The organism is Dethiosulfovibrio peptidovorans, assembly GCA_002748665.1.
Taxonomy (GTDB): domain Bacteria; phylum Synergistota; class Synergistia; order Synergistales; family Dethiosulfovibrionaceae; genus Dethiosulfovibrio; species Dethiosulfovibrio peptidovorans_A.
Map to the genome: position 1 here is coordinate 1 of PDTB01000023.1, position 82,434 is coordinate 82,434.

Consider the following 82,434-nt stretch of genomic DNA (forward strand, 5'->3'; position numbering starts at 1 on the left):
AATGTATAAAGATGATCCTCAAAGCAGGCCTCGTCTGGATCCTCAGAGACCATTGACAATTGTAGACCCTCTTGTCGTTAAAAAAAATACTACATCCCCGATAAATATTGTTGTCCATGCTTTGCCGGGTGTTTTGGAAAGTGGTAAAAGTAAAGCTAAAATAAAGAAAGATGCTGATCCAACTTCTCAGGTTTGGGGGGAAGGTGTCTTGTTGTCAAATGGAGAACAGACTCAGGAAGGTCAAATTATATATAGAGCATCAATTGACTTTATACCTGATAAAGATTGGGACTTTGGCATAATAATCGTCAGGGGTAAAAACGAAGAATTTGAGTCCAGTATCATTCAAAGGCAATGAAATGATTGTGCATAACTCTACGTTAAGAGGAAAAGGAGAACTATATGTCTTGCAGAGGAATGCATTTCTCATTGAGAAATGAAGATGTTGAACGATTGATGGCAGCGAAAAATGATCGTGAAGTTCTTGATTTTGTCCAAAAAGATATTGAAGCAAGATGGGATGAAGAAAACTTGGTTGCGTCTGATAAAGCTTGGGATGCTATCCATAGGTGTCTAACTGATGGAACTTTAAAGTGTAAAAACAATGATACTAAAGAAAAAATGATACTTGGTGGCAAGCAACTCTATAAAGGTAACGATTATATAATATCATTCAAGGATACAGATGAAGTAAGGGAAGTTTTTAAAGCTATTAAAGGTATCGAAAAAGATTGGTTTTCATCTAAATTCTATAATCTTAAAAAGAAATTTTTTTGGTTCTCATGGTCTCAATATGATGGGCCGCTGGATGAGAATGATTTTGAATACACATGGTCCTATTTTTTAGAATTAAGGGGCTTTTTCAAAAAAGTCTCTGAACACAATCAGACTGTTATTTTTATAGTAGATCAATAAATATTTACTTAACAAGTCGTTACACCGGACTCATTCCACTCGTCGGTTAGCTCAGCGTTATGTGTAAATGATCAAGTGAATTGTACAAGGAGTTAAACTATGGGAATGTGTTTAGCGCTTCATAGCGTGTCAGATGAAAATATTAAAAAAATACTAAATCGACCTGAACTTATCTGGAGGCTAATTGCTTCCGATGTTCCCGGTATCTACGAAGAAGCTGTAAAAAAAATCAACCAAGTTGGATTCCTATCTAAGCTTTTCGGAAAGAAAACATCAACAGATATCGAAATTCCAAATCTAAGTTTCATTGAAGGGGAGAACATTGATGATGATTTAGACAAGTCTTGGCAGGGAATCCACTACTGTCTGAACAAAACTGCTTATGAAGCTGACGCCCCAATGGATTTCATTACATTGGGTGGAGAAACAGCCGGAAATATTAACGTGGGGTATGGCCCCGCTCGTTTATTCAATAGTGAGACTGTAAAAGAAATACATTCTCACTTATCCAATATATCAGAAGCGGAAGTAGCAGCGAACTATGATCCAAAGGAAATGGATAAATTAAACATATATCCAAATATTTGGAGTAGAGATGGTGATGAAGGCTTAGAGTATATTATTGAATACTATAGTATTCTTAAGAATTTTATAGCTAATTGTGTCAAAAGTAATTTGGGTATGGTCGTCTACATATGCTAAGTATAAGAAGTCGCTTCAAGAAACAGCATGAGGCTTGCGGTATTTCGAGGTTTATCGTTGAATTGGCAGCCAATTTTTTAATCAAAATGCAGGGTTGAAACCACGCCGCCTCTGAAATCTGCGTCAGGAGAAAACTTAGTTAGCTCATAAGTAATGGATTTATTGACCATGATGTTCAAGATAAACAAAATGGTCTTGAAGAATTGCAGGGAGTACTAGCTGCCTTAAATTAAGGATTTGATGGCACTTTACACGAGTTAGATCAAAAGGCTGCCTTGTTGACAAAGACAAAATTTTTGTGAGGTGGAGGATGACAGGAAAACATAGTGAGAGTTTTTTTAAAGATTCCTTCTTCTGGAAAAGATATTATGTTACATGTTCAATATATCTTAATATTATAAATTTTCATAAAACGCCTTCGAATGAACAAGACTATTAAAAGAAATTTCTTGCTGTTCTTGATGATTGTGGCAACGTTTATTTTATTATTTTTTAAATATAAAAATATAGAGAAGCCACAATCTGATTATTTTAAACAGCTAAAAGTTAATTTTATAGAAGGAGATAGAACCACCGTATTTGATTTAAATACTGACAATCACTTTTTTTCTGTTGGTTATGAAAAAGGTATAATTGAGTTTTATAATATAAAAAATAACAAAAAAAAGACTGTTAAGGCTCATGAACTAAGAGTCAGCCATATATCGTCATCAAAAAATGAAAATATTGTTGCCAGCAGCAGCTATTTTGAAAAAGAAACAAAACTATGGAATCCTGCTACTGGGGATCAGATTGCATCATTACCTGAAACCTATGGTCCTGAGAAATTTTACCTGAATAGCAATAACTTAGTTCTCGCAGCTGGGAAAAAGCTCAAAATATTTGATACATACAATAAAAAATTCTATAAAGAAGAGTACCAGTGCTCCCAAAACATTCACTCCTTGGCTATAAGCAGGAAGGGTGGTTATATAGCAGCAGGGACCACGAATGGTGTGTGTCTTTGGAATGTTGATATATTGAAAGATAATTCATCCTATCTTGACAAAATACGGAATAGATACAAAATTTTGTTATCTTCCGCTGGAGAGGAAATCATTTCTGATTCAAAAAACTGGGTACAATCACTTGCGTTCACCGATGATGACAAGAAACTATTTGCCATCTTAAGAAATGGAAAGCTGCATTCATGGCAGCTAGGTTTTTTAGATAGTCATAAAATCACATCAACAAAACTACGATGGGTTAGAGATTCTATTATAACTGACAATTTGAAAATTATAATAGGTACTGAGGATAAGAGAGGAAGGGGGATTGGAAGAATTGAATATCTAAGTGATGATGAATTATCTAGTAAAATTATTCCGCAAAAAATTCGGACTTTTGCTCCGATTATACTAATAAATAATAATCAATATTTATTAGTGGGGGCTAGTAAAGAGTTCTGGTTAATACCTGTTATTGATTATTTCTGATCTCCATTATAAAGATAATTTTTATAATTATTGCAATGCTGATTTGATTGGTACAGAGGGGGTTATGCTGGGTATACGGTTCTGGGCTGCTTTTTTATTTGTATCCGCTGAGCATGATAAAGGTACTGGTGGTTATTATTTTTCTGGTGAATAAAAATAAAATTTGACACTTTTGTGCTATCAATGTCATTGGAAATCAATGTTTTATTATTCAGTGTTATTCAATATATGTCAGAATACAAATTCATAATCACATACAGCAGATGTATTAAGATGATCTACAAAGCAGAGCTCTTTTGGATCCTCAAAGAGCATTGACAATTGCAAATCTTCTTTCCGTTAAAAAGAATACCATATTCCCGATAAATATTGTTGTCTACATTTTGCCGGGTGTTTGGGGAGAATAGAAGGAAGTGTCGTTGATGGATGCGAAACATCTTGATACTAAGAAAACATACGAAAGAACCTGTGGAGAAAAATATGCTTAGAACTCTTACATTAGACTATTGGATTGAGGAGGAATGGTATGGCTGGATTATTTATTAAATTATTTTTATTAGTAACTTCTTGAATAATATAAATATTTAATTTAGCACTCTGATGTTTTGACGTTTTCAAAAAGGAGAAGGTTGTTATGAATACTGGAAATAAAAGTATCTCTTTTCAAGTCGTATTGGTGTTGATGTTTTTTTTGCTGACAACTCCTTTTGTGAGGGCTTTTGCGAATGAAGCATCATATGAAATCCCAAAGGATGCGGATGTTACCTCGGCAGACCAAGCACTGGTGAAAGCGTTGGGGCCTGGTCGTGGGGCAGTGGAAATCATTGCCGATATCCGCGACATTGAGGGGGTGGTGGGGGGCGTCCAGAGCATTGTGGTTGACGCTAATTAGGCGATTAGCGATCTCGGTGGCGAGATAGAGGAGGCGGGTTGTTTATTTAGCTGTTGGCGGCAGCTACAAATATCTTGAAAAAAGTAGCCCTAATTATCAAGAAAAGACAAAGGGCCCTGTGAACATTAGTGGAGTCCGTCAGAGTATGATTACTGACTAAAGGCGGAGCACAGGCTATATATCAAATCGAGGGGAAGGATGAGAGCCAGCCTGTTGCTGGCAATGCCAACCCCGCGATGGTTCCGATAACTCCGAGGGGTGAGCCTCAAACCATCGGGGGGGGGATATTATCATTCAGGTTGAAGAGAACGGTTAACGTTTTAGTATTGTTGTGCTTGCAGGCGAGCGTTCGTTATTTTTTATAAAAAATAAATTTTACTTTATTAGTAAAATTGGCGATAAGTATGTTTTAATGAAAAAATAAAGATGGTTTTAAAATTTTTCTATGATAAAACACGATGACCATTGACACTGGGCATTTGAGATTGATATAAGTTTTGTTCTCAAAGACGGTATGCTGAATACAGCAAGGGGCGGTTACACTGTGGTAATAGGTAATGTTTTATCACAAATATATTAACATACAGGAGGTACGTTATGAAACGTAGTAACCACGCACGAAAGTTATTCTTCTTGACGGTAATGATTGTTTTTCTGGCGATAAGCAGCTTGGCGAAAGCTGCCCCACCGGTATTGCAAACGCAGTATGGGCCTGATGGAATAGAGGTTGATCTAATTCGTTGTAAGGTCTCGGATAATGTTTTATCCGTAGCATTTTTGGTTCGTTCTACGACAGAAAAAAGTGTAAGTGTCGATTTTGATATCGAGGCGGTTCATTATCTTGCCAACAACAAAAAATATCACGTGTTGAAAGACGAAAAAGGCAATTGGCTTTCGGGCCCTCAAAATCTTCGAGGTGGTGGCTCCCGTATTTACCTGGAGTCTTCAAAAGACTCAAAGATAGTGTGGTATAAGTTTCCAGCTCCGCCCGAGGATGTAAAAAAGATTCAAATTAACTCTGATGAAATTATGCCCTTCGATGATGTCGAGGTTCAGCGTTGAGAAGTTAACGACGGGGTAACGATAGCTCGATTCTCCTGCCGTAGTGCTTATCGTGTGCAGGATCTCAAGATGTCAACATGGCGGTGGTATTTTCAGCGATCTGGGCCATTCTTATCGGCTATGTTGACAGCAACAGAACATAATAGCCAGTATTTACTGTTAGCGAAGGAGGTTCGATATGGAACAAAAAATCAGTATCAAAAAAGGTAGTATTGAAGAAACCCTTGTGTTGCCTTTATGGGGCAGAGCCTATGAAACACAAAAGGAAAACCCTCGTTTACTTGACAAAAAAGCAGTAGAAATCATCAAGGTTATTGATTACGATTTTTCTGAAATTGAAAAAACGCAAAGCATGTCTCAGCACGGCTGGGTTGCCCGTAGTCTGCATACGGATAAAATGGCCCGTCAATTTATCAAAAAACACCCCGAAGCTACTATCGTAAATATCGGCTGTGGTCTCGATACCACTTTCAGCCGAATTGATAACGGTAAAATTCTATTTTACGAACTGGATTTACCTAATGTGATCGCGCTCAGGAAACACTTTTATGAAGAGAGTGACCGGCACCAGAGTATTGCTTCTTCGTTTCTGGAAACAGACCAGTGGTTTGACAAGATAAACGTCCGGGATGGGCTGTTGTTTCTGGCAGGCGGTGTATTCTGTTATTTTGAGGAGTCGCAAATGAAAGAATTCTTTGTTGCCGTGGCAGATTCTTTCAAAGCCTGTGAGTTGTATTTTGATTCCCTCTCTCCCATGGGAATAAAATTTGCGAAAAAAGCTGTATTAAAAAAAGGCGGCATGGGCATGTCTCTGGAGGGGGGCTGGGGACTAAGATGCGCGAAGAGCCTGGAAGAATGGGATGAGCGAATCAAGGTGATAGATGCGTTTCCTATGTCTCGGAATATGAAAAAAGGAATCCCTATAGGTTTGAAAATCATATCAACAATCACAGATATGCTTGGTATTTGCTCCATGGTGCATATCAGAATTAAGTCTTTTAATAATAACTGAGTTTTTTACAACGAGGACAAAAATCAAAGCTGCTTGATTATTAGTATTTAAAATATATGTAAATATTGGCTATTATTTAGTTACAAAAGTACGAAAAAAATAAATCATAATCAAATTGTTAGCAACCGCATGAATTTATGCGTGTAAAGTCCGCGAATTGCTTCCCTCTGCGTCTTTCGCTAGCCGATTATGCTCAGTTTTGTACAAAAAAGATAAAGGAAAAGGTCATGATTAGAAAAAATTTTTTAAAATTTTTAAGCTTTCTTTGTTTTTTGTCTTATTCAGTTCAGTTGTAACTTCTGCGAAATTGTTAACGACAATCAACCCTTGCAATTTACTCACGCATGAAGAAATCGATGAGATTATGGGCGAAAAAATGAACGAAGGAAAGTTAGAGGAACAAAAAGTAACAGGAACAAAAAGTAACAGGAACGAGAAGATGTCTTTACGAGGCAAGCAACGTCAATTCGTTTTCTATGCTACAAATAAGCATTGTTCAAGGGGAAAAAGCCAAAGAGTGTTTTTCAGCAATAAAAGAAGGGTTTCCAGATCATGAGGTGGTTAAGGGCATAGGAGACTATGCATTTTTTGCACCCCCTGGCTTACATGTTTTAGCAGAGAATTATTACATAACAATTGCTGCAGGCAACCTCAATAAGAATAAAGATAAAACCCTTACTGCTGGGAAAAAGCTAGTGAGCCGCCTTAAAAAAGGCGAGCAATAGGCCTGAAGGCCGTCGCACCTTTCAAGATGATGAAATTGTGACAGACGTGATGCAAAGTGTCCATGATAATACTCCAAGTTCAATGAATTCATATTCTGCACTGGGCAAAACCGTTATTGCCCCACACCGAAGAAATGAAGTGTCTGTAATTGAAGGCCTCAAACAAAACAGCGTTCGAGTCGAAGTCGGGTGTAAAGTCAAAAAAGGCCATGTTCTGGGGATTTGTGGAAATGCTGACAATGTATTGGAGCCGCACATCCGCTATTATTTCCAGAGTACGCAGATTGCGCCTATATTCAACACGGGACAAGGATTGGTTTTTTCTTCAGTACGGGACAAGGATTGGTTTTTTCTTCAGTAGCATCGAGGTTAGAAAAGACGACAGGTAGTTCCGTTTAGAAAAAACATCTTCTCCTCTGTAAAAAATTATATCGTTGAAGATAAGTAGATATGCCCAACAAGTCGTTTTATCGGACTCGTTGTTCTTGTTGCTTAACTCTGCGGTAGACGAAAGCAAAACAATGAAAGTGCTACGGATCTCCATTTTTAATAAGTATATGGGAGTTTGGAAGCCTCATTGGACAGCTACATTACATCCTATTAGTGATTCTATGCTTTGCTTTATATTTAAGATAGACGCCTCATAGATTGAGTTTTCTGTTTATGATTGTGGCTCAAATGAGAATGCAGTAAAAGAGTGGAAGGGAAAAGTGTTTACGCATATGCCCCTCGAAGCTCAATCTGACTATAAATACAAAGTCATTATAATATAAAAAAGAAAATTACTTTGAAATATGGGGGTCAGAGTATAAAGGCAGATCCTATGTCAATGGACAGTTCTTTGCATTTATACATGTTAGTAATCCTTTTTTCTCAAATATCCTTCCACGGTTTTATAGCCTTTACGAGAGTAGATTTAACGAATAAAAATATATCTGACCAGGCATTCTAAGCGGCCTCGGTCGGTGGATTTTTCGTTAGAAGTGTAATTGGAAAGGAGGAGTATGTATGAATAAAAAAGACTTCGTTTTTCGGCCGATTGGCATAATTCGTTCCTCACACAAAAAACTCTCTGAAATCCCAATACAACCGGTGTTTTCTCAGGGCATCAAGGGCACCGTCATAGTCAATCCTGAATTTGCCGAAGGATTGATGGATTTGAATGGATTTTCCCATATCTATTTATTTTATTATTTTCATAAATTAGAGCAAACCTCTCTGCATGTAAAGCCATATCTATCAGAACAAACGCACGGAATTTTTGCAACACGAGCCCCGCATCGTCCTAATAAAATTGGCATGAGTCTCGTTAAACTAAATTCTATTGAATGCAACGTTCTTTACATAGAAGAGGTCGATATCTTGGACGAAACTCCTTTACTTGATATAAAACCATACATACGACGCTTTGATGCGAGGGAAAATGTGATATCTGGTTGGCAAGACGAGGTTTCTGATGATGTTGCTTTTTATAAAGGCCTCAGAGGATTTAAAAAGCAATAGTATTTTTAATAAAATTGCTGCGCTGGGCGGAGGTTGTACCTTGCTTCATCTCTGCCAGTGAGATTATTCGTTCGGTAGTGTTAGAGAAGGTCTTTGTGGTGAATTTTTTAAGGTTTGGCTTTGTTGGGATATCCAATGATCGCAGGAAAAGAAGATACAAAAAAATTATACTTTTAGATGCTTTCAAACTTGAAAACCATGTAGTATCGGTTTGAGAGATCTGACCAATAATATCACTCGATACTCATACCTAATGGATGAAGTCGGGTGCATTATTTCTTGTGTAAAAATACCGTCCAGCACTCACTGAAAAGAGCAAAAATAACAGCTCAACGGTTCTTTTGTGGTTCTTTTTTTGACAGCTTCCACTGTTGCTTTGGGCTTGGGTATTAGAGGTCCTCTGTATAACAAGAACCAGGATACACGATTTGATCATGTTATGTTCAAGAAAGATATTTACATAAGTTCTGTAATAAACAGATATTCTTGATGTTGAAGCGGACTGATAGAGCAAGAGTACTCTTTGTCCTGATAACTTAGTATTCGTTCTAATATGCTCATAAAAGCAGAACATTGAAAGGAGTCGATTATGAAAAATTTGCCAGATATGATAATTGTTCCTGATAAGCTCTTTGATTTCCAATATGGTGTTGTCAAAGGGCAGATGCTCATGACCGCAGTGGATCTGAAGATATTCAATTATACTGTCGAACCAACAACTTCCAATGATGTGGCCAGATCGATCGGCACACATCCGGGGAATACAGAACTGTTTCTTAATGCACTTGCATCAATTGGACTGCTTGTGAAGAAAGATGGGGCCTTCCGTAACACGGAACTGAGTGATGCATTTCTTGTGGAGGGTAAGGAAACCTCTCTTGGAGGCTTCCTTAGATTCAACGAGATGTTTCTGTTCAAGAATACTGACGATATGAAGACCGCCGTCCTCAACGGTCCTGCTTCTCATGAGAATGGGGAAATGGATGTAAAGGCCCAGTACAACACGACCATGCTCATGAGCAATTTTGCTCGAAGCGGACCGTCTCAGGCCGTAGCTAAAACCATAGCCGAATTGCCCGAATTTAAAGATTTTACGAAGATGCTCGATCTGGGGGGAGGGCACGGACTTGATGCCATTGCTACAGTAAAGATGCATCGATCAATGAATGGCGTTGTTTTTGACAAAGCGGCAGCTGTGCAGGCCGCGAAAGATAATATCTGTGAATACGGCATGGAAGGGCGGATGAGTGTTCTTGCAGGAGATTACCTTATAGATTCTATCGGTTCAGGCTATGATCTAATCCTTGCAAAGGGAACGCTCAATTTTGCAGGTCCTAATCTTGAGAGCGTGGTTCATAAGATTTTTGACGCCCTGAACGAAGGTGGAGTTTTCGTCTCAATTCACGATGGCTTGACTGCAGAACGAACGAATCCCGAGGCAATGGTCGTGGGTTGGCTCCCTTTTGCTCTGAGTGCCCGAGATGTCTCCCTTGCAAAAGAACGGATTCCCAATGCGATGACTACGGTTGGTTTTTCGGGATTGGAAACTCGCCCATACCATTTTCCTCTTGGTGGAGAGTTGGATATGGTCGTGGGGAGAAAGTCGTAGATGAAAAACTGACACACAATCAAGTTGTTTCACCGGAATTGTTCCACTCGGCGGTGAATTTATATTTATGTTTTGGGGAGAAGCTATATGATTAGAGAAATAACAAAATCAGATTTTGAATCATTTTGGCCAATGTTTTCGCAGATTATTCAGGCTCAAGAAACCTACACGTTTGACTCTGACATGACGCTTGAGCAATCGTTCAGCCTATGGTGCGAAATACCGCTCGAAACCTATGTTTTTGTCGAGAATGATGTGGTTCTTGGTAGTTATTACATTAAGCCAAATTCAATGGGTCCAAGTCGTCATATTTGCAATTGTGGCTATATGGTATCAAGTGAGGCTAGAGGCAAGGGTATCGCTCATCGTATGTGTGAGCATTCTCAACAGAAAGCAATCGAGCTGGGGTTTGAGGCAATGCAGTTTAATAGCGTTGTGTCTACGAATGAGGTCGCAGTTCGGCTTTGGAAAAAGCTCGGCTTTAGTATCATAGGCACTATTTCCAAGGCGTATAAACACCCTCAATTAGGGTATATGGATAGCTACGTCATGTATAAATGGCTACGAACATAACAAGTCGTTTTCATTGAACTCATCACAGTCATAGGCGATCTCTAGGTTATTAGGTGATATGATCGAGTCATATCAATCGCCTTAATTTATAAGTTAAAATTGATCAAGTTTTCCAATAAGCATATAGCCATATGCCCCATCTAAATTGGCTGCACTGCATTTCGACCGTCACTAATCTTGGCTTTCCGCTATAAAACAAATATACAGTCGGACAGGGAAAACAGTCTTGCTGCACTCTGCGGCTTGTCCTGGCCAATTATGCTCAATGTGAGTCGGAAGGGGAGCAATGAAAAATCCAGACAGAGAAAGAATTTCATGTCTTGAAAACCTTCCCAATGTTGGAAAGGCAATTGCAGACAGGCTTCGATTGATTGGCGTTGATCATCCCAAAAAATTGATAGGGAAATGCCCTTTGGAGCTATACGATCAACTTTGCACTGTAACAGAGAAAAGGTATGATCCCTGTGTCATTGATGTATTTATGTCTATTGTTCATTTTATGGAAAGTGGTGAGGCGTTACCATGGTGGTTGTTCACCGCTGCGAGAAAGAAAATTTTAAAAAGAGAAAGGGGGCCTATATGATTGTATAATAATATGCGTTCCCTTAGTCGAAAGACATTTGGTTTTTATAGAAGTCTTTTGTTGTAAGAATTTTTAATAAAAATTAAGATATATTTAGATTTTAATATATAAAAGATTATATTTGCTTTTGCTTCCTGAAAGATGAATAACATGATAAAGGGCGTTAGTTTGATGTTTTATAATATAAAAATAAAATGCCCCTGTTGTCATCAAAGGGCTTTAAGTTTAAAAAAGTTGTTCTGGGCTGGTATAAAATCGCCAACCCAATGCCCAATATGTAAGACGAGGGTTTTTGTTAAAAAAAAATGGTCGAGAGTGTATTGGATGCTACAGACTAGTGGCTTAATAATATTTTCCTTGTTTGCTGGGTTTTATTTTTATGGTGTATGGGGAGGTTTTTTAGCTTTTTGTCTGTCCATAGGTGTTGGGTATTGTATCCGCTATATTGAGTGCAAATATCTAAACCCTGCACGGATAACTCCAGAAGAGGAAAAAAGAAGTGAATCGAAAAAAATCTTGGGAACCATTGTTTCTCTGTTATGCTGTTTAGCAGCGTTCATAGCTTTAGCGCTCAAAATAAAATAACAAACAGTTTCACCGTGATCGCTTTATTCGAAGGAGGATCCATCGTTTACTGTAAAATGTATAACTGAAAAATGAATATTAGGAAGGTAAGAACCTGCGTGGAGGTAACGTCATGAAACTCTCAGTCCGTATTTTGCTCTCTCTGCTCGTAGTCTTTCCTGGTTCTCCGGGCTTTCTGTCCGAACCAATGCGCAATCCGGTTTCTACATCAGCGCCGAGGAATTGAATCCGAAGCAGGCGGGGTGTGAATGACGGGTTTCTCTTCACCGTCTGATGCTTGAGAAGTTGATTGTGCAACCGGAATCTGATTTTTTTTAGTTTCCCTAACTAAAGATATGATGGACGGTGTGCCACATATTCGGAAACTAATGCCTACAACGCAAGTGTATAGAGGCTCGGCGCATCGGTTCCGTTGGAGTACGCGATCTAATGGCAGCATAGACGCCGTGACTTTCATGCCCATGGCTCGAACTATCGCCGACCTTCATGGTCTGAGCTCTGAAAAGATGTTCAATTTGGCTCCAATCTGGTTTTTGTTTTTTCTTTGTATCTGGGGCAGTTGTTCACAGGAAAGCCATAGGGATTTATCCTTTGAGGGAGAATCCCAAAATTTGCCTGAAGAAAAGTCTGGTTCTGGTCTGACACTCTTGCTGTTCTCGGAGAAGTGGGGAGGGTAGCGAGGTGCCCGCTGAGAAATCGAGAGTGGCGTATTGTTTGGCTTGTTGCAACGTGGAGAAGTTTTTATATAGCTATTGCATACGATAAGGTCATAATGCGACGTGTTGTTTTATGGAGCTTCTCCAAATATTTTATCTGTAAACTTAACATACCACGCTGCAGATTGAACCTGTATGATATATGCCATTGCTATTATTATGGATATTTCGGATCCCCTTTCTGCGAAAGCTGTCATTGCTATGGCCAAGGCAATTGACAAGTTTCTCATGACAGTACCATAAACTATAGCAATCCCGTCATTTCTATTAAAAAATATTTTTCCTATAAAAGTGCTAATTGAAAAGTTAATTAAGTACAGTAAAGATATTGGTATTAAATAATCTATAAGGACAGTTGGATTCGTCGCAATGTTTTTTGCTTTTAAGCACATCGCGACATAAACAATTCCGAGTACCCCAAGGGTTGAAAGGGCAGGGAATTTTTGTTTTATGTTTTTTTGATAGCGTTCCTTGCCGAATCTTTTTATAATTATTTTTTTTGTTAAATACCCAAAGACCATCGGCAAAAGGACGACTATTGCAATCGATGTAAATATTTTTTGCATTGGTATCTCTATAACTTCTCCCATTAGAAATTTCGCATAGAACGGTGTCGCAATCGATCCTAAAATCAATCCCACGACTGTCATTTTAATGGCTACATTTATATTTCCCTTTGCAAACCCCGTCCATGATATGGTCATTCCACTGGTTGGAAGCAACGCAGCAAAAAGAAGTCCTAAAATAATCATGGGTGAATCTGGGAAAAAATAAATTCCCAAATAATAGGCGATAAAAGGAATAATTCCAAAATTAATAAGTTGGGCTGTGATCTGACATTTCATACCTTCAAGAGAAAACAGTTTTTCCAATTGTAGGTTGACCATCATTGGATAAACCATCAAGAAGGTTAGAGGCATGACAGAGACTTTCACAAAAGACATGTCAAAGTAGTACCCTGACAAAATACCCAATATCATCATTGCAGGGATCGTCCAGATCAAATTTTTTTGTAAAAATAATAGTATTTTCCACATAGGCATCTCCTGATATTTTTATTAGGTTGGCTAGAAGTGACTTTGTTGTACGAGTTCGCTGATCGGGTTCAAGCAGCTCCTATCCTGACATGTCATACCGTAACTCTAAACATTATACCTTTAAAATAGTGATACAAGTACATCAGGGGGCCTATACCTCACCTCATATTTTGAAATCTGAACGCATCCGCATTAAAAAACATATCCTGGGAACAGCGACAAACCATACCAAATAAGAGTTAAAAATAGGCGTGCCTCGCCACCGATTTCCCTGCACAGGACGGCTTGTACCGCCGTTCAAGTGATCGCTCCTGAGTTCATCATCAGGTACGGGAATCGAGTGATGATATTAGGTAAGGTTCATCAATCCTATGGCGCTTCAGGCTCGTACCTTCCATATGGCTCGAACTCTCAGGTTGTCTATCTTCGTTGCCTGAAATCCGAAAACGTATCCCACTCGACTTCGGAGTTTGGAGTGATTGCGATTTTCCTGCTTGTCATACCAGGTGATGGGGTGCGCTGTATCCCTTGCGTTGGAGTTCTACTCCGTAGTCCCGTTCCTCTAGTCAGGAATTTTTCTCATGGCTTCAATTCTTCTGGAATAGCCATATGCTCTTGACGTCAGGGGCTTGTGCCTCGAGGAAGATGCCGAGAAAGAGCCTGAAGGACAGCCTGTGTCTCTGATCTGAAACTTCATGCGGCGTCACCCGACAGCTCCTACAGCGCCTGGAGGACTAAAACCTTGAACATAAGATAAAGAAGGGAGCTTACCCCTATGAATCCCTGAATCGTGCATCTTTTCAAGGGAGTCGAAAGGTGATTTCTTCTGCAAAGATACCTCGTGGTCTCAGTGGGTTCCATCTCTTCTGAAATGTTTAGTTATGATCGGTGTTGTACATCCCTATCCTGGGGCGTTGGCTTTTCTTCTTAAAAAAGGTGTTTTAGAGATGCCCGTAAGTCAAACAACGGGAGGCAAAGTTGCTTATGGAAATAAAAATAACAAACTGGAAAAGAGGGATCGCTGTTGTCAGCCTCGTGGTTGTAGCATTCTGTGTGCATTATTTTACTCACTACTACAATCCAGAACTTGATGAAACGATCACGGCATTACAATCGAACAACCCAGCTACCATCGCCCAGGCTCTTTTAAAAACCTCCGAGTTTGGTATGGCCAAAGGACATAAGCTGATCCCCCATATTCTTCCATTGCTCAGCGATAAAAGACTCGTAAAGAAAGACGCTTCACAAAAAATGATCCATAAGGTCCAATCTTTGCCGGAAGCGGCCCCTGGAATGGATAAATATCTGCGTGGCATCCATACCATCGGATTCTCTGCAGCTATGACGATCCAGTCGTTGGTAATCGTTGATGTGCTTCATGTTTGGTGGATCGGTGGAAAGGCGAAGAAACGTATTATATCCTATGTAACGGAGGAGATCGATCCGTATGATGAATATACCATATCCAACGCGCTGCTTGCCGTCGGGCACATTCGTGCCAAGCGATTACTTCCTTTTTGGTTTCAATGCTTGGCTATCAAATCGGAATCCATACGTGTTCACGCCCTGGCTGGTTTATGGTATTACATCTATGATCGGACCCATGGTTTGTTTACATGGAAGCCGGATGAGGAGATATCCCCAGCTATGGTCAGAAACCTCGAACGTTGTCTCGACGATCCCTCTCCATATATTCGGCAAGAAGCCAAGAATGTGATGCGTCAGCTAAAAAAACGGGTTTTTCCTTTTGGGGCGAATAGTATAGTTGATCGGGGGGAAAACCGCCTCCTCGCAACATATTTTCAGAAGATATCAGAAAGAAGAGAGAAACATGGTTGTACCAGTAAACAAAACAGAACTGATAGAAGTCATTCAAAAAAATTAAAAAACTGAGAGAAGATCTTGATACTATCCCACCAGAACTGACGGAGAAAAAAGATAACCCTGCTTGGCTGTCGTTTTTTCTCAATGCCGTGGCTGCTTGATGTTGTCTTTGACATGGAACATAACACAGCAACCCTGATTTCATTATCCTGTGATCAAAGAACGAAAAAGGGTTCCAGCAACTCTGCCGGAACCCTTGATATTAGTGGTGGGTGGTACAGGACTCGAACCTGTGACCTCTTCCGCGTCAAGGAAGCGTTCTACCTCTGAACTAACCACCCTTCGATGAGCAACGAAATTGTACAAGCGGTTCTGATTCTTGTCAAGAAGACAGGTACTCTGAGTCAAGTTCCTTAGAATTTGACCGAAGGGCTTCCAAATCTTATAATGATTGCCGTTTTTAATCATTCGGTTGTTTTGCCTTCCTGACTCAGGAGATGACTCCAAAGGCGAGAAATATGCGTTTCCCCATATAATGACCATGCCTGGTGCTTTGTTTAATACTAAAATGGCGGAGGGTGTGAGATTCGAACTCACGGAAGCTTGCGCCTCAACGGTTTTCAAGACCGCCACCTTCGACCACTCGGTCAACCCTCCACCTTGTGTGGAACAGTGAGTATTATAGCAAGAAAAACGAGAAGGCCAAGGGGGTATGGAGCTATAATTGACACAAAAGGAGGACGCGATGTGAGCAGGCAAGAAGATCGGAGTATGACGAATCACGTGACGGTCTTTCGGGTTCGATACGCTGAGACGGATCAGATGGGTATTGCCCATCATGGTACCTACCTGACCTGGTTTGAAATGGGACGATCAGGTCTCTGTAGAGACTGGGGCAAACCGTATGCGCGTTGGGAGGCAGAGGGGATTTTTCTGCCTGTGGTAGAGGCCTCATGCCGCTATAAATCACCGGCCCGGTATGACGAGGAACTGGCGCTTCATACCCAGGTGGAGCAGGTCAAGCCTCACTCGGTAACGTTCCGGTACCGTTTGTTTTGTGGGGGCCGTCTTCTCGCTGAGGGCCGAACCCGTCATGCCTTTACCGATCCCGAGGGGCGGTTGATTCGTCAAGGACATCCTTTGATTCAATGGCTTCGAGAACGCTCAGCAGAGGGACTATAGGAGCTCCATAGAAGGAGGGGGGGAGGGCATGTTCAGATATATGTGCTCAAGATATGACGATTTATACGTGCCGTTTCCCCACGGGATTCTACGATTGGCGTATCATGTGGCGGCGAGCTGATATCCAAAGAGGCAGGGGGTTCACGTTGATGGAGCTCCTCTGTATTGTACTTGTCATTTCGAGCATGATGGGGGTAGTGGGTGTCGTTTTATCCTCCGACAGCTGGCAGCGATCCGAGGCGGAATATGAAGCAAGACGACTCACTCGGTGGTTGACGAATCGCTATTGGCAGTCCATCATGTACACTAGACCCTTTTTCCTGACTGTCGGACGTACGAACAACAAACTCATCTTGCTGACGTGGCTCGATCCCGTTGAAAAGGAGAAATTTCAAGTTCAAGAGTGTTACGCTTGTCGTCTTGGTTCTGGGATGCTGGCCATGTATCAGCCCTTGTACCGAACCCTCACTCCCGGGATGACTATCGAGATCCGCTCTGATATGGTCGCTGCTCCTTGGGGTAAGATTGTTCTGCCAGTCAAGGGGTATCCGTATCTAGAGTGGTATGCTCATTGAGCTGTGGGAGAAGGGTACTTTTTTATGGAGGTCTTTGTACGTTATGGTAGCAAAACCGTGGTGGCGAGAGACTATAGAGACGGTCCTCTGGGCTGTCGTTTTGGCATTGATCATTCGGACCTTTGTGATTCAGGCCTTCTGGATTCCCAGCGGTTCCATGATACCGACGCTTCTTCCCGGTGATCGGGTGTTGGTGTGTAAGTTCTGGTACGCTATTCAACCTCCCAAGCGGGGACAGATATTTGTTTTTAAGTATCCTGTGGATCCCAAGAGGGACTTCGTGAAACGGATTATCGGTCTTCCTGGTGATACTCTGGAGATTCGTCAGGGTACTGTCTATCTCAATGGCGAACCTCAAAAGGAGCCGTATGTGGCCTTTCCCGATGCCTACACGATGGAGCCGGTGACCGTGCCGGACGACTCGTTCTTCGCCATGGGGGATAACCGCCCGAACTCACAGGACAGCCGATTCTGGGGTTTTGTGCCGAGGAAAAATATCCGAGGGCCGGCTTTTTTTCGATATTGGCCCATCAAGCGGATAGGCCTTCTTGAGTGATGACGGGGCGGACTGTCTGGTTCCCCGGCCATATGGCTAAGGGAACCCGAGCCTTGGAGGATGTGGCCCGAAAGCTGGACTTGATTCTGGAGGTTCGTGATGCTCGGGCTCCCGAGGTTACGGCGTCTCCTTTGAGCACCGTCCTTTCCCAAATCTGTCCTGTGTGGAAAGTCCTTACAAAGAGAGACCTGGCTGATCGGAAAGTGACCTCGTCGTGGGTGAGCACGTATCGACAGGGCAAGAGTCGTGCCTGGGCTGTGAATCTGCTGCGGGGGGCTGTCGACGATCTCAGGAAGGAACTCGCTAAGGAGCGACCGGCTCACAGGGAGCTTCGTCTGGCGGTGGTAGGGATTCCTAACGTGGGCAAGTCGGCCTTGCTCAACTGTCTGGTTGGGAAAAAATCGGCCCCAGTCGGGGGAGTCCCGGGAGTGACAAAAGGCGTCTCCTGGTACAAGGGCAAGGGCTTTTTGGTGGTGGACTCTCCGGGGATTTTGGATCCTAGATCAGGGGAACATATTCAAAAAACTCTGGCCTGGCTTGGCTGCTCTAAAGTCGAGGTCATCGGTGGCTATGAGGAGGTGGCAGCTCGACTGATCGCCTTTCTCGTCGAGAAGGAGTTTTGGGGTCTCGTGGAGACGGTCTGGGGTATGAAACCGTTGTATGATCCATACGAGACGCTGGAGGCGCTTGGGCGTCGTCTCGGCTGCCTTCTGCCCGGAGATCGGGTGGATCGTACTCTGGCAGGTCGCCGATTCCTTGACAGCTTTTCCTCGGGGAAGCTGGGCACCCTGTCTTTGGAGCGCCCCGGGGATGTTATTCAATGACGGTACCGGTATTTGCCGGGGTCGATGAGGCCGGGCGTGGTCCTATGGCCGGTCCCGTTGTCGCAGCAGCAGCAATCCTTACTGCTGAACAGGCAAGTGCCTTGAGCTCCCTGGGACTTCGAGACTCGAAAAAAATGACGTCTCGCAGTCGAGAGGCGGTTTTCAGTACAATAAAGGATATCGGCGTTATATGGACAGCGCAGGTTGCCTCGGTGGAGCGCATTGATAGGATGAACATCCTTTATGCGACCTTATGGGCCATGAAAAAAGCCGTAGAAAGGCTCCCTCGGCGGTTTTTCGATGGGGTTTTGGTGGATGGAGATAAAGAAATTCCCGGTTTGAACCTTCCTCAGCAGGTCTGTCCTGGCGGTGACGACAAATACCCCCAGATATCGGCGGCTTCTGTGATCGCTAAGGTCCTTCGGGATGGGCTTATGGTGGCATTGGACAAAAAATACCCAAAATATGGCCTGGCTCAGCATAAGGGCTATGGCACCAAGGCCCACCGGCGTGCGTTGGAGCTCTATGGAGTGACAGCCATCCATCGTCGAAGTTTTCATTGGAGAACGCCCTCATGATCGACGGTATTGGGAACCCCAATAACATAGGCATAGGAACGGGACGAAGTCCCTTAGCGCCTCTTCCGCAACAGGGACGGCCTAACCTTGCCGATCGCCCCATACCGGATGGTGCTGTGGTTCAAGGCCGGGTTCTCTCGGCTCAGGATGGCGTGTATATTGTTCAGATAGCAGGCCAGAACATGACGGCTCGATCCACGGTCCCCCTGTTTCAGGGACAGTATTTTCAGGCTGTGTGGGACACGAGAGGGGATGTCCCGCTGCTGCGGCTTCGAGTTGAGGATTCGGCTCTTTTGGGGCGGCTTCCCCAGAGTGATCGGGATGTGGCGGCTCTCCTGCTTGCCAAAGGGCTGCCCTTGACTGACTCCCTTATCCTCGGTCTTCGACGGGAACTCCGTCGCTTTGGCGGAGACCTGAGGGCTATGGACTCCATGATAGAGCTTCTGGCCAGAGGCGAGCGGATCTCTTCTGATCGGGTGGGGCTTCTTTCATGGTACCTGGCCATGACTCCGGGTGAGGTGGCCGAGCAATGGCGAAGAGTTCGTCGGGAGCTCAGGGAGAGAGGGCGTCGGGGGCAGGAGCCCCTGACATCTCTTCGGGAGATGAAGGAGGGAGACGACGAGATGGCTCGTTTTCTTCGGGCTCATGTTCTTGCCTCAAAACCTCCAAGAGAGCCCTTCGCTCATGCTGCTCTGGCCGGTGCGTGGTGGCCGCTGCCCAACGAGGATTCTCTGCCCGCTCGGGTTCGCTTTCATTCATCTCCCTCTACCCATGGAGACCACCGGTTTTCACAGGTGTTTTTCAACATGGAGGGCGTCGCTTTGAGGTCTGTTGATGGGCAGATTGAAACCGACGGGCGAGCTCTAACTGTAGCGATCAGGGCGGAGGACATTCAGGGACAGAAATTTCTTCTGGATCAGCTATCCGAGCTTCAGGGAGAGTTGGAGAGTCTGGGGCTCTCTCTTCAATATCTTGGGGTTGATCTCCGCCAACGGGTCAAAACTCGTCGGTACCTTCGACTGGACGTGGAAGCATGAGCAAAAGCAGGGAAAAGTGCCCCCAAGCCGCTGCTCTTCGGTATGATCAGGAGCAGGAGAGGGCTCCTCGTATTTTGGCTTCCGGGCAGGGGCCCGTGGCTGAACGCATCATGGATATAGCTAAAGAGGCCGATATCCCCATTGTGGAAGATGCCGCATTAGTCACGGCCCTCTTGGCGTTGGATATAGGGGAGGAAATTCCTTTGGAACTGTACGAAGCAGTGGCTCGGGTTCTGGCTTTCATCTACAGGGTGGATGTAGCCAACAGACCTGATCAGCCCTGAGCTTTCGCCGTATGGTGTCCCATCTGGAAAAAGGTCGTCGAGGCGAAGACCTGGCCTATCGATACATCCTGGGGCTGGGATGGCCTGTGTTGGGGCGGAATGTCCGATTTCGTTCAGGAGAGTTGGATTTGGTGGCTCGAGACGACGATATAATGGTGGTGGTCGAAGTCCGATATCGGTCGGTGGCGGTGCTTATGCCGACTGAGGCAACGATAGGGCCGAGAAAAATGCGGCGATTGGTCAGGGCTGGAGCTACGTACATGAATCAAGTCGGCTGGGACGGATTCTGGCGTATTGATTTGGTTGCATTGACCGAACGACGGGGGCGGATTCAATTGGATCACTACAGGGATATTACGGGAGGAGATGTGGTTTTGTGAACCCAGTGAGAGGAGTCACCCTTCGAGGGGTGGATGCCCTTGAAGTGGACGTAGAGGCAGAGATCGCTGGTGGGTTGTTCTCCATCTCTATCGTCGGCCTTCCAGATGCGTCGGTTCGAGAGTCGCGGGAGAGGGTCAGAGTGGCTCTTAAATCGGCGGGAGTTCCTCTCAAGGGGCGAATCTCCGTTAATCTGGCCCCGGCGGATCTCCCCAAAGAAGGTACTCTGCTGGATCTCCCAATCGCGGTTGTTTTGGCCCTTCGTTCTCAGGGTATCTCCATGAATACTCCTGCTCTGTTCATGGGAGAGTTGGCCTTGGATGGCCGAATTCGTCCTGTTCGGGGAGCCGTCCCGGCAGCCATACTTGCCAGAACCATCGGGATACCTCTGTATGTTCCCGAAGGCAACGCTGCCCAGGTTGGCCTTGTTCCCGAGGTTCGGGCCTATAAGGTGACTCAATTGAAGGAGCTTTTAAGCCATCTCAGGGACGGGGCCCATCTGCCTGAAGTGAGGCCTACGGACCTCCGCAATGTCTCAGCTCCTGTGGATCCTGATTTTTGTCACGTTCGAGGTCAATCGGCAGCTAAGAGAGCCTTGGAGATCGCTTCAGCCGGACATCATAACATCCTCATGATTGGGGCACCCGGAAGTGGCAAGACCATGTTGGCGCGAGCTTTCAGGGGAATACTGCCGCCTTTGTCCGACGACGAGATCCTGGAGACTTTGCTCGTTCGAAGTACCTTGGGCCTGGACGAACATCCTGATCGCCAGCCACCCTTTCGGGTGATCCATCACACGGCCTCCACCGTAGCCGTGTGCGGTGGAGGTTCAGCTCTTCGCCCCGGGGAGATATCTCTGGCCCATCGAGGGGTTCTCTTCCTTGATGAATTCACCGAATTTCGACGAGACTTGGTCGAGGCCCTTCGTCAACCCTTGGAGGACGGAGTCATCACCGTCAGTCGGGCTGCTGGAACGGCGGTGTATCCTTCTCGTGTGCTCTTGGTTTTAGCCGCAAATCCCTGTGCGTGTGGATGGTTTGGTGATCGCCTCAAAACCTGTAGCTGCTCGGCGGTGGAGCTTGAACGCTATCGTCGTCGCCTCTCTGGCCCCGTTATGGATCGAGTTGATCTCCACGTCTCGGTACCTCGCCTGGCTCCTGATGAGCTTGTCGGCTTTTCCCACGAGCCCGGAGAGTCCAGCCTCGTCGTTCGGGAGCGAGTATGTCGCGCTAGGGAGATCCAGAGGCAACGTTGGGAACCTTATGGATTTTGTTCCAACGCAGAGGTCCCTGAGACTATTCTTCGGGAACAGCTGAACCTGTCACAACAGGGACAACAGGTTCTAACCAAGATGGCTGAGCGACTCCGAATCTCGGGCAGAGGATTGGCTCGAGTTCTTCGGGTTGCTCGAACCATTGCCGATCTTCAAAAAGAGGGTGCCGTCCCAGCAGAGGCGGTGTACGAGGCTTTGGCGTATCGGGAGGCGATGACGTCATGACTGAAAACGAAAGAGCTTTGCTGGTTTTAAACCGAGTGATCAGCTCACCGGGACGATGGCTTCGGGCTTTGAAGGAACGTACTCTCACTGCTGCCGATCTTTGGCGAGATAGAAGCAGTGCCCAGGCTTTGGGATTGAAGGACGAGACCTGGGAACGTGCTGCTTCTCTATTGGGCTCTCCTTGGCCTGAGGACGAGATACTCCGAGCTCAAGAGGCCCAAGCGAGGATCGTTTTTCAGGGAGATGAGAGTTATCCTGGGGCTCTCTTGGACTTGGAAGATCCGCCGGTGGTCCTCTACGTTCGAGGAAGCTGGCCTCTATCCTCCTTGGCTGTCGCTCTGGTAGGCACTCGTCGCTGTTCCCCCTATGGAGTTCAGGTTGCCGGGGCTTTAGGCAGAAAATTAGCCGAGGCTGGTGTCGTGGTGATCAGCGGTGGGGCCGTGGGGATCGACGGAGCTGCTCATTCTGGAGCTATCGAAGGATCAGGGGTTACCGCAGCCATTCTGGGGACTGGTGTGGACCAGGTCTATCCTCGAAGTCACGAAGATCTGTTCTGGTCCATACTGGATTCTGGTGGTGCGCTCATCAGTCGATTCCCCATGGGTGTTGCCGGGACCCCATGGCATTTTCCCAAAAGAAACGGTATGATCGCTGCCTTGGCTCGGCACGTTGTGGTTGTGGAATCTCCTCTTCGGGGGGGGGCTATTATCACTGCTCGAGCGGCCGCCGAGATGGGGAGGGATGTCTGGGCTGTCCCGGGACAAGTAGGGCAAACCGTCTCCGTAGGGTCCAACAAACTGCTCTTTGATGGGGCTCAGCCTCTCTGGGATCTGGATCAGTTTGTCTCTATTTTTGCCGAGACGTCGAGATCTGAACAACTGGATTTGAGGGTGGACAAACAGATCTCCGAATCGCCTCTTCTGGAAGAACTCAGGCGATCCGGTGCTCTCACGGTGGACCAGCTGGCTCAAAATCTTGGTGTCGCTGTTCATGAGGTGACTGGGATCCTCGCCGAGCTTGAGGGGGATGGCTTGGCCTACCGATCCGGTCCTGGGCGATGGAGCGCCACACCGTAAAGGATTTTGTCGATAATGTAAGGAGGACCCTATGGTTGTTGGGCAGGAGCATGATCTTCACATCTTCGTCGTCTCGGACTTCACCGGAGAGACGGCTCACAGTGTCTCCTTGGCTGCTGCCAGGCAATTTCCTGATAAGAGAATAGCCTTTACCCGTCATCGCTATCTTAAAGATCTGGACTTGGCCCGTCAGGTATGCCAAGAGGCGAGGGACGCTGGGGGCATCATCGTCTGTACCCTGGTTGAGCACAGGATTCGCTCCTTCGTCCAACGGGAAGCTCGATGTCTCGGAGTGGCGGTGGTGGACATTTTCGGCCCTCTTATGGAGGTCTTCTCGGCTCAGTTGGGCATTGAACCCCTGGAGGAGCCCGGCCTTATGCACCAAATGGACGAGACCTACTTCAAGCGTGTGAAGGCCATTGAATACTCCATCACGTGCGATGACGGGAGTAACCCTCATCTGCTCAACGAGGCTGATTTGGTGATCCTGGGCGTCTCCCGAACATGTAAAACCCCTCTGTCCATGTATCTGGCCAACAAGGGATATCGGACGGGCAACATCCCTCTTGTTCCAGAGCTGGAGCCGCCGGAACAACTTTTTCAGGTCCCGTCGAACAGAATTGTCGGGCTCATTATCGCTGCGGAAGCTCTGATGCAGATCCGGCGAGAACGCATCCAGATGTTGGGGCTGGACCCCGACAAAGCGTCGTACGCTCAAAAGGATCGAGTGGAGAATGAGTTGAGATACGCTCGTTCGATTATGTCAAGAGTCGGAGCTACCGTCTTTGATGTGACCGGGCGAGCCATAGAGGAAACAGCCCAGGAGATTTTGGATTTGTTGAGGGCAAGTGAGGCCTGATTGAGCGACGAGTCGAACCGGACTCAGGTGTGATCAGGATGATAGCTAAAAACCCTTGATGAGAGGGGAGGAGGGTACATTATGATCTATCGGTATGTACGATGGTTTGAGGAAATTGGCAAAAACGACGTTCCGTTAGTGGGAGGAAAGGGTGCGAACCTGGGGGAGTTGACAAAAAACGGGGTTGACGTGCCTCCTGGTTTTTGTGTTACGGCCCAGGCCTATAGGGAGTTCATCCAAGGCGCTGAGCTTGGTGACCGTATTCGCTCCGTCATTGAATCCGTGAACGTTGATGACCCCGTGGAACTCTCTATGGCTTGTGAGAAAGTTCGTCGGTATATTGAGGACTCTCCCATGCCAATTGAGGTCGAGGCTGAGATCCGGTCGGCTTATCGAGAGCTATCCGAGATAGTGGGGACGGAAGAACCCCGAGTTGCCGTTCGAAGTTCCGCTACGGCGGAGGACCTCCCGGATGCCTCCTTCGCTGGTCAGCAGGACACATACCTCCACATCGTGGGCGTCAGCTCTGTAACCCGTCATGTTCGACGATGCTGGGCTTCTCTGTGGACGGCTCGTGCTACGGCGTACAGGAACACCCAAGGGTACGATCATTTCGACGTGGCTCTGAGTGCTGTAGTTCAGAGGATGATTTCGAGCCATCGTTCTGGAGTCCTGTTCACTGCTGATCCCGTATCGGGAGACCGAAACCGAATCGTGATCGAGGCCAGTTGGGGGTTGGGCGAGGCCGTTGTCTCTGGGATCGTGACGCCGGATCAATACCTCCTGGATAAAAAGGACCTGACCCCTCTGGATGTCTCCGTGGCCGAGAAGAAAACCATGGTTGTCGAGCGTCGTAATGCACAGGGAACGGTATCCGTCTCGGTTGCAGAGTATCTGGGGCCTGAATTTGTCTCTCGTCAGTGCCTCTCAGGTGATGAAATAAGAGCTCTCGGATCGGTAGGCCGATCCATCGAACTTCATTACGGTTGTCCTATGGACGTCGAATGGGCTTTTGACGAGGGATCGGGGAAGCTTTTCATCCTTCAGGCTCGGCCCATCACTACCTTACCAGAGATGTCCGCCGTGGATGTTCCCGAAGAGAACCCCAAGGTGATTGAAACTCCGTCATCATTGATGCCTCAAGAGGACGCTGGATCGTTAGAGGTCTTGGCTCGTGGCTTGGCTGCCTCGCCGGGAATTGCCTCCGGTCCGGTCATCCTGGTTCGGGGGATGGACGAAATTGGAGATGTCCAGGCGGGGCAGATCATGGTTACGGCCATGACCAATCCCGACATGGTCCCCGCTATGAAAAAGGCTGCTGCTGTCGTTACCGACGAGGGAGGGCGAACCTGTCATGCTGCCATAGTCTCCAGGGAACTGGGTATCCCCTGCATCGTCGGGACAAAGGACGGAACGAGGCATCTGGAGTCTGGATCCCTGGTCACGGTCGATGCGACCCGAGGGGTTGTATACAAGGGAACCGTGAGCCTGACCTCCGACGAAGACAGGCATTCGCCCGTGGCCCCTCCGGCGTCGGGATACAGCCGGGACATGGTCTACGATCTTGCTCCGGTCACGGGAACCAAAATATACATGAACTTGGGCGATCCCTCGGTGGTAACAAAGTACAAAAATCTCCCCTTTGACGGTATCGGGTTGATGCGTACTGAGTTTGTTTTCAATAGCTTAGGTGTTCATCCCATGCACCTCGTTAAAACCGGCGAGGGGAATAGGCTCATTGATCACCTCTCTCAGTCGGTTACGACCGTTGCCCAGGCCGTATATCCCAAGCCCATGGTCGTGCGACTGAGCGACTTTCGGACCAACGAATTTCGTGGCCTTCAGGGCGGTGAGGACGTGGAACCCGAGGAGAACAACCCCATGATCGGGTGGCGGGGAGTTTCCCGGTACATCTCGCCCGAGTATGAAGAGGGATTTCGCCTGGAATGTCGGGCTATCAAGAAAGTTCGGGATGAGTTCGGCCTTATCAACGTATGGGTCATGCTCCCCTTCGTCAGGACGACCTGGGAGCTGGAGCGGGTGAAGGACATTATGGCCTCTGAAGGGCTGATTCGAAACAAATCGTTCAAGCTCTGGATTATGGCAGAGGTCCCGGCGGTGGTCTTCGCCGCCGATGAGTTTGCCACGATGGTGGATGGCTTCAGCATTGGCAGTAACGACCTCACCCAGCTTGTTATGGGGGTTGATCGAGACTCGGGAATCCTGAACACCATGGGATATTTCGACGAGCGAAATATTTCAGTGACCCGGGCTATTGAGACCCTCATCGATGCTGCTCATCGGCATGGCATCACCTGTTCTATCTGTGGACAGGGGCCGTCTCTGTATCCTGACTTTGCTGAGTTCCTGGTCAGGGCCGGTGTGGACAGTATGAGCGTTAATCCCGACACCGTTGCGTACACGAGGAAATTGGTCGCTGGAGTGGAACAGAGGCTTATCCTCGGAGGTCTTCGAACACTCCATAAAAATAACTAAAAACCAACTGAAGCATGAGATCGGGGACACGCCCTTTTAGGACGGGTCCCCGCTTTTTCTGTTATATTTCGGTTGACAAGTCCGATTCTGACGGTACAATTACGGACGTTTCCCATAATTTTGATCGAGGAATTGACGTCTGTGACCAGGAGGGGCTGTGCATGCAGTATACGCATGGCCTGTGAGGACCGAAATAGAGTTCCGGCCTTGATCTGCTAAAAAAGGAGGCCCATGGGATGGCTACTTCTAAAAAAACCGCTAAAAAACGGTCGGGTTTGACCCTGGTTGTCGTTGAGTCGCCTACAAAGGCAAAGACATTAACTAAAATGCTAGGATCGGGGTATACCGTCAAAGCCAGTGTGGGGCACATTATGGACCTGCCCAAGAGCCGTCTGGCCATCGATGTGGACGATGGCTTCCAACCGGAGTACATATTGGTCAAGGGCAAGGCCAAAATAAAAAGGGAACTGCTCTCCATCGCTGCCAAAAGTGACTCGGTGCTCCTGGCCTCAGACCCAGACAGGGAGGGGGAGGCTATCGCCTGGCATTTGGCTGGGATCCTTGGGCTTGATCCTCAATCGCCCTGTCGTATCCGGGTACATCAGATTACCAAGGATGCTGTTCGGGAAGCTGTAAAAGCTCCGACTCCCATCGACATGGCTAAGGTCGACGCCCAACAGGCACGAAGGGTTCTGGACCGTCTCGTGGGATATACTCTGAGCCCTCTTCTCTGGAAAAAAATCCGCTACGGGCTCTCGGCCGGCCGGGTTCAGTCCGTGGCCCTCACGATCATCTGCCAGAGGGAGACCGAGATAGAGCAGTTTGAGCCTCAGGTCTATTGGGAAATCGAGGTCCGGGGCGATGCCGACGACGGCAGAGCCTACCGGCTCAGGGTCGAGAGGAAAGACGGCAAGACCTTACTTGTCAGGGATCGCCCCCTGAAGATCAACTCGGCCGAAATGGCTCAGGACATCGTGGATACGGTGAACATGGAAGGCCTCACCGTGGTATCCTTTACCACCAAGGAAGGGCGACGGAAAGCTCCGAGTCCTTTGAAGACCAGCACTCTTCAGCAGGAAGCCGCACGGCGGCTCGGTTTTTCGCCTCGACGGACCATGAGAGTGGCTCAATCCCTCTTCGAGGGGGTTTCAATCCCTGGTCGAGGCCCCACGGGGCTCATTACCTACATGCGGACCGACAGCCTCCGTCTGGCTCCCGAGGCCGTTCGTGCCATTCGGGACCATATCTCTGATCGATGGGGAGCGACCTACTTGCCGGACAAGCCGAACCTGTACGTGACCAAAGGCCGGGCTCAGGACGCCCATGAGGCCATCCGTCCGACGGACGTCTCCCTGACACCAGATACGCTTCAAGCCGTCTTGACCCCTGAGCAGTATCGGCTCTACGACGTGATCTGGCGCAGGACCGTCGCCAGTCAGATGGTTCACGCGAGAGTGGATAACTCAATTCTGGACTGTGTCTCGGGAGCGTACGGACTGAGACAAAAAGGGACGGTCGTCAGGTTTGAGGGATTCGGCGTACTCTGGCCTCTGGATGCCAGGGACGACATTCTGGCTCCAGCTGTGGAGGGAGAGAAGCTCACGGTGATCGCCGCAGAACAGGAGCGTAAGGAGACGATGCCCCCTGCCCGTTACACCGAGGCCAGCCTTATAAAAAACCTGGAGGATCAGGGAGTGGGACGCCCATCGACCTACGCGTCCATCGTGGAGACGCTCTACGACAGGGCCTATGTGGAGAAAAACGAGGATCGTCATCTTGTTCCCACTGGCTTAGGACGATCTGTTGACGGATTCCTCCTGGATCACTTTGATAGCCGAAGCGTCTCTCCGATCGTCAATCCCGGATTTACGGCCACGATGGAAGAATCTCTCGATAAGGTGGAGGAGAACGAAAAAAACTGGGTAGATGTCGTCGCCCATTTCTGGGGTCCCTTCACTGATGCGATCAGCGAAGCTGAAAAAGCCCCCAGAGTTCCGCCGCCTCCCCCGGAACTTATCGGTGAGGACTGCCCCGAATGCAGCTCCCCTCTGGCGAAAAAAAGGGGGCGTTTTGGCGAGTTTATAGCTTGTACTGGGTATCCCAATTGTAAATACACCAGACCCATCCTGAAAAACATAGGTGTTCAGTGTCCCATCTGTGGCCAGGATAAGGGCGGAGAAGTCGTTCAGCGAAAAAGCAAAAAGGGACGTCGGACCTTCTATGGATGCTCCCGTTACCCTGATTGCGACTATGTCTCGTGGAACAAACCAGCGGCGGAGAAATGCCCTGAGTGCGGTGGGAATATGGAGTTCAAGGGGCGATCCAGAAAACCTGTCTGCACCAAGTGCGGTCATAAGGGAATCGAGTGACCGTTCATCGATCCGTGACCGTTGTCGGTGCCGGACTTGCTGGAAGCGAGGCCACATGGCAACTGGCCCGTCGGGGAATTCCTGTTCAGTTGATTGAGATGCGTCCCGTGCGTTCGTCTCCGGCTCACGGGAGCGATCTGTTTGCCGAGCTCGTGTGTAGTAACTCCTTGGGCGGTGATCGAGAGACCACACCGGCGGGTATTCTGAAATCGGAGCTCCGTCGCCTGGGAAGTCTTGTCCTTCAGATCGCAGATGCGACGTCGGTCCCCGCAGGAAATGCGCTGGCTGTGGATCGGGAGCGGTTTGCCCGGGAGATTACTGATAAGGTGTCGGGGCACCCTCTTGTTCAGGTAGAACGCCGGGAGATGATCGATATCCCTCAAGGGCCGGTTATTCTGGCTACTGGGCCTCTCACGTCGGAACCCTTGGCCCGTGCCATTGCCGACGCTGCAGGGCAGGATTCTCTCTACTTTTACGACGCTGCGGCACCCCTGATACTTGCCGAAACTATCGATATGACCGTTGCCTACAGGAAGGATCGATATTCGGAGGAGCAAGACGGTGACTACATCAACTGTCCTATGACCGAGGAGCAATACAGCCGATTTTACGAGGCCCTTGTGGACGCCGAACGAGCGCCTCTTCGGGATTTCGAGAAAAAACACTACTTTGAGGGATGTATGCCTGTTGAAGTTTTGGCGAGTCGAGGAGTCGATACGCTTCGGTTTGGTCCTCTGCGTCCTGTGGGGCTCGAACATCCTGATACGGGGAAACGCCCCTTCGCCGTGGTCCAGCTTCGTCAGGACAATCGTGAGGGCACTGTCTACAACATCGTCGGGTTTCAGACCAATCTTCGATGGCCTGAACAGGAGCGGGTCTTCCGCCTCATCCCTGGACTTGAGCGGGTGGAATTTGTCCGAAAGGGCGTCATGCATCGTAACATCTACATCAACGCCCCGAAAGTCTTGAACAAAGCTCTCGAACTCAGAGGGCGGGAACAGGTCTATCTGGCTGGTCAGATCACTGGTGTTGAGGGATACGTGGAGAGCGCCGCCATGGGAGTTGTGGCTGCTCTTAACCTCGTTGAACGTCTGCGGGGCCGAGGCCCTGTCGCATGGCCTCGGGAAACGGCTTTGGGCTCTTTAGTCCATCGTCTCGGTGATGACACGGTCAAGCGTTTTCAGCCGACAAACGTTAACCTGGGTCTCTTTCCACCTCTTGAGGAGCGAATAAAGGGCAAACCGGCCCGCTGTGCTGCTGTCGCAAGGCGAGCGGCTCTGGCTATGAATAACTTTATCGGAGCAGAAAAAATATCTTCTGTTTCTAAAATAGACTTTTTTTAAGCTCCAAGGATGCTACAATAGTATAATGAGTGTTCAGGTTTTTTCCGTTATTGATGGATTTCTCGACAGAATGAGAACTTCCGGTGCTTCAGAACATACAATTATCAACTATGCTGTCGATCTTGGACAGTTTGCGGATTTTTTAGATGGTCGGGGACAGATATTGATCGATCAAATCGACACGAGCGGGATACGCTCGTTTGTACGGGCTCTCTCCGGGTGTGGTTTTGCACCTGCGTCGGTTGCTCGGAAGCTCTCAGCTGTCAAAAGTCTTATGAAATATCTTGTTCTTCAGGGAATCCTGACTCAGGATCCCTCAACCCGAGTTCGTGGTCCCAAACGATCTGAGCGACTCCCTAGAGCTCTTTCGACGGATCAGGTGGCCGCTATTATCGACCGGGCGTATGAGGATGAGCAGGGAGTTCGCAACGGGGCTCTCGTGGAGCTCATGTACGGATGTGGTCTTCGGGTGGCTGAGGTCGTCTCCCTTCGGTGGGACGATATAGAGATAGACGAGCGATGGCTCCGGGTTATGGGAAAGGGCGATAAAGAGCGGGCCGTTCCCTTCGGCACTATGGCTCAGAGGGCGTTGAGGAGGCTGAAGTTTGAGGCTCTTCCAGGCGAGTCTTTGGTTTTTCCTGGAAGGAATGGACAATCTCTGACCGTTCGGACGGTTCACCGAGTCGTCGTATACGCCGCATCTCGGGCAGGAGTTCCAGAGGTGAGTCCTCACTCTCTTCGTCACAGTTTTGCGACTCACCTCCTTGAAGGGGGGGCACCTCTTCGCGTCGTGCAGGAACTGTTAGGCCATGATCACCTCACCACGACACAACGGTATCTGATGGTCACGGCCCAGCATCTTAGAGAAAGCTATGAATCGGCCCATCCTCGGGCTGGAGGTGAACCGATAGATGTTTGAAGGCACCACAATACTTTGCGTCAGACGTGGGACGACAGTCGCCATGGCAGGAGACGGCCAGATGACCTTGGGAACTCAGATCATCAAGTCCAACACGGTCAAGGTCCGTCGACTCCATTCCGGTTCTGTGTTGGCAGGGTTCGCTGGCTCCACTGCTGATGCTATGACCTTGTTGGAGCTCTTTGAAAAAAAACTGGGTGAACACGGGGGAAACCTGATGAGAGCGGCGGTCGAGCTGGGGAAACAATGGCGAACCGACCGTATGCTTCGTCGCTTGGAGGCTATGATGTTGGTCGCGGATAAAACTCACACCATCCTCTTGTCGGGAGCTGGGGATATTATCGAGCCGGAGCACGATGTTGCGGCCATCGGTTCGGGGGCGGCGTACGCCTTGGCGGCAGCGCGTGCCTTTTTGGAGAGCAGCGATTGGGAGGCCGAGCAGATTGCCCGTCGTTCCCTTGAAATTGCTGCAACTATCTGTATCTACACCGATGATGTCATCTCCATGGAGGTGATCTCATGATCGGCGGAGAGTCCACGCTGATTCCTTCTGCAATCGTTCAGTATTTGGATCGGTATATCGTAGGGCAAGACAGGGCGAAGAGAGCCGTGGCTGTTGCCCTTCGGAATCGGATTCGACGTCGAATGTTGGAAGCTGACCTTGCTCATGAGGTCGCGCCCAAGAACATCCTCATGGTGGGGCCGACAGGGGTGGGGAAAACCGAGATCGCTCGCCGGCTGGCAGAGTTAGTTAACGCCCCTTTCGTCAAGGTGGAAGCCACTAAATTCACCGAGGTCGGATATGTTGGCCGAGATGTTGAGTCCATGGTTCGTGACTTGGTGGAAACCGCTATCCAGATGGTTCGTAAGAAGATGTTGGAGGATGTCCAGGCTTCAGCCATGGAGAAGGCCAGGGAACGGGTTGTCGACTTTTTAGTCCCCTCCAGAAAAAAAAACGCCTCGGGCGGGATCCCGACCTTTATGAGTGTCCTTAAAAGTATCGGTAGCGACGCCCCCGATCAAAGCTCTGAGGAGACAGAGATTTCAGAAGACGAGCGGATGCGTGACTCCACCAGGGTCAAGCTTTTGGATCTGGTCGCTCAGGGCAAACTGGACGACAGAGAAGTCGAAATAGAGGTTCAGGAATCTCCCCATATGGGGATTCCCATCATGGGAGGCATGGGCATGGACGAGATGGGCATCTCCATCGGCGAGATGCTGGGTGGTCTCATGCCAAAGAAGAAGAAACACCGCACCGTGAAGGTGAAAGACGCTCTTCGGCTCCTCCAAAATGAGGAAGCCGAGAAGCTTATCGACGAAGACGCTGCTACCAGAATGGGTCTTGAAAAGGCTCAGGAAGAGGGTATCATCTTTGTGGACGAGATCGATAAAATTGTGGCCCGGGGCGGAGCTGGCGGAACCCATGATGTCAGCCGGGACGGGGTTCAAAGAGATTTACTTCCTGTTGTGGAGGGCTGCTCCGTCCAGACCAAGTATGGTCAGGTTTCCACGGACCATATCCTCTTCATAGCGGCTGGTGCCTTCCATCAGAGCAAGCCTTCCGATCTGGTCCCCGAGCTTCAGGGGCGATTCCCCATCAGAGTTGAGCTGGAGCCTCTGGATAAAACGCAGTTAGCTCGGATCCTTACAGAACCCAAACACAGTCTTCTTCAGCAATATGAGGCCTTGCTTCAGACTGAGGGGGTCACCTTGGATTTTCGGGAGGATGGGGTCCAGGAAATTGCGGCCCTCGCTGAATCCATGAATTTGGAGATGGAAAACATCGGCGCTCGGAGACTCCACACGATGGTGGAACAACTGCTTGAGGAAATCAGTTACGAGGCACCGGAGAGGTCCGGTGAGACCGTTACTGTGGGGGGGGATTTTGTCCGGGAGCGGTTGGCTTCTTTGGTGCAGGATAGTGATGTCCGTCGGTATCTGTTGTGATACAAATGATCTCAAGAACAGAGGCAAAGGAGGAGAGCGCATGCACGATGGAACGACAGAAAAGATAACCCACGGTGAGGAGGCCATGCAGGACCTCTTGGAGAAAACAAGGCAGGTCGGTCGGGCACTTCAGAGTCATCGAGAGGGAGCGAAGCTCGACTATAGCAAGCTAGCGAAGCTCCTATGTGAATTCTCAACGGCCAACGCCTATATACTGAACCGGGAAGGCCAGATTTTGGGCTACTCCTGGGTGAGTGAATATCATTCGAAAGCGATCACCTCTTTTTTAGAGTCAGGCTTTATGCCCGAAAGCTTTGTCGAACACCTGAATCAACAACGAGAAAGCCTCATGAGCAAGATCGATGCTCATATCTTCGACGATCCTCAGGACAAAAATCAGCACAAAGATACCCTCTGTGTACCCATCTACAGTGCGGCTGAGAGATTAGGTACTTTGCTTCTGGTTCGTTTCGCTGAGACGTTTCGAACGAAGGATCTTGTTCTTGCCGAATATCTGGCCACGCTGGTGGGGATTGAAATCCTCCACGAACGGACAAAGCTTATTGAAGAACGCTCTCGTGAGCGCTTGGTCGTTCAGATGGCTATGAGAGCTCTCTCCTATTCGGAGGTCGAATCCGTCAAACACATTATTACCGAGCTTGGGGCTTACGAAGGAGTAGTCATCGCCAGCAAAGTCGCTGACCGGGTTGGAGTGACCAGAAGTGTTATAGTCAACGCCCTGCGAAAATTGGAAAGTGCGGGTATAATAGAAAGCAGGAGTCTTGGCATGAAGGGTACCTTCATTAAGGTCCTGAGCAGGTTTTTTATCGAAGAGTTAGGCATTACGCTCGAAGATTAAGCAATAGCTCTGAGAATAAAACGCAGTAAAAATCGACGCATATCCTGGAGGTGGGGCTGTGTTTGATGTAACGTGGAAAGTGATGGCAAAAGATCTTGAGGGATTGGCACATCGGTTTCGTGCGGTTGGGCAAAACCTGGCGAACATCAATACTCCGGCGTATGCTCGTCGAGAGGTCTCCTTTGAGGACCAACTGAACGATGTTATCAATGGCTCTAAACGTATACCCCTGGCTGTGACCGACGAACGCCATATGACTATCCACGCTCGATCTATTGTTGACGTCACACCTAAAGAAAACAGAATCCCAGACCAACTTTATCGCCTGGATCGCAACAACGTAGATCCCGAGATCGAAATGGCCAAGCTTACGGAAACTCGTCTTGGATATGAGGCAATGACTCGGCTTATGGCCAAAAAAGTCGGAAACTATAAAACCGCTATAGGGGGTCGCTGATGCGAGTTTTTAAACACATTGACGTAGCTGGAAGCGCCTTGACAGCTCATCGACTCTGGGTGGACACTATCTCTCAGAACCTCGCCAACGTCAACACTTCCAGAACCCCTGAAGGAGGACCCTACATCCGTCGGGTGCCGGTTTTTCAGCAAATTTTGGATGAGATTGGAGAAGAGGGTAAAGTTAAGGGCGGTGTTAAGGTGGTCGAAATCGCCAAAGATACCTCCTCTGCTCCTCGTTTGGTCTATCAGCCTGATCATCCAGATGCTGATGAAGAGGGATATGTGGCTATGCCCAACGTCAGCGTTGTTCGAGAGATGGCCGACATGATGACTGCTAGCCGGGCGTACGAGGCTAATCTTGCAGTCACCGGCTCAGCTAAAAACATGTGGTTGGCTGCTTTGGATATTCTTAAGGGATAGTGTTGCAGTTTGTTCAGAAGGCTCTCAGTCCAGACGGGGCCTTTTTTTCGTCTTGTCACTTTGATGGGCATCCTGTACAATAGGCCTTTTGGAAATCCACAAGTCCTGGGGAGTGATTCCATGAATAACACAGCGCGGCAAAGCTTTATTTGGGCCATTTGTCTCCTCTTACTTGGAGCATCTGGAAGCTGGGGGAGTTCCCATATCGAAAAAGCGCATTTTCTTGACGAGTACATCAGAAAACAAAACCAATCTACCTACGATGTAGCGCTTCGGCCACAAGCTGACGAGGCCGTCAGAAAAGCGATTGCGAGCGGTTTTCGGCAGTATAACAGTTCTGTCTCCTGGAAACACGCTTGGGAATATGCAGGGTATGTCATGGAGGCCTGTAAAAAATTTGGTGTCGAAGACCCTACCCTTGTGGCTGGTATGATCGTCAAAGAATCTCGAATTCGCCCTCGAGCTCGGTCTCGATATGCCTATGGTCTTATGCAGATATACTGGAAGGTCCATAAGAAGTCAATAAAAAGGACTTTCCCGTGGATAAAAAACACGGAAGATCTCATGAATCCACGGAACAATGTTCTGGTAGGTACCTGGATATTTGCATCATACCTGAAGAACTCTGGCAACGACATCCATAAGGCTCTCCATCGATATCTGGGAGCTCACAATCACCGGTATGTCTCCAAAATTATGTCCTACCGGGGTACCATTCGCAAGAACCTTATCGCCGACGAGAGGAGCTAGATATCATATGAGTGTTGCCAGAGAAACCCACGTATTCGAGACCGAGGCGAAACAGATCCTGGATATGATGATCTATTCGGTTTACTCTAACAAGGATATCTTTCTTCGGGAACTTGTCTCCAACGCCTCCGATGCTCTGGATAAACTCCATCTCGAAGCACTGATCGACCATGACTTGGCTCAATACGCCAAGGACCCCTTTATCAGGCTCGTTCGGGATGAGAAAGATCGAAATCTCTCCATCTCGGACAATGGTATCGGTATGGACCGAGACGAGATCATTGCCTACATTGGAACTATCGCTAAGTCGGGAACCAAGGAATTTCTGGCGGCTTTGAAGGAACGTCGGGAAGGCGACCCGGCAGAGATGCTTATTGGTCAATTCGGTGTGGGGTTCTACTCTGCGTTCATGGTGGCCGATAAAGTAACTCTTCTCACCAAAAAAGCGGGTTCGAATATTGCCTGGCGCTGGGAGTCCTCTGGAGATGGGACATACACCCTGGAGGAGGCAGAGCGGCCGACTCCGGGAACGACCGTTACTCTTCATTTGAAAGAGGCGGATCATGAAAACGGTCTCAAAGACTACACGTCGCCTTGGGTTATCCGTGATATTGTCCGTACCTACTCGGATTTCGTGGCCTACCCCATCAAAATGCAGGTGGAGCGCCCCAAGGACGATGCCTCGGGAACCGTTATCAACGACGAAACGCTTAATTCCATGAAGGCTCTGTGGATGCGCCCCGAAGACCAGGTCACAGACGAGGAATATCGTCAGTTCTATCGCCACGTTGCCCACGACTGGCAGGATCCTTTGGAACGAATCGTCTTCGCTACCGAGGGTGTCACCGAGATGCATGGGATTCTGTTCATACCTCTTAAAGCCCCCTACGATATTTTCTCCGAGGCGGGAGGCCGAGGTGTTAATCTCTACGTCAAACGAGTTTTCATAATGGAGAACTGCGCTGACATCCTTCCGGGGTATCTGCGATTTGTTCGGGGCGTTGTGGACTCCGAAGACCTCTCCCTCAACATCTCGAGAGAACTTCTCCAGCAGGATCGTCAAGTTCGCCTCATCCGAAAAAGCGTCACCCGAAAAGTTCTTCAATCCCTGGCTTCCATGTTGAAAGACGACCGAGAACGCTATGATCGTTTTTGGAATGAATTTGGTATCATTCTCAAGGAAGGACTCATACGAGGTGAGGGGGACGATGAGGCAATCCGTAACATCTGCCTCTTCTCCTCGACCCGTTCGGAGGATGACAGGATTACCTTGGGAGACTATCTGGATCACATGACTTCGGATCAGAAGCATATTCACTATATCACCGGACCGTCCGTTGAGATTCTCAGGAGCTCGCCTCATCTTGAAGTGCTTCTGGCAAAGGGAGAGGAGGTTCTGCTACTTGCCGATCCTGTGGACGAACTATGGGTTCAAGGAGCTGAGTTTCAGGGTAAACAGTTTCGGTCGGTGGCTCAGACAGGGGAGAATGACAAAGTCGAGGATGCTGAGTCCTCGTCATCTCCGCTGTTGGGTCGGGTCAAAGATGCCCTCAAAGACTTGGTGAAGGATGTTCGATTTTCTCATCGTCTCACCGCGTCTCCGGCATGTCTTGTTGGTACTGAGGACGACGTCAGTCCTCAGATGGAGCGAATTATGCGGGCAATGGGACAAGACGTCCCTGAAGTTCGGCGAGTATTGGAGCTCAACGGGGATCATCCCGTACTCAAAAAGATGATCGCCCTTGTGGAGTCGGACGATGTCGATCTGGCGCCTTTTTGCTATGTACTCTACGGTCAGGCTCTTCTTGCTGAGGGGGGGAACCTCAAAGATCCCGCTGAATTTGTTCGACAGCTATCTGTCATCATGGATAGAGCTCTCGATTGATGGCCGTTTGCGTATAAGTGGCTTAGTATGGTATCGTTGAGGAAAAGAAGGGGCTTTCGGGGCAGAAGCGGTTAAACTTTTTTAGGATAAACGTTTGAGGAGGAGACGGGATGGAACGACTGGTCAACGATGTGTATCTCTCGGGTGTACTTCACTTTGTAAAGGGAGACACCGTTGGAGAGAATCGGCTGGGAAAATACTTTGAATTTTCTCTGAAAAGAGAATATCGAGACATGGATGGCAGCGACCGAATCGACTTTCTCAGGATGCGAGCGTTCAATCCTGAGATCGTCCAGTGGTTGGAGAGACAGGAAGAAAATCTGCCGGTTTGGGTTGCAGGTGAACTTCGTTCCTCTTTGGGGAGCGGGCGAATCTATGTCCTCGTGAAAAAAATCCAGACGCTCAACAGCCTTTGAGAGTCTCTGTTTTCTTGAAAGCCGCCTCTTGGCGGCTTTTTTGATGCTGAAGACTCAAATTAACAGCAGGTAGGTTTAACAGCAGGTAGGTGCGGTGATACGGAGCGTTGTGTTACAATAAAACTAAAGTGGGGCAAACAATGTAAAACTGCGCGGTATTCTTGAAAACCACACAGTTGTGTGATAGGATGATTCTTTAGTGTTTTTTCGATTTTTCAAAAGCATCGCTCATGTTGTTTTTTGGATTTTATCGTGTTCTTTTAAGTAATCAAAACTGCGGTGACATAGAGGCCTGTAGCTCATTTTTCAACGTGTAGTTGGACGAATTTTTGAGGTATCTGTAAGTTTTTTGACCTCATTTACATTTTCAAGAGGAGAGCATGAGTACATATGAAAGACACACGGATAGGTCTCATCAAGCTAGATGACCAGATGTTCAAGACTCGTCTCATTGAACGAAACGATAAAACTGACGCCCTCTCCTTTGAAAAAGCTCTCAAAGATGCAATGGTCGGTGTCAACGATCTACAGATGGAGGCTGACGTCATGATTCAGAAGCTTTCGTTGGGTGATGTTGATGACGTGTCCGAAGTGAGTGTCTCTGTGGAGAAGGCTGAGCTGGCGTTTAAACTCCTGGTTCAAATTCGGGATAAACTGATTGATGCATATCAACAGCTGGGCCGGATGCCTGTCTAAAGTTGTTTTTACTTATGGAGCGCTTTAAAGAAGCTAAGGAACATATGCGTATGCTCTGGTCATCCCTCCAACGGTGGCAAAAGCTCACCTTGGTGGGATTAGTTGTTTTTGTCTTTTTGGGGCTTCTCCTTCTTGTGATAATGGCAAGGCATGAGCGATGGGAACCTCTCTTTTCTGGCCTTGAGATTCAGGATGAGGCAGCCATTGTCGCATACCTCAAGGAGAACAAGGTTCCCTATCGGCTGGATCCTGGAGCCAATGCTATTCTGCTTCCAAAGGATCAGGTCTACAGTGCCAGACTTGAACTCGCTCGAGTGGGGCTTCCCAAGGGAGGCGTTACGGGGTACGAGATATTCGACAAGTCCAACATGGGCATGAGTGAATTTCAGCAAAAAATCACCTATGTTCGAGCACTCGAAGGAGAGCTATCCCGGACTGTAACCCAAATTGATGCTGTGGAATACTCCAAAGTCAACATTGTTCTTCCGCAGCCTCATCTTTTCCTTGAGCAACAACAACCGGCTACGGCATCTGTCCTCATACGCGTACGGCGGGGAGCTACCGTGAATCCAGAGCAAATCAAAGCCATTGTTCATCTCGTCAGTCATAGCGTTGAGGGACTCAAACCCGATGATGTTACCGTTGTGGATACCGATGGTAACGTTCTCTCAGATCTGTTAGATAGCGATATGTTTATCTACACTGATGGGGCAGGGCGAACTGTTTCGTCAGTTCAGAGAGAACTTGAGAGGCAACAGGAAAAGGAACTGGAGCGCAAGGTGCGGGCTATGCTGGAACGTGTCTTTGGCCCTGGGAGCGTTGTAGTTCGGATCAAGGTCGACCTTGATTTGGACAAAAAACGAAAGGCCTCCACCCAATATATCCCTGGTCCTACTGGCAAAGGGGTCGTCCGGAGCCAGCAAAACATGGAAGAAAGCTACGTCGGTCATGGTGCTCCCATGGGTGGGGCGCCGGGAACGACCACCAATATTCCCGGGTACGCTATCGCCACTGACAACGGCGGTTCAGGGGAATATAACAAAAGTGATACTGTCACCAACTATGAAATCACCACCCATGAGTCTGAAAACGTAGGGGCTCCAGGTTCTGTTCGTCGGCTGACAGCGTCGGTTTTGGTCGACGGCGACCTTTCGGACCAACAGCTTGAGGATATTCGGGGTCTTGTCGCCCCGGCCATAGGATTTGATCCTGGGCGAGGTGATCAGCTTGCCATTGAGTCCATGAAGTTCTCATCAACCATGGCAGATCGTATTGCTGCTCAGATGGCGGCCGAGCGGCGCCAAAAGCTCATAGTCGCGTTCCTGGTGGGTGGGGTAATCCTCTCACTTCTCGCTGTGGCCCTGTTCCTCTGGTATCGCCGGTACAAGCGGCGTAAACTCTTGGCAGCGGCTCAGCGAGCCGATGACTCCGGTCGGGTTCCCAGTCTTCAGGATATCTTGGCGGGGCCCGGTGCTTTGGAGGCTCAAGGCGAGCTGGCAGTCCTCGAGGAACAGATTCGAAACTATGCGTTGAACAACCCGGAGGATTTTGCAGCCTTTATGCGTGAATGGATCGTAGAGGACTGACAGGAAAGGACGTTCTTGGATGGCGAAAGACCTGTCCCCTAAACAAATGAAGGGCAAGCAGAAGGGTGCCATTCTCATGGTAACCCTGGGTAACGATGTGGCAGCTCAAACCTACAAACATCTGGATGAGAGTAGTATCGAGGTCCTTACTCTGGAGATTGCGAACCTTCGCAAGATTACGTCGGAGCAACGCTTGACCGTTCTAAAGGACGCTCAAGAGCTTATACTGGCTCGCGAGTATATGGCTCAGGGCGGCGTGGATTACGCACGAGAAATTCTGGAAAAAGCCTTAGGACCAGAGCGAGCTCAAAGCTTGTTAACCAGAATAACCGCAAGTCTGCAGGTTCGCCCATTTGATTTCATGCGGCATAGTGACCCCCAGCAGCTTATTAGCTTTATCCAGGGTGAACATCCCCAGACCATAGCCCTTATTCTGTCGTATCTCACGCCGGAGCAGGCAGCGGCTGTTATCGGGCGCCTCTCGGCTACCATGCAAGCCGAGGTTACTAAACGAGTTGCAAAGATGGATCGGATCACCCCAGAGGTCCTTCGGGAGGTTGAGCGCGTCTTGGAGCGAAAATTCAGTACCATCATCGGACAAGATTTCACTATGGCAGGGGGTATCGACGCTGTTGTCGAAATTATCAACAGAGTAGACCGTGGAACCGAACGGAATATCATGGAAAACCTGGAAGAGAACGACCCTGAGCTGGCTGAGGAGATCAAGCGTCGTCTCTTCGTCTTTGAGGATGTCGCTGGTCTGGATGATCGCTCTATTCAGAGGCTTCTGAGAGAGATCGAGATAAAAGATCTTGGGCTAGCTCTCAAGGGAGCCAGCGATGACCTTAAAACTAAATTTACTAAAAATATGTCCCAGAGAGCTGGAGACATGCTTTCCGAAGATATGCAATATATGGGGCCCGTTCGAGTTCGAGACGTGGAGGAATCTCAGCAGAAGATCGTTAACGTCGTTCGAGCCTTGGAGGATGCCGGGGAAATTATCATTGCTCGAGGTGGGGAGGAGGAGCTGATTGTCTGATACCAAGCGCCGGCTTATCCGAGCTGCGCGAATCCTCCCCGAAGCTGTCCATGTTGGACGGAGGGGGCGCTTCTCACTTTCGTCGTTGGATGTGAGCGAGGCGAAAAACTCTTCGTTGGATGTCGCTGAGAATCTTGGCTCCTTGATGGAGAGTTCTGCGGAGCTTACCGAGACGGATAAACTCCGTGCTGAACTTGAAAAACTAGAAATTTCCTATCGCGAAATGGTCTCTCGCCTCGAACAGGAAGAAGCCCGAAACAGGGATCTTCAGGCAGAGATGCAAAAAAAAGAAGCTCAAAGAGATGTAGAAATCACTTCTCTTCGAGGTCAGATCGAAAAAGACCGAGAAGCCGCTGTTCTGGCTGGACAGAAAGAGGGGTGGGCCCAGGGGCATGCTCAGGGTATTGAGGACGGCAAGACCGAGCTGGAAGCTCGTATCCGTGCAAACTTTGAGGCCCAACTCTCCCAAACGATTGACCTCCTCAACACGGTTTACGAACGGATGCGATCTCATCTCGACGAGCTTCTGGCTGCCAATCCTTATCGTTTGATTCGCCTGTGGGAACGGGTGCTTTCCCGGCTTTTGATTCGTGAAGTGGCATTTGACCAGGAATCAGCCCTCCGCCTGTTAAAGGAGCTTCTATCCAGAGCCAGCGAAAAAGAGGACATCCGGGTGTACCTCAATGCAGACGATCTTGACGGAGTGGAGGCTCAGAAAGACTCTTTTGGAGATCTGATCCGAGGAATCCGAAATATCGAGTTTTTACCCGACGACGAAGTAGACAAAGGAAGCTGTATTGTCGAGACCGGCCTTGGTATCTATGATGCCCGTTGGCGAACCCAACTGGAACAGATAAGTACCGAGGTTGAGACGGCGTTATTGGAAGGTATAGCCCATGGCAGCGATAGATGACGACGGTTTCCGTCCTCTGTGGGAAACACTCACCTCCCGGATTGCCCAGGTTGACTTTGTTCGGATCAATGGCAGGGTCAGTAAAGTCGTTGGCCTCGTCATCGAATCCAAAGGCCCGGATGTCCGAGTCGGAGACCTGTGCGATATACGCTTTCGCCGGGGACGCCATAACCTAGAGGCCGAAGTCGTTGGTTTTCGTGATGATCGTGTGCTGCTTATGCCCTTGGGAGAACTTCGGGACATCGGTCCCGGGTGTGAAGTCGTCTCAATGGGGCGGCCGCTGGGGGTCAACGTAGGTCCCGGTGTTCTGGGGCGTGTATTGGATGGGCTGGGGCGCCCCATGGACGAAAAAGGGCCTATGGGTTCCAGTGAGTTTTACCCTCTCTACGCTACGCCGCCTCATCCTCTCAGGAGGCAAACCATCTCTGATCCACTTCCCGTAGGGGTTCGGGCAGTCGATGGAGTCCTCACCCTGGGGCGGGGACAGCGAATAGGAATCTTCGCTGGATCGGGCGTTGGAAAAAGCACCTTGCTGGGTATGATGGCTCGAAACACTGAGGCAGAGATCAACGTCATTGGCCTCGTGGGAGAACGGGGCAGAGAAGTTCGAGAATTTATAGATCGCGATCTTGGCCCTGATGGACTCAAACGATCGGTTCTCGTCGTGGCCACATCGGATCAGTCTCCTCTTGTCAGACTCAAAGCTGCCTTCACTGCTACGGCTGTTGCCGAATACTTTCGAGATCAGGGGAAGGACGTTCTGCTCATGATGGATTCTGTTACCCGTGTGGCCTATGCACAGAGAGAGGTCGGGCTGGCCATCGGCGAACCACCGGCCACGAGAGGATATACGCCCTCAGTCTTTGCCCTTTTACCCAGGCTTCTGGAGAGAGCCGGAGCCGGAACCAAAGGCAGCATCACTGGCATCTACACCGTCCTCGTCGAGGGAGACGATATGAACGAGCCTGTAGCCGACTCGGTGCGGGGAATACTGGATGGGCACATCGTTCTCTCCCGAAAAATAGCGGCAAAGAACTTCTATCCCTGTGTGGATGTCCTCAACAGCGTGAGCCGTGTCATGCCCCACATCGTCGATAAAGCCCATATGGATGGAGCGAGCCGAATGAGAGAAGTCCTCGCCCGCTATGCCGAGGCCGAGGATCTCATCACCATCGGAGCTTACCAGCGAGGCAACAACCCTCGTGTTGACTGGGCACTTGAATATCTGGACGATGTGGAGACATTTCTCAAGCAGGATATGGGAGAGCCGTCGTCTTTTGACGAAGCCGTTCAGGCAGTTTCATCAGTGGCGGCACTGCCCGAGTGAGAGGACGAATCGAAAGATTCCGACGGATCCTCAAAGCCCGAAAAACCGTTCGGGATCTCGTACAAAAGGAACTCATCGCGATGAGAGTGCGTGAAAAAGCCCTGCTGGGACTCCTACGAAAACTCAGAGACGAAAAACAGGAATACATTTGCCGGTTTGCCGAAATAGCCTCGGGAGACGTTACTATAGAAGCCCTCAGAATCGGAAGCGAGGACATATCCCGGACGGAAAATCGCATTAAACAAGGGATTCTTGACGTCCTCAGACTCAGAAAACGGATCGAAGCGGTCGAGCAAAAGCTGCTAGAACGTCACAAAGACGTTCGAAAAGTTGAGCTTCATCTGGAACAGATGGAGCTGCGATGGGAAGCTGAGCATCGACGTAAAGAACAACATGAACTCGACGATATAGCAGGTATGCGTCATAAAAGGTGACGAGAGGAGGTATATCCTTGCCCCACGCCCCAATCCCCGATTTTCAGGGAATTCGAGATGTCATGGAGAGAATCTCCCTCCTGCAGCGACGGCTGGGAGGGGGACCTCCTGCGCCGATTCCCTCGGCATCCTTTGAGGCGCATCTTCAGGATCAAAGCCAAAAAACCGGACAAATTCAGACTGTTACAGCTCAGCCCCTCCTGCCCTCAGAAGGAGAGGCCCTTTCTGGCATTGGCAGCGTGATAAAAAGCAGACTGGGCCAGGATATCAAAAACATTAAAGACCTGGTTGGAGTTATCGCCCAGCGCTATGGTGTGGACGAAAAACTTGTTCGTTCGGTCATCTCTGTCGAATCGGCGTGGCGACCAGACGCACTCTCCTCAAAAGGAGCCAGGGGACTCATGCAGCTCATGCCCGGCACAGCAAGGATGCTGGGAGTTGATCCTGATGATCCCGTTCAGAACATAGAGGGAGGCGTTAAGTACCTCTCTATGTTGTCCGAAAAGTATAAAGGCAACCTTGAAAAAATCTTGGCCGCATATAACGCTGGTCCAAGTCGGGTTGACCAATACGATGGTATTCCTCCGTATCGCGAAACGGAGAACTACGTCCGCAAGGTTCTGCGGCTCTACCAGGGATAAGGGGGTATCGCCGTGGCCGAAGAAGTAAGACAGCAGGAACCCGAAGATGTAGGAGTGGTTGAGGAAAACGCTTCAAAAAAGGTGCCGAAAAAGCAAAAGCGTTTCCGTAAACTTTGTTTTCTCCTCTTCTTTCTCATCCCCGTCGTTATGGCGGGAGCCCTTGGCGGGCTTCAATACAGCGGTATATGGGATGGGCGGCCTCTTTTATACTGGGTTGTCCCGAAACTTCCCTACGTGGGGGAGGATCTCTCTAAGCTCCTTGATGTGCCTGAGGTCTACACCATGACAGTCGAGGAACGCCGACTCTACGAACTCCGCCAGTGGGAAAAACGCCTTACTGACAAAGAGCTTGAGCTTGACAGGCTTCAGGCGTCGGTAATCGCTCTTTCGGTTGACCTGACCTCCCGGGAGAAAAACATATCCCTCATTGAGGCAAAACTCCTCTCAGCTGACGAACAGCCCGATGACCGGGGGCTCACTGAGGACGAACAGGCCCAGTTTCAGAGTGTCGTGCGAACCTATCAGGAAATATCCGCCCGACGGGCGGCTAAAATAGTTGAAAGTTTGGACTCTAACCTGGCAGTCCGAATTCTTCGGGCTCTTCCTGAAGAGGATAGAGGAAAAATCCTTGGGCGCATGGATGCCCCCAAGGCAGCGTGGCTGACGGAACAGCTGGCGTTAGAGAAGAAACGGTAGGTGACGCCATGCTTATAGGTGGAGATGAACTTCTCGTCTCATCCCAAAAAAGAGCCCCCAGCAAAGCGGCTCTGCTCAAAGCTTCTTCTGACAGTAGAGGCGATAGGGAGAAATGCACAGGTCGCTTCGATGTGTTGCTCTCTCGATCTCAGAAGGAAATGGCCTCTCAAGAGAACGCGTCCCAACAGGCGGAAGTTCCACATGAAGATATCGAAGAATACGCCGAACTTCTCGGGATCGTCAAGGTCGCAGAGGACGGCATATCGAATAATTCCCGGCTGACTATCCCGGGTTTCATTCGGGATCACGGTGACGGGGCGCCTCAACTCCTGGCCGACGTTCCGGTGCAAACTCCTTCGGGGGCATCTGAGACGGACGTGTCGTCTGCTGGGACCGACGTTTTGAGTGGGTTCGAACAGACTAAGGCTGAAACAACGGTTGAGCATCGTGTCGGACGGATGGGGAAAGCTGTTCAGAAGATCCAGATCATTTCGGACACTGCTGTGAGTCAGGAATCGTTTTTGAAAAAATCAGTACAAGAGACCTCACACGATGTACCTTCCATACTTGATCAAGTAGATGGCTTTCGGGATGTCGTTGCTCAGTTACGTCTTCAGGCCTTGGGGCTTGGCAACCTGACGGACGCCTCTCTTGCCACCGAACAGATGGAGACTGAAATGGAGCCGATTACCCAGAGGCAGGCATCGTCGCACATGGCCTTCTCGCTGGTCGCCGAGAACGGAAAAAAAGATTCGAAATTCTCGTGTCTCGAACCTGTTCAGGTGTCGGATCTCCCCAGGGTTGGGGATGTCTCCCGGCCCCCATCCGGTGGCGTCGAACCGCCTCGCCTGAATGATACAATCCCGGTGCGTTCATATCGAACCGAGGCTGATCTCAAAGCTCTCCTCAGTGACCTAGACCGCCGTTTGGCTGAGTCGGTTCCCGAGACTGTCCGGCGAGAGGACATCAAAACCTTCAGCGCCCTTCAGGATGAACTGGCTTTTTTGGCTGGCCCCGATCCCTTTCGAGGTGGACCGAGGAAAGATGTCTCCTTTTCTTCGGTGGATATCCTGCCTCAAAAAGGCCTTCCTGGCATGGCTCACAGTGTGGTAAATGTCGTTCGCTTTCTTCAGGCGAACGGTGAGGTGAAAGCCCAGATTGTGGTTGAGCCTCCGGCCTTGGGTCGTGTTGAGATACAGATTCACGCCACTCCTGGTGGCATGGAAGCCTCCCTTCGGGTGGACTCCCTAGCCGTTCGGGATATGATTCGTCCTCAGGTTCCCCTGCTTCAGGATCTTCTGGCCGAGCAGGGCATCACTCTGTCAGGGATGAACATAGACGTTCGAAGCGGCGACGACCAGAGACAACAGTGGAACGGCGGGGGAAAGCGTCGACGGGGAGATAACTCTGTGGCCGAAACCCCAGTTGAAGAGACCGAGTCGCCCATCGCCAGGATCGACCTGGAACGAGGGCTTCTCGTATGGATGGCTTAGGAGGTTACTCATAATGGACACGAACACCCGAGTAAACCCCGTTGCTGGGCTGGGATTTGCTCCTCCCAAACGAGAGCCCAAGGGGACCATGGATAAAGACGACTTTCTCAAGCTCTATCTCGAACAGCTTAAAAACCAGGATCCTATGGACCCCATGGACACAAACGAGATGTCCGCTCAGATGGCCCAATTTTCCACAGTTGAACAGCTTGTCATGAGCAACAAGACCCTCTCTAAAATCGCCGAGGGCGAGATGCAGAGTGCTGTTGGTCTCATAGGCTTCAAGGTCTCCTACATGGAGGATATCCCTGACGAGAATGGCAAAATCGTTTCGGAAAAACGAGACGGGATCGTCAAATCCGTGATCAAACAAGACGGTAAGGTTATTCTCAATATGGCTGACGGAAAACAGGCTGATTTAAGCCGCCTCTTTGCCGTGGAACTTCCTGATTAGCATACGTCGTACAAAATACATACTATTCCCTCCCAAGGACGGTGGGGGAAATACATGATCGGCAAGGGATTGCCCAATAACCGTTCATGAGGAGGAAACCTGCATGCTGCGCTCTTTGTTTACTGGTGTCACCGGTGTGAAGGCTCACCAGGTCAAGTTGGATGTCACGGGCAACAACATCGCTAATGTCAACACTACGGGTTTTAAGAAAGGAATTACTGTCTTTCAGGATCTGCTCTCCCAGACCGTTCGGGGAGCTATGTCTCCTGAAGGCAATCGGGGTGGTGTCAACTCTCTTCAAGTCGGCCTTGGAGTTGGCGTGGCTGCTGTGGAGAACATACACACTCAAGGCCCCATCTCCTATACAGGGAACCGAACCGATATGGCCATCCAGGGTGATGGGTACTACGTGGTGACTACTGGCACTCAGAAGCTTTACACCCGAGCGGGGAACTTCGTCACTGACGCCAAAGGGAATCTGGTAATGTCGGGTACGGGATATACCCTTCAGGGATATAAGATGTCTATCGACCCCGACAATCCCATGGTCTCCGTCAGAGATGGGGATCTCTCGTCGGTGAATATCCCGATGGGGACCAAGCTTGAGGCTAAAAAAACCTCCATCGTGGGGTATCGGTGTAACTTGAACAAGAGGGCTAAGGAATACCTTCCTATGGGTATGTCCTCGGGCAATCGTACGATTTTCGCATCCTTAGGAGGCAAGAGCGTGGCGGTGAGTGTCGATGACTCTGAGGATCCGACACAACATCTCTCTTTCGATTTTGAGGGCGGATCGGCTCCTCTAGTGTTCCAGATGGACGGGGTTGATATGGAGAGCAAACGTCCTCGTTTGAGCTTGGCAGCGACTCCCGCGACTTTCGACTTGGATGGCATTACCTACACTGCCGAATATAACGGGGAAAATGGTACTATGAGGGTCTTCACCGATTATGGTACGCCTGATCAGGCAGAGGCGTGGAGAGTCAATCTTTTTGAAATGATGGATTATCAGTATTTAGAGGTTAAGGATACCTCGGTGAGTCCGGCGGTGACGTACAATGCCTTGATCGAATTTGACGACGATCCGGCTACGGGTGAGCGAATTATGCATGCGTGGTACTATGATCCTGCAGGGGGGAACATGGCCCATACTCGTTTGCAAAGAGGGGGCGCCGATGCGAATATTCCTATGAATACTGATGGTACTTTCTTTTTGCCTACGTCTGTGCCTGCTGATCCTGCGGATCGCTATACTCTGGTCATTGGGACCCAGACGTTGGATATTCTCACCAATGCTGATGGTAAGTCCATACGGTTTGACAACGACGGTGACCCCGTTGGCTCGGTCGTCCAGCGGACGGAGAGCATTCACAAAGCTAAGAGTACGGTGTACGATAGTCAGGGTGGTGCTCACACATTGGAGACAAGTTGGGAAAAGCTTGATCGAAATCGGTGGAGATGGCGGGTCTGGACCCCTACTGAGGAGATATCCATCACTCCGTCCACGGGAATTCTCTCCTTCGATGCTGATGGTAAGATCAGCGGTTCTCCTTCTGAGGTGGATCTGCAGATGGGCTTTGGAGTGCTGGGGGTAGAGAATCAGCAGGTGACTTTGGATTTCTCTGGTAAAAGCTTTAATAAGGAAGAAATTGAGGGAGTGACCCAGTATGAGTCGGAATTCACCACCAAACCGTACTACCAAGATGGGTATGGTATGGGAGTGTTGAACGATTTTTCTGTGGGTAAGGACGGCACAGTCATGGGTATCTACGACAACGGTCAGAACAAGCCCCTTTATCGCTTGGCTCTTGCCATGTTCACTAACCCTCAGGGGTTATTGAAGGTTGGAGATACCTGTTTTGACAAGTCGGCTAACTCGGGGGAGCCTCGGATCAATGTCGCTTATTCGGACGGTGCTGGTTCCATCGCTGGAGGGTCTTTGGAGATGAGCAATGTGGACCTCACAGAGGAGTTTACTCAGCTCATGATCGGTCAGAGGGGGTTCCAGGCCAATGCTCGTGTGATTACTACCAGCGATACGGTTCTGGAGGAGCTTCTGAACCTCAAGCGGTAAAGTCAGTCTAAGGTCGATCCATCGTGATTGAGGTTACCAGACTGAACAACTCGATCTTTATCCTCAACTCGGAACTGATTGAGACGGTGGAGGCGACTCCCGATACGGTGATCACGCTGGTGAACGGTCATCGGTATGTTGTTCGGGAGTCGCCTCGGGAGGTCATACGGCTGGCGGCACTTCACAGGGTAACTCGAAATTTGCCGTCCTCTTCGACATAGCGGGGATCTTGTGCTCTTGAGGCGGGCTCCTTTGCGGATTCGGTGAAAAATGGAGGCTTGAGCGTGGATCTGGCAAGTGTTATCGGAATCTCTCTAGCGTTAATATTGGTAGTCGGGGGGATCGTGACCGGCGGAGAACCAGGGGCCTTCATTAATTTACCGTCTATGCTCATTACTGTCGGGGGAACTCTGGGGGCGGTAATCATGGCAAACCCCATGGAGCGTATCAAAAAGCTGGGTAAGGTATTGAAAATCGTTTTTTTTTCCCAGTCTCCCGATATGGTGTCTCTGGTACAGACGATCGTCAGCTTTGCCGAGAAAGCTCGGCGTGAAGGGTTGTTAGCCCTTGAGGCCGATGCTGGTGAGCTGGACGACGAGTTTTTGAGCAAGTCGATTCAGTTGGTAGTTGACGGTACCGATCCCGAGTTGGTCAAGGCGATCCTGGATACCGAGATCAGCGTCTTGGAAGAGCGCCACCAGTCCAACAAGGGGATGTTCGACACGATGGGTGAGCTGTTCCCAGCCTTCGGTATGTTGGGAACTCTGATTGGGCTTATCGCCATGCTTCGAAATTTGGACGATCCGGACTCTTTGGGGCCAGGTATGGCTGTAGCTCTGATTACCACGTTTTATGGGTCGTTTATGGCCAACGTTATTGCTTTGCCGGTATCTGCGAAACTGGCAGCTCGTTCATCCCAGGAGACTGTCGTTCGAGAGCTCATGGTGGAGGGAGTTTTGTCCATTCAGGCAGGGGAGAACCCCCGAATAGTGGAGGAAAAACTCAAGGTTTTCCTGCCGCCGGATCAGCGTAAAGAGCTGGATGAGCGTAACGGGTCGGAGAAGGGCGAGGAATAGGTGTGGGGCGGGATCGACGAAAAAAAGAAGAAAAGGGCGGCGCTGGCTGGATGGCTACCTATGGAGATATGGTGACCCTTCTTCTTACATTTTTTGTCCTTCTGTTTGCGTTTTCCTCTATCGACGTGGAGAAGTTTAAGAAGATGATGGTCTCCTTTCAAGGTGCCTTAGGGGTTTTGGATGGGGGAAAAGCCCTTCAGGAGGATCCCTTGCCGTACGGTGGTCAGTCGGGGTACGATGCCGGGGAGGAGCGCCGTCAGACTCAGTCGACGTTCCATGTTGACAGAGAGCTTCGCTCTTTTCTCAAGGAGCAAAAAATGGAAAAAGATGTCACTGTAACGGTCGATCAGCGGGGAGTGACGGTATCCCTTTCGGATCAGTTGCTTTTCCCTCTTGGAGGGGTAGAGATTCGTCCCGAGGGGAAACGCCTTCTCTCAAAGCTGGGTGGTTTTCTTCGGAGTCGGGTTCCCGCCCTCGCCGTTGAAGGACATACGGATAACCGGCCTCTCCGTGGCGGTCCATACCAGGACAATTGGGGTCTTTCGTCGGTGCGAGCGGCTTTTGTTGCTTCCTATCTGGCGAACCACGTTGGGATAGCACCGTCGGTGCTTCAGGCGGTGGGGTATGGCCCCTATCGACCGGTGGTTCCAAACGATAGCGAAGAACATCAAGCCTTGAATCGCCGGGTGGATTTGGTTATTCTGTCTAAGTATCCCAAGCAGTGATTATAGGGCGAAGGAGGACGACATGCTCAAGAAAATATTGGTAATTCTGGTCGTGGCTTTGGTCGCCCTGGTCTTGGGTATCGGGGGAGGATATTTTCTGGGGGCTCATTTTGGTGCAGAGAAGGAGACCGTAACGGGAATATCCAAGGATCTGGAACATCCCGGTCCTATAGTTGATTTTGGCGATTTTGTCATTAACCTGGCTGACAAGGAGCCTCATCTGGCGAATTTTGAACTGGCCCTGGAGGCTTCTAACACGGAAGCCAAAATGATTTTGACCGACGGTGGTTGGAGAAGTCATATTCGTAATGAGGTGTTGCTGACGGTGAAGGATCATATCGCCGATGATTTTCGGAGCGCCGAGGGCATCATGGAGTTGAGCGATAACCTCAAACGTCGCCTCAACGCTATTCTACCGACGGCTGAGGGCAGAGTTGTCGTTCGAAGGGTTCTTTTCCGAAAGTTTGTTACTCAGTAGTCTCCTTTTTTCGCTATACAAAATGGGCAAGAAGGTGGTGAGGCTTCGTGACCCCTGATATTTTGTCACAAAACGAAATTGACTCTCTTCTTGATGTCCTTTCCAGAGGTGATGTGGCTCTTGAGGAGATAACCCAGGCATCGGCCGAGAAGAATATCAAGGGCTACGATTTTCGGCGGCCGGATAAGTTCAGCAAAGATCAGCTTCGGGCTATTCAGATGATTCACGAGTCTTTTAGCCGCCAATTGACCACCAGCCTTTCCACTATGGTTCGATCCATCGTGACCTGTGAAGTGGCTTCGGTAGATCAGGTAGCCTACGATGAGTTTATCCGGTCTATGGTTCAACCCACGGTTATGGGGGTTTTGGAGATGTACCCCCTAGAAGGAAATGCCGTCGTGGAGATGAATCCGAACTTGGTTTTTGCCATCATCGACAGGCTTTTGGGTGGCAAGGGTGAGCTCTTTGGCAAGCCCAGGGATCTCACCGATATAGAGTCTACCGTAATCGAGCGGGTATTCATGCGTATGCTGGAGCTCTTTGAGGATAGTTGGAGCACGGTGGTCGATGTCCGTTTTCGTTTTGAGAGCATGGAGAGTAATCCGTTTTTCGTGCAAATTTGTCCCGGAACGGATATGGTCCTCCTCGTCACCCTTCGTCTGTGTGTCGGCGATGTCGAGGGGATGGTCAGTCTCTGTATTCCCTATTTTGTTATGGAGCCTGTCATGGATAAATTGAGCTCCCAGATATGGTTTGCGTCCACTGGGCGGAACAAAGATCAGGACTCTAAACCATACCTTGAGGCTAGTATAAACGACGTTAAGGTCCCGATTAGTCTGGAACTGGGAGACACTGTTCTTTCCCTTAGTGATATCATGGGGCTTCAGCTTGGAGATGTGATCCGGCTTGATTCGCTTGTCGACGATCCTGTGCAAGTGCGAGTGGGCACTCAGCTTAAGTTTTTTGCGAAGCCGGGAACCTTGGGTGGGAGGTATTCCGTCGAAGTTGTCGAGGTCGTTGGTGATGCAGTGCAAGGTGAGGAGGAATAGCGTATGATTGACGATTTACTCAGCCAAGACGAGATCAACGCGTTGTTGGATGGTCCTGCCGAGGACAACGCTGTTGTGCCTTTGACTCAACCCCAGCTTCGTGCCTTAGAGACCCTCAGCGAAATATTCGTGGGCGCTATGTCCAGCGTGGTGGGGATGCTGGCAGGACGTGAGGTGTTGGTCTCCGTGGACGAAATAGGCGAAAAACCTCAATCTCAAATTCCCGAGAGTACGGAGGGGGATCGCCAATTGGTGTTCACCGTATATTGTGATGGGTTTGACGATGCTCCTGTGGTTATGGTTATGTCCGAGGTCGGTGTGCTCATGCTGGCAGATCTCATGATGGGAGGTGAGGGGAAAGAACTTCCCGATGAGGCCAATGAGCTGTTCGTCAATGCGGCTCAGGAGGGACTGAGTCAGGTCGTAGGCGCTGCCATGACCGCTTTAAGCGGGACTTTGAAGGGGCGTCGAGTTATGCCCACTGACCCTGGAGCGGAGATTGTTGGAGAGAGTGAATGGTTCCCCCTCTTTTCATTGCCGACTGAGGAGATGGTGTGGACTGCCCGAATGGCCGTTACTATTGAAGCTTTGGAGCCGTTTCCCTGTGTTCTAGTGATGCCTTCTTCGGCGGCTGTAGCTTTTGCTGATGCTCTTTTGGACGTTGAGGTTCCTCAGGATCAGGAGTCCCCTGTCCCTGATGCCCCGGCGGCGGCTCGGGCTGAAATCCCTCAACAACAGGTACAGACTCAGCCTCAATTTCAGTCTCAAGCGCAGCCCTTATCTCAGGTTGATGTTCGTCCAGCTCAATTCTCCCCGCTTCTGGCTCCTCAGGTTGGAGAGCAGCTTCCGTCAAATATCGGCTTGATCGTCGATATTCCCGTTCGTATTACCGTTGAACTTGGTAGGACGAGAAAAAGTGTGGGAGAAATTCTGTCTTTTGCGCCCGGTTCCGTGATAGAATTAGAAAAAATGGCAGGAGAGCCTGTGGACGTTTTAGTCAACGGGAAACCCATTGCCAAGGGTGAAGTCGTGGTAATCGACGAGAACTTCGGTGTTCGAGTTACCGAGATCCTCAACATGGGTGGGAAGATCCAAACGATCAGCTCGTAATGAACGAGACTGTTTTGAAGTAGGAGAGGAACAGGAGGGGCATAATGGCGACGGTTCTTATCGTTGATGACGCAGCTTTTATGAGGATGATGTTGAAGGATATCCTCACCAAGAACGGTTTTGAGGTTGTCGGAGAGGCAGAAAACGGTCAGGTAGCTGTGTCCATGTATAAGGAAACGACTCCCGACATCGTGACTATGGATATAACCATGCCCGAGATGAATGGAATTGAGGCGGTGAAGGCCATCAAGTCCGTCAATCCGGATTGTCGGGTGGTTATGGTAAGTGCCATGGGTCAGCAGTCTATGGTAATTGAGGCTATCCAGGCAGGGGCGAAGGATTTCATAGTGAAGCCTTTCCAGCCGGATAGGGTTGTTGATGCTCTCAATAAGGTTCTGGGGTGATTGGAAGGTCCTTTCCTTGTTTGCTAAGCCTCGGCTCTCGTCGGCGTGGATAAGTGTAGTCGTTTTTATTTTATGCTGTGGTCCGGCTTGGGCGGCAGACGGTTCCTTGTCTTTGAGGGCATATTTGACAAAGGTCCTTTTGGGCGTAGTCCTTCTTGGATGTGTTGGCTTTCTCCTCGTTCGCTGGGGGCCTAAGCGTTTTCGGGCTTCGGGGAATGGACTGGAGGTCTTGACGTCTCTGTCCTTGGGCAGAGGCGTTCTTTATGTGGTTCGTTGTGGCTCCGAGGTGATCCTGCTTGGAGAAAGCAGGGGTGGTTTGATCATGCTTCGGCGTTATCCGCTGTCTCAATGGGAGCAATCTCATGAATCGACGGATTCTGCTCTGTAGTTTTTTGTTCCTGATCTGTGTCGGATTCGTCTCCGATGCCTGGGCTCAGCCGACGCTGCCTGTCCCTCCGGCTTCCGTAATAAAAGCGACCGTGCAGGGAGCTACGGCTCCCAGGGATGTCTCAACTACGCTTCAGATCGTGGCGCTTCTCACGATCCTCAGTGTGGCTCCTGCGATTTTGCTCATGGTAACCTGTTTTACCAGACTGATCGTGGTTTTGGGGTTCGTTCGACGGGCTCTTGGTTTGCAACAGACGCCGCCCAATCAGGTGATCGTGACGTTAGCTCTGTTTTTGTCCCTGTACATCATGGCCCCGACCTGGGAGCAGATGTACACGCAAGGTCTGGTGCCCTATATGAACGAAAAAATAGGAACAGCTGAGGCCTGGGAACGGTCGATCACTCCTCTGCGTACGTTTATGCTCGCTCAGACACGGGAGGAGGAACTCTCTCTCATGGTCTCCATGTCTGGGATGAAGCGTCCAGAGAATGCAGGTGATATTCCGAACCAGATTTTGCTGCCTGCTTTTATGCTGAGCGAGCTTAAGTCGGCGTTTCAGATGGGAATCGTGATATTCATTCCATTCATCGTTGTCGATATGATTATCGCAAGTGTCCTCATGAGCATGGGGATGATCATGCTTCCACCTATGATGATCTCTTTGCCTTTCAAAATTTTGTTGTTTATCATGGCCGATGGATGGGATCTCGTTGTCGTCAGCCTCATTCGGAGCTTCCAGTGACCGTAGAGGGATGAGGGGAGGTGAGGCTGTGGAGATCCTCAGCGTCAATGATATGCTGGTCCAGGCCATCAAGGTTTCCCTGATGGCCTCGCTCCCAATCCTCATCGTGGCTATGATCGTCGGTCTTATCGTCGGTATTTTGCAGACGGCTACGTCCATTCAGGAGCAGACGCTCTCTTTTGTTCCGAAGATCGTGGCTATCATGACGGCCTTGCTTTTGATGGGACCATGGATGTTTGGAGTGGTGGGCCAGTTGGCTCGGGATTTGCTGGGACAACTTGATCGGTTTGTCAGGTGATGGGGGCCATGATGGACTATGATGGGCTTTCTCAAATCCTGCCGCTGTATTTTTTGGTGTCCATGCGGTTTCTCGGTATGCTGTTCACCGCCCCTGTTTTCCTGGCGTCATCGGTACCGGCTCCTTTTCTCTTTTGGCTCTCGTTTTTTTTAACGGCTGTGACGGTCCCTCTGTTGCGTGGGGCTATGCTGCCGTCGCTTCTTTTTTCTGGCGTTCTGCCTCTGTTTCTTGCTATGGGGCGGGAGCTTCTTGCCGGTGGATTTATAGGTTTTGTCGCTTCGGCTCCTTTTTATGCTCTTCAGGTTTCTGGTCGTATGATCGGAACCCGAATGGGGCTGGCTATGGTCAACGTCCTTGATCCCATCACCCAGAATCAAAGCTCAATCGTGGGTCAGCTCCAACTTTTGGTGGGCTTATGGTTTTTCCTCTACTGGAACGGGCATCTGCTTCTGGTTCGGACCTTGATAGAGAGTTTTCGTCTTTTACCCGCAGGGGGGGGCCATCTGTGGGTATCCTCCGATCTGGAACTTCCCCAGTGGTTAGGGCGGATATTCGTTATTGCCTTTAAGTTTTCAATCCCCTTCTATGGTGCGTTGCTTTTGGCCGATATTGGTCTGGGTTTTTTGGCCCGGACGGTTCCTCAGATGAACGTCTTTATCTTGGGGCTCCCTCTGAAGGTCGGGTTGGGACTGTTTCTTTTGATGGTACTCCTTCCCGTGGTGGTCGAGCTTGTTCATGGCCAGATTGAGCCTTTTTTAAGGATGGCACTTGGTAACCTGTCGGGATGGCTGTGACGTTTTTTCTCAATCTTCAGTTTTTTGCCGAGGAAAAAACTGAGCCGGCAACTCCTCGAAAACGCCGTAAGGAACGTGAAGAGGGGCGGGTGGCCAAGAGTCAGGATCTGGGTGCTGCTACGGTTATCGTTGCTGGGTTGCTTATGATGGTTCTCTTCGGTGGGTGGATTTTTGGCCATATTTCCACTCTTACGGAGGATCTGATTACCTTTATGGGGGACGAGGCTCTCTGGCAGGATGGATGGTTCGACGCCATTGCCCATCGCTGTGTCGATGCTTTTGCTTTGGCGATTGTCCCCGTGAGTTTAGCTTGTTTTGTGATGGCTTTGGCCGTTTCGGTGGCCCAGGTGGGGTTTACCATGACCTCTAAGCCTTTGATCCCCAAGATGGATCGGTTCAATCCTGTATCGGGGTTGAAGAAGGTCATATCGCTTCGATCTCTTGTGGAGCTCGTGAAGGGGCTTCTGAAGGCTCTGGTTTTGGCGTTGATGCTCTATGCTGCCCTTCGAGGTGATCTAAGGGATCTGGTTCAGGCAATACACTATCCCCTGTATCCCGCAACGTCCCTTTTGTTGTGGCGACTGTGGTTTCTGAGCTTGAAGATGACACTTTTGCTCCTGGTGATTGCCGTCTTCGACTGGTCCTATCAAAAATGGGAGTTCGAGAAAAATATCCGGATGAGCAAGCAGGAGATAAAAGAGGAGTATAAGCAGATGGAGGGCGACCCCCTCATCAGGCAAAAAATTCGCCAGAAACAGCGAGAGATGGCTCGCCGTCGAATGATGGCCGATGTTCCCAAATCCGATGTGGTTATCACAAACCCGACGACCTTGGCGATAGCTCTCCAATATGACCGGGGGAAGATGAGCGCTCCGGTTGTTCTGGCAAAGGGGAAGGGGTTCGTTGCCCGTCGGATCAAGGAGATCGCACGAGAGCATGGGGTCCCGTTGGTGGAAAATAAGCCTCTCGCGTGGGCTCTTTTCGAGGGAGTCGAGGTTGGTGACTCCATCCCCGAAAATCTGTATCGAGGGGTAGCCGAAGTTTTAGCTTTTATCTATGGCTTAAAGAAGAAATTAGATCATTAAAATCCTAGATGCTAGGGCTTTTTTCGGTACAGTGCCGGGATAATGGCTTTTCAGCGATAGTACGGGAGGACTTGACAATGGCAGAAGAGCGGGTCTCTGTAATCGAGAGGATGCTTCGATTTTCAGACGTGGGCATAGCGATGCTGATGGTCTTGGTCGTTGTCATGATGATTATTCCTCTGCCCACGTGGTTGCTTGATGTTCTTCTGACGCTGAATATAACGTTTGGTGTTGTCGTGTTGCTCGTGACTTTTTATGTCAACCAGGCCTTGGAGATATCCTCGTTTCCGTCGATTTTGTTGATTGTCACCCTGTTTCGACTGGCTCTGAATGTCTCTACAACTCGTCTGATTCTCCTCAAGGGATACGCAGGAAGTATTATCTCTTCGTTTGGAAATTTTGTTGTTGGGGGGAATTACGTTGTGGGTGCTGTGGTATTTCTCATCTTGGTGATTATTCAGTTTTTGGTGATCACCAAGGGGGCTGAGCGAGTGGCCGAGGTGGCTGCTCGTTTTACCTTGGATGCCATGCCGGGAAAGCAGATGGCCATCGACGCTGACTTGAACGCTGGTCTTATTGATGAGCTGGGAGCCAAGGAACGTCGACGTACGATCCAACGAGAGGCCGATTTTTATGGAGCTATGGATGGTGCCTCCAAATTTGTCAAAGGAGACGCCATCGCTGGGTTGATCATCACGATTATAAATATCCTGGGGGGGTTGGCCATTGGTGTTTTTCAGCGAAATATGTCTCTGGCGCAGGCTGCGGGAGTTTATAGTCTACTGACCGTCGGCGACGGTTTGGTGTCCCAGATTCCCGCTCTGTTGTTTTCTACGGCTACAGGTATCATCGTGACCAGAGCCGCCGGAGATTCCAGTTTGGGGCGGGATGTTTTTTCGTCCTTCACCCGATATCCTCGTCCGCTGATGATCGGTACGGCCCTTTTGTTCGGGTTTGCCTTGGTACCGGGGTTGCCTACGTTTCCCTTTTTGATGCTTGGAGCTTTCCTTGCCCTTATGGCCTACGGAGTGTACAGAGAGGCCGTCACTCAAGAGGCTTCTGCGGGAGGGCGGGGTGTTGAAAGCGATGTGCCCGGAGAGGTGGCGCATGATGAAGAGGGGGGAAGAGGCCCGACGTCACCGGAGGAGGTCATGAGGCTTTTGGCGGTGGACCCTATGGAGATGGAGATCGGGTATGCAGTGATCCCCCTGGTGGACCCCTCTCAGGGGGGTGATATGCTGGATCGTATTAGCACCATACGAAAGCAGATGGCTATGGATATGGGGTTAGTCGTTCCGTCCATACGAATCAGGGATAACATTCAGCTGAAGCCCACCGAGTACCTCATCAGGGTCAAGGGGGCTTTGGAAGGTCAGGGTGAGCTCATGCCCGAGCATTACTTGGCCATGGATACGGGGAATGTCTCTGATGAGGTCGTTGGGGTGCCGACCACAGAACCGGCTTTTGGTCTTCCTGCTTTGTGGATTTCTCCAGAGCTTCGTGATCGAGCTGAAGCTGGAGGGTATACTGTGGTGGATGCTCCGTCTGTTTTGGCAACTCACCTGTCCGAGATTATCAAAGCCCATGGTGCCGACTTGATCACCCGTCAGGAAGTTCAAAAGCTTGCGGAGATGGTCAAGGAGAATAACGCCGCTGTGGTGGATGAGATGCTCGGGGTTCTGGGACTTGGCGATATACAAAAAGTTCTTCAGAATCTGGTATCAGAGCAGATTCCCATTCGGGATCTTGTGACGGTGTTTGAGACTTTGGCCGATTACGGTCGTTTGTCCTCTTCTGTGGATTATCTCACCGAGCGGGTTCGGGAGAGTCTGGCCCGGATCATCTCCCTCAGGCTGAAAGAAGATGACGTCATTACGGTGATGACGCTGTCTCCTACGTGGGAGCAGAAGATTCGAGATGCTTTGGATGGCGATTTGGTGAAGGGCTGGCGACTGAATATGGATTCTCGGGATATATCCAAACTGGTTGCTGCCGTGTCGGCCAAGTCGGAGGATGTTATCCTTCGAGGAGGGGCGCCTATCCTTTTGGTGAGTCCTGATGTCCGATTAATCGTTCGTCGGCTTCTGGAATCGTCGTTGCCGAGTCTTTTAGTTGTATCCTATAATGAAATAACCCAGGGTATCGATATCCAGTCGTTAGGGATGGTGGAGTGAACATGAGGGTAACTCAGCAGATTACCTACGAAGCCAAGGACAACGCAGAGGCGATTCGTATCGCCTCTGACCGTTTGGGTCGGGACGCAGTCATCCTCTCAACTCATACTGTGAGCAAGGGGGGCTTCTTGGGCTTTTTTGCTAAATCAGCTCTGATGGTGACTGCGGGCCTTCTGGAAGAAGATGTGCCACCTCCTGCTGCACAAAAAGGGGTCAGCGGTCATATCCAGGCTTTTCAGCGGCTTTTGGATGACCGGCAGAGGATTTTTTTGCCTTCACCACAGGACGACTCTGGGGTTGTCGAGGCGACGACATCGCATCGCTCCGATGAACAGGACCTTCTTGAACTCTCTGCAAACAGCACTGCTTTATCTCGCCCTGCTGTGTTATCGCAAAAAGTGGCTCAGGCATATGGAAAAACCGGGAGTGATGCCTCACGCGAGGCCAGTCTGTTTCAGGATGTGGAACAAATTCAGAAAACGTTGGCTATGGTCCTTGAAAGGCTTGATCAAGACCAGGAGCCTTCGTTGACCCAATCGTCTGGGCCGTTGTCCACTGTTGACGAAAAAAATCTCGATGAAGAGGACGTTTCCCATTGGCGGGATCAACTTATAGATGCCGAGATGACCGTCCCCTTTGTGGATGATCTCCTATCCCGGTTTCGTGCGGAGGCGAACGGTCGTGAGTTTTTGCCGTGGCTTCAATCTTTGATCAAGACTCCCTATGTTTCTGTCGCTGATGCTCTGGGTGGAGGGCGCGTTATGTTTATCGGTCCCACTGGTGTGGGAAAGACAACGACAATAGCCAAGTTGGCAGCTGTGAACGCTCTCTGGGAAGAGCGTCGTGTCTTTTTGGTTACAGCCGATACGTATCGAATCGCTGCGGTGGAACAACTGCGAACGTACGCCAAGATTTTGGGGGTCCCCGTAGAGGTTGTTTTCGAGGCTGAAGATCTGAAAAAAATCCGGGAGAAGCCTGGTGCTGATCTTATTTTGCTTGATACGGCGGGACGCAGTCAGAAGGATGTTCATCGAAGCGACGAGTTGTGTTCTCTGTATGAGGCTTTTTCTCCTGAAAGTGTTCATTTGCTTTTGTCTGCGAATGCAAAATATAGAGATATGCTCAACGTGGTGAAAGGAATGAACCATATTCCCATCACCAGTTTGGTTTTTACCAAGCTCGATGAGACCGTCAGCCTTGGTCCTGTTTTGGAGCTTGCGTTGAGTTTTCAGCTTCCCCTATCCTTTTTTGCCGTTGGGCAGAATGTACCTAACGATATAGAAGTAGCCTCGTCGTCCAGATTGTTGGAGATGGCTCTTGACGGGGGCTTTCATGTCTGATGTTCGTCCGACAGAGGTGATGGATCAGGCGGCAGATTTACGTCATCTCGTGTCGTCTATTTCAAAAAAGTCACCAGTCAGTTGTTCCAGGGCTTTACGTACTATCGCTGTGGTTGGAGGAAAGGGCGGAGTCGGTAAAAGTAACCTCTCAGCTAACGTCGCCATTGCTTTGGCTCAGGCAGGACAAAAGGTGGCTTTGTTCGACGGGGATATGGGGTTGGCCAATGTTGATATACTTTTTGGTGTTCACCCGCCCTGTAACCTGATACACTTGATCCGAGGCGAACGATCAATTCAAGAAATTATGTTCGATTTGGGAGAAGGTTTGTCTTTGATACCGGGAGGTTCGGGTGTCGAAGAATTGGCTAATATGGAAGAGCCTGAGCGAGATCGCCTTATTAACCAGTTGAGTGATTTAGAGTCCTTGGTGGATGTAGTGGTAGTCGACACCGGAGCAGGAATCCATAAAAATGTCCTGGCTTTTGCCTCTGCAGCCGATACAGTTGTCTTGGTGACAACTCCAGAGCCCACCTCTATCCGAGATGGGTATAGCCTTTTGAAGGCTTTGGTGCTTGCCTCAATGGGGAAGCTGGATGTTCAACTTGTAGTCAACATGACTTCATCGGATAAGGAGGCCCAGTCGGTCGCAAGCAGGATTTGTTTCGTTGCCGACCAGTTCCTCCGGCTTAATGTTGGCTACGCTGGTTTTGTGGTATCAGATCCTAGAATTCCTGAAGCCGTCTGTGCCCGTAGCCCCTTGCTTCGCTGTTCTCCTCATTCTCCTGCAGCTCAGTGTTTCCGTAAGGTGGCTTCCCAGCTTGTCGAAGGCGGTGTATACAAGAAGTCCCCCTCACACCGTGGTTTGAAGGGCTTTTTTTCCAGACTTTCCCGTCTCTGGGGAGCGGATATGGAGAGAGGTAGACCGTGAACTTAAACGCTCTGCTGAAGATGTCCCCCGATTTTATCGGATCCAAAGTGATGGTTGCTGTCATTAGCGGTCTCTACAAGGGGGAATACCCATCCCGTCTTGAGGATGCTTTGGACGACATCTGGAAATTGGCTCATCCACTTTTGAGTGGAGCTCTGGTTCCCTTTTACAAGGGGGTTGAGGTCCAGTTGTCTGTTCATGTAGCTGGAATCGTGTGTCATGTAACTGGGATAGTTATGGGGACCGTAAGAGATGGACTCGTACCTCTTTTGTTGGTTCGTTTGGTGGGAGATGTAGAGAGGGTCCAGCGTCGCCGTTTTTTTCGGGTTCCCTGTGCTCTTGAGGTAGATATAAATCTCTTGAAACCTCCGCAAGAAGTTCTGTCGTCTTCATGGACCAAAGCCGTTATTTGCGACCTGAGTCTCGGGGGAGTTCGGCTTATTGTGAAAGACGAAGCTTTATACGCAAGGGGTGATAGAGTTCTCCTGCGATTCTCCGTGAATGATGAGTCTCTGTTTCTTCCTGCTCACATTCTCTCTAAGCGACGCAACAGCGACCAGGTGGATACGTCTTTAGGAGTTGGATATGACTTTTTGCCCGGGATGGTAGAGAAATTTCTTGGGAAGTTTATCCGAAAGAGGGATTTAGCCCTCCGTAACGAGATGCGTTGATAGAGGAAAGGGGGGAGGGGATGAACGATATAAAAATTTTGGTCGTGGACGATTCATCTTTTATGAGAAAGATCATCAGCAACATCCTGGAAGAGCTTCCTGAACTTACGGTGGTAGCGACGGCCAGGGATGGCATTGATGCCCTGAGCAAGATAGAGTTCTATCACCCCGATGTGGTCACTTTGGATGTCGATATGCCCAGGATGAACGGCATCGACACCCTGAAGGAGATTATGTTTCGGTTTCCTCTTCCTGTGGTGATGGTGAGCAGTCTCACCAAGGATGGTGCGGCCGTTACCATGAAAGCTTTGTCCATGGGAGCTGTCGATTTTGTGTCCAAGCCCTCGGGCGCCATCTCCCTGAATATGCAAGAGGTGGATGCCGAACTTCGTACAAAGGTCTTGGCAGCTGCCCTTGCTCAGTCGACGGTACCAGGCAGGCCGTTTACGACGACTCGTATTCAAAAAGATACTTCCAGGCAGGTCCAGAAAACGGTAAGGCCAGTAAAATCAGGCATCCGGCCTCGATTGGTCTGTATCGCATCCTCTACAGGAGGGCCTCAGGCCCTTCAAAAGTTGTTAACGCTCCTCCCAAGTACGTTTCCCTTGCCTGTGGTGATCGCTCAGCATATGCCTAAAGGCTTTACTGCGTCTTTTGCATCTCACTTAAACGATCTCTGTGCTCTGCATGTCGTAGAGGGATACGAGGGATTGCCCCTCCAGCCTGGGATGGTCGTAATTGCCCCTGGAGGTTTTCATATGATAGTAAAGGGAGAGAAGAATTCTCCTGTGATAGGTCTCTCCGATGCCCCGCCCCTCCTGTCGGTGAAACCATCAGCCAATATTCTGTTTCTCAGCGTGGCTGACGTTGTTGGTGGGGACGCTGTGGCGGTGATCCTCACAGGCATGGGACGAGACGGCACTGATGGGGCTCAAGCTCTGATCTCGAAAGGAGCATATGTTTTTGGTGAGTCTCCTGAGAGCTGTGTTATATACGGTATGCCTAAGGCTGCTATGGAGGCGGGGGTTGTTAATGAGCAACTCCCTTTACAGAATATTGCCGAAGCCTTGAATCGCTTCGTAAGAGAAAACCGATAGAATTGAGGAGATGATAGGACATGTCGACCGATATGAGTCAGTATTTGGGAGCTTACCTTGACGAGGCGACCGAGAACCTACAACACCTGAACGACCTGATCCTCGCGGTTGAACAAGATCGGCAGGGCAGGGAAACCATCGATGAGATTTTCAGAACGGCCCATACACTTAAAGGTATGTCGGCTACGATGGGTTTCCATCATATGGCCGAGTTGACCCATGCCTTGGAGGACAGGTTTTCAACGGTGCGGAGCGGTGATGAGGAACTGACCGACGACGACATTGATCATCTCTTTCAAAGCCTTGATCTGATGCAGGTTATGGTGGATTCTATCCGGGATGGTGGATCTGACCAGGATACGGATATATCCTCTTTGGTCGAACAGCTTCGGGATGAGCCCGAGGCGTCAGAGCCAAAGGATCGTGCTGCCGAATCGTCTGTCTCCGATCAGGAGAAGGGGTGGATTGCCGATGCTGTCAAGATGGGCCTGGCTGTCCATCAGGTTACGGTAACTCTCGTAAAAGACTGTCTCCTTAAAGCAGCTCGAGCCTACATGGTCATTAATCGACTAGATGAGATGGGTGAAATAATCAAGGTCGAGCCTCCTGTAGAAGAGCTGGAGAAAGAGGCGTTCGAGCAGTCGTTTTGTGTTTATATCGGTACCAAGGACGAGGCTGATGTTGTTCATGACGCTGTCATGTCGATCAGTGATGTCGCTGAGACCGTTGTCGTTATGTTAGATAAGGATGGCAACGTCGCTCCTGTCACATCTGGTCAACCCTTGGATACTCCTTCTAAAGCTCCCGTTAAGGCTGCCGAGGCTCCATCATCGGTTTCCTCTCAAACGCCTGAAAAAACGACGAAGCAGCCTTCGGCACAGCCCAGGGTCAAGAAGGCGTCGCAGACCGTTCGGGTCGACATCGGCAGGTTGGATAGTCTGATGAATCTGGTTGGCGAGCTCGTTATAGGAAAGGCTCGGATTGAGCGTCTGGTTTTGGAATCAAAACTGCGTGAGTTCGATGAGCCTTTGTCTCAATTGGGGCGAATTTCTGGGGATATTCAGGAATTGGTTACCAAGCTTCGAATGGTGCCCGTCTCCTATATTTTTGATCGTTTTCCTCGACTTATTCGGGATATCTCCAAATCCCTGGGTAAAGATGTGGAGTTGGTTATTGAGGGACAGGAGACCGAGCTTGATCGGACGGTGATCGACGAGATTGGTGACCCGATGGTTCATCTTATTCGGAACGCCGTCGATCACGGTATTGAGACCCCCGAAATTCGGAAAAAGGCTGGTAAACGAGCCCAAGGAACGATCAAGATCGCTGCCTATCAGGAGGGAAACAGCGTCATCATCGAGGTCGCCGACGATGGCAAGGGGATTGATCCCGTTGCAGTGGGCGTTAAGGCCGTCGAGAGAGGGCTGGTGACCGAGGAAGCTCTTCAGGAAATGTCCGATGACGAGATTATCCAGTTCGTTTTTCTTCCCGGTTTCAGCATGGCACAGGAGGTCACCGATCTTTCTGGTCGGGGTGTCGGTATGGATGCCGTTAAGCGAAAGGTTGAATCTTTGGGAGGGCAGTTCGAGGTTAGATCCAAGGTCGGCGAGGGCTCCAATATCTATATTCGTTTGCCTCTGACTCTAGCCATTGTACTGGCTCTCCTTGTGCGAGTTGGTGATGAAATATATGCTATTCCGCTGGAGAATGTGGACGAGACAATCTTGGTCCGTGAAGACGACATGAAGCGGATGCATGGCCGTCCCGTAACGTTGCTTCGGGGCGAGGTCCTTACTCTGGGTGATTTAGCTTCCACTTTGGATACACCTCGTGGGAATGAGGAACGAACCGAGTATCCCGTGGTGGTCGTCAGGGCCGGCAGGAATAAGATCGGTTTTGTTGTGGATGCTCTCGTGGGGCAGCAGGAGATCGTCATCAAGTCTTTGGGGAAATTGCTTGCCAAGAGCAAGGGAATTGCTGGGGCGACTATCTTAGGAGATGGGAATGTGGCTCTCATTTTAGACGTAGCTTCGCTTCATGTAAAAGTCTAGGAGTCGGAGGGAAATATGGAATATACTGACTTCAGTTCGTTGCATTTGGACGCTATCAGGGAAATTGTCAATATCGGCGCAGGGAACGCTGCCACGGCTTTGTCCGATATGTTGGGGCAATCCATTGATATGGGGGTCCCTAACGCGGATATTGTCTCTATTTATGACGTATCCGAGTATTTTGGTTCCCCTGAAAAATTTGCGGCGGCTATCTACACACACGGAGAAGGAGCGTTCCCTTGTAATCTTATATTCATTCAAGATGAAGAGATGATCCAAAAACTTGTCGATGCCGTATTCATGGCCAGGATGAATACAACTGGCCGAGAGTTTCCCGAAGAGATGCGAGACAGCTGCTTGGCTGAATTGGGTAATATCGTGCTGAGTTCTTTTTTAAACGCTGTAAGCGGAATGATTGGTGCCGATCCTATCAGTATCTCGGTTCCTGGTGTCGCTCATGATATGCTGGGGGCAATCCTCCAGTTTGTGGCGGTGATCTTTGCTCAAACAGGAGAGCACGCTTTGTTAATGAACACAACTCTGCAGCTGGATGGAGTTGACTCGAAGTTGAAGGGGAATATCATGATTGTTCCCGAACCTGGGGCTTTGGAGATCTTATTGTCCAAGTTGGGGGTGCTCTGATGGGCAAGGGGCAGCATGTCGGCATGGCCGACGCCATCTTGGTAAAGCACCCGGGAAAGCTCGTTTCTTTGGGGCTGGGATCTTGTATTGGCTTGGTGCTCTACGATGAGGTTGCCAAGATTGCAGCAATGGCTCATATTATGTTGCCAGAGAGCCGGGAGGGTAAGGATAATCCCAAGCCTGGAAAGTTTGCTGATACGGCGGTTCCTCTGCTTCTTGATATGCTCCTGAAGGCTGGAGCTAAGCGGGATCGAATCAAGGCAAAAATGGCAGGAGGGGCTCAAATGTTCAATGTTCCGGGCTCCAAGTCAGGATTTTTGGCCGTAGGGTCACGGAATTCTGAGGAGACGGAGAAGCAGTTGGCAAAATCCGGTATTAAACTTGTTGCCTCAGATACGGGAGGGAACAAGGGGCGAAGTGTGGAGTTCTCTACGGACAACTGGGTGCTCGAGATCAAGACGCTGGGTACGGGTAAACAGGGTATCTGATCTTACTTAGGGCGAAGGAGGAGGATGGCCTATGCCCTCCAGAGAGGATCAGCGTTTATGGGCTGCATATCGTTCGAATCCATCGTATAAGGATGCCGTTGTCCATCGGTATCTTCCTTTAGTAAAGTATGTCGTTGCCCGTATGACGGTTACTCCTCCTCCAGGGCTCGACTACGAGGACCTGATCAGTTTTGGTGTTATGGGGCTTTTGAATGCTATAGATCGTTTTGATCCCAATCGGGGATGTACCTTTCAAACCTATGCGGTTCCCAGAATTAGAGGAGCCGTTTTGGATGAGTTAAGAAAGTGTGACTGGTTTTCCAGGACCGGTCGGGAAAAAGTTCACAGACTGGAGCGAGCCATGGAGGTGCTTCTTCTTTCGGGGCAGCCTATCGACGACAAAACCTTAAAAGAAGAATTAGGTGTTGATGATAAAGCTTATAGGGAGATGCTCCAGTTGGCGTCCCGGGGTTTTTTGCTCTCCTTGGATGAAATGATGGCCTTGGATGAGGGAGACGTAAGCAAGGCGGATCTCCTCTCGGCTCCTGATCCATCGGCTCAGGAGCTTTTGGAGAACCAGGAAGAGGTCAACCGAGTCGTGGAGGCTTTAGAGCTTTTGTCGAGTCGGGAGCAGTCGGTGATGTCTATGTATTATATTGAAGATATGACTCTTAAGGAAATTGGCCTGGTCCTGGGGGTGACGGAGTCCAGGGTGTCTCAAATTCACGGTAAGGCGATGTCCACGCTGCGGACTTTGTTACGGTGTGACGAAGGGTAACGGATCAGAGAGATTCGGAGGTGGGCTATGTCTGAGGCTATAACGATTGAGATAAACGAAAACGGTGTTTTCCTTTCTGTCCCCGAGGGAACTCTTCTTGAGGATGCGTTGGCTGCTTTGTCTGAGCGTAATATCCAGGAGCTTGATGAGGCTGCGGTGAGATTGGCTGTGCAGGCTCCAGGGGAGTTACGGTGTGTTGCTCCTGTTCAGGAGGATCGTCCAGCTCGGATTCATATCGATATCCCCAGAAATTCCCTCTGTGTTCGTATGGCCATTGATCCGCCTGTGGGGAATGGAAACTGGCCTCAGTTGAAAGACCTTAAAGTGGCCTTGAGAGCCAAGAATGTCGTCTACGGCGTGGATGAGGACGCTCTCAAAAAACTCTTGGAGCACCGAATCGCCAACGAATGGCTTGAGGTGGCACGAGGGGTTTCAGCGGTGAATGGTCAAAACGGTGAAATCAACTATGAGGTGGAGTTGGGCAGTAACCGTCCCCTGTCCCAGGACGGTGAGGGAAAGGTAGATCTGAAGGAACTTTCCTCGATAACCATTGTTGAGAAGGGGCAGATGTTAGCTACCCGAACTCCAGCGACCGAGGGACGCGACGGCATTGATATTTATGGCAAGACCCTTAAGGCAAAGAGCGGAAAGGATCGAAAATTACCCGCTGGTAAGGGAACTGTTTCGTCTGAAGACGGCATGACCTTATACGCCGAGCATGACGGGCATCTTGTGCTTCGAGGGAACCTTCTGGAAGTTCTGGCCGTCTATACCGTTTCGGGTGACGTTGATTACAGTGTTGGAAATATCCATTTTATCGGCGCTGTCGAGATCCAGGGAGCTGTTCGGGATGGATTTGAGGTGCGGACCAGCGGTGATATCGTTGTTGGAGGAGTTGTCGAGGGGGCCGTCATTGAGACCGAGACTAATCTAAACGTGAAAGTCGGGATCACCGCTTCTGGCAAGGGTGCAATCCGAGCTGGTGGGGGTATCACGGCGGGCTACGTCGACAAAGCAATCATTCATGCCGGAGAGGATGTTCGGGTCAAGGATGCCATCATGCATAGCCACGTATCCGCAGGGAAGTCGATCCTCTTGGGTGTTCAGGGAGGAAAGGGACAGATCGTAGGCGGGCAAATTCAGTCTGGTTTGTCCGTCCGATGTGTGACTTTGGGGAGTTCTATGGGGACCAGGACGGAGGTCCATGTAGGAGTGCCCCCGCAATTGGCGGAAAGAAGGTCGGAGCTGACCTCCTGGCTAAACGAGAACAAGTCTAAACTCCAACAGATCGATAGCAATGTCGAGTTTCTCAAAAAACTAGAGCAAGCAGGAAAGATTGATGTCGAGAAGCGGACCATCCTTTTAAAGCTTACCAAGGGTGGTTTTCAGATTCGATCAGCCATCGAACAATATACTCGGGAACTGGAGGATATCGAATCCAAATTGGAAGAGAGTCGTTCGAATTCCAGGGTTCACGTTCGGGATATATGCTATCCAGGGGTCATCATCACCATGCGAGGCATAACCTACAAGGTCAGGGAAGAAATGCGGCACATCACCTTTTGTTACGATAGGGGAGAGATTCAGCCCCGTCCCTATGAATCCTTGTGAGGTCTCTTTCATGATCAATCCTATCGATCACCAGCTTTCTATGTGGAAACTGGAGCAAAACGCCCAAAACCTCAGGGATCCTGGCTCATCGGCCCAACAAGCCCTTCAGTCTGAGGATGCACTTCGTGAAGCGGAACGACGAGATATATCGGTCCAGCGAAACGATGAGTCTCATGAATCTCAGCGTTTGGGGGTCGGGGAAAGGGATGCTCGTCAAGGGCGTCGAGAAGGCCGAAAGAAAGAGGCCAAGACAGAGCATGACGATGACGACGAGAACTCGGCGGCGGCTGAGAGAGGAGGCCTTGATCTCTATGCCTGAGGCCCCTCATCTGGGATATGTCCAAGTTGTTTCTGAGGCTGGAGCTTTTCGGGGTGCTCTGTTGGTCGTGGATTGCCGGGGTATCCCTCTGGATTTCAGGTATACCGATCCGGTGTCACCCACAAAGCTTGAGAGGGTACTCTACGGTGATGCCTTGGAAGTTTATATTCAAGAGGACGTGATTTTGGGCAGTCTCTTGGGGGCTGTAGAGGAGAAACCCGACCTCTGGATCTGTCAGGATCGTCATCTTCTAGCCCCTCTGGGCCATAGGGCCAAAAAACTTTCTATAGTCATGGAGACCACATCGAGAACGCCTCTTGAGAAAGCTGGGGCGACAACTCCTCTGCCGGAGGAGAATGTCTACCTGGTTCAGACCGATCTCATGGGGCCTCCTTGTAGGGTGACCACGCTTAAAAGTGGGGAGCTTGAGAGAGTCTCTCCCATTTTGGTTGATGCTGCCTCCACCATGGAACTTCTGGAGCCTTTTGTGCGAATCACTAAAGCCCTGGACGTCCTGGACTGATTCTTATGGATCTGTACTCTCTCAGGGAGAAGCTACGGCGACTTTTTTGGGGGCGGATACGGGTACACAGGTTTGTTCCTGGTCATGATCGAGACAAGCTTGTTGTGATCTATACTCTCAGGAAAGCTCAGGTGCGTTCTCTTCGAAGCCCCGTGACGGTCGATGCCTCTCGCTGTCTTCAGTGGAAGCGAATGCTTCCTCAGGGGCGGCGGTTTGATTTGTTCATCTCTCCTCCGCCTACCCAGGGCGGTCGAATGACCTTATCGATCCAGACTCAGGTAACACAGGGTCTCTCTCTTTCATCTCACGTGTCCGTTCGGGATGATCTCAAGAAAATTATGATTTTCCCCCAGAGACGAGTCAATCGGATTCCTTTTTTAAAGGATCGTCGCCCTAAGGACATTATGGCTCTGTATTACCCTATAGTTAAAGAGTGTCTCTCTAGAACTACTCTTGAAAAAGAGAGCGGAGCACTCTTTATCTGGTATAATCCAAGCTGTCGAGAGCGGTCTTCCAGGATATTGTGTCTTGTTCCCGATCCAGGGAAACGACCGCCTTTGATGTGGAAATGGCTGTGACGATTGAACGTTTAGAGCACGTACGTATATTTTAGGACCTGATCGAAAGGAGCCCCTTAGGGAAACGTGATGGAAGAGAAGAAAAACATAAGAGAAGAGACATCTGTAAGCCCCGGAGATGTGGTCACAGGAGTTGTGGCCCAGGTGATGCCCTATGGTGCCTTTGTTCGTCTGGCATCGGGACAGAGAGCGATGGTTCACATATCTCAGCTGTCTCATAACTTCATTAAAAACGTCTCCGATGTGGTCACTGTTGACCAGGAGATCACGGCCAAGGTCATCAAGGTCGATGATAAGGGGCGAATAGACCTATCTGTCAAGGCTATGTCAGAACCGCCTGTGCGCCCCTCTCGATCGTCTTTTCGTAAATCTGGTGGTCCATCATCGGGTGGCTTCTCTCGAGACGGTGTTCCGAGGACCCCCGAGGAGGATTTCGAGAAAAAACTTTCCACCTTTATGAAACGAAGCGATGAAAAAATTGCGTCGCTGAATAGTTCTAAATCTGGCGGTCGGGGTGGTCGGAAAAAGGGCGGGAGGTAATCTGATGTCTCGAAGGTCCCTGGGCCCTAAGGACCTTCGAATCGTTCTCGATCAGATGACGGGGCGGCGGTTCGATCCTTCCTGTGCTGTCGCTGTCGCCTGTCGTTGTCCTTGGGGCGCTCCTCAGGTTTTGCTTTGCCACCCTCTTCGGAAAGGGTGGCCTTTTCCTACCTCATTTTGGCTCTCCTGTCCGTGGCTGATCCGGGCGATTGGAACCATTGAGTCGAACCAGGGAGTCTCTCGGTTGGAAAAACATCTGATAACTCGTTTTCGAGAGTGGCGGCAATATCAGATGGACCATGGGAGTCTTCGACTCATGCTTTTGAATAGGGCAGAACGTCGTTTTCTTCGGCTTCACCGCCGATCGGTGTGGAGTGTTCTTCGAAGCGGCGGTGTGGGAGGCGTTCGGTATCTCAGGTCCAAGGAGCCGACGGTCAAGTGTCTCCATCTTCAAGTCGCATCGTGGCTTGCCCTCGGAGATCATCCCGGTGAGGACTGGTTGACTCAAGAGGTGAGTCCCCTGTCTTGTCCCGATGGTCGATGTGTGTGTTGACCGAATAAACCTTAAGGAGAATGGAGTGACGGATACGATGGTGAAGGTCGCGTTGTTTTTAATTGACGGCTTTGAGGAAACTGAGGCCCTGACCACTGTGGATATCCTTCGTCGGGGGGAGGTAGAGGTCACGACTGTTTCTCTGGTCTCCGGTGCTGACGTGGTGGGGAGACATGGCGTTCTCGTTCGGGCCGATGCCCTGTTCGACGAGATCAAGGATGACCCTTTCGATATGTTGGTGATTCCTGGTGGTACTGTGGCCTATACGGAGCATCAGGGGCTTGTCGATTTGGTTCGGCGAGCAGATCAGCGAGAAATGCCCATGGGAGCTATCTGCGCTGCTCCGGCGGTTTTTGGTGTAGCTGGTATCCTCCAAGGGAGACGGGCCGTATGTTATCCCGGGATGGATTCCTGGCTGAAAGGAGCTGTCCCAGGGATGGAAAACGTCGAGACCGACGGACATATCACAACGGCCAGGGGGCCGGCAGTGACGCCTTTCTTTGCCCTTCGTCTTCTTGAGATCCTTAAGGGAGAGCCCACAGCTAAAAAAGTGTCCGAGGAGTTTTTGATTCCCCTGATCTCGTAACACTCTTTTCAAGTTCTGTGCACCTGTACTTCGAAGAGGCCGCCCCGGGAAAGTCCGAGGCGGCTTCTTGTGTGCGGTATGTTCCTAGGGGGGCAAGGCCTATAGCGAGATGGCGTCTACCGGACAGGCAGAAACGCAGGCACCGCAGTCCACGCACTTTTCGGTGTCCACGGCGGCTTTACCGCCAGTCATGGCAATGGCCTCAACGGGGCAGGTGCTGATGCAGCTCTCGCAACCGGTACAGGTGTTCTTATCGATTTTTGCAGACATGGTATTGTCCTCCTTTTGAGTTTAGAAACGGTTTATATACTACTCCCCTTCTCTCTGGGACAACTCTACCACCTTTTTATCGATATTGCAACTGTTTTATAAGTATAACTTAGTTGTAAACACATATATCTAACTTTTTATAAATTTATCGCCACCTCAGACTATGGTGTATAAAAAGCTTTGTAGAGTTTGAGAATGGTCTCGGTCGCTTTGAGGCCCGAGCCGCTCAGGAGCGTAGCTACCGACTGGTGTTTTTTGATGATCCCTTTCTCCCGAAGTTTCCGAATGGCTGGAACGACCACGGCACTGGTAGGCTCCACGTAGATGCCCATTCGGGCAAGGTCGAAGAGAGCGGCGGTGGTCTCGTCATCGGAGACTGCCAGGGCCGAGCCACCGGTATGCCGAAGAGCCTGGAGAATCTCTTTACCGCGAAGAGGCTGGGCGGAAGCGATGCCTTCGGCGACGGTGACGTTGGGACGAATTTGGGGAACATAAGTCAGTCCCTTGGACATGGCCCGAACGATAGGATCGCATGCCAACGACTGGACGGCGTGGAGAGTTGGAAGCTTATGTACGAGTTGTGCGTCCTGGAGGTCGCAAAAGGCCCGGTATGCTCCCAGGATCAAGCTTCCTTGTCCAGCTGGCAGAACCAGATGGTCGGGAAGGCCCATGTCATCCCATATCTCGTAAGCAAAGGTTTTAACGCCCTCGACGAACCAGGGGCTCCAGTTGTGGCTTCCGTAGAAGTTGGATTCTCCGGCTGTTTGAGCAGCCTTGGCGGCTGCTTCTCGAAGTCCTGGTACTCGGATTAACGTGGCTCCGGCGCTCTCAATCTGAACGCACTTTTCCTCAGATGTGTGGGATGGGACGAAGATCCGGCATGAAATCCCCGCTCGGGCACAGTAGGCAGCCATGGAGGCCCCCGCGTTTCCTGATGAATCCTCTACCAGGGATGTGACCCCGAGTTCTTTGAGGCGGCTCACCAGGAGGGAGATTCCTCGATCCTTGTAGGAACCAGTGGGGCAGAGAAAATCGAGTTTGACCTTGGTCTCTCCGTCGATGTCCAGGGTGATGAGAGGCGTTCGTCCCTCTCCCATGGTGATAGCTTCGCCGGGACGATCAAGGGGCAGTGCTGATGCGTAGTGCCACATGGAGATGGGGGCTCTTTTTCTATGAGCTTGGGGTATGATTGGCGGAGTCTCTCGCCAGTAGGAGAGGTGCCCGCCACAGTCGGGACATCGCCAGAGTTGGCGGTTATCTTCATATGTAGCGGAGCAGAGCTGACAGTTCAGCATAGGATGGGCCTCCTTACGGCGATGTGCGTTTTTTAAGGCGGATCACGGTGTGTTCTTTTTTGCAGGCCTTACCCCCCGTCGGCGATAAAGGTCCCACGCCAGGAGGACGACTCCAATTCCCAGGGCTCCGTCGGCGGCGTTGACGGACAGTCCCCCGGGCCAAGGCACCGGAATGTAGTCCATGACGGCGCCGTAGAGCAAGCGATCCATAAGGTTGGCAACAGCTCCTCCCCAGAGGAACGCAAGCCCCCATGTTTTTTCGGAAGATCTCCAGGGTATGGAGACGGAGAGAACTACCAGCACCACAAAGCCGCTCATGACAGCCCATGATGAGAATCCCCCCCCTATGGAAAAGGCAACCCCTTGGTTCCATTTGGCGGGGAGATCCAGGTGACGGACCAGGGCAGAGCAGCTATAGGACCCCAGGGCGACGAATGCCGCCAGGCTCGATGTTTTCATAGTGTGTTCCTCCTAAGGTCGTCCTCGCGGCTACTCTATCGTGAAGCCCGATTTTCGAAGGCCCAGGATAACGGCATATCCTATGATACACCCGGGGACGGAGCTTGTCAGGAAAGCTCCCTGGAGGGCCCAGAAACCGATACAGTGTCCTGTTGTCGGAGCGATAAGTAACGCCGCAATGGAGGCGCCTATGGGGCCGGTTCCCAGGGGCTCAGCAAGGGCACACCAATCTTTTTTGAAGACTTGATAGGCCAGCCCGACAGCCAGAGCCCCCGGAATACTGCCCGGGAAAGCGAAGAGGGTCCCTGTGCCCATGGAGACCCGAAGGACACTGGTGATGGTGGCTGTTCCCATGGCCCACCAGGGACCAAGGAGAACTGCCGCAATAACGTTGATGGCATGCTGGAAGGGAAAGCATTTTGTCGGACCGAAGGGAAACGAGACCCCGGAGAGCAACAGGGCTGTAGCTGTCAGAAGTCCGGCAACGCTGAGGCGTCGAAGGGCGATGTGACTCGTGGCATGGTCTTGGGGCATGATCTCTCCTCCTTGATGTTGTCAGTCTCTCAGCGACTCAGCAGGTCCTGAGCCGTCACGGCGGTGTGGCTGTCGATGAGATCGGTTGCCTTGGCGAAGTCGATGAAGGTCTGCCATCGTTTGGGGTCGCTGGTCTGGGTTTTCACGAAATAGGGCAGAGTGGCCTGAAAGGCATCGGTCTCCACGACCCTGTCGGCTTCTGGAAGGGCCTTGAAATAGATCTCCAACGCTGCTTGAGGATCCTCTCGGACCCAGTTTATACCCCTCTGTACCGCATCGGCGAAGGCCTGAATGGCAGTAGATTTTGCCGTCGCCGTTGTTGCGGAGGTCACGAAGATGAGTTCATCGTAGTCAGGAATACCGTGCTTTTCAAGCTCGAAATACCCGGTCTTGAGCCCCTTGTGTTGCATGTCAACAACCTCGTATGTTTTGAAGGGGCCCATGACGGCATCCACCTTGCCCGAGGCCAGAGCTGGGACGATGGTGAATCCGACGTTGACTGGCTCGTATTTCTGAATGCCGTTTTCCCTGGCGAATGCGGCCAGGAGCGTGTCCATCAGACCGGGAACCGTGTATCCTATGGTCTTGCCCTCCAGATCTTTCGGTACGGCAATGCCAGAACCGTCCATGTAGAGCAAGGTACACAGGGGGTGTCCTACCAATCGACCGATGACCTTGGGTGAGAGCCCCTCGGCGGCGGCGATGACCGTTTGGGGTTCGTATCCCACAGCCAGGTCCACGGTGCCTGCGATGGCGAGCTTCAGGGCGTCGGAGGTCTCGGAGGGGCTCAGGATCTTCACTTCCAGGCCGGCCTCCCGGAAAAAACCGTTGTCCCGGGCGACATATATGGGCAGGTGATCCACGTTGGGGAACCAGTCCAGCATGAGACTCAGTTTTTCCGTTGCCGAGGCTTGATGGCTCAGGGCAAAAATAAAACTTGCGAGAGCGATGCAGGCTGTTTTTTTCACGACGATTCTCTCCTTTACTTACCTTTCTTGACGGGGGATCATCCACCACCCGTACTTTTGAGCCAAGCATCCCACGATCCACCACAAACTCAGTCCCATGACCGTGAGATAGAGAATGGCGGCAAAGACCAGCTCTGTTTTCAGCCTGGCATTGGACTGGATCATGAGAAACCCCAACCCCTTTTGGGCTCCAACCCACTCGCCGATGACGGCTCCGATGGTTGCCACCGATACGGCGACCCGGAGTCCAGCGAAGAAATACGGTAATGTCCAGGGCCAATACAATCGCTTCATGGTCTCCCAGAAGGAGTACCCCATGAGCCTGAAAAGCTGGACGTGTTTTGGGTCGCAGCTTTTAAATCCCTCCAGGAGCGTGACGGTGATGGGGAAAAACACGATCACCGCTGCCATGACGACTTTACTCACCACTCCATACCCGAACCAGAGCACCAGAACGGGAGCCAAGGCGAAAACCGGGATGGCCTGGGATGCGATGAGAAGAGGCGCTAAAGCCCGTTCGAGCCAGAGGGCTCTGAACATGGTCATGGAGAGGGGCATTGCCACGACCAAAGCCAGGGCCAGGGCCATGAGGATCTCCACCATGGTGACGCCACTGTGGCGGAGGAGCAGAGGAGCCTGATGGATTGCCACTATGATCACCGAACTTGGACGGGGCAGGATGAAGTTTGGGATCTGGGTCAAACGACATGTTGCCTCCCAGAGAAGCAGGAAAGAGCCCCCCAATGCCGGAGTGACGGCAGATCTCATCGTAATATCCCCTCTCGTTGAAGCCTATCCATGATGTGACGGCGCAGGGAGACGATGGTCGGTGAGTCCCGATGCCTCGGCTTGGGGTTGGTGAGACTCAGGTTTTCCAAGACCGTCATGGGAGATCGGGAGAGGACGAGAAGCCGATCAGCGGTGATCAGGGCTTCCTCCACGTCGTGGGTAATCATGACGATGCTCTTGGCGAAGTCTCTCTGGATGACCGTGAGGAGTTCCTGAAGCCCCTGTCTTGTCAGAGCATCTAAAGCTGAGAGGGGTTCGTCCAGCAGCAAGAGTTTTCGTTCGAACAGAAGTGTTCGGGCCAGAGCGCATCTCTGCCTCATACCGCCGGAAACCTGATCCGGACGGTATGTCTCAACTCCCTGAAGCCCTAGTTGGCTCAGAAGGGACAGTGCCCGTTCTCGATCATTTCGGCTGGGGCGGCGGATGGGGAGCATTGCGTTTTCAAGCAGGCTGAGCCACGGGAGAAGCAGGTGCTCCTGAGACATCCACGCTGCATTTTGTGATAAATCGTCGACGGACTTATCTTGCCAGAGGATGGTGCCTTCATCCCGGGGAAGTGCACCGATGAGGAGATCAAAGAGAGTACTCTTACCGCATCCCGAGGGACCGATCAGAGCTACGAACTGGCCTGCCTCGACGTCCAGGGAGAATCCCTTTACGATGGGTATCTCACCGAAATACTTCGTCACTCTCTGGAGGGAGACAAGGCTCATCGATCGCCGGTCCGGGGCAACCTTTTCCAGATGAGGAAGATCACGATCAGCGATAGAATCATATTGACGACCATGTAGCTACCGTTGTAGCCCAGGGAATAGAGCAGGGGATGCTGCCCTTCGGGGGCGTAGCTTGCGAAGAAGATCACCCCAGAGGCTACGTGGCAGGTCAGTCGGGCCGCAGTCCCGACGACGATCCCTCTCCATTGGGGAGATGAGAGGGCACCGGCCAGGCCCAGGGCACCAAAAGCCAGAGGATAGTCCAGAAACGCCTGAGCCGGGTGTACGACGTAGCCATTCAGAATCATCTGGAGCACTCCAGCCAGAGCACCAACGCCTACGCCAGCCTTGATTCCGTGACGGAGAGCGAAGATGAGCAGAGGAACGTTCTCCAGGGTGACCGATCCGCCCTGGGGCATCCGAAAGATTCTGATGTATGAGAGAACGATGGCCAAAGCAGCACAGAGGGCCCCTTCGACGAGGATACGGGTGTTGAATTTCATGATGAAGGCCTCCTTGATATGGAATGGATATGAGTTGATCCGGAGGCAGGAAGGGCACAGAAATAGAGCAATGTGGAGGAATACGTATAAGTAACTTCCCTGCGCCGGCATGATCCGGATCAGGTTCCAGGGGTCGAGGCTTTACGCCTCCTCTCAGCCGGAGCACCGACTCCCCCAGTTCCATTTGACGTTGTACACCGTCTCTCACGTTCTGTCAACCGTCGATGAGTATCAAAGTCTATCCCGTGTGTAGGTGTTAGGTGTTCAAGGGAACCTCTGCACCTCTAAAAACCTATATCCGAGTCTCCAAGCCTCAGGTCGTTCCGCCAAAGCCCTATCTCGCCCAAACGTATTTTTGACCTATGCTCCGTATCGTCGCCTTGAAGGGTATCTCCTGTGTCCTCTCGGCTTGGGAGGACGTCCGTCTCGCCCGAGTCGATACTTCACGACGGCAGGTCAAAAACACGAACCTCGAATAGACTCCGTCGAAACGGGTCGAAACGGCCTGAGGCGAGTTTCTGAGTTTTTAGAGGTTCCCTAGAAGAGGAAGAGAGAATGTTCTTGTTTTTTGTTTTGACACACTATAAGATACCTATATGGCCTGTGTTTGGAGTTTGTCAGTTTTTAGAGGTTCCAAAAGAAGGAGGTCTTTTTGTATGAGTTGTTCGAGGAAAAACGTTCTGTCGTTCGCCCTGTTTGCTTTGTTTGTCATGATGGCTATCTGTGCCCAGGCTGCTCCCAGGGTGATTAAGATAGGTCACACAGGAACTAAGGAACACCATTACCAGATGTACCTTGAAACCTGGACTAAGAACGTCTCGGAAGCGACCGATGGTCGATACACGTTCGAGATATATCCTTCCGACCTTTATGGAAAGCCCAACCAGCTTATTGAGGGTTGTCAGCTCGGTACTTCCAACATGGTTCTTGCGACAGGTTCTCTCCTGACCTCCTACAGCCCGAAGATCGGTGTCCTCAACTTGCCGTTTCTCTTCAAGGACTCCAAGGAAGCTCATGATGTACTGAACGGCCCTATTGGAGCTGAGTTCGAGGAGAGCTTGGCAAAACGTAACCTGATTGTTCTCGGCTGGTGGGAGAATGGTATGCGTCATCTTTTCCCCGCCACGCCCGTCAACAAAATGGAGGAGTTACAAGGTATGAAGTTGCGGGTGGTGAACTCCGCCGAGATGATCGACACGATCAACGCTTTCGGAGCCAGCGCTGTGCCCATGGGCTTTAACGAGGTGTACTCCGCCTGGCAGCTCAAAACGATTGATGGCTGCGAGGGAACCATCACCCACATGCTGACCCAGAAGTATTATGAACTGACGAAAACCGCTGCTCTCCTGTGGTATATGCATGTTCCGAACCCCTTGATTATCTCTAAACAGCTTTGGTGCTCAATCCCGAAGGCCGATCAGGCTATCTTTATCAAAGAGGCCCGCAAGATGAGCGATTTCTCGTTTGACTACCAACGTAAGATGGACGAGAAGGAGATCAAAAAATGTGAAGAACTGGGTGTCGTCTTCACTCGTCCCGATCGTGAGCCTTTCGTCAAGGCTGTCGAGCCGGTCTACGAGAAATACCGTCCAAAATACGGCGAGATGATCGACAAAATCCACGCTGTCACGGGGAAATAAGCGAGTCCTTTACTGACGCCCGACACCGCCTTGGGCAGAGACCCAAGGCGGTGTCGGGCGTTTTTTCGGTATGTTGCCCAAATTTAAAATGGAGGTTCGACATATGCTTCACCTGCTGAAACGCATGAACGACGGGATTGCCCGGGTGTTGCAAGGGTTGTTGGTTTTGCTGATGGGGTCCATGTCGGCGATTATCTTCATCCAGGTTATCTACCGTTATCTCCTGAGGTCTCCTCTGTCCTGGTCCGAGGAGCTCTCGCGCTATCTTTTTTCGAGTATTATCTTCTTCGGGGCTGTTTTGCTTTATAGAGAGTCGAAACATATCAATATGTCCATTGTGGTGGATTCAATTAAAAATACGTTTGTACGTCAGAGTATTATCATCATCGCACATCTGTTCTCCGTATTTTTCCTGGTCGTTATGCTCTGGTATTCATTCCCCATGGCGCTCCAGATCCTGGAATTTGAGGTGGCCTCGCCGTCCATGGAGTGGCTGAAGATGGGGCATGTTTTTCTTATCGTCCCCGTAGCAAGCCTCATATCGTTTTCCATGATGCTGGAGGTCGTTGGCGATTCACTTATAAAGCTGAAGGGGGCAAAATAGATGGGAATCCTGATGCTGCTGTTTTTTGTCGCGTTCCTCGTCATTGGGGTCCCCATCGCCGTTGCGCTGGGGCTCACCTGTATCTTTTCCGTGCTCGTCACGGGGGCGTTTGACCTCCAGGTCTTAATTCAGAAGACTTTCAACGCTGCAAATTCGTTCTCGTTAATGGCTATCCCCTTTTTTATCCTGGCCGGTAATATCATGGCCTCTGGTGGTGTCTCTCGTCGTCTTGTCAACCTCGCTGGAGCGATCTTCGGTCGACTTAACGGTGGCCTGGCGCTTGTCGCCACTCTTGCGTCCACATTTTTTGGCGCTGTTTCGGGCTCGGCGCCTGCGACGACAGCTGCTATCGGTGGCGTTATGATCGAGCCCATGGTGGAGAAGAACTACGATAAAAATTTTGCAGGTGCGGTGGTTGCTGCATCAGGAACCATAGGTCTCATCATCCCGCCGAGCCTCACCATGGTGCTGTACGGTGTCAGCACGGGAGTCTCGATAGGCGATCTCTTTCTGGCAGGGATCATCCCCGGTATTATCTTTTCCATGGCTCTGATGGTCATTGAATACGTCATCTCCGTAAAACGAGGGTATAAGGGTGAAGAACGAGCTTCTCTGGCGACGGTGGGCAAGAAATTTCGGGAGGCTGTGTTTGCGATCTTCATGCCGGTTATCATTCTGGGTGGTATCTATGCGGGTATTTTTACTCCCACTGAATCGGCAGCAGTCGCGGTGGTCTATGGCCTTATTGTGGGTGTATTCATCCATAAGGAGCTGACTCTGCGATCTATCCCGTCCCTTATTCTCAAGTCTGCTAAGTCAACAGCTCTTGTGATGTATTTGATGGTTACCGCTGAGATCATCAGTTACGTTTTGGTGAGTGAGCAGATTCCTCAGAATATCGCTGCGGGAATCTTGGGTGTCTCCAATAACGCTATCGTTGTGCAGCTTTTCATGGTACTGATTCTGATGGTTGCGGGGACATTTCTGAACAACTCTGCCGCCATGGTTCTTTTGGCGCCGATCTTTTATCCCATCATAGTCAGTTTAGGAATCGATCCTCTGTTCTTTGGCATTATCATGGTCATCTCCCTGGCCATAGGACATAATACCCCTCCCGTGGGGCTCTGCCTTTTCATCGCCTGCGATATAGGTCACCTGAAATTTGAGGAGTTGATTCGCGAGATTGCGCCGTTGGTTGCGACCATGGTCGTGACCTTGCTTTTTCTGAATTTCTTTCCAAAGATTATTCTCTTTTTGCCGAACGCTTTGCGGTGACGTAAATAAAGCTAAAAAATACGGCGTATCCTTTGGCCTTGAGACAGGGATACGCCGTAACTATGGTGACATATAAAATGCCTCGGTCTGGAGATGTTGTTCAACCTCTTGCTTGTGCCAACGTAAACCCCTTCCCAAATGTTCCATACGCTTTATAATTTTATTTTTTTAAATAGTTATGTGTAGTGATGTAATTCATTTCAGGGTATAGTCTTGTTTCTATGATATACTACCTGACATGGTTTGATAAGTATAAACATGACCGAGTTGTTGAGAGAAGAAGTGGGGGAATATGCTTTAGATAAAATTTTTGTCGTTGAATTGAGTTCTTGGTGTAAAGGGTAGAATATATGGAGCCCTTGGTGATAAAACTATGAAAAATAAGGTGGCTATTTGTTTTTGCCTTGCCTCCTTTTTTATGATTTTTTAAATAAAAAGAAAAAAAGATCCCCTGTTGTTCTGAATAAATATTTTAGTTTGAAGTAAGGTAAGGTAAAGTAAAGAGGTGTTGTATATGACTATGCGGGGAAAGTTCGTCTCAATGGTTCTTGCTGTGCTAATAGTTGTTCTGGTGATGGTCGGGGTGACCTATTTCAGGTCGAAAAATCTTCTAAGTGCTCAAATTAAACAGTTCGCTCACGAAGAAATTCAAAAAGCAACTCAGATCCTTCAGAGCTATGTGACAGTTGCAGAGAATATCGTTGAAAACGGTAATAGCCTGATCCAGTTAGCCTGGGTCAGTGAGGCGACTAGAAACGTAGAAACGATACGAAAAGCCATGGAGGTTATGACCAATCAGAATAAAAAACACGGAGTTCTGACCGCCTACTTTGGTTTTGAATCAGATGGTTCTGCTGCTGCTGGGGCCGGGATTCAACCCGATAAAGACTATGATGCTCGAACGAAACCGTGGTATAAGAAAGCTAAGAAGGCCGCTGGCCGTGTCGTTATTCAGGATGCCTATATCGATCCCTGGACGGGTAAACTCGTCTATACCCTGGCTCGATCTGTGACAGATTCGGAGGGGAACTTTATAGGAGTCGTCGCTGCTGATGTTGATCTCGAATCTATCGGTAATTT

90 protein-coding genes, 2 tRNA genes and 1 riboswitch are annotated in these 82,434 nt (G+C 50.0%); of the genes, 81 read left to right on the top strand and 11 right to left on the bottom strand.

Features of this window, described 5'->3' with window-relative positions:
• The 14 genes from CSA35_06685 to CSA35_06750 form a co-directional block, all read left to right on the top strand.
• The coding region (locus CSA35_06685) for a hypothetical protein (protein PIE54226.1) at positions 1-358 on the top strand (358 nt) is incomplete at its 5' end.
• A 44-nt stretch (positions 359-402) separates the two neighbouring features.
• Positions 403-915, top strand: a complete 513-nt coding sequence (locus CSA35_06690; protein ID PIE54227.1) for a hypothetical protein — start codon at positions 403-405, stop codon at positions 913-915.
• 99 nt (positions 916-1,014) lie between these two features.
• Positions 1,015-1,617 (top strand): hypothetical protein, encoded by a 603-nt coding sequence (locus CSA35_06695; protein PIE54228.1) that lies wholly within the window; start codon positions 1,015-1,017, stop codon positions 1,615-1,617.
• A gap of 422 nt (positions 1,618-2,039) precedes the next feature.
• Positions 2,040-3,092: a hypothetical protein gene (locus CSA35_06700; GenBank protein ID PIE54229.1), complete on the top strand. Its 1,053-nt coding sequence runs from the start codon at positions 2,040-2,042 to the stop codon at positions 3,090-3,092.
• 634 nt (positions 3,093-3,726) lie between these two features.
• Positions 3,727-3,984 carry a hypothetical protein gene (locus CSA35_06705; GenBank protein ID PIE54230.1) on the top strand — a complete coding sequence of 86 codons (258 nt, stop codon included), beginning with the start codon at positions 3,727-3,729 and terminating at the stop codon, positions 3,982-3,984.
• A 597-nt stretch (positions 3,985-4,581) separates the two neighbouring features.
• Positions 4,582-5,046 (top strand): hypothetical protein, encoded by a 465-nt coding sequence (locus tag CSA35_06710; protein PIE54231.1) that lies wholly within the window; start codon positions 4,582-4,584, stop codon positions 5,044-5,046.
• A 178-nt stretch (positions 5,047-5,224) separates the two neighbouring features.
• Positions 5,225-6,058, top strand: a complete 834-nt coding sequence (locus tag CSA35_06715; protein ID PIE54232.1) for a polyketide biosynthesis methyltransferase — start codon at positions 5,225-5,227, stop codon at positions 6,056-6,058.
• Between the two features lie 476 nt (positions 6,059-6,534).
• Entirely contained in the window at positions 6,535-6,783 is a 249-nt protein-coding gene (locus CSA35_06720) for a hypothetical protein (protein PIE54233.1), read from the top strand.
• A 37-nt stretch (positions 6,784-6,820) separates the two neighbouring features.
• Positions 6,821-7,144, top strand: coding sequence for a hypothetical protein (locus CSA35_06725; GenBank protein PIE54234.1), 324 nt, complete (start codon positions 6,821-6,823; stop codon positions 7,142-7,144).
• A 647-nt stretch (positions 7,145-7,791) separates the two neighbouring features.
• Positions 7,792-8,286 carry a tRNA (N6-threonylcarbamoyladenosine(37)-N6)-methyltransferase TrmO gene (gene tsaA, locus CSA35_06730; GenBank protein PIE54235.1) on the top strand — a complete coding sequence of 165 codons (495 nt, stop codon included), beginning with the start codon at positions 7,792-7,794 and terminating at the stop codon, positions 8,284-8,286.
• Between the two features lie 589 nt (positions 8,287-8,875).
• Complete coding sequence (locus CSA35_06735) at positions 8,876-9,895, top strand: methyltransferase type 12 (protein ID PIE54236.1); 1,020 nt, start codon at positions 8,876-8,878, stop codon at positions 9,893-9,895.
• 87 nt (positions 9,896-9,982) lie between these two features.
• On the top strand, positions 9,983-10,468 hold the full coding sequence (locus CSA35_06740; GenBank protein ID PIE54237.1) for a GNAT family N-acetyltransferase: 486 nt from the start codon (positions 9,983-9,985) through the stop codon (positions 10,466-10,468).
• A 286-nt stretch (positions 10,469-10,754) separates the two neighbouring features.
• On the top strand, positions 10,755-11,051 hold the full coding sequence (locus tag CSA35_06745; GenBank protein PIE54238.1) for a mitomycin resistance protein: 297 nt from the start codon (positions 10,755-10,757) through the stop codon (positions 11,049-11,051).
• Between the two features lie 1,031 nt (positions 11,052-12,082).
• Positions 12,083-12,313 (top strand): hypothetical protein, encoded by a 231-nt coding sequence (locus tag CSA35_06750; protein PIE54239.1) that lies wholly within the window; start codon positions 12,083-12,085, stop codon positions 12,311-12,313.
• Positions 12,314-12,423: 110 nt separating this feature from the next.
• Here CSA35_06750 and CSA35_06755 read toward each other — a convergent pair whose 3' ends face one another.
• Positions 12,424-13,389 (bottom strand): arsenite transporter, encoded by a 966-nt coding sequence (locus CSA35_06755; GenBank protein PIE54240.1) that lies wholly within the window; start codon positions 13,387-13,389, stop codon positions 12,424-12,426.
• A 984-nt stretch (positions 13,390-14,373) separates the two neighbouring features.
• Between CSA35_06755 and CSA35_06760 the strand changes: the two genes are divergently transcribed.
• Positions 14,374-15,282: a hypothetical protein gene (locus CSA35_06760; protein ID PIE54241.1), complete on the top strand. Its 909-nt coding sequence runs from the start codon at positions 14,374-14,376 to the stop codon at positions 15,280-15,282.
• Positions 15,283-15,479: 197 nt separating this feature from the next.
• Here CSA35_06760 and CSA35_06765 read toward each other — a convergent pair.
• Together CSA35_06765 and CSA35_06770 are read right to left on the bottom strand one after the other, a co-directional pair.
• A tRNA-Val gene (locus tag CSA35_06765) sits at positions 15,480-15,554 on the bottom strand.
• Between the two features lie 228 nt (positions 15,555-15,782).
• A tRNA-Ser gene (locus CSA35_06770) sits at positions 15,783-15,870 on the bottom strand.
• 114 nt (positions 15,871-15,984) lie between these two features.
• Here CSA35_06770 and CSA35_06775 point away from each other — a divergent pair.
• The 62 genes from CSA35_06775 (at position 15,985) to CSA35_07080 (ending at position 72,304) form a co-directional block, all read left to right on the top strand.
• On the top strand, positions 15,985-16,395 hold the full coding sequence (locus CSA35_06775; protein ID PIE54306.1) for an acyl-CoA thioester hydrolase: 411 nt from the start codon (positions 15,985-15,987) through the stop codon (positions 16,393-16,395).
• 149 nt (positions 16,396-16,544) lie between these two features.
• On the top strand, positions 16,545-16,970 hold the full coding sequence (locus CSA35_06780) for a hypothetical protein (protein ID PIE54242.1): 426 nt from the start codon (positions 16,545-16,547) through the stop codon (positions 16,968-16,970).
• 43 nt (positions 16,971-17,013) lie between these two features.
• Positions 17,014-17,526 (top strand): signal peptidase I, encoded by a 513-nt coding sequence (gene lepB / locus CSA35_06785; protein ID PIE54307.1) that lies wholly within the window; start codon positions 17,014-17,016, stop codon positions 17,524-17,526.
• Complete coding sequence (locus CSA35_06790; GenBank protein ID PIE54308.1) at positions 17,526-18,350, top strand: ribosome biogenesis GTP-binding protein; 825 nt, start codon at positions 17,526-17,528, stop codon at positions 18,348-18,350. Before lepB ends, CSA35_06790 begins: the two co-directional genes overlap by 1 nt.
• Complete coding sequence (locus tag CSA35_06795) at positions 18,347-18,928, top strand: ribonuclease HII (protein ID PIE54243.1); 582 nt, start codon at positions 18,347-18,349, stop codon at positions 18,926-18,928. The genes CSA35_06790 and CSA35_06795 overlap by 4 nt, the downstream gene beginning before the upstream one ends.
• Positions 18,925-19,965, top strand: coding sequence for a hypothetical protein (locus tag CSA35_06800; GenBank protein PIE54244.1), 1,041 nt, complete (start codon positions 18,925-18,927; stop codon positions 19,963-19,965). The genes CSA35_06795 and CSA35_06800 overlap by 4 nt, the downstream gene beginning before the upstream one ends.
• Positions 19,962-20,249: a flagellar biosynthesis gene (locus tag CSA35_06805; protein ID PIE54245.1), complete on the top strand. Its 288-nt coding sequence runs from the start codon at positions 19,962-19,964 to the stop codon at positions 20,247-20,249. The genes CSA35_06800 and CSA35_06805 overlap by 4 nt, the downstream gene beginning before the upstream one ends.
• Before the next feature lie 11 nt (positions 20,250-20,260).
• Positions 20,261-20,629 carry a hypothetical protein gene (locus CSA35_06810; protein PIE54246.1) on the top strand — a complete coding sequence of 123 codons (369 nt, stop codon included), beginning with the start codon at positions 20,261-20,263 and terminating at the stop codon, positions 20,627-20,629.
• Positions 20,626-22,125, top strand: coding sequence for an ATP-dependent protease (locus tag CSA35_06815; GenBank protein ID PIE54247.1), 1,500 nt, complete (start codon positions 20,626-20,628; stop codon positions 22,123-22,125). Before CSA35_06810 ends, CSA35_06815 begins: the two co-directional genes overlap by 4 nt.
• Positions 22,122-23,201, top strand: a complete 1,080-nt coding sequence (gene dprA / locus CSA35_06820) for a DNA-protecting protein DprA (GenBank protein ID PIE54248.1) — start codon at positions 22,122-22,124, stop codon at positions 23,199-23,201. The genes CSA35_06815 and dprA overlap by 4 nt, the downstream gene beginning before the upstream one ends.
• A gap of 31 nt (positions 23,202-23,232) precedes the next feature.
• Positions 23,233-24,060, top strand: coding sequence for a phosphoenolpyruvate synthase regulatory protein (locus CSA35_06825; GenBank protein PIE54249.1), 828 nt, complete (start codon positions 23,233-23,235; stop codon positions 24,058-24,060).
• 81 nt (positions 24,061-24,141) lie between these two features.
• Positions 24,142-26,556, top strand: coding sequence for a phosphoenolpyruvate synthase (locus CSA35_06830; GenBank protein PIE54250.1), 2,415 nt, complete (start codon positions 24,142-24,144; stop codon positions 26,554-26,556).
• A 236-nt stretch (positions 26,557-26,792) separates the two neighbouring features.
• Positions 26,793-28,925: a DNA topoisomerase I gene (locus tag CSA35_06835; GenBank protein ID PIE54251.1), complete on the top strand. Its 2,133-nt coding sequence runs from the start codon at positions 26,793-26,795 to the stop codon at positions 28,923-28,925.
• A complete protein-coding gene (locus CSA35_06840; GenBank protein PIE54252.1) occupies positions 28,922-30,268 on the top strand; it encodes a methylenetetrahydrofolate--tRNA-(uracil(54)-C(5))-methyltransferase (FADH(2)-oxidizing) TrmFO in 1,347 nt (448 codons plus the stop codon). The genes CSA35_06835 and CSA35_06840 overlap by 4 nt, the downstream gene beginning before the upstream one ends.
• Before the next feature lie 25 nt (positions 30,269-30,293).
• Positions 30,294-31,187, top strand: a complete 894-nt coding sequence (locus CSA35_06845) for an integrase (protein PIE54253.1) — start codon at positions 30,294-30,296, stop codon at positions 31,185-31,187.
• A complete protein-coding gene (locus CSA35_06850) occupies positions 31,180-31,710 on the top strand; it encodes an HslU--HslV peptidase proteolytic subunit (GenBank protein PIE54254.1) in 531 nt (176 codons plus the stop codon). The genes CSA35_06845 and CSA35_06850 overlap by 8 nt, the downstream gene beginning before the upstream one ends.
• Positions 31,707-33,134 (top strand): HslU--HslV peptidase ATPase subunit, encoded by a 1,428-nt coding sequence (locus CSA35_06855; protein PIE54255.1) that lies wholly within the window; start codon positions 31,707-31,709, stop codon positions 33,132-33,134. Before CSA35_06850 ends, CSA35_06855 begins: the two co-directional genes overlap by 4 nt.
• 85 nt (positions 33,135-33,219) lie before the next feature.
• Entirely contained in the window at positions 33,220-33,993 is a 774-nt protein-coding gene (locus CSA35_06860) for a GTP-sensing pleiotropic transcriptional regulator CodY (protein ID PIE54309.1), read from the top strand.
• Positions 33,994-34,051: 58 nt separating this feature from the next.
• Entirely contained in the window at positions 34,052-34,450 is a 399-nt protein-coding gene (flgB, locus tag CSA35_06865) for a flagellar basal body rod protein FlgB (protein ID PIE54256.1), read from the top strand.
• Entirely contained in the window at positions 34,450-34,872 is a 423-nt protein-coding gene (gene flgC / locus CSA35_06870; GenBank protein PIE54257.1) for a flagellar basal body rod protein FlgC, read from the top strand. Before flgB ends, flgC begins: the two co-directional genes overlap by 1 nt.
• A gap of 9 nt (positions 34,873-34,881) precedes the next feature.
• On the top strand, positions 34,882-35,622 hold the full coding sequence (locus CSA35_06875; protein PIE54258.1) for a hypothetical protein: 741 nt from the start codon (positions 34,882-34,884) through the stop codon (positions 35,620-35,622).
• A 7-nt stretch (positions 35,623-35,629) separates the two neighbouring features.
• On the top strand, positions 35,630-37,507 hold the full coding sequence (locus tag CSA35_06880; protein ID PIE54259.1) for a molecular chaperone HtpG: 1,878 nt from the start codon (positions 35,630-35,632) through the stop codon (positions 37,505-37,507).
• A 110-nt stretch (positions 37,508-37,617) separates the two neighbouring features.
• Positions 37,618-37,923, top strand: a complete 306-nt coding sequence (locus CSA35_06885; protein PIE54260.1) for a hypothetical protein — start codon at positions 37,618-37,620, stop codon at positions 37,921-37,923.
• 390 nt (positions 37,924-38,313) lie between these two features.
• Positions 38,314-38,619, top strand: coding sequence for a flagellar hook-basal body complex protein FliE (gene fliE, locus CSA35_06890; protein ID PIE54261.1), 306 nt, complete (start codon positions 38,314-38,316; stop codon positions 38,617-38,619).
• Positions 38,620-38,633: 14 nt separating this feature from the next.
• Positions 38,634-40,205, top strand: a complete 1,572-nt coding sequence (gene fliF / locus CSA35_06895) for a flagellar M-ring protein FliF (GenBank protein PIE54310.1) — start codon at positions 38,634-38,636, stop codon at positions 40,203-40,205.
• A 19-nt stretch (positions 40,206-40,224) separates the two neighbouring features.
• The gene (locus CSA35_06900) at positions 40,225-41,244 is read left to right on the top strand and encodes a flagellar motor switch protein FliG (GenBank protein PIE54262.1); all 1,020 of its coding nucleotides are present in this window, start codon (positions 40,225-40,227) and stop codon (positions 41,242-41,244) included.
• Entirely contained in the window at positions 41,237-42,157 is a 921-nt protein-coding gene (locus CSA35_06905) for a hypothetical protein (protein ID PIE54263.1), read from the top strand. Before CSA35_06900 ends, CSA35_06905 begins: the two co-directional genes overlap by 8 nt.
• Positions 42,141-43,484, top strand: coding sequence for a flagellar protein export ATPase FliI (fliI, locus tag CSA35_06910; GenBank protein PIE54264.1), 1,344 nt, complete (start codon positions 42,141-42,143; stop codon positions 43,482-43,484). The genes CSA35_06905 and fliI overlap by 17 nt, the downstream gene beginning before the upstream one ends.
• Complete coding sequence (locus CSA35_06915; GenBank protein PIE54265.1) at positions 43,481-43,918, top strand: hypothetical protein; 438 nt, start codon at positions 43,481-43,483, stop codon at positions 43,916-43,918. Before fliI ends, CSA35_06915 begins: the two co-directional genes overlap by 4 nt.
• 62 nt (positions 43,919-43,980) lie before the next feature.
• On the top strand, positions 43,981-44,559 hold the full coding sequence (locus tag CSA35_06920; GenBank protein PIE54311.1) for a lytic transglycosylase: 579 nt from the start codon (positions 43,981-43,983) through the stop codon (positions 44,557-44,559).
• Positions 44,560-44,571: 12 nt separating this feature from the next.
• Positions 44,572-45,255, top strand: a complete 684-nt coding sequence (locus CSA35_06925; GenBank protein ID PIE54266.1) for a hypothetical protein — start codon at positions 44,572-44,574, stop codon at positions 45,253-45,255.
• Between the two features lie 8 nt (positions 45,256-45,263).
• The gene (locus tag CSA35_06930; protein PIE54267.1) at positions 45,264-46,748 is read left to right on the top strand and encodes a hypothetical protein; all 1,485 of its coding nucleotides are present in this window, start codon (positions 45,264-45,266) and stop codon (positions 46,746-46,748) included.
• Positions 46,749-46,761: 13 nt separating this feature from the next.
• Positions 46,762-47,202, top strand: coding sequence for a hypothetical protein (locus tag CSA35_06935; protein PIE54268.1), 441 nt, complete (start codon positions 46,762-46,764; stop codon positions 47,200-47,202).
• A gap of 103 nt (positions 47,203-47,305) precedes the next feature.
• The gene (locus CSA35_06940) at positions 47,306-49,276 is read left to right on the top strand and encodes a flagellar hook-basal body protein (protein ID PIE54269.1); all 1,971 of its coding nucleotides are present in this window, start codon (positions 47,306-47,308) and stop codon (positions 49,274-49,276) included.
• 23 nt (positions 49,277-49,299) lie between these two features.
• Positions 49,300-49,497 carry a flagellar protein FlbD gene (locus tag CSA35_06945; GenBank protein PIE54270.1) on the top strand — a complete coding sequence of 66 codons (198 nt, stop codon included), beginning with the start codon at positions 49,300-49,302 and terminating at the stop codon, positions 49,495-49,497.
• Between the two features lie 63 nt (positions 49,498-49,560).
• Positions 49,561-50,352, top strand: a complete 792-nt coding sequence (locus CSA35_06950; GenBank protein ID PIE54271.1) for a motility protein A — start codon at positions 49,561-49,563, stop codon at positions 50,350-50,352.
• 2 nt (positions 50,353-50,354) lie between these two features.
• Positions 50,355-51,077 carry a flagellar motor protein MotB gene (locus CSA35_06955; GenBank protein PIE54272.1) on the top strand — a complete coding sequence of 241 codons (723 nt, stop codon included), beginning with the start codon at positions 50,355-50,357 and terminating at the stop codon, positions 51,075-51,077.
• A gap of 22 nt (positions 51,078-51,099) precedes the next feature.
• Positions 51,100-51,555, top strand: coding sequence for a flagellar basal body protein FliL (locus CSA35_06960; protein PIE54273.1), 456 nt, complete (start codon positions 51,100-51,102; stop codon positions 51,553-51,555).
• A 47-nt stretch (positions 51,556-51,602) separates the two neighbouring features.
• Positions 51,603-52,604, top strand: a complete 1,002-nt coding sequence (locus tag CSA35_06965; protein ID PIE54274.1) for a flagellar motor switch protein FliM — start codon at positions 51,603-51,605, stop codon at positions 52,602-52,604.
• 3 nt (positions 52,605-52,607) lie between these two features.
• The gene (locus tag CSA35_06970; GenBank protein ID PIE54275.1) at positions 52,608-53,714 is read left to right on the top strand and encodes a flagellar motor switch protein FliN; all 1,107 of its coding nucleotides are present in this window, start codon (positions 52,608-52,610) and stop codon (positions 53,712-53,714) included.
• A gap of 44 nt (positions 53,715-53,758) precedes the next feature.
• A complete protein-coding gene (locus CSA35_06975) occupies positions 53,759-54,118 on the top strand; it encodes a two-component system response regulator (protein ID PIE54276.1) in 360 nt (119 codons plus the stop codon).
• A 16-nt stretch (positions 54,119-54,134) separates the two neighbouring features.
• The gene (locus CSA35_06980; protein ID PIE54277.1) at positions 54,135-54,506 is read left to right on the top strand and encodes a hypothetical protein; all 372 of its coding nucleotides are present in this window, start codon (positions 54,135-54,137) and stop codon (positions 54,504-54,506) included.
• Positions 54,481-55,248 (top strand): flagellar biosynthetic protein FliP, encoded by a 768-nt coding sequence (gene fliP, locus CSA35_06985; GenBank protein ID PIE54278.1) that lies wholly within the window; start codon positions 54,481-54,483, stop codon positions 55,246-55,248. The genes CSA35_06980 and fliP overlap by 26 nt, the downstream gene beginning before the upstream one ends.
• 52 nt (positions 55,249-55,300) lie before the next feature.
• Positions 55,301-55,546, top strand: a complete 246-nt coding sequence (locus tag CSA35_06990) for a flagellar biosynthetic protein FliQ (GenBank protein ID PIE54312.1) — start codon at positions 55,301-55,303, stop codon at positions 55,544-55,546.
• Positions 55,546-56,340, top strand: a complete 795-nt coding sequence (locus tag CSA35_06995) for a flagellar biosynthetic protein FliR (GenBank protein ID PIE54279.1) — start codon at positions 55,546-55,548, stop codon at positions 56,338-56,340. The genes CSA35_06990 and CSA35_06995 overlap by 1 nt, the downstream gene beginning before the upstream one ends.
• Complete coding sequence (gene flhB, locus CSA35_07000; GenBank protein PIE54280.1) at positions 56,331-57,425, top strand: flagellar biosynthesis protein FlhB; 1,095 nt, start codon at positions 56,331-56,333, stop codon at positions 57,423-57,425. Before CSA35_06995 ends, flhB begins: the two co-directional genes overlap by 10 nt.
• A 77-nt stretch (positions 57,426-57,502) precedes the next feature.
• On the top strand, positions 57,503-59,599 hold the full coding sequence (gene flhA / locus CSA35_07005; protein ID PIE54281.1) for a flagellar biosynthesis protein FlhA: 2,097 nt from the start codon (positions 57,503-57,505) through the stop codon (positions 59,597-59,599).
• A 2-nt stretch (positions 59,600-59,601) separates the two neighbouring features.
• Entirely contained in the window at positions 59,602-60,939 is a 1,338-nt protein-coding gene (gene flhF / locus CSA35_07010; protein PIE54282.1) for a flagellar biosynthesis protein FlhF, read from the top strand.
• Positions 60,932-61,867, top strand: a complete 936-nt coding sequence (locus CSA35_07015) for a hydrogenase (GenBank protein ID PIE54313.1) — start codon at positions 60,932-60,934, stop codon at positions 61,865-61,867. Before flhF ends, CSA35_07015 begins: the two co-directional genes overlap by 8 nt.
• A complete protein-coding gene (locus CSA35_07020; protein PIE54283.1) occupies positions 61,864-62,538 on the top strand; it encodes a hypothetical protein in 675 nt (224 codons plus the stop codon). Before CSA35_07015 ends, CSA35_07020 begins: the two co-directional genes overlap by 4 nt.
• Before the next feature lie 20 nt (positions 62,539-62,558).
• The gene (locus CSA35_07025) at positions 62,559-63,635 is read left to right on the top strand and encodes a chemotaxis response regulator protein-glutamate methylesterase (protein PIE54284.1); all 1,077 of its coding nucleotides are present in this window, start codon (positions 62,559-62,561) and stop codon (positions 63,633-63,635) included.
• Between the two features lie 20 nt (positions 63,636-63,655).
• Positions 63,656-65,686 (top strand): chemotaxis protein CheA, encoded by a 2,031-nt coding sequence (locus tag CSA35_07030; GenBank protein PIE54285.1) that lies wholly within the window; start codon positions 63,656-63,658, stop codon positions 65,684-65,686.
• Positions 65,687-65,701: 15 nt separating this feature from the next.
• Positions 65,702-66,328, top strand: coding sequence for a chemotaxis protein CheC (locus CSA35_07035; GenBank protein ID PIE54286.1), 627 nt, complete (start codon positions 65,702-65,704; stop codon positions 66,326-66,328).
• The gene (locus tag CSA35_07040) at positions 66,328-66,816 is read left to right on the top strand and encodes a chemotaxis protein CheD (protein PIE54287.1); all 489 of its coding nucleotides are present in this window, start codon (positions 66,328-66,330) and stop codon (positions 66,814-66,816) included. The genes CSA35_07035 and CSA35_07040 overlap by 1 nt, the downstream gene beginning before the upstream one ends.
• A gap of 31 nt (positions 66,817-66,847) precedes the next feature.
• Positions 66,848-67,594 carry an RNA polymerase subunit sigma-28 gene (locus CSA35_07045; protein ID PIE54288.1) on the top strand — a complete coding sequence of 249 codons (747 nt, stop codon included), beginning with the start codon at positions 66,848-66,850 and terminating at the stop codon, positions 67,592-67,594.
• 27 nt (positions 67,595-67,621) lie between these two features.
• A complete protein-coding gene (locus CSA35_07050) occupies positions 67,622-69,205 on the top strand; it encodes a polymerase (protein ID PIE54289.1) in 1,584 nt (527 codons plus the stop codon).
• Positions 69,192-69,524, top strand: a complete 333-nt coding sequence (locus CSA35_07055) for a hypothetical protein (GenBank protein PIE54290.1) — start codon at positions 69,192-69,194, stop codon at positions 69,522-69,524. The genes CSA35_07050 and CSA35_07055 overlap by 14 nt, the downstream gene beginning before the upstream one ends.
• Positions 69,517-70,047 (top strand): hypothetical protein, encoded by a 531-nt coding sequence (locus CSA35_07060; GenBank protein PIE54291.1) that lies wholly within the window; start codon positions 69,517-69,519, stop codon positions 70,045-70,047. The genes CSA35_07055 and CSA35_07060 overlap by 8 nt, the downstream gene beginning before the upstream one ends.
• Positions 70,048-70,052: 5 nt before the next feature.
• Positions 70,053-70,625: a hypothetical protein gene (locus CSA35_07065; protein ID PIE54292.1), complete on the top strand. Its 573-nt coding sequence runs from the start codon at positions 70,053-70,055 to the stop codon at positions 70,623-70,625.
• A 69-nt stretch (positions 70,626-70,694) separates the two neighbouring features.
• The gene (locus tag CSA35_07070) at positions 70,695-71,165 is read left to right on the top strand and encodes an RNA-binding protein (GenBank protein ID PIE54314.1); all 471 of its coding nucleotides are present in this window, start codon (positions 70,695-70,697) and stop codon (positions 71,163-71,165) included.
• Positions 71,166-71,169: 4 nt separating this feature from the next.
• Complete coding sequence (locus CSA35_07075) at positions 71,170-71,718, top strand: hypothetical protein (protein ID PIE54293.1); 549 nt, start codon at positions 71,170-71,172, stop codon at positions 71,716-71,718.
• A 37-nt stretch (positions 71,719-71,755) separates the two neighbouring features.
• Positions 71,756-72,304, top strand: coding sequence for a DJ-1 family protein (locus tag CSA35_07080; GenBank protein PIE54315.1), 549 nt, complete (start codon positions 71,756-71,758; stop codon positions 72,302-72,304).
• Between the two features lie 99 nt (positions 72,305-72,403).
• Here CSA35_07080 and CSA35_07085 read toward each other — a convergent pair whose 3' ends face one another.
• The 8 genes from CSA35_07085 to thiT all read right to left on the bottom strand — a co-directional run bounded on the left by CSA35_07085 (position 72,404) and on the right by thiT (position 77,835).
• On the bottom strand, positions 72,404-72,574 hold the full coding sequence (locus CSA35_07085; GenBank protein PIE54294.1) for a ferredoxin: 171 nt from the start codon (positions 72,572-72,574) through the stop codon (positions 72,404-72,406).
• Between the two features lie 161 nt (positions 72,575-72,735).
• Positions 72,736-73,869, bottom strand: a complete 1,134-nt coding sequence (locus tag CSA35_07090) for a threonine synthase (protein ID PIE54295.1) — start codon at positions 73,867-73,869, stop codon at positions 72,736-72,738.
• Positions 73,870-73,911: 42 nt separating this feature from the next.
• Positions 73,912-74,328, bottom strand: coding sequence for a hypothetical protein (locus CSA35_07095; GenBank protein PIE54296.1), 417 nt, complete (start codon positions 74,326-74,328; stop codon positions 73,912-73,914).
• Between the two features lie 30 nt (positions 74,329-74,358).
• Positions 74,359-74,865: an energy coupling factor transporter S component ThiW gene (thiW, locus tag CSA35_07100; GenBank protein ID PIE54297.1), complete on the bottom strand. Its 507-nt coding sequence runs from the start codon at positions 74,863-74,865 to the stop codon at positions 74,359-74,361.
• Between the two features lie 26 nt (positions 74,866-74,891).
• Entirely contained in the window at positions 74,892-75,836 is a 945-nt protein-coding gene (locus tag CSA35_07105) for an ABC transporter substrate-binding protein (GenBank protein PIE54298.1), read from the bottom strand.
• Between the two features lie 12 nt (positions 75,837-75,848).
• Entirely contained in the window at positions 75,849-76,598 is a 750-nt protein-coding gene (locus CSA35_07110; GenBank protein ID PIE54299.1) for an ABC transporter permease, read from the bottom strand.
• Positions 76,595-77,332 carry a toluene ABC transporter ATP-binding protein gene (locus CSA35_07115; protein ID PIE54300.1) on the bottom strand — a complete coding sequence of 246 codons (738 nt, stop codon included), beginning with the start codon at positions 77,330-77,332 and terminating at the stop codon, positions 76,595-76,597. Before CSA35_07115 ends, CSA35_07110 begins: the two co-directional genes overlap by 4 nt.
• Positions 77,329-77,835, bottom strand: a complete 507-nt coding sequence (thiT, locus tag CSA35_07120) for an energy-coupled thiamine transporter ThiT (protein ID PIE54301.1) — start codon at positions 77,833-77,835, stop codon at positions 77,329-77,331. Before thiT ends, CSA35_07115 begins: the two co-directional genes overlap by 4 nt.
• A gap of 79 nt (positions 77,836-77,914) precedes the next feature.
• Positions 77,915-78,021, bottom strand: a riboswitch (TPP riboswitch).
• Between the two features lie 410 nt (positions 78,022-78,431).
• Between thiT and CSA35_07125 the strand changes: the two genes are divergently transcribed.
• The 4 genes from CSA35_07125 to CSA35_07140 form a co-directional block, all read left to right on the top strand.
• Positions 78,432-79,475, top strand: a complete 1,044-nt coding sequence (locus CSA35_07125) for a hypothetical protein (protein PIE54302.1) — start codon at positions 78,432-78,434, stop codon at positions 79,473-79,475.
• 70 nt (positions 79,476-79,545) lie between these two features.
• Positions 79,546-80,079, top strand: coding sequence for a hypothetical protein (locus CSA35_07130; GenBank protein ID PIE54303.1), 534 nt, complete (start codon positions 79,546-79,548; stop codon positions 80,077-80,079).
• Positions 80,080-81,354 carry a C4-dicarboxylate ABC transporter permease gene (locus CSA35_07135; protein ID PIE54304.1) on the top strand — a complete coding sequence of 425 codons (1,275 nt, stop codon included), beginning with the start codon at positions 80,080-80,082 and terminating at the stop codon, positions 81,352-81,354. It abuts the gene before it with no gap.
• A gap of 514 nt (positions 81,355-81,868) precedes the next feature.
• The coding region (locus CSA35_07140; protein ID PIE54305.1) for a hypothetical protein at positions 81,869-82,434 on the top strand (566 nt) is incomplete at its 3' end.

Bases quoted from the DNA above. Each gene is read 5' to 3' on its own strand.
- CSA35_06690 (PIE54227.1), top strand. From the start codon at position 403: ATGTCTTGCAGAGGAATGCATTTCTCATTGAGAAATGAAGATGTTGAA.
- CSA35_06695 (PIE54228.1), top strand. From the start codon at position 1,015: ATGGGAATGTGTTTAGCGCTTCATAGCGTGTCAGATGAAAATATTAAA.
- CSA35_06700 (PIE54229.1), top strand. From the start codon at position 2,040: ATGAACAAGACTATTAAAAGAAATTTCTTGCTGTTCTTGATGATTGTG.
- CSA35_06705 (PIE54230.1), top strand. From the start codon at position 3,727: ATGAATACTGGAAATAAAAGTATCTCTTTTCAAGTCGTATTGGTGTTG.
- CSA35_06710 (PIE54231.1), top strand. From the start codon at position 4,582: ATGAAACGTAGTAACCACGCACGAAAGTTATTCTTCTTGACGGTAATG.
- CSA35_06715 (PIE54232.1), top strand. From the start codon at position 5,225: ATGGAACAAAAAATCAGTATCAAAAAAGGTAGTATTGAAGAAACCCTT.
- CSA35_06720 (PIE54233.1), top strand. From the start codon at position 6,535: ATGCTACAAATAAGCATTGTTCAAGGGGAAAAAGCCAAAGAGTGTTTT.
- tsaA (PIE54235.1), top strand. From the start codon at position 7,792: ATGAATAAAAAAGACTTCGTTTTTCGGCCGATTGGCATAATTCGTTCC.
- CSA35_06735 (PIE54236.1), top strand. From the start codon at position 8,876: ATGAAAAATTTGCCAGATATGATAATTGTTCCTGATAAGCTCTTTGAT.
- CSA35_06740 (PIE54237.1), top strand. From the start codon at position 9,983: ATGATTAGAGAAATAACAAAATCAGATTTTGAATCATTTTGGCCAATG.
- CSA35_06745 (PIE54238.1), top strand. From the start codon at position 10,755: ATGAAAAATCCAGACAGAGAAAGAATTTCATGTCTTGAAAACCTTCCC.
- CSA35_06755 (PIE54240.1), bottom strand. From the start codon at position 13,389: ATGTGGAAAATACTATTATTTTTACAAAAAAATTTGATCTGGACGATC.
- CSA35_06760 (PIE54241.1), top strand. From the start codon at position 14,374: ATGGAAATAAAAATAACAAACTGGAAAAGAGGGATCGCTGTTGTCAGC.
- CSA35_06775 (PIE54306.1), top strand. From the start codon at position 15,985: ATGACGAATCACGTGACGGTCTTTCGGGTTCGATACGCTGAGACGGAT.
- CSA35_06780 (PIE54242.1), top strand. From the start codon at position 16,545: ATGGAGCTCCTCTGTATTGTACTTGTCATTTCGAGCATGATGGGGGTA.
- lepB (PIE54307.1), top strand. From the start codon at position 17,014: ATGGTAGCAAAACCGTGGTGGCGAGAGACTATAGAGACGGTCCTCTGG.
- CSA35_06790 (PIE54308.1), top strand. From the start codon at position 17,526: ATGACGGGGCGGACTGTCTGGTTCCCCGGCCATATGGCTAAGGGAACC.
- CSA35_06795 (PIE54243.1), top strand. From the start codon at position 18,347: ATGACGGTACCGGTATTTGCCGGGGTCGATGAGGCCGGGCGTGGTCCT.
- CSA35_06800 (PIE54244.1), top strand. From the start codon at position 18,925: ATGATCGACGGTATTGGGAACCCCAATAACATAGGCATAGGAACGGGA.
- CSA35_06805 (PIE54245.1), top strand. From the start codon at position 19,962: ATGAGCAAAAGCAGGGAAAAGTGCCCCCAAGCCGCTGCTCTTCGGTAT.
- CSA35_06810 (PIE54246.1), top strand. From the start codon at position 20,261: ATGGTGTCCCATCTGGAAAAAGGTCGTCGAGGCGAAGACCTGGCCTAT.
- dprA (PIE54248.1), top strand. From the start codon at position 22,122: ATGACTGAAAACGAAAGAGCTTTGCTGGTTTTAAACCGAGTGATCAGC.
- CSA35_06825 (PIE54249.1), top strand. From the start codon at position 23,233: ATGGTTGTTGGGCAGGAGCATGATCTTCACATCTTCGTCGTCTCGGAC.
- CSA35_06830 (PIE54250.1), top strand. From the start codon at position 24,142: ATGATCTATCGGTATGTACGATGGTTTGAGGAAATTGGCAAAAACGAC.
- CSA35_06835 (PIE54251.1), top strand. From the start codon at position 26,793: ATGGCTACTTCTAAAAAAACCGCTAAAAAACGGTCGGGTTTGACCCTG.
- CSA35_06845 (PIE54253.1), top strand. From the start codon at position 30,294: ATGAGTGTTCAGGTTTTTTCCGTTATTGATGGATTTCTCGACAGAATG.
- CSA35_06850 (PIE54254.1), top strand. From the start codon at position 31,180: ATGTTTGAAGGCACCACAATACTTTGCGTCAGACGTGGGACGACAGTC.
- CSA35_06855 (PIE54255.1), top strand. From the start codon at position 31,707: ATGATCGGCGGAGAGTCCACGCTGATTCCTTCTGCAATCGTTCAGTAT.
- CSA35_06860 (PIE54309.1), top strand. From the start codon at position 33,220: ATGCAGGACCTCTTGGAGAAAACAAGGCAGGTCGGTCGGGCACTTCAG.
- flgC (PIE54257.1), top strand. From the start codon at position 34,450: ATGCGAGTTTTTAAACACATTGACGTAGCTGGAAGCGCCTTGACAGCT.
- CSA35_06880 (PIE54259.1), top strand. From the start codon at position 35,630: ATGAGTGTTGCCAGAGAAACCCACGTATTCGAGACCGAGGCGAAACAG.
- CSA35_06885 (PIE54260.1), top strand. From the start codon at position 37,618: ATGGAACGACTGGTCAACGATGTGTATCTCTCGGGTGTACTTCACTTT.
- fliE (PIE54261.1), top strand. From the start codon at position 38,314: ATGAAAGACACACGGATAGGTCTCATCAAGCTAGATGACCAGATGTTC.
- fliF (PIE54310.1), top strand. From the start codon at position 38,634: ATGGAGCGCTTTAAAGAAGCTAAGGAACATATGCGTATGCTCTGGTCA.
- CSA35_06900 (PIE54262.1), top strand. From the start codon at position 40,225: ATGGCGAAAGACCTGTCCCCTAAACAAATGAAGGGCAAGCAGAAGGGT.
- fliI (PIE54264.1), top strand. From the start codon at position 42,141: ATGGCAGCGATAGATGACGACGGTTTCCGTCCTCTGTGGGAAACACTC.
- CSA35_06920 (PIE54311.1), top strand. From the start codon at position 43,981: ATGGAGAGAATCTCCCTCCTGCAGCGACGGCTGGGAGGGGGACCTCCT.
- CSA35_06930 (PIE54267.1), top strand. From the start codon at position 45,264: ATGCTTATAGGTGGAGATGAACTTCTCGTCTCATCCCAAAAAAGAGCC.
- CSA35_06935 (PIE54268.1), top strand. From the start codon at position 46,762: ATGGACACGAACACCCGAGTAAACCCCGTTGCTGGGCTGGGATTTGCT.
- CSA35_06940 (PIE54269.1), top strand. From the start codon at position 47,306: ATGCTGCGCTCTTTGTTTACTGGTGTCACCGGTGTGAAGGCTCACCAG.
- CSA35_06960 (PIE54273.1), top strand. From the start codon at position 51,100: ATGCTCAAGAAAATATTGGTAATTCTGGTCGTGGCTTTGGTCGCCCTG.
- CSA35_06970 (PIE54275.1), top strand. From the start codon at position 52,608: ATGATTGACGATTTACTCAGCCAAGACGAGATCAACGCGTTGTTGGAT.
- CSA35_06975 (PIE54276.1), top strand. From the start codon at position 53,759: ATGGCGACGGTTCTTATCGTTGATGACGCAGCTTTTATGAGGATGATG.
- fliP (PIE54278.1), top strand. From the start codon at position 54,481: ATGAATCGACGGATTCTGCTCTGTAGTTTTTTGTTCCTGATCTGTGTC.
- CSA35_06990 (PIE54312.1), top strand. From the start codon at position 55,301: ATGCTGGTCCAGGCCATCAAGGTTTCCCTGATGGCCTCGCTCCCAATC.
- CSA35_06995 (PIE54279.1), top strand. From the start codon at position 55,546: ATGGGGGCCATGATGGACTATGATGGGCTTTCTCAAATCCTGCCGCTG.
- flhB (PIE54280.1), top strand. From the start codon at position 56,331: ATGGCTGTGACGTTTTTTCTCAATCTTCAGTTTTTTGCCGAGGAAAAA.
- flhA (PIE54281.1), top strand. From the start codon at position 57,503: ATGGCAGAAGAGCGGGTCTCTGTAATCGAGAGGATGCTTCGATTTTCA.
- flhF (PIE54282.1), top strand. From the start codon at position 59,602: ATGAGGGTAACTCAGCAGATTACCTACGAAGCCAAGGACAACGCAGAG.
- CSA35_07015 (PIE54313.1), top strand. From the start codon at position 60,932: ATGTCTGATGTTCGTCCGACAGAGGTGATGGATCAGGCGGCAGATTTA.
- CSA35_07025 (PIE54284.1), top strand. From the start codon at position 62,559: ATGAACGATATAAAAATTTTGGTCGTGGACGATTCATCTTTTATGAGA.
- CSA35_07030 (PIE54285.1), top strand. From the start codon at position 63,656: ATGTCGACCGATATGAGTCAGTATTTGGGAGCTTACCTTGACGAGGCG.
- CSA35_07035 (PIE54286.1), top strand. From the start codon at position 65,702: ATGGAATATACTGACTTCAGTTCGTTGCATTTGGACGCTATCAGGGAA.
- CSA35_07040 (PIE54287.1), top strand. From the start codon at position 66,328: ATGGGCAAGGGGCAGCATGTCGGCATGGCCGACGCCATCTTGGTAAAG.
- CSA35_07045 (PIE54288.1), top strand. From the start codon at position 66,848: ATGCCCTCCAGAGAGGATCAGCGTTTATGGGCTGCATATCGTTCGAAT.
- CSA35_07050 (PIE54289.1), top strand. From the start codon at position 67,622: ATGTCTGAGGCTATAACGATTGAGATAAACGAAAACGGTGTTTTCCTT.
- CSA35_07055 (PIE54290.1), top strand. From the start codon at position 69,192: ATGAATCCTTGTGAGGTCTCTTTCATGATCAATCCTATCGATCACCAG.
- CSA35_07060 (PIE54291.1), top strand. From the start codon at position 69,517: ATGCCTGAGGCCCCTCATCTGGGATATGTCCAAGTTGTTTCTGAGGCT.
- CSA35_07065 (PIE54292.1), top strand. From the start codon at position 70,053: ATGGATCTGTACTCTCTCAGGGAGAAGCTACGGCGACTTTTTTGGGGG.
- CSA35_07070 (PIE54314.1), top strand. From the start codon at position 70,695: ATGGAAGAGAAGAAAAACATAAGAGAAGAGACATCTGTAAGCCCCGGA.
- CSA35_07075 (PIE54293.1), top strand. From the start codon at position 71,170: ATGTCTCGAAGGTCCCTGGGCCCTAAGGACCTTCGAATCGTTCTCGAT.
- CSA35_07080 (PIE54315.1), top strand. From the start codon at position 71,756: ATGGTGAAGGTCGCGTTGTTTTTAATTGACGGCTTTGAGGAAACTGAG.
- CSA35_07085 (PIE54294.1), bottom strand. From the start codon at position 72,574: ATGTCTGCAAAAATCGATAAGAACACCTGTACCGGTTGCGAGAGCTGC.
- CSA35_07090 (PIE54295.1), bottom strand. From the start codon at position 73,869: ATGCTGAACTGTCAGCTCTGCTCCGCTACATATGAAGATAACCGCCAA.
- CSA35_07095 (PIE54296.1), bottom strand. From the start codon at position 74,328: ATGAAAACATCGAGCCTGGCGGCATTCGTCGCCCTGGGGTCCTATAGC.
- CSA35_07110 (PIE54299.1), bottom strand. From the start codon at position 76,598: ATGAGATCTGCCGTCACTCCGGCATTGGGGGGCTCTTTCCTGCTTCTC.
- CSA35_07115 (PIE54300.1), bottom strand. From the start codon at position 77,332: ATGAGCCTTGTCTCCCTCCAGAGAGTGACGAAGTATTTCGGTGAGATA.
- thiT (PIE54301.1), bottom strand. From the start codon at position 77,835: ATGAAATTCAACACCCGTATCCTCGTCGAAGGGGCCCTCTGTGCTGCT.
- CSA35_07125 (PIE54302.1), top strand. From the start codon at position 78,432: ATGGCCTGTGTTTGGAGTTTGTCAGTTTTTAGAGGTTCCAAAAGAAGG.
- CSA35_07130 (PIE54303.1), top strand. From the start codon at position 79,546: ATGTTGCCCAAATTTAAAATGGAGGTTCGACATATGCTTCACCTGCTG.
- CSA35_07135 (PIE54304.1), top strand. From the start codon at position 80,080: ATGGGAATCCTGATGCTGCTGTTTTTTGTCGCGTTCCTCGTCATTGGG.